General features: G+C 53.3%; 107 protein-coding genes and 1 pseudogene (2 of these 108 cut by a window edge). 83 read left to right on the top strand and 25 right to left on the bottom strand.

The genetic code is table 11. From position 1 onward, the window contains the following. On the top strand, positions 1-434 hold the 3' portion of the coding sequence (locus L6439_RS18350; protein ID WP_210429337.1) for a MarR family winged helix-turn-helix transcriptional regulator. It extends 133 nt beyond the left edge of the window; the window shows 434 of its 567 coding nt (coding positions 134-567); its start codon lies beyond the left edge, outside the window; its stop codon occupies positions 432-434. A 178-nt stretch (positions 435-612) separates the two neighbouring features. Further along, on the top strand, positions 613-1,356 hold the full coding sequence (locus L6439_RS18345; protein ID WP_237096531.1) for a 4'-phosphopantetheinyl transferase family protein: 744 nt from the start codon (positions 613-615) through the stop codon (positions 1,354-1,356). 93 nt (positions 1,357-1,449) lie between these two features. Here L6439_RS18345 and L6439_RS18340 read toward each other — a convergent pair whose 3' ends face one another. Further along, complete coding sequence (locus L6439_RS18340; protein ID WP_213471578.1) at positions 1,450-2,352, bottom strand: CgeB family protein; 903 nt, start codon at positions 2,350-2,352, stop codon at positions 1,450-1,452. Next, a complete protein-coding gene (locus L6439_RS18335; protein WP_213471579.1) occupies positions 2,349-3,431 on the bottom strand; it encodes a polysaccharide pyruvyl transferase family protein in 1,083 nt (360 codons plus the stop codon). Before L6439_RS18335 ends, L6439_RS18340 begins: the two co-directional genes overlap by 4 nt. 668 nt (positions 3,432-4,099) lie before the next feature. Here L6439_RS18335 and L6439_RS18330 point away from each other — a divergent pair. From L6439_RS18330 to L6439_RS18230, 21 genes are all read left to right on the top strand, one after another. Continuing rightward, positions 4,100-4,648, top strand: coding sequence for a WD40/YVTN/BNR-like repeat-containing protein (locus tag L6439_RS18330; RefSeq protein ID WP_168178878.1), 549 nt, complete (start codon positions 4,100-4,102; stop codon positions 4,646-4,648). A gap of 162 nt (positions 4,649-4,810) precedes the next feature. Beyond that, entirely contained in the window at positions 4,811-5,494 is a 684-nt protein-coding gene (locus L6439_RS18325) for a response regulator transcription factor (RefSeq protein WP_237096530.1), read from the top strand. Further along, entirely contained in the window at positions 5,487-6,785 is a 1,299-nt protein-coding gene (locus L6439_RS18320) for a sensor histidine kinase (RefSeq protein WP_213471580.1), read from the top strand. Before L6439_RS18325 ends, L6439_RS18320 begins: the two co-directional genes overlap by 8 nt. Before the next feature lie 233 nt (positions 6,786-7,018). After that, positions 7,019-9,292: a phosphoketolase family protein gene (locus L6439_RS18315; protein WP_213471581.1), complete on the top strand. Its 2,274-nt coding sequence runs from the start codon at positions 7,019-7,021 to the stop codon at positions 9,290-9,292. Positions 9,293-9,306: 14 nt separating this feature from the next. Beyond that, positions 9,307-10,458: a PHP domain-containing protein gene (locus L6439_RS18310; RefSeq protein ID WP_213471582.1), complete on the top strand. Its 1,152-nt coding sequence runs from the start codon at positions 9,307-9,309 to the stop codon at positions 10,456-10,458. Beyond that, on the top strand, positions 10,455-11,087 hold the full coding sequence (locus L6439_RS18305; protein WP_213471583.1) for an HAD family hydrolase: 633 nt from the start codon (positions 10,455-10,457) through the stop codon (positions 11,085-11,087). The genes L6439_RS18310 and L6439_RS18305 overlap by 4 nt, the downstream gene beginning before the upstream one ends. Before the next feature lie 20 nt (positions 11,088-11,107). Then, on the top strand, positions 11,108-12,415 hold the full coding sequence (locus tag L6439_RS18300; RefSeq protein WP_213471584.1) for a glycosyltransferase: 1,308 nt from the start codon (positions 11,108-11,110) through the stop codon (positions 12,413-12,415). Next, positions 12,415-13,440 carry a hypothetical protein gene (locus L6439_RS18295; RefSeq protein WP_213471585.1) on the top strand — a complete coding sequence of 342 codons (1,026 nt, stop codon included), beginning with the start codon at positions 12,415-12,417 and terminating at the stop codon, positions 13,438-13,440. The genes L6439_RS18300 and L6439_RS18295 overlap by 1 nt, the downstream gene beginning before the upstream one ends. Further along, a complete protein-coding gene (locus L6439_RS18290) occupies positions 13,441-14,412 on the top strand; it encodes an ABC transporter ATP-binding protein (protein ID WP_213471586.1) in 972 nt (323 codons plus the stop codon). It begins immediately after the preceding gene. Between the two features lies 1 nt (position 14,413). Then, positions 14,414-15,193 carry an ABC transporter permease gene (locus L6439_RS18285; RefSeq protein ID WP_168178869.1) on the top strand — a complete coding sequence of 260 codons (780 nt, stop codon included), beginning with the start codon at positions 14,414-14,416 and terminating at the stop codon, positions 15,191-15,193. A gap of 4 nt (positions 15,194-15,197) precedes the next feature. Then, positions 15,198-15,998 carry an ABC transporter permease gene (locus L6439_RS18280; protein WP_168178868.1) on the top strand — a complete coding sequence of 267 codons (801 nt, stop codon included), beginning with the start codon at positions 15,198-15,200 and terminating at the stop codon, positions 15,996-15,998. Positions 15,999-16,028: 30 nt separating this feature from the next. Continuing rightward, complete coding sequence (locus L6439_RS18275; protein ID WP_168178867.1) at positions 16,029-16,289, top strand: acyl carrier protein; 261 nt, start codon at positions 16,029-16,031, stop codon at positions 16,287-16,289. A 27-nt stretch (positions 16,290-16,316) separates the two neighbouring features. Next, positions 16,317-16,787: a hypothetical protein gene (locus L6439_RS18270; RefSeq protein WP_213471587.1), complete on the top strand. Its 471-nt coding sequence runs from the start codon at positions 16,317-16,319 to the stop codon at positions 16,785-16,787. A gap of 23 nt (positions 16,788-16,810) precedes the next feature. Then, positions 16,811-17,899 carry a radical SAM protein gene (locus L6439_RS18265; RefSeq protein WP_213471588.1) on the top strand — a complete coding sequence of 363 codons (1,089 nt, stop codon included), beginning with the start codon at positions 16,811-16,813 and terminating at the stop codon, positions 17,897-17,899. An 8-nt stretch (positions 17,900-17,907) separates the two neighbouring features. Beyond that, the gene (locus L6439_RS18260; RefSeq protein WP_213471589.1) at positions 17,908-18,987 is read left to right on the top strand and encodes a mandelate racemase/muconate lactonizing enzyme family protein; all 1,080 of its coding nucleotides are present in this window, start codon (positions 17,908-17,910) and stop codon (positions 18,985-18,987) included. 40 nt (positions 18,988-19,027) lie between these two features. After that, the gene (locus L6439_RS18255; RefSeq protein WP_213471590.1) at positions 19,028-19,612 is read left to right on the top strand and encodes a hypothetical protein; all 585 of its coding nucleotides are present in this window, start codon (positions 19,028-19,030) and stop codon (positions 19,610-19,612) included. Positions 19,613-19,645: 33 nt separating this feature from the next. Beyond that, positions 19,646-20,434, top strand: coding sequence for an HAD family hydrolase (locus tag L6439_RS18250; protein WP_168178862.1), 789 nt, complete (start codon positions 19,646-19,648; stop codon positions 20,432-20,434). Between the two features lie 564 nt (positions 20,435-20,998). Continuing rightward, on the top strand, positions 20,999-21,934 hold the full coding sequence (locus L6439_RS18245; RefSeq protein WP_168178860.1) for a hypothetical protein: 936 nt from the start codon (positions 20,999-21,001) through the stop codon (positions 21,932-21,934). A 243-nt stretch (positions 21,935-22,177) separates the two neighbouring features. Next, positions 22,178-23,515, top strand: coding sequence for an ABC transporter substrate-binding protein (locus L6439_RS18240; protein WP_168178859.1), 1,338 nt, complete (start codon positions 22,178-22,180; stop codon positions 23,513-23,515). Between the two features lie 117 nt (positions 23,516-23,632). Then, the gene (locus tag L6439_RS18235) at positions 23,633-24,490 is read left to right on the top strand and encodes a carbohydrate ABC transporter permease (RefSeq protein ID WP_168178858.1); all 858 of its coding nucleotides are present in this window, start codon (positions 23,633-23,635) and stop codon (positions 24,488-24,490) included. Positions 24,491-24,511: 21 nt separating this feature from the next. Further along, entirely contained in the window at positions 24,512-25,384 is an 873-nt protein-coding gene (locus L6439_RS18230) for a carbohydrate ABC transporter permease (RefSeq protein ID WP_168178857.1), read from the top strand. 224 nt (positions 25,385-25,608) lie between these two features. On the opposite strand, the gene L6439_RS18225 is transcribed toward L6439_RS18230, so the two are convergent. Further along, a complete protein-coding gene (locus L6439_RS18225) occupies positions 25,609-28,737 on the bottom strand; it encodes a collagenase (RefSeq protein WP_213471591.1) in 3,129 nt (1,042 codons plus the stop codon). 635 nt (positions 28,738-29,372) lie between these two features. On the opposite strand from L6439_RS18225, the gene L6439_RS18220 reads away from it, so the two are divergent. Both L6439_RS18220 and L6439_RS18215 read left to right on the top strand, forming a co-directional pair. After that, positions 29,373-29,633 carry a DUF3973 domain-containing protein gene (locus L6439_RS18220; protein WP_168178855.1) on the top strand — a complete coding sequence of 87 codons (261 nt, stop codon included), beginning with the start codon at positions 29,373-29,375 and terminating at the stop codon, positions 29,631-29,633. A gap of 215 nt (positions 29,634-29,848) precedes the next feature. After that, positions 29,849-30,124, top strand: a complete 276-nt coding sequence (locus L6439_RS18215) for a hypothetical protein (RefSeq protein ID WP_213471592.1) — start codon at positions 29,849-29,851, stop codon at positions 30,122-30,124. Between the two features lie 80 nt (positions 30,125-30,204). Here the strand turns inward: L6439_RS18215 and L6439_RS18210 are convergent, their stop codons facing one another. Then, positions 30,205-30,708 carry a hypothetical protein gene (locus L6439_RS18210; RefSeq protein ID WP_213471593.1) on the bottom strand — a complete coding sequence of 168 codons (504 nt, stop codon included), beginning with the start codon at positions 30,706-30,708 and terminating at the stop codon, positions 30,205-30,207. 235 nt (positions 30,709-30,943) lie between these two features. On the opposite strand from L6439_RS18210, the gene L6439_RS18205 reads away from it, so the two are divergent. The 3 genes and pseudogenes from L6439_RS18205 (at position 30,944) to L6439_RS18195 (ending at position 34,195) form a co-directional block, all read left to right on the top strand. After that, positions 30,944-31,918, top strand: coding sequence for a sugar phosphate nucleotidyltransferase (locus L6439_RS18205; RefSeq protein ID WP_213471594.1), 975 nt, complete (start codon positions 30,944-30,946; stop codon positions 31,916-31,918). After that, positions 31,915-33,200, top strand: a pseudogene (locus tag L6439_RS18200) (UDP-glucose dehydrogenase family protein). The gene L6439_RS18205 and the pseudogene L6439_RS18200 overlap by 4 nt, the downstream one beginning before the upstream one ends. 47 nt (positions 33,201-33,247) lie before the next feature. After that, positions 33,248-34,195, top strand: a complete 948-nt coding sequence (locus L6439_RS18195; protein WP_213471595.1) for an NAD-dependent epimerase/dehydratase family protein — start codon at positions 33,248-33,250, stop codon at positions 34,193-34,195. Positions 34,196-34,232: 37 nt separating this feature from the next. Here the strand turns inward: L6439_RS18195 and L6439_RS18190 are convergent, their stop codons facing one another. The 3 genes from L6439_RS18190 to L6439_RS18180 are packed head-to-tail and all read right to left on the bottom strand — an operon-like array spanning position 34,233 to position 38,516. Next, a complete protein-coding gene (locus L6439_RS18190) occupies positions 34,233-35,375 on the bottom strand; it encodes a glycosyltransferase family 4 protein (RefSeq protein ID WP_168178850.1) in 1,143 nt (380 codons plus the stop codon). 20 nt (positions 35,376-35,395) lie between these two features. After that, positions 35,396-37,195, bottom strand: a complete 1,800-nt coding sequence (locus L6439_RS18185; RefSeq protein ID WP_213471596.1) for a CotS family spore coat protein — start codon at positions 37,193-37,195, stop codon at positions 35,396-35,398. Positions 37,196-37,223: 28 nt separating this feature from the next. Then, positions 37,224-38,516 (bottom strand): glycosyltransferase, encoded by a 1,293-nt coding sequence (locus L6439_RS18180; protein ID WP_168178848.1) that lies wholly within the window; start codon positions 38,514-38,516, stop codon positions 37,224-37,226. Positions 38,517-38,695: 179 nt separating this feature from the next. Here L6439_RS18180 and L6439_RS18175 point away from each other — a divergent pair, with 179 nt between their 5' ends. The 5 genes from L6439_RS18175 (at position 38,696) to L6439_RS18155 (ending at position 43,629) form a co-directional block, all read left to right on the top strand. Next, positions 38,696-39,235, top strand: a complete 540-nt coding sequence (locus L6439_RS18175; RefSeq protein ID WP_168178847.1) for a protein kinase family protein — start codon at positions 38,696-38,698, stop codon at positions 39,233-39,235. Position 39,236: 1 nt separating this feature from the next. Further along, positions 39,237-40,232, top strand: a complete 996-nt coding sequence (locus L6439_RS18170; protein WP_213471597.1) for a phosphotransferase — start codon at positions 39,237-39,239, stop codon at positions 40,230-40,232. A gap of 179 nt (positions 40,233-40,411) precedes the next feature. Beyond that, positions 40,412-41,128, top strand: coding sequence for a kasugamycin N-acetyltransferase AAC(2')-IIb (gene aac(2')-IIb, locus L6439_RS18165; protein ID WP_237096529.1), 717 nt, complete (start codon positions 40,412-40,414; stop codon positions 41,126-41,128). 160 nt (positions 41,129-41,288) lie between these two features. Then, on the top strand, positions 41,289-41,933 hold the full coding sequence (locus tag L6439_RS18160; RefSeq protein ID WP_168178845.1) for a GTP pyrophosphokinase: 645 nt from the start codon (positions 41,289-41,291) through the stop codon (positions 41,931-41,933). Positions 41,934-42,033: 100 nt separating this feature from the next. Further along, the gene (locus tag L6439_RS18155) at positions 42,034-43,629 is read left to right on the top strand and encodes an S-layer homology domain-containing protein (protein WP_213471598.1); all 1,596 of its coding nucleotides are present in this window, start codon (positions 42,034-42,036) and stop codon (positions 43,627-43,629) included. Positions 43,630-43,715: 86 nt separating this feature from the next. Here the strand turns inward: L6439_RS18155 and L6439_RS18150 are convergent, their stop codons facing one another. After that, a complete protein-coding gene (locus L6439_RS18150) occupies positions 43,716-45,443 on the bottom strand; it encodes a methyl-accepting chemotaxis protein (protein WP_168178844.1) in 1,728 nt (575 codons plus the stop codon). 328 nt (positions 45,444-45,771) lie between these two features. Between L6439_RS18150 and L6439_RS18145 the strand changes: the two genes are divergently transcribed. The 3 genes from L6439_RS18145 (at position 45,772) to L6439_RS18135 (ending at position 48,821) form a co-directional block, all read left to right on the top strand. Then, positions 45,772-47,124, top strand: a complete 1,353-nt coding sequence (locus tag L6439_RS18145; RefSeq protein WP_213471782.1) for a transposase — start codon at positions 45,772-45,774, stop codon at positions 47,122-47,124. A 260-nt stretch (positions 47,125-47,384) separates the two neighbouring features. Continuing rightward, on the top strand, positions 47,385-47,831 hold the full coding sequence (locus L6439_RS18140; RefSeq protein ID WP_168178843.1) for a MarR family transcriptional regulator: 447 nt from the start codon (positions 47,385-47,387) through the stop codon (positions 47,829-47,831). Between the two features lie 123 nt (positions 47,832-47,954). After that, positions 47,955-48,821: a YitT family protein gene (locus L6439_RS18135; protein WP_168178842.1), complete on the top strand. Its 867-nt coding sequence runs from the start codon at positions 47,955-47,957 to the stop codon at positions 48,819-48,821. Between the two features lie 63 nt (positions 48,822-48,884). Here L6439_RS18135 and L6439_RS18130 read toward each other — a convergent pair whose 3' ends face one another. Next, positions 48,885-49,400 carry a helix-turn-helix domain-containing protein gene (locus tag L6439_RS18130; protein ID WP_168178841.1) on the bottom strand — a complete coding sequence of 172 codons (516 nt, stop codon included), beginning with the start codon at positions 49,398-49,400 and terminating at the stop codon, positions 48,885-48,887. A gap of 384 nt (positions 49,401-49,784) precedes the next feature. Here L6439_RS18130 and L6439_RS18125 point away from each other — a divergent pair, with 384 nt between their 5' ends. After that, positions 49,785-49,991 carry an exonuclease gene (locus L6439_RS18125; RefSeq protein WP_168178840.1) on the top strand — a complete coding sequence of 69 codons (207 nt, stop codon included), beginning with the start codon at positions 49,785-49,787 and terminating at the stop codon, positions 49,989-49,991. Positions 49,992-50,111: 120 nt separating this feature from the next. Here L6439_RS18125 and L6439_RS18120 read toward each other — a convergent pair whose 3' ends face one another. After that, a complete protein-coding gene (locus L6439_RS18120; protein ID WP_168178839.1) occupies positions 50,112-50,987 on the bottom strand; it encodes a helix-turn-helix transcriptional regulator in 876 nt (291 codons plus the stop codon). A gap of 162 nt (positions 50,988-51,149) precedes the next feature. Between L6439_RS18120 and L6439_RS18115 the strand changes: the two genes are divergently transcribed. The 11 genes from L6439_RS18115 (at position 51,150) to abc-f (ending at position 59,840) form a co-directional block, all read left to right on the top strand. Next, a complete protein-coding gene (locus L6439_RS18115; protein WP_168178838.1) occupies positions 51,150-52,532 on the top strand; it encodes an MATE family efflux transporter in 1,383 nt (460 codons plus the stop codon). 184 nt (positions 52,533-52,716) lie between these two features. Continuing rightward, entirely contained in the window at positions 52,717-53,274 is a 558-nt protein-coding gene (locus tag L6439_RS18110; RefSeq protein ID WP_213468075.1) for a GNAT family N-acetyltransferase, read from the top strand. Beyond that, on the top strand, positions 53,271-53,732 hold the full coding sequence (locus L6439_RS18105; RefSeq protein WP_168178836.1) for a GNAT family N-acetyltransferase: 462 nt from the start codon (positions 53,271-53,273) through the stop codon (positions 53,730-53,732). Before L6439_RS18110 ends, L6439_RS18105 begins: the two co-directional genes overlap by 4 nt. After that, on the top strand, positions 53,701-53,967 hold the full coding sequence (locus L6439_RS18100; RefSeq protein ID WP_213468076.1) for a hypothetical protein: 267 nt from the start codon (positions 53,701-53,703) through the stop codon (positions 53,965-53,967). The genes L6439_RS18105 and L6439_RS18100 overlap by 32 nt, the downstream gene beginning before the upstream one ends. Next, positions 53,904-54,887, top strand: coding sequence for a phosphotransferase enzyme family protein (locus tag L6439_RS18095; protein WP_213468077.1), 984 nt, complete (start codon positions 53,904-53,906; stop codon positions 54,885-54,887). Before L6439_RS18100 ends, L6439_RS18095 begins: the two co-directional genes overlap by 64 nt. A gap of 441 nt (positions 54,888-55,328) precedes the next feature. Further along, positions 55,329-55,613, top strand: a complete 285-nt coding sequence (locus L6439_RS18090; RefSeq protein WP_213468078.1) for a hypothetical protein — start codon at positions 55,329-55,331, stop codon at positions 55,611-55,613. Between the two features lie 2 nt (positions 55,614-55,615). Next, positions 55,616-55,801: a hypothetical protein gene (locus L6439_RS18085; RefSeq protein WP_213468079.1), complete on the top strand. Its 186-nt coding sequence runs from the start codon at positions 55,616-55,618 to the stop codon at positions 55,799-55,801. 42 nt (positions 55,802-55,843) lie between these two features. Further along, positions 55,844-56,158 carry a hypothetical protein gene (locus L6439_RS18080; protein WP_168178832.1) on the top strand — a complete coding sequence of 105 codons (315 nt, stop codon included), beginning with the start codon at positions 55,844-55,846 and terminating at the stop codon, positions 56,156-56,158. Between the two features lie 202 nt (positions 56,159-56,360). Continuing rightward, a complete protein-coding gene (locus tag L6439_RS18075) occupies positions 56,361-57,485 on the top strand; it encodes a MerR family transcriptional regulator (RefSeq protein ID WP_213468080.1) in 1,125 nt (374 codons plus the stop codon). Between the two features lie 176 nt (positions 57,486-57,661). Beyond that, the gene (locus tag L6439_RS18070; protein ID WP_213468081.1) at positions 57,662-57,814 is read left to right on the top strand and encodes an RAxF-45 family protein; all 153 of its coding nucleotides are present in this window, start codon (positions 57,662-57,664) and stop codon (positions 57,812-57,814) included. 94 nt (positions 57,815-57,908) lie between these two features. Then, a complete protein-coding gene (abc-f, locus tag L6439_RS18065) occupies positions 57,909-59,840 on the top strand; it encodes a ribosomal protection-like ABC-F family protein (RefSeq protein ID WP_213468082.1) in 1,932 nt (643 codons plus the stop codon). Positions 59,841-59,911: 71 nt separating this feature from the next. On the opposite strand, the gene L6439_RS18060 is transcribed toward abc-f, so the two are convergent. After that, entirely contained in the window at positions 59,912-60,370 is a 459-nt protein-coding gene (locus L6439_RS18060; protein ID WP_168178828.1) for a DinB family protein, read from the bottom strand. A 174-nt stretch (positions 60,371-60,544) separates the two neighbouring features. On the opposite strand from L6439_RS18060, the gene L6439_RS18055 reads away from it, so the two are divergent. Beyond that, positions 60,545-61,369: a helix-turn-helix domain-containing protein gene (locus tag L6439_RS18055; protein ID WP_213468083.1), complete on the top strand. Its 825-nt coding sequence runs from the start codon at positions 60,545-60,547 to the stop codon at positions 61,367-61,369. 535 nt (positions 61,370-61,904) lie between these two features. Here the strand turns inward: L6439_RS18055 and L6439_RS18050 are convergent. The 3 genes from L6439_RS18050 to L6439_RS18040 all read right to left on the bottom strand — a co-directional run bounded on the left by L6439_RS18050 (position 61,905) and on the right by L6439_RS18040 (position 66,356). Next, the gene (locus L6439_RS18050; protein WP_213468084.1) at positions 61,905-62,783 is read right to left on the bottom strand and encodes an amidohydrolase family protein; all 879 of its coding nucleotides are present in this window, start codon (positions 62,781-62,783) and stop codon (positions 61,905-61,907) included. Further along, the gene (locus L6439_RS18045) at positions 62,770-65,886 is read right to left on the bottom strand and encodes a GNAT family N-acetyltransferase (RefSeq protein ID WP_213468085.1); all 3,117 of its coding nucleotides are present in this window, start codon (positions 65,884-65,886) and stop codon (positions 62,770-62,772) included. Before L6439_RS18045 ends, L6439_RS18050 begins: the two co-directional genes overlap by 14 nt. A gap of 170 nt (positions 65,887-66,056) precedes the next feature. Continuing rightward, complete coding sequence (locus tag L6439_RS18040) at positions 66,057-66,356, bottom strand: hypothetical protein (protein WP_237096528.1); 300 nt, start codon at positions 66,354-66,356, stop codon at positions 66,057-66,059. Between L6439_RS18040 and L6439_RS18035 the strand changes: the two genes are divergently transcribed. Continuing rightward, positions 66,324-66,767, top strand: coding sequence for an FAD:protein FMN transferase (locus L6439_RS18035; protein WP_331253391.1), 444 nt, complete (start codon positions 66,324-66,326; stop codon positions 66,765-66,767). The genes L6439_RS18040 and L6439_RS18035 overlap by 33 nt on opposite strands. Positions 66,768-66,891: 124 nt before the next feature. On the opposite strand, the gene L6439_RS18030 is transcribed toward L6439_RS18035, so the two are convergent. Then, positions 66,892-67,242 (bottom strand): DUF1360 domain-containing protein, encoded by a 351-nt coding sequence (locus L6439_RS18030; RefSeq protein ID WP_168178824.1) that lies wholly within the window; start codon positions 67,240-67,242, stop codon positions 66,892-66,894. A gap of 102 nt (positions 67,243-67,344) precedes the next feature. On the opposite strand from L6439_RS18030, the gene L6439_RS18025 reads away from it, so the two are divergent. The 5 genes from L6439_RS18025 to L6439_RS18005 all read left to right on the top strand — a co-directional run bounded on the left by L6439_RS18025 (position 67,345) and on the right by L6439_RS18005 (position 73,659). Beyond that, positions 67,345-67,503, top strand: a complete 159-nt coding sequence (locus tag L6439_RS18025; protein ID WP_168178823.1) for a hypothetical protein — start codon at positions 67,345-67,347, stop codon at positions 67,501-67,503. 300 nt (positions 67,504-67,803) lie between these two features. After that, a complete protein-coding gene (locus L6439_RS18020; RefSeq protein ID WP_237096527.1) occupies positions 67,804-68,835 on the top strand; it encodes a right-handed parallel beta-helix repeat-containing protein in 1,032 nt (343 codons plus the stop codon). A gap of 249 nt (positions 68,836-69,084) precedes the next feature. Beyond that, positions 69,085-70,425: a radical SAM/SPASM domain-containing protein gene (locus L6439_RS18015; RefSeq protein ID WP_213468086.1), complete on the top strand. Its 1,341-nt coding sequence runs from the start codon at positions 69,085-69,087 to the stop codon at positions 70,423-70,425. A 711-nt stretch (positions 70,426-71,136) separates the two neighbouring features. After that, positions 71,137-72,225, top strand: coding sequence for a S41 family peptidase (locus L6439_RS18010; protein WP_213468087.1), 1,089 nt, complete (start codon positions 71,137-71,139; stop codon positions 72,223-72,225). Between the two features lie 30 nt (positions 72,226-72,255). Next, positions 72,256-73,659: a S41 family peptidase gene (locus L6439_RS18005; RefSeq protein WP_237096526.1), complete on the top strand. Its 1,404-nt coding sequence runs from the start codon at positions 72,256-72,258 to the stop codon at positions 73,657-73,659. Here the strand turns inward: L6439_RS18005 and L6439_RS18000 are convergent. Further along, the gene (locus L6439_RS18000) at positions 73,623-74,168 is read right to left on the bottom strand and encodes a GNAT family N-acetyltransferase (protein WP_168178820.1); all 546 of its coding nucleotides are present in this window, start codon (positions 74,166-74,168) and stop codon (positions 73,623-73,625) included. The genes L6439_RS18005 and L6439_RS18000 overlap by 37 nt on opposite strands. Before the next feature lie 435 nt (positions 74,169-74,603). On the opposite strand from L6439_RS18000, the gene L6439_RS17995 reads away from it, so the two are divergent. From L6439_RS17995 to L6439_RS17975, 5 genes are all read left to right on the top strand, one after another. Next, on the top strand, positions 74,604-75,128 hold the full coding sequence (locus L6439_RS17995; RefSeq protein ID WP_213468088.1) for a GNAT family N-acetyltransferase: 525 nt from the start codon (positions 74,604-74,606) through the stop codon (positions 75,126-75,128). A 28-nt stretch (positions 75,129-75,156) separates the two neighbouring features. Beyond that, complete coding sequence (locus L6439_RS17990; RefSeq protein ID WP_213468412.1) at positions 75,157-75,996, top strand: protein kinase family protein; 840 nt, start codon at positions 75,157-75,159, stop codon at positions 75,994-75,996. A gap of 407 nt (positions 75,997-76,403) precedes the next feature. Further along, the gene (locus L6439_RS17985) at positions 76,404-77,816 is read left to right on the top strand and encodes an alpha-L-fucosidase (protein ID WP_213468089.1); all 1,413 of its coding nucleotides are present in this window, start codon (positions 76,404-76,406) and stop codon (positions 77,814-77,816) included. Between the two features lie 345 nt (positions 77,817-78,161). Then, the gene (locus tag L6439_RS17980; RefSeq protein WP_213468090.1) at positions 78,162-80,402 is read left to right on the top strand and encodes a heavy metal translocating P-type ATPase; all 2,241 of its coding nucleotides are present in this window, start codon (positions 78,162-78,164) and stop codon (positions 80,400-80,402) included. Further along, positions 80,399-81,079: a sulfite exporter TauE/SafE family protein gene (locus tag L6439_RS17975; protein WP_213468091.1), complete on the top strand. Its 681-nt coding sequence runs from the start codon at positions 80,399-80,401 to the stop codon at positions 81,077-81,079. Before L6439_RS17980 ends, L6439_RS17975 begins: the two co-directional genes overlap by 4 nt. A gap of 68 nt (positions 81,080-81,147) precedes the next feature. Here the strand turns inward: L6439_RS17975 and L6439_RS17970 are convergent, their stop codons facing one another. The 4 genes from L6439_RS17970 to pdaA all read right to left on the bottom strand — a co-directional run bounded on the left by L6439_RS17970 (position 81,148) and on the right by pdaA (position 84,140). Next, a complete protein-coding gene (locus L6439_RS17970) occupies positions 81,148-81,573 on the bottom strand; it encodes a FixH family protein (protein WP_213468092.1) in 426 nt (141 codons plus the stop codon). Between the two features lie 190 nt (positions 81,574-81,763). Beyond that, positions 81,764-82,072 carry an antibiotic biosynthesis monooxygenase gene (locus L6439_RS17965; RefSeq protein ID WP_213468093.1) on the bottom strand — a complete coding sequence of 103 codons (309 nt, stop codon included), beginning with the start codon at positions 82,070-82,072 and terminating at the stop codon, positions 81,764-81,766. Between the two features lie 44 nt (positions 82,073-82,116). Further along, positions 82,117-83,118, bottom strand: coding sequence for a Gfo/Idh/MocA family protein (locus L6439_RS17960; RefSeq protein ID WP_213468094.1), 1,002 nt, complete (start codon positions 83,116-83,118; stop codon positions 82,117-82,119). Positions 83,119-83,330: 212 nt separating this feature from the next. After that, positions 83,331-84,140: a delta-lactam-biosynthetic de-N-acetylase gene (gene pdaA / locus L6439_RS17955; RefSeq protein WP_237096525.1), complete on the bottom strand. Its 810-nt coding sequence runs from the start codon at positions 84,138-84,140 to the stop codon at positions 83,331-83,333. Between the two features lie 352 nt (positions 84,141-84,492). Here pdaA and L6439_RS17950 point away from each other — a divergent pair, with 352 nt between their 5' ends. Beyond that, a complete protein-coding gene (locus tag L6439_RS17950; protein WP_213468095.1) occupies positions 84,493-84,987 on the top strand; it encodes a hypothetical protein in 495 nt (164 codons plus the stop codon). A gap of 74 nt (positions 84,988-85,061) precedes the next feature. Here the strand turns inward: L6439_RS17950 and L6439_RS17945 are convergent, their stop codons facing one another. Further along, on the bottom strand, positions 85,062-85,604 hold the full coding sequence (locus tag L6439_RS17945) for a DUF1697 domain-containing protein (protein WP_213468096.1): 543 nt from the start codon (positions 85,602-85,604) through the stop codon (positions 85,062-85,064). A gap of 39 nt (positions 85,605-85,643) precedes the next feature. Further along, complete coding sequence (locus L6439_RS17940; RefSeq protein WP_168178809.1) at positions 85,644-86,741, bottom strand: AI-2E family transporter; 1,098 nt, start codon at positions 86,739-86,741, stop codon at positions 85,644-85,646. A gap of 371 nt (positions 86,742-87,112) precedes the next feature. On the opposite strand from L6439_RS17940, the gene rpiA reads away from it, so the two are divergent. Continuing rightward, a complete protein-coding gene (gene rpiA, locus L6439_RS17935; protein ID WP_168178808.1) occupies positions 87,113-87,808 on the top strand; it encodes a ribose-5-phosphate isomerase RpiA in 696 nt (231 codons plus the stop codon). After that, on the top strand, positions 87,805-88,077 hold the full coding sequence (locus tag L6439_RS17930; protein WP_213468097.1) for a hypothetical protein: 273 nt from the start codon (positions 87,805-87,807) through the stop codon (positions 88,075-88,077). The genes rpiA and L6439_RS17930 overlap by 4 nt, the downstream gene beginning before the upstream one ends. A 70-nt stretch (positions 88,078-88,147) precedes the next feature. On the opposite strand, the gene L6439_RS17925 is transcribed toward L6439_RS17930, so the two are convergent. Next, positions 88,148-88,999 carry a helix-turn-helix transcriptional regulator gene (locus L6439_RS17925; protein ID WP_213468098.1) on the bottom strand — a complete coding sequence of 284 codons (852 nt, stop codon included), beginning with the start codon at positions 88,997-88,999 and terminating at the stop codon, positions 88,148-88,150. Between the two features lie 137 nt (positions 89,000-89,136). Here L6439_RS17925 and L6439_RS17920 point away from each other — a divergent pair, with 137 nt between their 5' ends. The 8 genes from L6439_RS17920 (at position 89,137) to arcC (ending at position 99,392) form a co-directional block, all read left to right on the top strand. Then, a complete protein-coding gene (locus tag L6439_RS17920; RefSeq protein ID WP_213468099.1) occupies positions 89,137-90,069 on the top strand; it encodes a carbohydrate ABC transporter permease in 933 nt (310 codons plus the stop codon). Between the two features lie 553 nt (positions 90,070-90,622). After that, the gene (locus L6439_RS17915) at positions 90,623-91,459 is read left to right on the top strand and encodes a carbohydrate ABC transporter permease (protein WP_237096936.1); all 837 of its coding nucleotides are present in this window, start codon (positions 90,623-90,625) and stop codon (positions 91,457-91,459) included. A gap of 125 nt (positions 91,460-91,584) precedes the next feature. Then, positions 91,585-92,961 (top strand): extracellular solute-binding protein, encoded by a 1,377-nt coding sequence (locus L6439_RS17910; protein WP_213468101.1) that lies wholly within the window; start codon positions 91,585-91,587, stop codon positions 92,959-92,961. 250 nt (positions 92,962-93,211) lie between these two features. Continuing rightward, the gene (locus L6439_RS17905) at positions 93,212-94,471 is read left to right on the top strand and encodes an MFS transporter (protein ID WP_213468102.1); all 1,260 of its coding nucleotides are present in this window, start codon (positions 93,212-93,214) and stop codon (positions 94,469-94,471) included. A 34-nt stretch (positions 94,472-94,505) separates the two neighbouring features. After that, positions 94,506-96,260 (top strand): acyl-CoA synthetase FdrA, encoded by a 1,755-nt coding sequence (gene fdrA, locus L6439_RS17900; RefSeq protein ID WP_213468103.1) that lies wholly within the window; start codon positions 94,506-94,508, stop codon positions 96,258-96,260. A gap of 22 nt (positions 96,261-96,282) precedes the next feature. Continuing rightward, positions 96,283-97,542, top strand: coding sequence for a YlbE family protein (locus L6439_RS17895; RefSeq protein WP_213468104.1), 1,260 nt, complete (start codon positions 96,283-96,285; stop codon positions 97,540-97,542). Positions 97,543-97,545: 3 nt separating this feature from the next. After that, positions 97,546-98,448, top strand: coding sequence for an oxamate carbamoyltransferase subunit AllH family protein (locus L6439_RS17890; RefSeq protein WP_213468105.1), 903 nt, complete (start codon positions 97,546-97,548; stop codon positions 98,446-98,448). Beyond that, positions 98,445-99,392 (top strand): carbamate kinase, encoded by a 948-nt coding sequence (gene arcC / locus L6439_RS17885; protein WP_213468106.1) that lies wholly within the window; start codon positions 98,445-98,447, stop codon positions 99,390-99,392. The genes L6439_RS17890 and arcC overlap by 4 nt, the downstream gene beginning before the upstream one ends. 106 nt (positions 99,393-99,498) lie before the next feature. Here the strand turns inward: arcC and pruA are convergent, their stop codons facing one another. Together pruA and L6439_RS17875 are read right to left on the bottom strand one after the other, a co-directional pair. After that, positions 99,499-101,046: an L-glutamate gamma-semialdehyde dehydrogenase gene (pruA, locus tag L6439_RS17880; RefSeq protein WP_168178798.1), complete on the bottom strand. Its 1,548-nt coding sequence runs from the start codon at positions 101,044-101,046 to the stop codon at positions 99,499-99,501. 42 nt (positions 101,047-101,088) lie between these two features. Beyond that, positions 101,089-102,009, bottom strand: coding sequence for a proline dehydrogenase family protein (locus L6439_RS17875; RefSeq protein ID WP_168178797.1), 921 nt, complete (start codon positions 102,007-102,009; stop codon positions 101,089-101,091). A 219-nt stretch (positions 102,010-102,228) separates the two neighbouring features. Between L6439_RS17875 and L6439_RS17870 the strand changes: the two genes are divergently transcribed. The 12 genes from L6439_RS17870 to essC all read left to right on the top strand — a co-directional run. Further along, a complete protein-coding gene (locus L6439_RS17870; protein ID WP_237096524.1) occupies positions 102,229-103,518 on the top strand; it encodes a sigma 54-interacting transcriptional regulator in 1,290 nt (429 codons plus the stop codon). 53 nt (positions 103,519-103,571) lie between these two features. Next, positions 103,572-104,099, top strand: a complete 528-nt coding sequence (locus L6439_RS17865) for a DUF2569 domain-containing protein (RefSeq protein ID WP_168178796.1) — start codon at positions 103,572-103,574, stop codon at positions 104,097-104,099. A gap of 26 nt (positions 104,100-104,125) precedes the next feature. Further along, on the top strand, positions 104,126-105,295 hold the full coding sequence (locus tag L6439_RS17860) for a GNAT family N-acetyltransferase (RefSeq protein WP_213468107.1): 1,170 nt from the start codon (positions 104,126-104,128) through the stop codon (positions 105,293-105,295). Between the two features lie 232 nt (positions 105,296-105,527). Further along, the gene (locus tag L6439_RS17855; protein WP_213468108.1) at positions 105,528-106,493 is read left to right on the top strand and encodes an alpha/beta hydrolase; all 966 of its coding nucleotides are present in this window, start codon (positions 105,528-105,530) and stop codon (positions 106,491-106,493) included. A 34-nt stretch (positions 106,494-106,527) separates the two neighbouring features. After that, positions 106,528-106,788 (top strand): GNAT family N-acetyltransferase, encoded by a 261-nt coding sequence (locus tag L6439_RS17850; RefSeq protein WP_213468109.1) that lies wholly within the window; start codon positions 106,528-106,530, stop codon positions 106,786-106,788. Between the two features lie 409 nt (positions 106,789-107,197). Continuing rightward, positions 107,198-107,836: a class I SAM-dependent methyltransferase gene (locus L6439_RS17845; protein ID WP_168178792.1), complete on the top strand. Its 639-nt coding sequence runs from the start codon at positions 107,198-107,200 to the stop codon at positions 107,834-107,836. 102 nt (positions 107,837-107,938) lie between these two features. Next, the gene (locus L6439_RS17840) at positions 107,939-108,538 is read left to right on the top strand and encodes an HD domain-containing protein (RefSeq protein WP_168178791.1); all 600 of its coding nucleotides are present in this window, start codon (positions 107,939-107,941) and stop codon (positions 108,536-108,538) included. A 42-nt stretch (positions 108,539-108,580) separates the two neighbouring features. Next, a complete protein-coding gene (locus L6439_RS17835; RefSeq protein WP_168178790.1) occupies positions 108,581-109,570 on the top strand; it encodes a BadF/BadG/BcrA/BcrD ATPase family protein in 990 nt (329 codons plus the stop codon). A gap of 82 nt (positions 109,571-109,652) precedes the next feature. Continuing rightward, positions 109,653-110,603, top strand: coding sequence for a phosphotransferase enzyme family protein (locus L6439_RS17830; RefSeq protein WP_168178789.1), 951 nt, complete (start codon positions 109,653-109,655; stop codon positions 110,601-110,603). A 14-nt stretch (positions 110,604-110,617) separates the two neighbouring features. Beyond that, entirely contained in the window at positions 110,618-110,884 is a 267-nt protein-coding gene (locus L6439_RS17825; RefSeq protein ID WP_237096523.1) for a hypothetical protein, read from the top strand. 663 nt (positions 110,885-111,547) lie between these two features. Next, positions 111,548-111,880, top strand: coding sequence for a hypothetical protein (locus L6439_RS17820; protein ID WP_168178787.1), 333 nt, complete (start codon positions 111,548-111,550; stop codon positions 111,878-111,880). A gap of 25 nt (positions 111,881-111,905) precedes the next feature. Continuing rightward, on the top strand, positions 111,906-115,343 hold the 5' portion of the coding sequence (essC, locus tag L6439_RS17815; RefSeq protein WP_213468110.1) for a type VII secretion protein EssC. The gene runs 573 nt beyond the window's last position; 3,438 of the gene's 4,011 nt are visible here — the first part of the coding sequence; the start codon lies at positions 111,906-111,908; its stop codon lies off the right edge, out of view.

Genomic DNA, 115,343 nt, shown 5'->3' with positions numbered 1-115,343 from the left:
CAAGACAGTTTATGGTCATGCTTGCGGTTCTTCATCTGCCGGAGGGGGAAGCGACGATTATTAATATTGCCAATAAGCTTGGCACGACCAAGCAGAGCGCAAGGCAAATGATATCCTCCCTTGAAAAGAAAGGCTATATTGTCGCGCAGCCGAGCCAATTGGACAGACGCGCCGTGAATATCTCGATTACCGAGACCGGAAAAGAGGTGATGCTGAAATCGGGTGAAAGCTCCGTAAGCTTCTTTGCCGATCTTTCTCATCCTTTCACCTTGGAAGAAATGGAGCAACTGTGGGCCCTGCTAAAAAAGCTGTACCGTTTTGACGGCGAGGTTCAAGATGGTTTTGAGGAAAATGTGAGTCTCGATATGGGGCGTTATGAAGCGGAAATGACAAAGAGGGCGTTGGAGCAATTTTCGAGACAACGGGCGCGATAACGGAATGGGAACGGACAAGCTGCGCGCAGGAGGCGGCCGCGCATGGGCTAACGAACCGAGCGCCATGAGCCGGGCCTTGAATACGTCGTCGAATACGAGGAGTTTACGCGCGCAGGAGCAGAACATGATGAGAGAGGGGCGGATGAGATTGACAGGAATCGTTAGGGAGGAAGCCTTATTGACCAATTCCAAGGGGGACGGGAATCGGCAGATCGGAATATTCGTGATGAGGGTTCCCGAGGCGATGGAGCAAGCGACGCTCCAGCAGCTGCTGCGGCTGCTCCCCCCGGACCGGCAGGACAAAATCAACCGCTTCCATCACCAAGCCGACGCCTGCCGGAGCTTGCTGGGGGAGGTGCTCGTACGCAAAATCATCGGAGAGAGAACGGGGCTTCCCAATTCCCGCATCCGGTTTCAATATAACCGTTACGGCAAGCCGGAGCTCGCTTCGGAGCATCGTTTGTTTTTTAATATTTCCCACTCCGGCGAGTGGATTGCCTGTGCCGTGCATGATACAGAGGTGGGGATTGATGTGGAGCAGATCAAGCCTATCGATCTGAGCGTCGCGAGGCGATTTTTCTCGGCAGAAGAGGTTGAGCAGCTGGAGAAGGAGCCGCCGGAAGGCAGGCTGAAGCTGTTCTATGATTTATGGACACTGAAGGAAAGCTATGTCAAGCTGCGCGGACAGGGCCTGTCTATCCCGCTGGATTCCTTTTCCGTTCACAAGTCAGACCAGGGGGAGTGCTGTCTCCGTTCTCCGGCTGATGCGGCGCCCCGCTTTTTTTTCAAACAATATCATGTCGATGATGAATATTGTCTGTCTCTTTGCGCGGTGGAACCTGCCTTTCCCGCTGACATTATCCGATGTGAGTATCCTGCGTTTCTGTCCGAGCTCAGCGCCGATGCCCATTTCTGCCGGTAAGCGGCAACTCTATCCGAAAAAGCCTGCAGCGGCATCTGCCGTCTGCAGGCTTATCGGCCTCTGCAAGAAGGGCGCCGCAAGCGTGCGTTGTTCCTAATTCCGGCTCGTCCAGCCCCGCAAAGCTTTGATAAGATCCAGCACTTGGCGGGCCCGATGTTCATACGTATGATTGCGGACAACATGCCGCTGCCCCTCGGCCGCGATCTTGGCGGCTTCGTCTGGATGGCTTAAATAATACTGCAGCTTCTCAATCATATCTTTCTTCGAATCATATAGAACATAATGGACTCCGTTCTCGAACAACGCCGATTGTTCGGGAGTGTCATCCGTCAGGATTAAGGCTCCGCACCCCATTCCTTCGAAGAGCCTCATGTTAAAAGATTTAATGGTATCGGCGGTTTGGTTGAAGACGATTTTCGAATTTCCATAATGTTTGCTCAGATCTTCCAGGAAGATATTTTTCCGGAGCGACAGTTTTGCCTTCCCTTGCAGATTCTCCTCAATGAAGCGAAGACTTTCATTCCGGTTTTTATAAAGGTGATGTCCCTGCGTACCCACGAAAGAAACGTCGATGGCGCGCTTCGCATAAGGGATAGCCGAATGAAACAAATGGGGATCTACCCCGAACGGAAAGAAGCGGATGGGTACCTGGAAGCGGGATGCAAGATGCAAGGAATGCGACATCAGCAGGATATCGGGACGGTACATATCGCACATCTCCAGATTGCCCGCGAGCCGATTCTCTCCATGATGGATCCAGAAGAGAACGGGCACTTGGATCCGCTCCCGGTGTTTAATGGCAACCCGGGGGCGGGTAGGACTCTCGACGAACAGAACCGCTGCATACTTTTGGGTATCCACGGCGGAGAAGTCGGCGGCATCCGTAATGACATCGACCTCGACCCCGATGTTGCCGAATGCCCTTTCCAGATAGCTTCCCGGCGTGTATGGGGTCTTTCCGTAACACATCAAAATACGCTGCGGCTGCTTACTCATTTTGTTTCAACCTCCTTTTTTAACCTTTCGAAGAAAGGCTCCGCCAACATATTCATTTTTTGATAATGGACGACTCGTTGATCAAGTGCGGCGACCGTCTCGCTATAGTTCTCTTCAATAAGGCTTGATAAATGCATCAGCTCATAGCCAAGGGTCGAACTATCGGTCGATACAACGTAACGGATCGCATCGATGGAAGCGGCGAAATCATACACCTTGAACCGGTATCCCAGCGCGATAAAAGGGACCCGCATGACGGCCGACAGCACCGCGGCATGTAATTTGAAATCGACCGTAAATTTGCATTGGCCTATAATGCTCATTAATTCGTATGGATTTACGGTTTCATATAGATGCACGCGATTCTCGAATCCTATTTTTTGCATCAGCTGTCGGTTGGCCGGGATATCGTTAGGCCACATGGCGAAAAGAAGAATGGAATAGCCTTGCCGGATCCATTCCTTGGCGGCCGTGACCAACTTGTCCTCCACGGAAGCCTCGTCATTGCCGAAGATTTCATTCCTCGCTGTGCCCCAGTTGATGCCAATACAGGGCCTGTCGCCCGGCAGGGGCGGGTCGTGCGTGACGGGCTTTGCTTCTCCAGGCGTGAGCAGCAGTGCAGGGTCGCCGCTCACCGCAATGCTTTCCGCAGGGACGCCCGCCATTTGGAGAAAGGCTTGACTAAGAGGACCTCGAACGGCCGCGTAACGGGCGTTCCGGAATATATCGCCTTGGATGCTGGGAACGATAAGCCCGGCAGGCGGCGAAGCGCTGTTAAGCATGGCGTCCAGAATATGTTTAGGTACCAGCTTATCCACGCCGGAACCCCAAATATAGTACGGCGTGCTGCCCTTAAACGCTGCTTCGAGCTTCGAAAGATAGAGGGGAGAGATTAAAGAACCGCCCCCAAGCACGACGGCATCGAATGCCAATGGGTCGGCTGCATTGGCCAGTGATCCGGCGACATGGAAGCGGCTCGCGTCGAGATGCTTGTTGAAGTGCTGCCGGAACACATCCCACATGACTTGATCGCCAGCGTTTTGATAACCAATCTCTCCCAAATATAAAATTTTTGTCATTTCACCCCACCTTTATGCGTGGAATCTCTGCCCGCTCTACTATACATTGATATGATTGTCACAGCCGATTTGAAACGGACAGCGGTTGAACATGATAGATTCGGAAAACGAGACTTCATTCGACCAGCCTGCGGACTGGCGGAAGCTTGGACTCAAGTTTGTTTTATTTTTAAGCTGTCTATGCCGCGATGCGCGCACGCTTCTTGTTCTTGTGCTGAGGAGTGAATCCTGCAAATTTACATTATTTATCCGCCCAAATAGGGTATTTTGTTAGAATTCCTGCAAAAATACATCAATTCATGACGAATGAACCAAACAAGCACATTAATGGGGGAAAATGCTGCACTCTTGCAGGATTCTCACTGTGCGCCGCGGTTGGGTGATAATTGCTGCACTTTTGCAGGATTTCTCTCCCCAAATCAATTCCGCCAACACAACGCTCTTTTTTGCGGCTTTGCCTTTCGCCACGCGTATGCTGGCCCGCCCTGCCTAGTAGCGGCATAATCCGTTGGGTTCTATTTCTTTCACCTGTCTGCCGCAGAGGGGAGCATATCAGGCCTGCTTCTAGCCAGTTTTTTTCATTTAAGGTTCGTTAAAGGTAAGGTGCTTATAATTAGAAATCGTAAGGCAGCTGTCTACAAAAAAAAGCAAACATGGAGGTATCGTGTATGATTAACGCAATGAACACAGCCAAAAAGAAAGCGGGCGCAGCCATCCTGTGCGGAGCGCTTGCTCTTACATTAGGATCGGGAACAACCACCTTTGCGGCCGAAGGAGCCAGCGATGCGATGTTCGTAAAGCATGAAAATGGAGTCGTCTCCTACTCTGTGGACGGCGGGCAGACTTGGAACGAGAACGCTCCTGCCAATATGCAAGGAATCAAAATCGGCCAAATGGGCGAAGGGAACATGCAAATCAAACATAAGTTGGCGTCCGCAGACGGAATTAAATCAAAGGTGATGATCAAGTCGGAGAACGGCAAGACGCTGTACTCCACGGATGACGGCCAGACCTGGAGCGAGACGGCGCCGGAAGGGATGCCGGCCTTGAACAAGGGCGAAAAAGGGAACGTCATCATTCAAACTAAGGTCACCTCGGAAGAAGGAATGAAAAATAACGTGATGGTTAAGCTGGAAAACGGCAAGAAGCTGTTCTCTACCGACGGCGGCCAGACTTGGAGCGAACAAGCCCCTGAAGGCGTGAAAATCAAAAAATAACATGGCTTGAAGCAGCGCACAAATCCGCAACTGATGGGGTGAAAACCCCAAGGTTGCGGATATTGTCGTCGCAGCAGCGAACGGACCCGCGCCAAACGCTGCAGACTGGCGATATATCAGGCGCTTATAACCGAACAATGGGGGATGCAAGTGAGGATTTTAATGGTCGAAGATGAAAAGCATATGGCCGAAGCCATGGAACAGGTTCTCAAGAAAAGAAATTACACCATAGATTTGGCGTTTGACGGGGAGTACGGCTTGGACTGCGGCCTTACCGATATTTATGATATTATCATTCTCGATATTATGCTGCCCAAAATGAACGGCCTCCAGGTTCTGAAAGAATTGCGGGAAAGCGGCATTCAAACTCCGGTCATCCTGCTCACGGCAAAGGGCTCAACCGAAGACAAGGTGGAAGGTCTTGACAGCGGAGCGGATGATTACTTGGCCAAGCCTTTTCAGACGGAGGAATTGCTGGCCCGCCTGCGTGCCTTGGGACGCCGCAAAAATGTGCCGATCCATGAAAACGTTTTGCAATATGGAGACATTGAGCTCGATCCCTTCTCCTTACACCTTAGCTGCGGAGACAAGAACTTCAAGCTCACCTTGAAAGAAAGTCAATTGCTGGAGCTGTTAATGACTCGCCAAGGAATGATTGTATCCAAGGATTCGATCATCGAGAAGCTGTGGGGATACGACGCCGACGCGGAGGATAATCATGTGGAAGTGTATATCTCTTTTTTGCGCAAAAAATTAACCCATTTGCATTCCGGGGTTCGGATTCAGACGGTGCGAAGCGCAGGCTATCTGTTAAAAACGCCGAAAGATGGGAAATCCTATGTTTAATCAACTGCGGAACCGGCTTCTGCTGCTGAATATGTCCATCATTTCTATCGTGATGATTGGCGCCTTTGCCGTCATTTATTTTACGACCTCTAACAACATTCGTAGCGAAAATCAAAATAAATTGGACTTGATCTCCTCCAAACCTAACGCGGCCTATCTTAACTTGCCGGACGCTGCCGCCAGGGAGAAGGTAGTTATCGGTGTCGTTCCTTCCGAATCTACTCTTTCATTCAACATGATTGTCAATTCGCAAGGAGTCCTCATGAAAGTCATCTCCTATATTGATATGCCGGAGGAGACCTATTATAAGGCCGCCGAGCTTGTCAGGGGCGGGAAAAAGGGGAGCGGCACGATCTCACTCGACGATAAGCGATGGCAATATCAACTCTCTCCGATGAACGGCACGCTGATATCTTATGAAAACGGAAAGAGCTTCAGGGTCAATGCGAACGGAGATCATTATCAGATTGCCTTTTTAGATGTAACAGAGTCCTATAACACCTTAATGGAGCTTCTGACGACGTTAGTTATTGTCGGTCTCCTTATGCTGTTTGTCATTTTTGCGATTAGTCTGTTCTTTGCCAACCGGTCGATCGCGCCGATTGCCGACACCTGGGAGAAGCAAAAGCAATTCTTTGCGGACGTCTCTCATGAACTGAAGACGCCGCTCGCCATTATCAATGCCAATTCCGATGCCCTGCTTGCCAATGAGGGAGAGACGATTCGGAGCCAGAGGAAATGGCTGGATTATATCAAGAACCAAACCGAGAGAATAGGCCGGCTAGTGAACGATCTTTTATATCTCGCGAAGACGGAGGACATCAATCTCAAATTGAATGTTACCCCTTTTGATATGAGCGAAATGGTAAGCGATGTGATCTTGGCGATGGAGGCGGTGGCGTTCGAGAAGGAGATTACGCTGCTGCAGGAAGTGGAACCGAACATGATCGTCAAAAGCGACTGCGAAAAAGTGAAGCAGGTTATTACGATCCTCGTGGATAACGCGATCAAGTATACGGAGAAGAAAGGCCATATTCATATTACGATGAAAAAAACAAGGCATCACCTTGCCTTTTCCATAAAAAACAGCGGCAAAGGGATCCCGCCCCAGCATCTGTCCAAGCTGTTCGACCGTTTTTACCGGGCTGATCCGGCCAGAACGCAGGAGAACGGCGGTTATGGCTTGGGACTTCCGATTGCCAAAGCGATTATCGACCGGCTCGGCGGCAAAATATATGCCGACAGCAAGGAGAATGAGGGCGCGACCTTTACGTTCACGCTTGGATTCTAGAGCGGCTGCCGTTCGAAGGAGGGGCTAAGCCAAAAGTAAAATGCAAAAAAAAACGTTTACAGATGTTACCATTGGTAGTATGATTATAAATATCAATAAATAATGTGCGTGTATAAAATTAAATTTTAAAAACCTGTTGTCCATGAAGAAGTATAGTGTAAATTGCTCACGTCAATGACCTAATAATGGCATCAAGAATTTGAGTTGAATCTTATGGAAAATGGGGTTACAAGATGACTGGTGATACATTACTTCATGCTAAAAAATACTTAAGTAAGTCCGATCAAATTGATTTGATTGACAAGTATTGGCGGGCTAGTAATTACATCACGGTGCTTCAAATGTATTTGAAACAGAACTTTTTTTTGAAAGAGAAGTTAAAAGCGGAACATCTTAAAGAGGTGGTGCCTGGACATTGGGGAACCAGTCCTGGAATTAACTTTATTTATGCGCATTTAAATGCTTTTATTTGCAGGTACGATGTGGATGTAAATCTGGTCGTTGGCCCCGGGCATGCGGCATGCGCCTTGCTCTCTAATTTGTTCCTCGAGCGATCGCTGCAAGAGTATTATCCCGAACTCACCGTAGATGAGCCTGGAGTTGGGCGTTTAACATATTTATTTGGGCACAGTCAAGGATTCCGGACAGAGGTAAGTCCCCATCTTCCCGGCGTTATTGTTGACGGTGGCGAACTTGGTTATGCATTGAGCGTTGCTTATGGCTCTGTCTTGGATCGGCCGGAAGTCATAACGGTATGCATAGTTGGTGACGGAGAGGCTGAGACGGGGCCTACAGCTGCAGCATGGCAAAGCAATAAATATTTGGACCCGGAAAAATCAGGGGTTGTCCTCCCAATCCTTCATTTAAACGGATATAGGATGGGAGGGCGCTCAATATTGTCGACCTTGACAAATGAAGAACTTATTTCCTATTTTACGGGATTAGGTTATCTTCCTTTGTTGGTAACTGGAAATCACTTCGAAATCTACGCTGCCTTGGAAACGGCGTATATGCAAATTAACGGGATTAAAAAGAAGAGCCTTCCAGATGTGAGGTGGCCGATGCTGATACTCAAAACACCGAAGGGATGGACTGGTCCTTTTAGTGAAGGGAGGGCGAGCTCTCACAAAAATCCTGTTCCTGCTCCCTGCTCTTCCGTTGAGTTACTGGAAAATTGGTTAAAATCTTATAATCCAGTTGAATTATTCGATGACAACGGTTCTCTTTCCCAAGCAATTCGGAGCATCATACCTGCAGGCAACAAACGAATAGGGCAAAGCCTAACCAGAATTAAGGATAGCGTAAAAGAACTCATTTTCCCAAGCGTAAAAAAACATGCCATCAGCCCCATAGAAAAAAAGTATATGAAAAATATCGAAATTATTGTTCCGTACTTAAGTGAAGTGTTCAACTTAAACGAGAAGAACGAGAACTTTAGAATTATGTCGCCTGATGAACTGGTTTCAAATGGGTTGGGGGGCATTTTGCTACATACAAAAAAGGCATATAACCGAATTGGTTTAGAAGAGATTGATACCGCTTTAAATGGAAGGATTATGGAAATTTTAAGTGAGCATGTATGCCACGGGTGGTTGCAAGGGTATTTGCAAACCGGACGTCGAGGCATCTTACCCACATATGAGGCGTTTGCTCCGATATTTGGAAGCATGATGACTCAGTATGCCAAATTCCTGTCGCAATCACAGAACGTTTCTTGGAGGGAGTCTGTCCCTTCCATCAATTATTTATTAACCAGTGTGTGTTGGGCGAATACGTATTCACATCAAAATCCTGAATTTATTAATATGGCTGTGGGCAAAAACTTTTCATTTGTAAGATGTTATTTTCCAAGTGATGCCAACACTTTATTAGCTTGTGTGGATGCATGTCTAAAAAGTGACAATCGAATTAACGTCATCATTTCTTCGAAAAGGGAAATGCCGCAATGGACGACTATCGAACAAGCACAGGCACAGGTAAGTAAGGGAATAGCTGAATGGAGTCATTTTTCTGATGCTCATCCTGACATTATCTTTGCTGCTGCAGGGGACTACCCGACAAGGGAATGCATAGAGAGTATTGCGCTTTTAAAACTGATGGTTCCTGAGATTAAAGTTAGATTTGTTTCCGTTATCGACATTACTGTACTTGGTTCTCCTAAAATATTTGGGCATGCTCTGGCACAAGAACATTTCGAGACCATTTTTCCATCGAGGTTACCAGTTATTTTTAACTTTCATGGTTATCCTTCCGCAATGAAAGCTCTGCTATTCGAGAGGCTCCATGTCACTAATTTTCGTATTCTCGGCTATCAAGATGAAGGCGACAGTTCCGCCCCGGATTTTTATAAAATGATCAGAAATGGCGTAAGCCGCTATCAAATTGCGATACTCTCACTTGATATGTTGGTCAAATACGGAAAATTGAAAGATGTCGATGTCAAAAGCTTGAAAGAACAACTCAGAAATGAAGTTTCGGCATATTGTCTCGAAATAAACGGGGGTTAAGGAGGTGTTGAATATTGTCTATATTTTTCTGGGAACAGTATAATTTGGAAAGTCTTAATCAGCTCCAAGCGCTTCTAGATAAAGATCAATATATTTACTACGTTGATCTGCATACCCACTCAGACTTTTCTGCAGATGGCAAGCAGACGGTACAAGACATCATTGAGCGCGCTGCGGAGCTCCAGTTCGATGTGATCTCCATTACCGATCACGATTCTGTTCAGGCATATCACATTATAAAAGATATTGTGAGGGAATATTCTTTAATAGGAAGATCCATTCCAATTATTATTCCAGGAATTGAATTCACCGTAAGGTATAAAGAGTATGGAGATATGTGCCATATATTGAAATATGGTTTTAATCCAGAAAGCACGGCCTTGAAAAACAACCTTGAGAATAATATAGCTGCATTTTGGAGGAGAGCAGAAAGGCAATTTGATCAAATTGAAAGGAATCAGACTTTAAACTATTTTTCAAATCAATACCATATACATTTTTCTATTTCTGAGTATGAACAATACTTGAAAGCTTGCAAAGTATCAACACCGGAATATCCATCCCTGATTTCCTATATTCATGCCAAGCTAGAACCTTGCAACATTCCATTAGGGGAAATAGTAAGTCATATCGAGCAGGACATTAAATCGGACCCGTCTGAAACAAGAGCCAAATTAAGAACATTAGCCATTAATCGATTCAAAAGCAAGTATAAACATATTTTTGGAAGTTCCATGTACCCGTCCAGGCTCTTGTCACCGCTTTTTTCTGTTAGGGGTATCGATGATGAGGACTATCCTGAGCATGACACAAGCGGTAATTTGTCAATTCGTAATTATGGCCAGCTTGAAATCAATGAACTTTTTAAAGAAGGGATTACGGTTTTTGCACATCCTAATGGTGATAAGCTCCATTTAATGAGAGATTGTCTGAATATGGATATTAATCTTTGTGCGCTTGAATTGAATAAGAGGAACCGCCATGCAACTATGGATCATATTAAGACAAAAGCAGAAGAACTCGGGTTATTTGTCACCCGCGGATCAGATAATCATGAGAAGTCAAATCAGTTATATGAAGAGATGAGTTTTTATGAGACCTCCAAAACCGATTTGATGGCTTTGTTTCATGCATTGAAGAAATCTAATGAGGCGAGACAAAGATGATTAAGGGAATATGCTTCGATCTTGGGGGGACACTAGTTCAATTTAATACAAATGAGAGAATGATCGTTAAGTTAAGCAAATTACTTCAAATTGAATTAAATGAATTGAAACCCTATATTGCAAAACATTTTTTAACCCAAAACAATCATTTTCATCGGTTAGCCGAAAATTTCTGTATGGATGTCGGATATTCGAGACCGCACGATATTATCGAGATCATTGCTTCCCATAAATCAGAAGCTCAGTTGTTTCCGGATTCTCGAAAAATTCTAAATGATTTAAAAAAAAACTATAAGTTAGGCATTATTTCTAATGCTTATTGCTGGAATAATAAATCCTTGGACGAACTGAATTTGGCAGGTTATTTCGATGAATGTACTATCTATTCATTCAATATAGGCTATGCGAAACCAAGCAAAGAAATCTTTAAGGCTGCAGAAGAAAAATTGAAATTAAAGAGGGGAGAATTGGTATTTATAGGTGACTCTCTGACATCGGATATTAACGGGGCGAATAATGCCGGCTGGACATCCGTATTTATAAATCGAAACCGAAAAAAAATTGCTCCCGGCGAATGCAAAGCCAATATGATTATAAATGAGTTATCGGATCTTCTCTATTTTTTCTGAAAACGAATAAAGAGGGGCCTATGGACAAAAAGATTTTATTCTGTTTAAATCCGGCAGTAAGTCATTTCTTTCCAACAATTGGGCTATCGAAGGAACTAATTAGACAGGGATATACAATATTGTATACCGGATTTTCGAATCTTGAGAATGTTGTAGTTTCCGAAGGTTTTGAGTATATTTCCTTAACAGCAAGCACAGACAAACATTTGAAAGACCTGAAGAATAATTATCATTTCCGTAGTTTGGAGAAAACGTATCATAAAATCTTCGAAGAATTAAAAGAAATCATAAAAAGTCGCTGCGTGGATTTAGTTCTTTTCGACATATCTCGATTCAACCTCTATTTTTTGCCCGCATTCGAATGCAAGATACCTGTAATCAGTTTTTGGACCTGTAGCGGAGCATTTCATATCAACGGTGATATACCACCGAATTCTTCTTCGCATATTCCAGACAAGACTTTAAAAAGCAAAATTAGAGTGATATCCATCTGGATCAGGAGATATGTGAGAAGAGAATTCTGTAAACCGGCAACACTGTTATCAAAATTTTATTTTCCCTATTCAGATCTATCCGCAATTGCAAGAAAGAGGGGAATGAAGTGGAAGTATAATATAGATGGGCCATACTTGGATGTTCCTAAATTAGTCTTAGGGCCTAGAGAATTTGAATTTTCTGCTTCTACTAATAACCGTAATGCTGCTTATCTTGGTTTATGCGTAGAGACTCGAAGCGATGGAACGGTCATGCCAGATGATTTCGATCCTTGCAAGCCTTTAATATACTGTTCACTGGGAACTTTAAGTCATCGGTATAACAGGAGCGGGCATTTTTTTAATATTGTGATTGAAACATTTACTGCCCGACCCGAATGGAATGCTATCATCAATATTGGCAGCACGAAGGAGATTGATATGAACTCTCCGTCTCCTTCCAATATCCTAATCACCGATTACGCGCCCCAATTGGAAATTCTTAAAAAAGCGGATTTGGTTCTAACTCATGGCGGTTATGGGACGATAAAAGAATGCATAGCCTTCGCTGTGCCTATGATTGTTTTTCCATGTATTTATGATCAACCGGGAAATGCAGCTAGAGTTGAGCATAAGGGTATAGGAGTAAGGAGGGATATTGGAAAGATTACGCGTTCTGACCTGGAAGGACTCATCGAGAGCATGTTGACCGATATGACGTACAAAAAAAATATTGCGTCGTTAAAGGATAGAATTCTTCTTTCTCAAAACGGTCTACAAGATGGGATTCTTTTGATTAGAAAAGAGTTAGAACAAAGTGATTGCCACTCGAGGAAAACAGAGGTGGAAATGTAATGTCAACCAACCATACGTTGAATATTGCCTTTTCAAATTTTCCTTTTGTTAATTGTTTTGGGAGTTATGTCGCCAGCGCTTACAAATATTTCTTCCCGGCAGTAGACCCTGTAAACCTCCTATTATATCTAGCAGATTGTGAATTGAGATATACTCAACTAAATGTCCAGCAACTAATGGAAAAATATAACAATCCTTGGCGTTTTCAGCCTTTGCGAATATACGATCCCAATGATACGCCTCTTTTTTCAAAAGATACGTTTTTGTCTTTCTTATCGTTTTTAGAACATCAATACAGCATTTATGCTGAAATTGTTCCTCATAATTCTCCCCCTCAACTTATACTGGAAAAGGTTATGGAAGCCATAACAAATTCAGGTGTTGTTTTACTCAGTGTTGATGAATATTATCTTGTTTCAAGTAAACGATTTTATTATAAGCACCATAATTTTCATGGATTGATTATCAAAGGGTTTGATTTAAGTGAAAAATATTTTGAAGTTGTCGATTCTGAAGTTTATAAACCATATAAGATCCCCTTCGCGCAGCTATTGGACTCGTTACATCATTCGATTTACAAAAAGGATCACTATATTCTTAACCACTACAATGATTTACACCGAAATGAAAAATTGTTGACGATAAATGTTGACTTGGGTTGGTTGAAGCATAGGTTAAGCTTTCCGATCATGCTGTTTATTAATGATTTGCCATCTTACTTTGAGGCCAATGATTCAGATTATGTGCTTAGGGGACTCAATTTTACAATTAATTTTCAGCTGCTTCCGTTTCTGCTATTCAGAATAAATGTATTATCAAAGCTGAACATTCCATCTTTTTTAAAAGCTGATTTGGATTCTTCAATAAAAATGTGGAGAAATATTTCTTTGCGGATACGTAAAAGGGTATTGACCCAAAACGCCGACTTTCAGCACTTGCAGCCATTTTTGCAGAAAATTTTAGAACTTGAAAATAAGATTGCCGATGAGATAGATACGCTTGGTTTATCGAGTGGAGGAAAATGAATGATTAAGGTAACTGATTTGTCCATGACATATAAAGTCGCCAAAAAAAAGCACGGATTTTTAGGATCATTCAAGAGTTTAATCCAACCAGACTACGAATATGTGAAAGCACTTCAAGGAATTAATCTAAAAGTAAATAATGGCGAGGTTATCGGTTTCATTGGCCCCAACGGCGCAGGAAAGACAACGTTACTTAAAATATTGTCAGGATTGATCCACCCAACATCCGGTGAAGTAACTGTGGACGGTTATAAGCCTTTCAAACGAAGCAAAGATTTCAAAAAAAATATATCCCTGGTGTTAGGACAGAAAAGTCAATTGATGTGGGATATACCTGCTATGGAGACCTTCCATTTAAACAGAGCAATTTATCGCGTGGAAATGAACAACTTTAATGAATTAATTGAAGAGCTCGTTACCATACTTGATGTTAGCCATCGTCTCGATACGCCCGTTCGGCAATTATCTTTGGGCGAGAGAATGAAAATGGAGCTCATCGCAAGCTTGATCCATAAACCCAATATTCTCTTTCTTGACGAGCCTACGATTGGACTTGATATAAAAAGTCAAATTGCTATTCGGGAATTTATAAAAAAGTATGTGAAAACTAATCGTACAACAACTATTATTACAAGTCATTATATGGAAGATATAAAATCATTATGTGAAAGAATAGTCATCATAAATGAAGGAAAAATTCTTTACGATGGACCAATAACTGATATTTATCGACAAAGAGAGGAGTTCAAATATATTTCTGTAAAAACAAATGAAGGAACAATAAAAAGAGTAAGCGATAAATTATTCGACGTTATCAAAAAGAATGATATGTATAAATTAACGGTACATCCGGATAATTTGCATGATGTGATTAGTGAATTAATTCAAAGCGGGAATATTCAGGATTTAACAATTGAGAAGCAGCCTATAGAAGAACTAATCTTAACACTTTTAACCGAGACGGAGAAATAGTATGAAAACATACATTACTTATTTTCGGTGTATTTTAGCGACGCAAGTTATATTTCGCTTTTCATTTTTCACGGAATTTTTGGCACAAATCGTCCCGATGCTAGTAAAAATATTTTTGTGGAGTGCCATAATAAAAAATTCGCCGAACTCTTCGTCGCAAGAAATTAACTTTATTATTACCTATTTCATTGTCTCTTTTGTGCTAATACAAATTACGGAACACCGGCTGATAATTGCTGATAAAATCCGATTGGGCACCCTTTCTGCTGAACTGCTGAAACCTGTAAGTATCATTAACCTTGAATTTACAAGGGCTGCTGCTTTGAAAATAATTTCATTGGTAAAGCTCATTCCTGCAACAATACTTCTTATGTATATATACCATGATTATGTGATTGTTCCTAATCTCGACATTTACTCGTTGTTGTTTATCATCATTAGTTTTGCTCTTTTCTTTAATATTCAACTGTTTATTCATAATCTATCTTTTTATGTCATTGAAATAAGTGGACTCTCCTATATTATTTCAGTTATCATTTCCGTGTTTTCAGGTAATTTAATCCCATTTAGTTATATTCCCGAGAACATTAGAATGATTTTTGAAATGCTGCCCTTTAAATATCTAGTACATGTTCCTGTAAGCTCTTTACTCGGCCAATTGCCTTCAGCCATTGCAAATATGTTCATTCTCCAAGCCGGACTTTATTTGGTTTTGTTTTCATTGATGAACGTGCTTCTATTTAAAATCGGTTGCAAAAAATATTTGGCGGTAGGGGGGTAAATGAATGAGCAACGTAAATTATTATATTCAAGTGTTCATCTCCCTGGTAAAAGTAAATCTACGCCAATTTGCTCAGTACAGGTTTAACTTTGTACTCTCGACCGTTGTTAATTTACTTTGGATTATTGTACAAATTACTTTTGTCTCCATTATTTTCGCCAGAGTTCCTGCGATCAATGGCTGGGGAAAATATGAGATGTTATTGCTCATAGGTATTGATGAGATCATTTTTCCATTCTTTATGGCTTTTGGATTTACGAGCTTAAAGCGGGTTGAAGCCTCGGTTGTCGATGGAACAATGGACTATTCCTTATTGAAGCCGATCAACCTCCAATTTTATTTAACCTTTAAGCATATTAATTTGATGGAATTGTCGCCTGCTATTTTTGGAATCGTTCTTACTGTATATGCATATAACCAACTCCAACTCCAATTTCCTTCATTTGATGTAATCCTCCTTCTCCTCTTCCTTGTGTTGATAGGATATTGGATATTAATTAGCCTAATGATTATTATTACTTCTGTTGCGTTTAAGTACAAAAGGATTTCACAGTTACAAAGCACCCTTCTTGTTTTTGCCCAAACCATGATTTACCCGATAGACATTTATTCAGGTTACTACAAGCTGATAATAACAACGCTCATACCGGTAGGAATTATTGTAGATTTTCCAGCGAGATTGTTAACCAAAGGACTTGAAATTTCTTGGGTTTCTTATTCACTTTTTATAGCCTCAATTTTTGGAGTTCTGGCTTATTTCGCTTTAAAATGGGGAATCAAAAATTATACGAGTGCCAGCAGTTAAGTGATAAATGTAAAAGAGGAGGGGAAAGTATTGGATAAGGAAAAACTAAATAAAATAAAAAAGATTATTGAAGAGATAGCAGACAGCAATGAAATATACGATCTGGGTCTTGATGACGATTTTGTCGAACTATTGAATTTTGACTCCATGACTTTCATCCAAGTGATCGTTCGGCTAGAAAGTGAGTTTAACGTGACAATCGATGATGATGATTTAACATTCGAAAATTTGAATACATTGAAAAAGCTGCACGACTACGTAACTGCTGAAAGAAGTGAAAGTGTTCGATAAAGGCATCACATATAGGAGGCGGTAGGCATGGTTATTCAGTGGACGGGGACTGTGAGCAAATATAATAGTTTGCAGGTCATTGAAGTTCCTAAGCACTTGCTCGGGGATGTCAGAATCAGACTGGTTAAAGGCACACTGAATAGTTATCCATATGAGGGGTGGTTAACAGAGCAACATGGCTTAGTATATATTACACTCACACCTGAGTGGTTGGAAAAGTATCGAATCGAATTGGGGGAAGAAGTAAACGTAAATGTCGCTGTAAAAAATATTGGTCTTCCTACTCAAAAAGCTCCGGAAGAGGTTTTACGAGAGTTGGATAAGAGGGGCATTAGTATCGATATACTGACCTTTGCCGAGAAGCAGCAATTGTTTAGTTCCGTCACCGAAGCAAGTAGCAAGGAGATAAGGGATAAAAGAATACAGGCGATAATAGCAGCATGTATTATAAAAAATAACCGGCTAAAAGACGGAAAGAGTAAACCGTCCGCGCAATAAATAAAAACTTGGGAGGGATTTACGTGGTGACATCACAAGATATTACGATTAATCAGGGACATGCATTAGAATTGTCAAGTCGTTATGGAATTAATATTGAAGACATTCTATTGATTGCACTAAATTTGTGCGGAGTTAATTCGCAGCACACGTACCCCCGGATGAGGATGTTTCTTAAGGTAAAAGATAAGCCTGAATATACTTTTAGAATCATCGTTCCAGTGCATCAGCGTAATTCCCCCTTTTATTTGGAGGATAAAAGAATTCTGTTTAATGGTGAGCATTTTGCAGATGTCTTTGAATTGGAGAATGATGATGTTGTTGTGAGTTACTTCAGGAAATATGAAAAAGTCATAACTCTAAATTCCAATGCCCGCAGCATGTGCACGGGATGTGTTTTCTGCTATAACACCCTTGAAATATCGGAAGATCCGCGTTTAAGAGTGTTGGATGACCTTACTCAATACTTCTCGATATTACTATCTGAAAAGGGGTGGAAGGATCTTTCGTCTCTTGAACAAATATGCCTCTCAACGGGGTGCTTTTATTATGAGGAGTTAGCCATCAAGCACCTAATGATGGTGAAAAACACGCTGAACGGCTTTAACTTTCAAGGAGAAATTAACTATCTAGGCTCTGTTTTGCGCAGTAATGAAGGGTTTAAACAAATTATCGAACATATAGGGAAATTTAAGCTTACTCTCACCGTTGAGTGTTTGACCAACAGGGAGACCATCCTCAAGAGTACGAAGGCAGATTTAACGCTTCCCATGATGGTCGATTTATTAGAGAGAGCAAGGGAGCACGGGCTTGATGCGACATTTACCTATATTTTGGGCCTGGACAATGAACCAGCTGCACTTCATGGTTTGGATATGCTCTTGGCTCACTCTAACAGAATGCCGTCAATTAACCTGTTTCAGGCACATAACGAATATATGCAGATGTTTGCCGCGGAAGGGGCCAATACCATTGAATGGTATCTAAAAATGCGTTTAGAAATAGAAAAGCTATTAATTAAATATGGCTTGGAAGCGACCACTTGGGAATGTTATCGAAGCTTATGGTACTTTACCTTCGATGGCCGTCCAATACCTTATTCCGGTTGGTAATTTAAATCATGAGCAGGTTATTAATTAAAGAGGCCGTATTTGAAAAAGTCACCGTTGGTTTCCAGGGTGAGTCCATTTCATCTTACTTCCTGCTTATCAAGACGTCAGAGGAGTTTCAAGGCTTTTTTGGTCCTGTGTACAAGCCATATCTTTCCGCTTATATGGAGCTCTGCAGACTTCTGCTTGATAAAGATCCGTTGCGAACTGAGGCGATTTGGAAGATTCTTTGGGATTCCCAGTTAGGGGGAAGAACCGGATTATTTATGGAGTTTATGAGTGCTATTGATTGTGCGCTATGGGACATTAAAGGAAAGTACTTTCATGCTCCTGTTTATGAGCTCCTTGGCGGCCGTACCCGCTCTTCGGTTCCATGTTATGCTAGTATGCTTGGCTTCAATGAAGCTGAAAAAGGAGCAGTATCGATTGCCAAACAGTACTATATGTCAGGATTTGAGTTTCAAAAATGGCCACTGCGTTTTCAATATCACGGTAACATTGAGGAGCATGCTCGCAACGTTAGGGAATTGGTTGAGGGAGTCCCTGATTGCAATTTTATGTTTGATGTATTTGGCAAGTGGAACTATAATCAATTTCTTGCTTTTGTAAACTATACGAAAGATTTAAAAATAACCTGGATCGAGGAGCCGCTGCCGTCAGAAAGCTACATCAACATGAATTTGAGTTCGAGCTTGCTTCCGTTAGCATTTGGCGAGCACCTGTCCCATGTGTATGAGTTCACCCCTTTCGCCACCAATTCAGGAGTTGTATTCCTCCAACCGGATATAGGAAGGTGTGGAGGCATTACCGAAGCGATGAAGATATTGGGACTTGCAAAAGCTTTCGGAAAACGGATAATCCCGCACGGTCATAACCTGCTGCCCGCATTGCATCTAGCGGCGTCTCAACCATCTGATACGCTTCCAATGGTTGAATATCATATTACGATTGAGCCCCGAAGACAATGCTTCTATAAGAATCCTGTCGCTCCAAAAGGAGATTTACTGGAAATAGGGAGCATCATTGGCCTTGGGATGGATTATGATCAAGATAAAATCGAGAGAGTGGAAACGATATGCAGTATATCCTGATTTTTTGGGTCAAAAGGGATGCTGATTAAGGAGCGGGGATATGTTACCTGAGCAATATCTCATCGCGAGCGAAAAGCTGTTACACGAGGCAGACCGTTTACTTAATTCGTTACAGTTAATGCATATTTTAAGCAGATATGCTAAGGAAATCACGTTTGTGGGCAGTTATGCCAATCGTACAATGGTTTGGCCTGATATTGATATTTCGATTATGCTTAAGGAAAATAATGTCGAGCAGTTTTTTCTGATCGGGAAAGAATTATCACAAGCCCCATGTATTGAGCGGATGTTATTTAAAAATGAATACAGGACAAGGCCGGAGCGTGCAGGTTTCTATTGGGGCATACAACTGGTTTATAATTCTAATAAATGGAAAATTGATATTAAAGCACTGAATAAAGAAGATTACCGATCTGAAGTATTGAATATCTCATATCTTAAGAAGACGATGTCGTACGAACAACGAATATTAGCCATTGCTGCTAAAAATAAAGTCATGGAACTAACCAATTGTGACAGAGTGCCTTATGGCTGCAGCTATCATATATATGATCGCATAATCCATCGGGGATTGACCTCTACAGACTCGATTATTGAAGATATGCAAAAAGAAGGTTTAATTTAAGTTCTCGGCAGGTGCCATATGAGTATATTTAACATGCGCATTGTAGTTTTGGATTTGGATGGGACTATTGTAGGTAAAAGCAAGCAAATATCTATCCCGGTACTTGCAAAGCTGCGTGAAATGGAGTCTGGTCGCTTTCCAATAATTATAGCCACAGGAAGATCTTTAATTGGATGCAGGCATATATTCAACCAATTCACGCCGGCGTGGCCGATTATTTGCTTCGATGGCAGGCTGATCTACGATCTCGCCAGGAGAGAAACATTATGGGCCTCACCTGTTGACCCCGAGATAGTCGACATGATTATTGAACGGTATAGTTCAACCCATCATATTATTAAAGAGTATCCGACGTATCTTTCATCTTTGACAAAAGAAAGTGGTTTACTATATGCATTTTCTTTCGGTGTCTCCAGAAATCATCTCCGCAATAATGACGAATATAAAAGCGGGCCTCTTAGAATATACTTAAAATCAAAAAAAAAGGGAGCCCAGGATGAAAGGGCTGGAAGTCAGATTATTGAAAAGAAAAATATTGATATATATCAGACTTCTAATGATTGGCTGGTACTATCAAAATCGAAAGAGAATAAAGCAAATGCCCTTCAAATTCTTGCAGAGCGGTACAATTTTAACAGGGAGGAGGTTATTGCATTTGGCGACGGTGAAAATGATATCGAGCTATTTAAAAACGCAGCTATTTCGATTGCCATGGAGAATGGGGATGAAAAGCTTAAACAAATTGCAACACATATAGCAGGCAACGTGGAAGAAGACGGTGTATTAACTTTTCTTGAACATATTTTGTGTGGAAGAATGTAAAACAGGGGGGTGGAGATAACAAAAAATTTTACTGCTGGCAGGACTTGGTCCTTATATTGTTAATGAAAGTTATCTTAATGGTACCCTTTTTGATGAGAATCTTTCACAAGATGCTTCGCGAAGATGGGGTAAAATAGCAGGAAAACAGATTAACTTGTATTAGGAGGGCAATTCAGTAATATAAAATACCACGAGATTATGAATATCATCACTGCTGCTGATTATATTATCCGTGGAGATGCTGAGATTGCTCTGCCTCGTCTCCTGAATTCATCAAGGACAAGAATTTCAATACGTGCCTAAGGCAATGGATTCAACATTTACTGTCCCCAATGATCGGTTTAAGAAGCTATTGAAACAACTGCCTTTTTTGAAACCGCTCAAAAATTGTATAAAAATACAACATATGATGTTAGATGGAAGAACGATGATGGGGTTCTGTTGTTATGGCAATCAAGGTATCAGCTCCCTCTGGTTCCTGATCATTCACGCGATGCCAATTTGCGGATTGAAAAATGCTTCTGAGGTTGGATCGATAACCCAAATCATGAAGGTGAGAATTTAATGTTGGAGATTACACTGTACAAGGGAGCATTGTATTTATCTTGCAGGAAAATGCAATCAATAAGCTATTTGAGTTCTATTAAAGTACCAATTGAACTCATTTTCTATAATGCAATGGAAAGTACGGACGATATATTTGAACAAGTTATTGTTCAAGGAAAATCAAGGCATCAATACAAGTCGCGCTTGCTATCCAAAGAAGACTTGTCTCTGATTGGAGTAAAAGAAAATGTTCGTTCTATTCAAAGTCTAAATGAAGTTCAATCTGTCATTGTTGATCTTATTGATAGGGGCAATGTCGTCTTTTTGCCGTTGGATCAATTCTATTTTCCGCACCGAGGGCATTATTTGAAGAGACATGTTTTTCATACGTTCACAATTTCCTCGTATCATAAGACTTCAAAGAATACATACTTTTATGTACATGATTTTGATCCGGAGTTTACCGGCGATGTTAGTGGCGAACTTATAACTACATCATTGGAACATTGGAAAGCTCCTATAAACTTGTTTTATTATGATATTGAACGACGAAATAATTTGCAAAAAAATATAATTGAGGAAAATTTTTTAAAATTAATTCAAAAATTCAATGATTCATACCATCTATACGATTGGATTCCTTCCCTTATTGAGGAAAACCCGGACTATAAGTTATTAAATAGCTTGGATCATGCATTAGCTGTATTAGCGGGATCAAGGAATTTATTTAAGAACTACTTGATCGCTATAAATTATAACGAACCAATTGTAGTAAAGTTAAAGGAATTTTGTCACTGCGCGGAATTGCTTAAAAATGTCTTGCTCAAATATTCAATAACGGGGAGAGTGAACAAAGAAAAAATCGAAATATCAGTACAAAAATTAAAGGCCTATGACGAAAACATAATGTTCTCCATAAATAGAGAATTATTGCTTTCAAAATCCGATGGATAGACCGATACCGGCCCTGCTTCGATACTCTTGTTATCGACAGCAGCGATAGCCGGTTTTTTTATGCAGCACACTCCACACTCAAATTTCATTTGTACGTGCCTGTAAAATGAATTGATCTGTGGAAGTATTTATCCCTCGATCAGAGGAATGTATCCTTTGAATGCGCTGCCGCGTGGACTACACTTTAAGTAGACACCAAGAGCAATGCAGGGTGAACCAAAAATACTTGGGGGGATTTGCAAAATGAAAAGGTCTTCATTGGTACTGATGAGCATCATGCTGTTGCTCTCCATGTTCCTCGCGGCATGCGGCAATAAGGGCGGCAGCAACGCTGGCGGTCCGGCTGAAGGAACGACGCCGCCAGCCGAGACGGGAACGCCGGAAGCCAAAGCCGATCCGGTCAAGCTTCGCGTCTTCTCGACATTCGGGGGAACGGATGCGGCTCGTGAAGCGTTCCAAGCGCTTCTGGATGATTTTACTGCGAAAAATCCTCACGTCACGATTGAAAATGATACGATGTCCGCGAACGACGACGGCTTCCGGACGAAAGTAAACACCGATATGAACAGCGGCAACGAGCCGGATTTGCTGTTCTATTTTATCGGCGCGGACGCGGAAGGCTTCGTTAATGCCGGCAAGGTCGTGCCGCTGAACGAGATTCTGGACGCGGATTCGGAGTGGAAGAACGGGTTTATTCCGAACGCACTCGAGATGGCAAGACAAAAAGACGGCAACATTTATGCTGTGCCGCTGACCGGATTCTATGAAGGGCTGTTCGTAAACAAGAAAATCTTCGAAGAGAACGGACTGGAGCTCCCGACAGATTGGGAGAAGCTGAAAAAAGCGGTGACTACGTTGTCCGACAAAGGCATTATTCCATTGTCCGTGCCGTTCGACCAATCCCACTATTTGATTGAGCATATGATTCTGTCTGCAGCAGGTCCGGAGAGCCAGAACAAAGGCTTGATCGACGGCCTCGATCCGAACTGGGAAAAAGGCTATGCGGCGATGAAAGAACTGTATGATCTCGGCGCATTCCCGAAAGATGCGGCAACGATTGACCTCGGCATGGCCGGCAACTATTACAGCGAAGGTCTGGCCGCGATGATTCTGGAAGGTTCTTGGGCGATCGGCGGATGGAATGAAGATACGCGCAACAACTCGACAGTTATCCCGTTCCCGCAGGTTCCAGGCGGCGCCGGCAGCGGCAACGATGTCGTAGGCGGCTTCGGCTCCGGATTCTACCTGCCGAAATCGACGTATGACGATGCGGCGAAAAAGGATGCCGCAATTGCATTAATGAAGCATCTGACTTCCAAGGATAGCATTCAAAAAATCGCGACCGCCAACGGCGGCACGCCAGCTGCCGACGTGGAAGTGAAAGGGCTTCCTCAGGTCGCTCTCGACGGGTTCGCGATGGTAGCCAAGGCCGCTGCCATCAATTCGCCAGTCGACAGCAAGGTGGCGCAAGAAACATTCTCCAATCTTCGCGCCAGCGTGCAACCTGTCGTGACAGGCAAGAAGACGCCGACCCAGGCGATCGAAGATGCGAAGAAAACCGAGGATGACAACAAAAAATAATTGGAATCGCATCATCGGAAACGCTTGAAAACCATAACGAACGCCGCCCCTCTATCATCATTCGGGCGGCGTACTCATTTCGCGCGAGGAAGAAAATAAACATCAAAGGTGATAAATATGAAGGGCGACCGAAAGTATATTGTTATGTTCTTGCTGCCTGCAGCGGTTTTTATGTCGGTCTTTCTCTACTATCCGTTCTTCAAGAGCGTCTATCTCAGCTTTTATCGCACGACCGGATTTTTCGACAAGAAATTTGTCGGCTGGGATAACTACAAGCGATTGTTCACGGATGAGCTGTTGGGAGCGGCGACGCTGCATACGTTGGAACTGATGTTGTATGTCATTTTGTTCCAGGTCGGGATCGCGCTCGTGCTGGCGGTGCTGGTCGACAACATTCAGAAGCTGAAGGGATTTTACCGTACCGTCTTCTTTTTCCCTGTCGTCATTTCGGGAACGGCGATCTCCTTGTTGTTCGTCCTGTTCTACAACTACAATTTCGGTCTGTTGAACAATCTGCTGGCGAACTTCGGCATCGAGAAAATATTATGGCTCGATGAGAACAATGCGCTGAAAGCCGTAGCCATTCCAACGGTATGGCACTATATCGGATTTTATTTTGTCCTGTTCCTTACCGCGATGTCCAAAATTCCTTCCGACTATTATGAGGCGGCCAAGCTCGAAGGGATTTCCGGCATCCGCAAAACTACGATGCTGACCATTCCGCTCATTATGAGCGATATCAAGGTCGTCATTACGTTGGCGATTACGGGGACGCTGAAAGTATTCGAATTCGTCTGGGTCATTACGAAGGGGCAGAACGGCACGGAAGTTCTCGGAACGTATATGTACAAAAAGGCAATGGTGGATCAGAACTTCGGTTACGGCTCCACGATCGCCATTTACATGGTCGTGTTCGGCGTACTGCTGGCGCTTATCGCCAACCGGCTGTTGAAGAGGGACGAGATTACTTACTAAGCATTATAGGGGTGTACAGAGATGGAGCCAACCTTAGTTGTGGAACGCAATGCCCGGCGAGCGAAGTCGAAGCGGTTCAGCTTCAGCGCCGCCTTGATGTATACCGTACTGACGGCGTGGGCCTTGACGACAATTTATCCGTTATTCTGGATTGTGAACAACTCATTCAAGATGTCGCGGGATGTCATGAACAACTCGTTCGGCATCGCCTGGAATCCGGTGATGACGAACTACACCAATGCGCTGGACCGGATCAATATCGGGAAGAGCTATTTGAACAGCTTGATTATGTCCTTCGGCACCGTATTTTTGGTGCTGCTGTTCGGCGGCTTGGCGGCTTATATCCTGTCCCGCTTCCAATTCCGCGGCAAGAGAACGATTTATTCGATTCTTTACGCCACTTTGCTTATTCCGGCGTTTGCCACGGTGGTGCCGGTATATGAGCTGTTGATCAAAACAAGCCTGGTCAATACGTACTGGGGTCTCATTTTGCCGCAGACTGCGGGGAACCTGACCTTCGCCACGCTGGTTATCGCGGGATATATGGCTACGATCCCGAAGGATTTGGAGGAGGCCGCCTTCATTGACGGCTGCAACCGCTGGCAAATGTTCACGAAGGTATTCGTGCCGGTGTCGCGGCCTGTATTCGCCTCGGCCAGCATTTTCGTATTTATGTGGTCGTACAATGATTTGTTCTCGGCCATGATTTTTGTCAACAAGGAAAACGTCCGGCCGATCGTGGCCTTGCTGAATGAAATCAGCTCGCAATATGGAACCGACTTCGGATTGATGGCGACCGCCGTATCGCTGACCGTCATTCCGGTATTGATTGTGTATCTGTTTATCTCGAAGTTCATCCAAAAAGGGTTGACCGAAGGCGCCGTAAAGGGATAACGATCAGGCCGGTCCTATCTTATGGAAAAAAATTCTCGGAGAATATCACATAGCGGCTTCACTCTCTTGGATTTGCGTTCGACAGTCATGTCCCGGGGGTGAAGTCTTTGTTCGTGCCGCGCCGGCGCAGGAGCTGTGATTTATGAAAAAAGCGCGCCTCTTGAGAAAGGCACGCTTTTTCATAGATATTATCCGCAATCCGCCGAAGCGGAACGGCAGTTCAGTCAGTACCGAGCCTGCAGCGTATAGTGAATATCCTCATCGGCATATTTATAGACATACAGATGGTATCGTCCCGGTTCCGCCGCGAACCCGCCGCTCATTCTGTTGCCGTCCAGCTCGGATGGATACAGGAGCGGACGCTCGGTATCGCCTTCCCGGTACAGGATCCAATTCACGTTCGATCCAAGCTGCCGCTCCAGCTCGATATGAACCTCGGACGGCTGGTCCACGTCAATGATGAATACATCCTGCCGGTCGCTGCCATTCAGGGTTCCCAGGACAGGCCGGCCTGCCGGAATCGGGCCGTTGGCCATATCAGGCGAATTGTTCGGCTCGGTCTCTTCGAATCGAGGAAGCTCCGGCTCCTGACCGGAATTGCTTTCCGGCTGGACGATCAAGCGATAGGACTGCTCTCCGACCCCCACAGGGTATACATACACGTAATAAGTTCCCGCCGTACCCGCTACGGAGCCGGATACGCTTGTTCCTTCCACTTGCTTCGGATAGGCGGCATAGGTAGTCAGGTCGGACTCGTGGAAGACGAGCCAGGCGACGGTGTCTGCTTGCTCTGTCTCCAACTTGATATTCCATTGTTCATCCTTCCCGGCCTCAAAACGGTACACGTCAGCCCAATCCGTATCGCTCAGCTTGCCGGATACCGGCTTGCCCGTGCCATCCAGTTGAACCGCCTGCTCCCAGGTATCGTTGGGCTCATGGTCCGCATCCGGTTGTCCGCCGTCATGTCCGCCATCCGCCGCTCCATCGCCGTCTTCGTTCCCGATGCCTCCATCCGGCAATGGTCCGCCGTTGTCGTCCGGATTCTCGCCAGCATCCCCGCCTGCAGGAAGCTTGCCGTGGAACACCACATCATAGACGAATCGTCCTGCATCGTCCACCCGGTAATTGGTAAAGTAGGCGGTGACGGTCTTATACCCGTTCCATGGCTGTTCCGACAAAGCTTGCAGGAAGCCGTCCGTCAAGCTGTTCATCGTCTGCCAATCTTGCTCTTTCCCCGCAGCGGCGCTACCGATGTACGTGCCGCGAAGCTCGAAGGACCGGAAGAAGCGCGATTCCCGCTCCGTTGCGCTCGTATCCCTCAATCCGGCCGCAGCCGCGATTTCGTTATAGATCTCCTGCACCGGCTTCTGCTCCGGCGCCAGCAAATACTCATCCGACACGAGCGGAACCGTCAAGCTGTCATAGCGGGCGACCTGCGCCTCAATCGAGCGTTGGTAGGCATCATTCATGCGCGTATCGCCGCTTATCGCCGCCAGCTGTCCTTCATAAGCGGAGGCATCATTGAACCGGATGGCCTGATGAATCCGATCCATCGTTCTAAAATCCTGATGGTACAAGTAATCGTACAACGCAAAGGAATAATCGTAAAATCTCCATGAGCCGTACTGCGAATTCACCGTATCCGCCACGGAGTAACGCTCTCCCGGGCCGTCATGCCGCAGATTTCCGACGACCGACTTGCGGGGCTGAATCCCTTCCGTCCGAGTAGCTCCGGCGAAAAATTCCGCGCCGCCTTCGTCAAACCACTGCATGCGTCCAGTTTTATACAGCGGCCCCTGGCCCCACATGCCGGGCACCTCGTACCGGCCCTGGAGGTAATGGGTAAATTCATGGCGGAACAGCTCTTCCAGACTATAAATGCTCTGTTCGATCGTCCGATCATACGTAAAGAACGTGCCGTCGGGTTCAATGTAAATGCCGCCGTTGTCGGTGTCGTACCCGTACAAATAACGATTCATCCGGTATTCATCCGGATTGTTGTAAATGACGACCGTCAGCACGTCATCCGGATTTCCCTGCTCCAGCGGCTGATCGCTGCCGATGACGCGATGGAATTGGGCTTGGACCTCCTTGGCCGCCCAATATAAGCGCTGAAGCTGTTCCTCGCTCAACTGGCTGCCCGTCCGGAATACGAAGCGGCCGTCATCGAACTCGACCCGCTGCGGCAAATAGCGCTCCTTCCCGCGCTGCTTCAACTCGTTCATATCGACCCGGCGGCCGGAAGCATCTGTTCCCGCATAGTGCTGGTCAATCTGATCGGCAGCCACGAAGTACATCTCGCCCAGCGCCGGCGCGGTCTGCATGACATCGGTCAGCACCCGGTTCGCTTGCTGCGGCTCGCTGTAATAACGGCCGAGCGAACCGGTGTAGTAAATGGCGTTATTCGTCAGCCACAGCTTGTCCGCCGATGCAGGTCCATGCTGCGCCATCCGGAACAGCTGCTCCAAATAGCCGTCGATGCTTCCCTTGAACGCAGCTTCCCGGTCCGGTTCGTCCATGCGCCACATGAGCACATAACCGACACCCTTTATCACCTCGTAGAATGCTCTGGAAGCCTCGTAATCACCGGACAAGGCATCCGCGCGGTCGTTGAAGCTCTGAAGAAGCCCTGTCAATCGCTCCACGGTATCCGGATCGGTGGTAGAATTGGAGATCATTCTGCCTGTCGCTCCGATAACCTTGTTCTGTAAGTCGTTGCCCCAAGCAAAGGCGGGGTTATCGATAATCGCCTTGATGGCAGGGAGCATCTTGTCCCGGAATGCCGGTTCATTAATCCGGGCCAGCTCCTTGTTGTAATATCCGAGGTAATAACCGGAACGGAGCACCTCCACCAACGTCGGAATGCCTTGATCGTCCTCGGGCGTGAACTGTCTGCCGCTTTCCTCCAGCCGATCCACAATCGCTTGGAAACGATCCTCGTCCGCGTAAAAACGACGGGTATCGTCATTGTACTTGAACAGATCCGGAATCTTCGACCATTCGATACGAACGAGCAGATCCGTAAGCTCCTCATACGACAGGGAATTCAATTCCGCCATGCTGTAATTCCTGTCGGCGCGCGTCTCGCTTGTCAGCGGCTGAAGCTGCGGCTCAGAGATGCCGGCATCGGCGGACTCCGCCACCGCGCTCGGAAGCTCTCCGTCCGCGCCGAACGGCGCAGCGGACGGAGGGAGCTCCTCCAGCGCCCATGCACTGGCGGTTCTTTGCTCCATCCGTCCTTCCGCCGGGTGCGCCGCCTTCGATTGGGCTGCGGCGAAGCCTGCCGGACTTCCTGCAGCAATGGCCGCCGCCAGCAAAATCGAAGCCCATCTCATCCATGCTTGTTGTCTCATCTTGTGCAACATCCCCCTTATGCATGTTCGTTCATGTTTCCTAATGATGAACGACAATGCTAAATATCGGCGGCCGGCAGATGGATTGACATGCAGCCATTTTCCCGTTTTTTTCGGCGAATAGGGCCATCGTCTCTATAAAAAGTTCCCGAAAGCGGGATGAAAAGGAGGCGGAAGAAGGGATTTCTTCCGGCAGGGGGCCTGTTCACCCGCTTCCCTTTTCCAATCGTTATTCCTTGATTGACGGGTACATCCGAAGTATCCAAGGCGATTCGGTTGCGACAAAATGGAATTGTCGAATTTTGTCATTAAAATGTTGTTCCGGACACCATCGCGAGCCGAAGAGAGTACGAGGCAAATGATCGTTCAGGAGCTGTCGGCCGATTCTTCCTCTCGTTGTTGAGCAACTTTCAACAGAATCGCCCAAATTGAACGATTTGTTGATTTTTTCGTAACGGGCAGGGGGGAAATATGCACACTTTCTCAACATTTGCTGTAGTATATAGCAATACGAAGCAGTCGCAAGCCTAGGGCGAGGCCGTTGAGCGGGCGCAGCAGCGTGACGGTACGACGGCATGGCGCCCGGATGGTGGCAGCAATGGCGCTCTCAGAGTATCGATAAAGATAAGGAGGTTATGGCTGTGTTTTATTGCATCATATGTTCCCGGCTTCACGAGGAATGTAGTGCTGAGGATTGGGTATTTGAGCACGCGATCTATATCGAGCCGATGCTCGGCGAGAAAATTCAACTCGGGATGTGCAATAAGAAGGTCGGCAGAGGCAGCAGCCAATATAAATATTCCCGGCGCATGATCAAGGATGATCAGGCGGCATGGAAGCAAGTCAACAGCGACTTTCCCGTATACGAGCATATCGACCGATTCCAGTTGTGGTGAAGCGAAGCCGCTGCCGGCATCGGGCTGGCATCCCGTGAACGAAGGGAGAGAAAGCAAAGCGCCCCGGTCCGGCATTCCGCCGGTCCGGGGCAGCCGGAGGGCGGCCGGCTCATTGCCGGATGAACAGGAAACGGTACAATGACAGTGATTTCGTGACAGCGCGGGGAACGGGACAGGCACTGCCATTCTCATATTAGGAAGAGGGGGAGCGGAAGATGAGGCCGGACATTGAGAGCTTATTCGAGATGCTGCATGGAGACAAGCCGCGCCTGTGGCTGTTCACGGGGGACAGCATTACCCATGGGCCATTGCATACGAACGGCATGCGCAATTACGTGGAGCATATTCAGGAACGAATCCGGTGGGAGCTGCAGCGCTTCCACGATATCGTCATAGGAAGGAACACCCGGGGCTCTCTTAAGTGTGCGCTAACAGGAAATCAGAAAAGCTTGTTGCCGGGATTAGCTGCGCGGAGTGCTGCGGCAGAATAACCGGTAAGCCGGAAAAAGCCTTTCTAAAGCCGTTGCGCTTTAGAAAGGCTTTACCTGGGTGGATCCATCATAAGAATGGATTAGTCCTCATCTTCGTCCTCTTCGTCATCGTCCTCTTCGTCATCGTCCTCTTCGTCCTCTTCGTCCTCTTCGTCCTCTTCCTCTTCGTCATCCTCATCGCCGTCTTCGTCGTCTTCGTCGTCTTCCTCTTCGTCATCCTCGTCGCCATCTTCGTCGTCTTCCTCTTCGTCGTCCTCGTCGCCGTCCTCGTCGTCTTCCTCTTCGTCGTCCTCGTCGCCGTCTTCGTCGTCTTCCTCTTCGTCATCCTCATCGCCGTCTTCGTCGTCTTCCTCTTCGTCTTCTTCTTCGTCCTCATCGTCCCAATTCAAGCCGACCTTTTCCCCGCCATCCAGCTCTACATCGATATCGGCGACCTTGTCCCAATCAATCTCTTCCAGGAAAGAGTCGAGGCTTCCGCCATCGGCGTCGAACTCCACGATTTCTCCACCCTTATACTCAACTTCGATGCTGTCGAACCCTCCCAGATTTTCGAGTTGTTTTTTAACATTTTCATACTTGCTCATTGCGCTCAACCCTCTCCTTGGAATTAATATGATAATTTACTTTCCCTCTATTCTATGTCTCGCAGCAGGTAAGGTATGGACGAATGAGAGAGGCTGATAGTGGAAAAACGCTTGCTGCCCGCGGGTTCCAAGGCACAAAAGTATATTTTCCCTATGAATGAACAATAGCCCTAACTTGCTAGAATTGGAGAGCATAACCTGATGTATGCTTGTAACGAATAAAGGAGCGAGCGTCATGAAGGGATTAATCCTCTGTGCTGGCAAAGGAGCCAGAGTCCAGCCATTCTCCTCGGATACTCCAAAATCGCTTCTCCCCGTAGCGAATAAACCGCTTCTATTTTATTGCATTGAAAAACTCGCGGAGTTGAACATTGAAGAGATTGGAATCGTTATCCAGCGGGAACGTCAAGCGATGTTCGAAGCGAGACTGGGCAACGGTGAACAGTGGGGAGTGAAGTTGACTTATCTCTACCAGGAGATCCCGCTAGGAATTGCTGATGCAGTCAGGCAGGCAGAAAGCTTTATCGCTTCGGACCCATTCATCCTTCTGCTGGGCGATAACTTGATTGCTCAATCTCTGGCCGGACTGCGAGATTTGGTAGCGCGCCAGGGCCACGACGCCGGCATGCTGTTGGGCCGGGTGGCGTATCCGCAGGACTATGGGATTGCTGAAGTGAAAGGCGATCTTGTCATCGGTCTGGAAGAGAAGCCCGAACGCCCCAAGTCCGAACTGGCGTCTCTGGGGGCGTATGTTTTCACTCCCGCTCTCTTCCGCGCGGTTCACTCCATATCCCCCTCTCCACGGGGAGAGTACGAGATCACCCATGCGATCCAATGGCTCATCGATCATCATCATTCCGTAGCGTATACGATAACGGATGGAAATCATTCTGACGTGGGAACGGCGGAGCGCTGGCTGGAGGCGAACCGTTGGGTTTTGGAAGGGCTTAAGAGCCCGGGGGGACCGATTCGGGAGAATGATTATCCGGGCTGCCGGATTATTCCGCCGGTCTTATTGGACCCGAGCTGTGAACTAACCGATTGCACGATCGGTCCGTATGTGACGATTGGTCCGCGTACCCGTCTCGTCGGTTGTCGCGTGAAGAACAGTATTTTGCTGGAAGATGTGAACTTGGAGCACTCCGAACTCAACAGCGTGATCGCGAGCCGCCATTTCATCGCGACACCATCGGGAAGGTGGATGAAATGAACATCTTGGTTATAGGACTTGGTTATGTCGGCGCGACGACGGCCTTGGCATTTGCGGAGCTGGGCTGGAAAGTATCGGGGATTGACACGGACAGGGCAAAGCTGGACTTGATGGAGAGCGGACAGCTGCCTTTTTATGAACCGGGACTGGACGGGCTTCTGCTGAAGCATGTTCAGTCGGGGAATGTTCGATTTTATACCGATCCGAAGCAGGCGATTCAAGATCACCAAATTTTGTTTTTATGTGTCGGGACCCCGTCCGGAAGCGATGGAAGCGCGGATTTGAGTTACATTCAGCAGGCCGCGCAGCAGATAGGCGAGCACATGCAAGAATATAAAGTGATCGTCGTCAAAAGCACCGTGCCGGTCGGAACGAACCGCAAGGTGGCCGAATGGATTGCGGGCAGCCATTTGATGTCGTCTCGAACCCGGAATTTCTGAGAGAGGGGAGCGCGCTGTATGATGCCCTCCATCCCGACCGCATCATTATCGGCAGTCAATCGGATAGAGCCGCAAGCATCGTCCGCCAACTCTACCATACGATGTCCTGTCCCGTCATTCAGACGGAACCGGCGACCGCAGAAATGATCAAGTATGCTTCCAACGCATTTCTTGCCGCCAAAATCTCTTTCATGAACGAGCTTGCCCGGTTGTGCGACGAGTGTGGCGTGCAAGTGTCCGATATCGCCGAAGGGATGGGACACGATGCGCGCATTGGCCGCTCCTTCCTGCGGGCCGGCATAGGGTACGGAGGGTCCTGCTTCCCGAAAGATGTCAAAGCGCTGTTGCATACGGCCCGTAAATACGGCGTACGTCTCTCGCTGCTGGAGAAGGTCGTTCAGATCAACCGCACCCAATATTTATACCTGATGACGCGGCTTAACCGGAAGCTGCAGACGCTGGAAGGGCGGAACATCGCCGTGCTGGGCCTTGCGTTCAAACCGGGAACCGACGATCTGAGGGAAGCGCCTTCGCTGGCCGTCATCTCTTATCTGCTGAACCATGGGGCAGAAGTGAAGGTGCACGATCCTGTCGCCCGCGTTCCCGACCGTCTCCGAACGGTCCGGCTGACCCAATGCCAGGAGGCGGAGAAGGCGCTTCAAGGAGCCGACGCCGCCGTAATCTGCACCGAATGGCCTGCCTATTCGACGTTGGAATGGGATAAGCTTCGGAACGTGATGAGAACGCCGTACCTGTTCGACGGCAGAAATATGCTGGATCCGGCGCAGATGGCGGCCTGGGGCTACGATTATCAAGGAGTGGGAGTCCAACCGCCCGACTAGCGGCATCCTCAATAGATTGGCTTACAAACATCGGAGGGGGACGTATTGTGAACATTTTAGTTACGGGAGCTGCTGGCTTCATCGGCTCCCATCTCTGTGAACGGCTGCTTGAGGACGAGCAGGCGCGTGTCATCGGCGTTGACGGATTTATCGGTTCGTCGACCCCCCGCCGGCATCGGCAGCTCAATCTTCAGACGCTGCTGGGACATCCGCGCTTCATCTTCCATGAGCTGGACCTGCTGAATGCGCCGATAATGGAACTGCTGGATGGTATAGATGTGGTCTGCCATCTGGCGGGGATGCCCGGGGTGCGTTCGAGCTGGGGCCCCGAATTCGCGGCCTATGCCGCACATAACATCGTGGCGACACAGCGCTTGCTGGAAGGCTGCAAGCAGCATCCGGTGCGCAAGTTCATCTACGCATCGACCTCATCCGTCTACGGCGAGCAGAGCGGGCGGGTCGATGAGAGCGCCCGGACGAAGCCTCTATCCCCGTACGGCGTCAGCAAGTTAACGGGAGAACAACTGTGCCGCGTCTATTTGCACAATGACGGCATACCGGTCACGGTGCTTCGCTTCTTTACCGTCTATGGGCCGCGGCAGCGGCCGGATATGGCGTTCCACCGCTTCATCCGCCAGATGCTGCAGGGAGATCCGATAACGCTGTACGGCGACGGAAGTCAGACCCGCGATTTTACGTATGTATCGGATTGTGTCGAAGGGATTGCCTCCGCCGTCTACGCGCATGGAATTCGCGGCGAGATACTGAACATCGGCGGCAGGGAGCGGGCATCCGTGAAAACCTGCATCATGCTCCTGGAGGAACTGCTTCAGCAGAAGGCCGCCATACAGTACGCGGGCGACACGTACGGAGAACCCCGCCATACTTGGGCCGATATCGCGAAGGCGGAGACCCTGCTGGGGTATCATCCGCAGGTGAGCCTCCGAGCGGGCTTGGCCGCGGAGATCGAGGCGCTCCGGCAGATCTACCCATAAGAGAGGCGCCGAGAATCCTTCGGCGCCTGTCTGTTCATCATTGACCGTTCCACACCTCGAGTATCTCTTGGGCGACGCGCGGCCAGACGAACCGCTGCTCGGCAAGCCGCCGGCCCCGCAGACCCATCTGCCGGCTGGCTTCCATATTGGAGAGGAGATGGTTGAGCTTCTCGGCGTATTCGAGCGGATTCTCCGGATCGGTGATGAGCAGGCCATTGTCATTCAACAATACTTCCGGATTCCCGCCGCGAGCGGTCGTTAGAAAGGGAAGCCCGGCAGCCATCGCTTCGTAATGGACTCTTGCCAGCGGCTCATCCCAGAGCGAGGTGCACACGAACACGTCTGCGGCGGAGAACCAGCGGTGGATGTCGCCCGACTGCACATACCCGGTCGTGATGACCGGCAGGGGAGAGCGGTCGGCCAAGGCGCGGACGTAGGCGATATAGTCGCTGACCTTGTTATCGCTGTACCAGGCCCCGCCCACCACGACCAGGGCGGCATCCGAATGCTTGAGGTGGGACATGGCCTTCACCAACACATGCGGGCCTTTGTTGCGCGATAGTCTGCCGACGAACAGGATCACTTTTTTCGATTCCAGCTGGTTCTGGGCGCGCAGACTGTTCCGCTCGTTGCGGGCGTAATCCGATTCCATCCACGGCGCGAAGAGGGACAGGTCGACCCCGGAATATATCGTGCGCAGCTTCGGGGCGGCATGCGGATGATAGCGGACGATTTCCTGCCCGATATAGTTGCTTATCGTAATGATCCGCTCCGTCTGTTCGACGGCGGCGCTGCCCTCCTCCGGATGAATCTTGGCCGGGTGGAACATGTCGTTATGCATGCTAAGAATAATCCGGGAAGCGGGCGCTATGCTCCGAACCGGAAGAACGAGGCGCGGCCGGTTGAAAATATGAATGATATCGTAATGCTCCCCTTGTTGGGAGAGGAAGCCGATCACTCCTTCCGCGTACTGTTCGAACAGGCCGTCCGACGGAACGCGGACATACCGTATTCCGTCTACGATCTCAGCGTCCGGAAGCTCGGGATCGGACCTTCCGACGATGGTCAGGCGGTGCTGCTGGCCCAGTTGCGGGGCTACTCCGCCAATGTAAGTCTGGATGGCCCCGCCTCTAATATTAGGGACAGGGAGCTTTTCCGTACATATCATTAATACATTCATGTTCTATGCTTCCTCCTGTCTTAGGCAGTATAGCCGGAACGGGACTTCTTGCGGGAAGAATAGCGGGCGGCGCGCAAGCGGCCTCTTGAACCGGCAAGCAGCTTGCTCGGGCCAGCATGACGGTACCGGCGCGATAACCGGGCTGCCCTCATGCGGCGCATACGCGCCATGCCGATCCGCCGCTTGCGCCGAAGCAACGCTCTTCTCCGGGACAGACGCTTGCGGCCCCCGGAAGGGCGAATACGGCTCGGCGTTCTTTTGCGGCGGCGCGTCGTTCCGGTCTCCTGCGGCAATATCGGATCGACGGCAGGAGCCGTGGAACTCGAAGCGGGCGCAGGGACAACCGGATGGGCGGCAGGCGACGCTTCAGCAGGTGCCACAGCAACCGGATCCGCGGCAACATGCTCCACCGCGGCAGGCGCCGGTTCAGCAGGCGCCGGTTCGGCAGCTGCCGATGCAACCGGTTCCCCGGTCATATGCTCCGCCGCAGCATGAACCGGTTCGTCAGGCGCCGGTTCGGCTGGGGCTGGAACGGTATCCGGCGACCCGGCATTCGCCTCTGCCGCATCGCCGGCCGGAGCCGCTGGAGGAGGATCCGATTGCGGGAAGGCGGGTACCTCTACGGCCGGCAGCGCCTCGCCATTGACGAGGGAGTCAGGGAGCGCCATGTGCCACGAAGCGGCGGGCGCAGGCGTGCTATAATCGCCGGGCGCATACTGCTCGGCATCGGCCGCCAGCTCCGTCAAGGCTTGCCACTTCGTGTTCTCGGTCGCCAGCACGCGCTGCAATACCGGCTCCAGCTCCATTCCGAGGAAGGTCACAGGGTCGAACACGACTTCCTTGACATGCTTGTAGAATTCATTCGGGAAGGCCATGTCCAAGCAGAGGAGCTCGAACATCTCCCGATCCATCGGATTCGCCTCGTGATAGGCGCCGATCATTCCGCGAATCCAGGCCATGTCCCATACGCCCATATCGTCCATGGTGCTCGTAATCAGCTTACGCAGGTCACGGAACGGAAAATCATACGCGACGCCGTCCAAGTCGATAACCCAGATGCCGCCCGGCCCCATCTGGCCGTTCGACCATCCATAGTCTTGGTGAACGAGACCCCAATGCGGCTCGCCCATCGCCGTCATGCTGAAATACTTGGAGGCATACAGACGTTCCAGCGCCTCGCGCGCCTGTCTCTCGAATTCATCGACGACGCCGAGCAATTGCTGGCTGGCGGGAAATTCATTGTAGGCGTTGGCAATATCCCGGAACCACCCGATTTTGGCAATAATTTTTTCATAGTATTTGGGCCAGGTGTACAGACGGGACGATTTGCCTGCCCGCGGAGGAGGGACGTATCCTTTGGACAGCAGGTGGAATTCGCCAAGCCCGTAACAAAGCGTAGCGGCGCCTTCCAGATCGATTTTGGACACAGGCTGCATCGCCTCGATCCAATCCGTGACAATCCACAGCTTGCCCCCGGCCTCCACGTAGATCTCATTCCCCGTCGTTGGAATCAGCGCGGGCACGCGTGCTCCTTGCTCCACCAGATACTGCTGTGCGCCGATGCTGAACAGACTGCGGGAAGGAACGCGGTGCAGCACCTTGAGACTTCGAGGGCCTTTGTCGGTGTCGATTCTCCAGATGGCCCCGCCCTTGTCGGGCTTCGACGTAATCAGCACCATGCTGCTGACCTGCATATCATATTGGCTTATGACATGCCGCGCTACTTCCTCCACTTCCGGAGGCACGTATTGTTCGAGTACCGTTCCGGCCGGGACGGTATGAATCAAGTGCTCCCAAGGACCAATTTGATATTGTTCCAACGGCTTTCCCTCCATAATCGTTAATTAGTCACATCATAGGCAGAACCAGCTGGCGGTAAATATCCAGCATCCGGCTGGCGGCTTGGGAGACATGAAATCGCTCCGTTACGAAGGCCCTTCCGGATTGCACCAGCTCGCTTTTCTCTTCGCGGCCCATCTGCCGAATCTGCTGAATATCGGCCATCAGCAGTTCTCGCGATAAAGGCTGCTCTGATTGGTGATCCCCGAACCAGCAATCCCAAGCCTCATCATATTTGCTGGCGTCGATGATACCGAGGAACCCTCTGCTTCCGACGGATATAAGAGGGCGCAGGCAGGCCATGGCTTCCAGCGCGATACGGCCGGTTCCGATGACGCAATCGCTGATGGCGTAGCAAGCTCTCATGTTCAATACTTCTCCCGGAAAAATAATAAACGGTTCTCCGGCCAACTGCCTTTCTCGCTCCGCAGCCTCCGCTACCATTTTCTCGTCTCGGCCGCCCCCTACAATCATGAGAATGAACGGGGAGTTCCCCGATCTGCGCAGCGCGGCCACCGTGCGAATCGCTTCCTCGCATATATCCGCTTTCTCCCAGGACAGACGGCCGGCATATAATACGACAAAGGCATGCTTCGGTATTCCCAGCTTGCTGCGCAAGTATTGCTGGTACGTTGGATTGTAGGCGTTGTACTCGGCCGCATCGACTCCGTTGGGGATGAGCCGCGACTCAATGCCATGAAGGCCCAGCATGCGTTTCACCACGGGGCTGACGCTGATGAAGGTCGTTCCGGACCGCAGCTTCTCCATGGCGGGCCCGTCGTAATAGCATCCATGAACGGTAAAGACAAAAGGGACATTCATGTGCTCGGCCGCCTTCCTTGCCAGCTCGCCCGAAGGAGTCTGATGGGCATGCACAATGTGGATTCGTTCGGCATGGATGACCATTTTCAGCACGTTCAAATGCTGAATCTGATTCTCCTCGTCAGGCTCGAAATTATCCTGTACGAAATCGATCTCGTAGTATGGACATCCGAGTCCGATAAAGGAATCCAACAGCTTCCCTCTCTTGCCGGCCACAGCCACGAACGCACCCTGACGGATGAGCTCTCTTGTCAATGACAGCGTATACGTTTCGGTTCCTCCGATATTGAACTGATCGATGACCATCAAGATGCGCAGCGGCCATAATAAAGGGGAAGGGACGGGAGAGACAACGGCAGGTGCTGGGTGAAGGGCGGCAGAGTTGGCCATTCCGATCCGATTGCGGGTCCGCTTGATCGGGGAATGTTCGCGTCTTCCAGTTTTTTTCTTGACGGTCGGCGCCCGTTTGGTTTTCTGCATCGATTCACGCCCTTTATAGAGGGGTTAGCATATATTTATACATATGTCATAGGAACAAAAGTGACATGTACACTCGTGTATTTCTGAAGGATGTTACTCCTTTTCCGCCATTGACTACCTATTTTTCGGGAGAGGATGAATATATTGCATCAGAGTCTGTTTATAGAGAGGTGACCTCATTGAAGGAGTACCGTTTGCCTGAGCACGCCGAAAAAATAGGGAGCGGACAGCAAGGGACGGTGTACCGGATTGCGCCTGATCGATGCGTCAAAATCTATGCCAAGGCGCGGTACGCCCAACTGGAATCCGAAGCATACGGCCGGGCAATGGGCTCGCCGATTCTGCCGAAGCTCTATGAGGCCGGATCGGATTATATCATTATGGAATATTTGGACGGGGAGACGATGTTGTCCCGGCTGCGCCGCACAGGCCGCCTGACTAGAGAGAATGCGGCACAGATTCTGGACACTCTTGATGAGATGAAGGAGAGGAAGTTTACCCGAATCGACATTGCCTTGTTCCATTTATTTTTTTATCGGGGCGGCAAGATGAAAATTATCGACTTGGTTCATGCTTATTCCCAATCTTGCGCCGTTCCCATCGTATTGGCCGAGGGACTCCAAAGAATGAACCTGCTGGAATCGTTCCTGGAGCATGTCGAGGCGATCGATTCGGAACGGCTGCGCGATTGGGATGAATTGATCAAAAGGAGTGGTTGAGATGGGGGCATCCCTCGATGTCAGCGTGAACGATGCTTTCCGAACCACTGTGGAACGGGTTTGCCGTCACTTTTCGTTAGGCGAACTGTTGGGGGAAGCGATCAGACTTCGGGGATCTTTTAATATCAATGTCAAAATCAGGACGACCACAGGAAGCTATGTCATTCGATTCGTCAATTCTTCGGTTCGGGATGAACATCTTCAATATGTGTTAAGGTTGTTGGATTCCTTGGCGGAGGAAGAGCTACCCGTGCTGCGGCCGCTTCAGGATGAGGAGGGGGCCAGCATCATGTATGATGAGGGTCAGCGAATTCAAGTGACCCCGTATGTGCGGGGGAGAAGCTTCCAATGCCGGGAGAAGCAAGTGCGGGCGAGTGCGGGCATGCTGCGGAAGTTCCATCGCCTGCTGCGGGATAGACAGCCGGGGCCGATTCCGGATTGGTCATTTTATCGTCCGACCGCTTATTTGACCGATACGTTCCGTCACCTTCGCTCGCTCTCGGGAATACCGGTCGAGGAGATATCCCGCACATCTTATTTTATGGAGCGGACGTTCAAGGAGTATGATGAAGCGGAACCGTTCCTGCCGCGTTCCATTATTCATGGCGACTGGCATTTCTGGAATCAGCGGTATCTGTTCAACGATGTCAATTGCGTAATGGACTTTGATTTTGTGCAGCATGGCGTTCAATTGTTCGACGTGGCCTATGCATTATGGGTTATCTATTTGCTGCTCCCCCAGTATGCGGACGCCTTCGATGCCGCCTTTCTATCCGGCTATGGGGAGTTGACCGACGAAGAGATTCGCGCTCTGCCGGCGGCGCTCTGCCGGGTAAGCTTGTTCTTCCTCTGTCAGGCGGCGTATGCGCCCGATCCGGCGGCCAAATGGAAACGGCAGTTCGATCGGCAAATGCCGTTTCTGGAATGGATGCAGGGGGAGGGTTGCCGCCGCGTCACCGGGCTGGCGCGTTCGGCAAGAGGGCAGGGGCTTGTCTGATCAAGGGATGAATAGGGAAGGAGAGAACACATTGGAAGCGGGTGAAGCACCCGCTTGTTTTTTATGGCGTCTTGTTCGCAGAGCAACGATAACCGTGTAAGGGTTGGATTTTTTTGCTATGATGAAGCCGTACTTGAGATTGCAGCTTGTTCATTCTAAAGGATCGGAGGGACGGAAGCTTGAGTGATCAGGAAAAAAACAAGCCTGCCGCCCATGTGTTGATGGAATTGCATGCCGAGGCGATGTTTACGCATGACCGAAGCATGAGGCTTCTCGCGATCAACGAGCCTTGGCCCGGCGGGCCCCCTGCGCCCCGGTTTTTCCTCGGACGGTCGACTGATGGTTCGGCTCTGTGCCGGGTTCGTCATGACGTCCCGGAGAAGCTTGCCGGGAAGCTGACGGAATTATGCGCCGACGAGCCGATCATCCGGGATTTCCGCACGAAGCCGAAGCATTTCGAGGCTTATATGAGCCTCCTTCACAGCGAACGCTTCACGATGGGTCCTTGTTATCTTGTTCCCGACACGGTCCCGGCAATGGAAGTCGTCGCCCTCACCCGGGATAATTGCGCAGAAATGCTGTATGGCGGGTTCGAATGGCTGGCCTCGGAACTCGACTATGCGCAGCCCTGCGTCGCGCTCGTGCTCGGCAACAGGGCCGTCTCGATTTGCCGGAGCGTGCGGATTGCCGCCGGATCGCATGAAGCCGGGCTGGAGACCTTGGAGACATGCCGCGGAAGGGGATATGCCGGCGCCGTCGTCGCCGGCTGGGCACGGGCGGTTCGGAAGATGAACGCTTGCCCGTTATACAGCACGTTGGAAGACAATCTTTCCTCGCAACGTGTAGCGCGCAAATTAGCTATGTCTTGGTATGGAGTCAATTTCACAATCATTTGAGCTCCGGGGGGGCGCTGGCCTGGGGAGCCAGGCGGCGCTGCGAGACGGGCCATGACTCCGGTTGAAGCCGCGATGAGCGACAAGCATGCGAGCCATTTGAAAATCCAATCCGTGTAGCGTAAGCTGAACTATATAGGTTAACAGCAATGGAGGAACCCGCATGAACTTGACGATTGGACGATTTGAAATACTGGAAGCGCTGCAGAAGCATTGGGGCGGTTTTTTCCGGCAGTACCAAATGGCGCTCAATGAGTTGAAAAGCGATTTTCAAATCATTGATTTGGAATGGAAGACAAGGCATGGATATTCCCCGATCGAGCATATCAAGGGAAGGATCAAGGATCCGCTGTCTCTTATCAAAAAGATGGAACGAAAAAACATCCCGTTCAACCAGCAGATCGTGCAGGAACAGATTCGGGATATCGCCGGCATTCGCATCGTGACGACATTCATCGATGACGTCTACATGATGAAGGAGCATATCGAACAACGGGAGGATATTCGCGTTATTCAGATCAAGGATTACATCCGGAACCCGAAGCCAAGCGGCTATATGAGCTTGCATTTGGTGGTTCAGACTCAGGTGATCTTGTCGGAAGGCGTACTGTGGATTCCGGCGGAAATTCAACTGCGGACATCATCTATGGATTTCTGGGCGGCGACGGAGCATAAGCTCAATTACAAATACCAAGGGGGAGAAATCCCCGAGGAAGCCAAAGAGCAATTGAAGGCGCTCGCGCAATCCTCCTTTCAGATGGATCAGCAGATGTCGCTGCTGCGCAATCAATTACTGGCTACTTCATAGAATAGATTACCAATATTTTAGCATCTACGGATTTCCTCTTTTTTGCTAGGATGAGGATGAGCATCAATCTATCATCTTTAGTGAAGGAAGGACATCCGAATTGAGTTTTCGACGCAAATTCGTCATTTTGGCGGCTGCGGCTGCCATGTTCATTACAGGAAGCCTGGCTTGGGGAGAATCCAAGAGCGCTCCGCTGCCCTTCGACGATATTGAGGGGCGGTACGGGCAGGAAGATATTGTCGCCCTCTATAACAAAGGGATTGTGACCGGCTTCGGCAACCGGACCTATGAACCGGACAAGGCGGTGACGCGGGCCGAGTTCATCTCGATGGTGAACCGTCTGCTTCGGGTGCAGCCCGTGGCCAGCGATATCCCCGCATTCGCTGACGTGCCGCGCAAGGCGTGGCACTACGGCGCGGTGCAGGCGGGATTGCTGCTTCAGCTGGTGGATGGCACGGGGGAGCGTTCCTTTGAACCGCAGCGGCCGGTAACCCGTCAAGAAGCGGCGGCGATCATCATGCGGGCGTTCAAGCAGCCGAAGGAAGCGGCTTCCGGCTGGCTCTCTTACGCGGACGCGGATTACATCGCGGAATGGGCCATTCCGTATGTCAGCTTGATGCAGGAGCAGAATCTGATGAACGGCGACGGGGGCAAGTTCCGCCCGAACGATCCGATGACCCGCCAAGAGACGGCTGTCGTACTGCATCGTGCCCTGCAGCGGCCCGATTGGTCGCACGAGCTGGAAGCGGCTCCGCCGCAGCGCATCGAGATGGGGTGGCACCATGAATTGACGACGCAGCAGTACATAGCGCAAGTTGCTTCATCGCCAATCAATACACTGACCCCGCGATGGTATTTCCTGGACTCGTCCCAGACGGTCTCCGATCATACCGACAGGACGCTCATCCACTGGGCGAAGCAGCATGGCAAGCAGGTCTGGGCGATGGTGGGGAACCGGTTCAATGCGGATTTGACGCATCAAGTGCTCACCGATCCGGCACGGAAGAATGCCGTCATTTCGAAGCTGTCGGGCTTTGTGGTGAAGTACGGGCTGGACGGTTTGAATCTCGATTTTGAAAATGTCTACCCGAAGGACAGAGAAGCGCTCACCGCCTTCATCACCGATCTGTCTGACGAGCTGCACAGGCTGGGGGCGGTGCTCTCTGTCGACGTGTCTCCGGATCTGGGTACGGATTGGACCGAGGCCTTCGATTATGCCGCCTTGGGAGAGGCGGCGGATTACATCGTGCTGATGGGATATGACGAGCATTGGGGGGGCGCCCCGACAGCCGGTTCGGTCTCGTCGCTGCCGTGGGTGCAGCGCGCATTGGATAAGCTGCTGCAGTCGGTCCCTTCGGACAAGGTGATTGCCGCGCTTCCTCTCTATACAAGGGAGTGGATCGTACAGGGAGAGAAGCTGACTTCCCGCGATATGACATTGCTGGAACAAGGGGACCTGCTGCGCTCCCGCAAGACAAAATGGGACGGCAAGACAGCCCAGTATGTGGCGGACTTCACGGCCAGCGGCGTTCGCCATCTGGTCTGGGCGGAGGAGAGCCGTTCTCTCGCCGCCAAATATGCGATGGCGGCGAGCCGCGGTATCGCCGGCTTCGCTTACTGGTATGCCGGGGCCGAGACCGATGATGTGTGGGTAGCGCTGGAGAACCAGTGGAGATATGCGGCGTTCCGGTTCTAGCTCGGCCAGGGAGCGGGATGCCCGGCCACGCCAATCAAGCCAGGAAGCTTTTCCTGGCTTGATTTTCTTTCGCGGCACCGGTACTTTTATAATTTGAATTGCTTGACGATGGCCTGCAATTCCTGGGACAGCACCCTCAGCTGCTCCGTGGAAGCGGATATCGTCTGAACGGAAGCCAGCTGTGTTTCCGATGCCGACACGACCGTCTGCACGGTCTGGGACGCTTCTTCCGCGATCGAGGCCATTTCCTCGACAGATGCCGAGATTTCTTCTGTCCCCGCCGACATCTCCTCGGTCGAAGCGGATGTTTCCTGCATTTCGAAGGTAACTTTCTGGACCGTATCCAAGATGGTCTCGAACGTCTGTCCCGCCTTGTCCACGATTTCCATACCGGATAATACGTCCTTCTGTACAAGCTCCATCGACTTCGTCGTCTGCTGCATGCTGGACTGGATTTCTTCGATTAAGCCGGCGATTTGCTTGGCCGAATCCTCCGACTGTTCCGCTAACTTGCGCACCTCCATCGCGACCACAGAGAACCCTCTGCCGCTCTCTCCGGCTCTGGCCGCTTCGATGGATGCGTTCAAGGCCAGCAGATTGGTCTGGCTGGCGATGGCGGTGATGACATCAATAATTTTCCCGATTTGCTCCGAGGATTCATTCAGATGCCCAATCGCGGTCCCCGTCATCTTCACGGAATCATGGATGGCCTTCATTTGGCTGACCGCCTCATTCAGAATCGCATTGCCCTGCTCCGCTTGTTCGGATGAGTAACTGGACATTTCCGTTACGCTGGTCGCTCTGTCCACAATCACCTCGATGCCTTTGGCCATTTCCTCGAGGGCGATTGCGTTTTCCTTCGACGCCGCCTGCTGGTTTTTGGCTCCGGCAGCGACCTGCTCCATGGAAGCGGCGATTTGCTCGGTGGCGGCGGCGGTCTCTTTGGCGTTATCGGCGACGAGACTCGAGCTTTCGTACAGAACCTGAGCCTGCTTGTTCACCGTCCTCATTATTGCGGCTAGGCCGTCAATCATTTGATTGAAATCATGCATGACCTTCCCGACTTCATCCTTCGAATCATATGTACCCCGGACCGTCAGATCGCCCTGCTGCGCTCGATTCATCAACAGCTGCATCTCCTTGAGCGGGGTGACAATAGCTTTGATGATGAACAGTCCGATGGCGATGCTCACAAGCAGGGACAGTCCGCCAATCAGCAAGCTGTTCCTTGTGGCGCTTGTGCCCAATGCCGTCGCCGTATCCGCTTCCTGCCGCGCCAGATTCTGATTCCACTCCACTAGTTCGGTAAGCAGGTTTTGAAGCTCCGCGCGCGTCCCTCTCGCCTCCGAATTATAATAATCGTAAGCCTCCGCATTTTTATTTTGCACGGCCAGCCCGATCACATTGTTGAGCTGTTGCTGATAGGCGGGCAATAACTTGCTGTATTTGTCGAATAACGCTTTTTCCTCTTCGTGATTAAGGATGGCGGCATATTTTTCAAGGAATTGTTTATTATCCTTCTGAAAAGCCTCAATAGTTTCTTTCAGACGTTTATTGTCCCCCGCGTCATTATTGGCCATAAGCTCGAAAACAGCGGCATCTGTCGATCGATTATTCACCTGGATCTGTTTCAGCCAGATGATGGACGTCAGATTGTGGTTAAAAATAACCTCGGTGCTTTGATTGATTTCACGAATGGAACTATACGAGAGAAGTGTGCTGATTCCCAATAACAACACGCCAATCCCAACCAAAATGTAAATTTTAACTGCTGTTTTTAAATGCCGGAATCGAAATTGAAATTTCGTATTCATGTTGAACTCCGCCCTTTGCCAACCAAATTGGATTTGATGCTTGTTTGTGACTATAAACCTATGCTTTGTCCCTGTCTCCCCGTTTTTCCTCCCTGCTTTTGAAAAATGGCTGCGTTCGAAATCGAGAAACATCATTTACTTTAGCGGACGATGCCTGAGTAAATGAGTGTACATTATTTATCGACAAAATTCGCATGACTGAATCAATTTCATAAATCGAAAGTCTTGCTATGACTGGGTTTTTAAGGTACAGAAAAAGGAGTACCTCCCCAAATCTCGAATAAGTAAAGTATCCACACAATACCCAAAGAGATGAGGCGAACTCCCTATGCCCTATATTCGACATGAGAGCTTATTTACCCTGCAAGAGCTTTATGAGATGGAACAAAAAGATCGTTTTCGTGAGATTTTTTCTACAATCGACATCACTCCGATCTTGCGTTTGGTCAGGAAAACATCTTTTTATGGTGCCCCCATTGAAGTGAATTATAGGGCGATGGTCTATTCCTTGATTGTTAGAATCGTTGAACGTATTCCTACGATTAAAGATTTAATAAAGAGACTTCAACATGACATCTTATTCCGCATGGATTGTGGCTTTATGCTTTCAGAAGCGATTCCTTCGGCCTCTTCCTATTCCCGGTTGGTGCGCAAGATGAGCCAAAGCCATGCACTGGAGGACATGCAAGAGCAGTTACTCGAACAAGCCATGGCAGAAGGATTCATTACAGACGATACGGTTGCAATCGATGCGACCCATATCGAAGCTCGGGATCAGGCACCTGCGAAGCAAGAAAAGGAAAAACCTGAGCCAAAAAAGCGTGGGCGAAAAACAAAAGCCGAACGTGAAGCTTGGCTCAAACAAAAGCAAGAAGAAGAGGAACAAAAACCAATCTTCGAAAAAGAAATTGCCGCTCAATTAAATGAATCATTCCATGTTTTGCGAGATCAAATGCCTCTTGATCCGCAGTGGGGAGTCAAGAAAAATAGTGATGGAAAAAATGTCTTTTGGTATGGCTATAAAGGTCATCTTGCCATTGGAACGCAGAGTCAGTATATCCTCGGAGCCTTGCTCTCTTCCGGAAGCTTGAATGACGGTAAAGCGGCCATTCCACTCCTAAAAGGGGTTGCTTCACAGCATCCGAATTTCAGTTTCAAGTACGCAACCATGGATGCTGGATACGATTATGAACCTATATACAAGCAAGTTCGAGAAGCAGAGGCACATGCTGTAATTGCGTATAACCGTCGCCGAGAACCAGAACACGACGGATTTGACGAACACTTCGCCCCAACCTGTGTAAGGGAGCATTCTTATCGTTATGACAGCTACGATTCAAAATATGGAACACTCAAATATGTTCGACCGAAAGAATGCGAAAGCTGTCCATTGGCGCATGATTCACTTTGCCAGAAAGTCTATAAAATGAAGATAACAACTGATCTTAGAAAATATACCGCCCCGGCCAGAGGCTCAAAGCATTGGAAAGAAATCGCTAAGAGACGTTCTGCAGTCGAAAGAGTGAATGCTTACTTGAAGGAATTCTTCCAATTGAACAATGTGAGACACCGAACGGGTCAAAAAGCTAAGGTTCATTTTAACTTGGTTACTTTGGTTTACAATTGTATAAAATTAGCATGTGATCGTTTAAATCGTCAATTCCAAGAGCAAGCTGCATAATTTTCAAAAAAGGAAATACTTTAATTCGGTTAATCTACAGTTTTGTAATTATGCATTATGAAATTGATTCGACTATTAAATAAATTTTAGATATATGTCGCTTCATGTAAAATAAGTGAAGAAAACTCCCTTAATTAGGAAAATGGGCCTGCTTGACTCTTCCTTTTTTTTGCTTATATAATAATTAAATCGTTTAATTAATTGATAGTTTAATTAATGAATCTTTTAATAATCTCGGCGCCGCGGGAAGGAGTGGGACAATGGAACGCATGTCATCGTGGGTGGAACGCTATGAACAGGCCATGACGGTATTGGCGCGCACGCTCTGGCATGACATGGCGAACGTGAAGGAGTTGGGGCTGACGGTAGCCCAGTACTCGCTGCTCAATGTGATTGAGCGGAGAGGCCCGGGGAAGGTGTCCATGCTCGCCGAACAACTGGGCGTGACTTCAAGCGCGGTCACCGTGATGATAGATCGGCTGCTCGACAGCGGGCTCGTCGATCGCGTCCCAGACAAGTCCGATCGGCGGGTCGTGCTCGTCTCGATTACCGAAGCGGGCCACCATCTGCTGCGGCAGGCGCAGGACCGATCGAGGCGGACGCTGACGGCTTACTTATCTTTGCTGGAAGAGGGCGAACTGGAGCAGCTGGTCCGATTGAGCGAGAAGCTGGCGGCCCGCTCGCTCGTGTATAAAGGCGGAGACTAGAGGGCGGCTGCCGGGTTCGCATGAGCGGCGAGCCGGCCCGCACATGGCATGGCGCGTATCCCCGTCCTGGATTCTCTGGACGGGGATGATATACCGATTACTTTTATAGTTTGGAGGAGATTTATGGCTCGCACTCATAAGAAAACAAAGCTGCTGGATATTATCAAACGGGTTGTATTTATTACGATAGGCGCTGTCTTGATGGGCGTATCGCTGGAGCTGTTTCTGGTGCCGAACAGCATTATCGACGGGGGAATCGCCGGGATATCGATCATTTTGTCCAAGACGACCTCGCTCAAGCTCGGAATATTCCTGTTCCTGCTTAATGTGCCGTTCCTGATGCTTGGGTACAGGCAGATCGGCAAGACATTCTGCTTTTCCACCCTGTACGGCATCGCCGTCATGTCGTTGACGACCGCATTTCTTCACGATGTGAATGCGTTCACCAATGAGAAGCTCCTTGCCGTGATGTTCGGCGGCATTATGCTCGGAGCGGGCGTCGGTCTCGTCATCCGCTTCGGCGGATCGCTAGACGGAACGGAGATTGTCTCGATTCTGGTATCCAAAAAAGTCAACATTCCCGTCGGCCAGCTAATCATGATCATCAACGTCTTTATTTTCATCGTCGCCGGCTTCGTATTCGGATGGGATTCGGCGATGTACTCCATCTTCACGTACTATATTGCCTTCAAAATGATCGATATCGTCGTCGAAGGTCTGAACGAATCCAAGTCGGCCACGATCATTTCGTCGGAGTACGAAGAAATATCGCAGGCCATTATCGATCGGCTTGGCCGCAACACGACATTCATCTACGCCCAAGGCGGCTATATGCGCGAGGATACGCAAATGATCTATTGCGTGCTCACGCGTCTGGAAGTGGCGAAGCTGAAGGCGATTGTGCAGGATATCGATCCGAAGGCCTTCATCGCGATCGAGACCGTATCGGACGTGCTGGGCGGCAATTTCAGCAAGGCGAATATTCATTAAAAGAAGCGGCCCTTCCCGGACGAACCCGGGAGGGCCGCCGCCGCATTCGGGCAAGACCGCATCTTAGCGTTCCTCTTCCTCCGGCGCATCGGAAGCGGGGCGCCGTCCGGGGAACAGCACCTCCAGCATGGCAAGAGTCCGCTTGAGATCCTCACGGCTCAAGGGCTGTCCGAAATAATGGACAGGAACGGTGCCGTTCAACACCTCCGTTAATTCGTAGAACGGCTTTTTCTCCTTGACGCCGCGGGGCGCAAGGTTGTTCCCGCCCGGACGGTAGTTCCAGCCTGCGTCCTCCGTCCCGTCCGCCTGCATCGCCGCCCCGTTCTCGTGGCCGGGAATCGAGAGGCCTTCCTCGAACTCCATATATCCGGCGGCGCCCATCAGCCACTCATAGGGTACGGAGTAGACGTGAGCCAGCTTTTTCAACGTGTCGGGCGTCGGCTTGCGTTCCTTGCCTGTCCGCGGGTCGCGTCCCTTTTCCAGACTGCTCAGATAGGTATGGCTGACTCCGGATTCACGTTCAATCTCCCGCAGCGATCGCTTTCCCCGAAGCTCCTTCAATATCTTTCCGATAGTCAACGGCCAGACCTCCTTTTTCTCGTTTTTTCGCGATTCATGACTTGCAAACAGCATACCATTGCGGTATATTATTGGCAAGCGACGCTATCCCTGGATACCATGCGTATGGAGATAAGATTCTGTCTCTCTCTGTTGCCGGATAAATACTTCAGTCTTGGAACGGTCCGCGGCAGAGGCAGGAGTCTCGTCATGGGGAGACGGATAACGAAGGGTTGGGCAGGCAAGATTGCGTGGCCGCCGGGAGAGGAGGGAGATGCCCATAGCGCGGCGAAGAACGATCAGCAGAATAGTGCTATTCATGGATAGCAATCTTGGCACAAACACCTTGATAAAGAACGCAAAAGCGAAGAGCGTCAAAAAGATTGAAGAAGGTGGGGAAGAGAGATGAACATTCATCACTTGGTGCAATGCAGCCAGCTCAAGACGGGATTGCTGGAGATCGCCTGCCTGCTGGACGACGACGATCAGTATACGAGACCGATGGCCGTCCGGGATCTGAAGAAGCTGATCGAGCAGGCCATGCTGCTGGAGAATGCATGTCAGGAAGAACGGTGTCCGGTATGCCATCGCATCTATGAATGCGGGCACTGAAGCGGGCCCGGACGGAACGGGGCGGCCCGGGCAAGCGGGGCCGGAGGGCTTGGGCAGACGCGGGGCTCCGCAGCGGCGGCCCGCTCGCAGACGGGCCGCCCGTCTGCGGGAGCCGGCTCCTTAATGGCAGAAAAACTGCTGCCGGTATGCGCGCGGCGACATTCCTTCATAGCGGGAGAAGCAAGCGGCGAAGTAAGCCGCTTGACGGAAGCCGACCTCTTCCGCGATGCGCGAGATCGGAAGATCCGTCTGGTGCAGCAGCAGCTTCGCCTGCTCGATGCGGTAGCGCGTCAAATATTCGATCGGCGAGCAGCCGAACTGCTTCTGCATGCACCGGGCGATATAGACCGGGTGGAAGTTCAGGCTGTCGCCAAGCGATTGGGCCTTGATATCGTCCCGGTAATGGCGACGCAAGTATGCGGCTGCCCGCTCCGCGCATGCGGCGGCGGGAGACAGGTCGTTCTGTTCCGCCGATACCGACAGGAGATGGAACAGCTGCTGGAACAGCATCTGCTCCTTCCAGGGGGTATTCGGCTCGGGTATCCCCTCCTGCAGCTCCTGGAGCTGAAGCAGGGCCTCCCGCAGCCGTTCCGGCTGGAGCGGCTTGCCGAACTGCGGCAAGGTCAGGAGGAACGGTCGCGGAGCGAAAGGAGAGGCCACAGCCGCTTCACTGTCGAAGGCGGTGGAGTGCGGCATGTCCTCAAGAGCCTCCCACGCTCCTTCCGTCTGGAAATGCAGCCAGAAGTAAGTTGTCGCTTCCATGCATTCCTTCGTCGCCCCGTGGGTCCGATCCGGCCGCAAAATAAGGACATGATCCGGACGGACCGCATATTCCCGCTCCTCCTCATACATATAAAGACAGCCTCCGGTCACGAACAGCAGATCGAACACTTCGATATTCCGGCGGCTGGCATGCTTTTGACCGGCTTCCATCGTGCCGGAACCGCTGTGAATGTAGTAGGGCAATGGCGGCAAGGTGAACTGCAGCGCTTTCATTGGAAGAGCCTCCTTTTTCCGAATTGAACAGGTTGGCATCTTGATAGTTCAAGTTGATATTGTGACACATCAAGATGAGTATACCATCTATAATGATTACGTTCTATCCGTCGTTGCACAAGGATATACAGCCACATCAAGAGGATAACGGAGGTTTCATTTGTGAAAAGAGAACAGAATCGGTATGCCCTGGGAGTGCTGGCATGGCCGATTTTTATAGAATTGTTCCTGCAGTTTTTGCTGGGGGCGGCGGATACGCTGATGGTGAGCCGCATCTCGGATGATGCGGTCGCGGTTGTCGGCTTCTCCAACCAGCTGTTCCAGGCGCTGACGACCCTCTTCATGACGGTGGCGAGCGGGGCCGGCATCCTGATCGCGCAGAAGCTCGGTTCGCGGAAGGAAGAGGAGGCGCGTTCCGTGGCCGTTATGGCGGTAAGCGCGAGCGCGCTGATCGGGCTCGCGCTCAGCTTCGTGCTCTACGCGAAGCCGCGCGCGATCGCGGCGGTGCTCCAGCTTCCGGACAGCCTGCTGCCGTTGGCGGACACTTATATTTCGATTGTCGGCGGCGGCATGGTGCTGACGGCGCTCACGTCCACCCTCAGCACGGTTATCCGAAATACCGGCAATACGAAGGGGCCGATGATCATCGCCATCGGGATGAACGTCATCCATGTCGCCATGAACTACGGCTTCATCTTCGGCGCCTTCGGCTTCCCGCAGTGGGGGCTGACCGGGGTCGCCCTGTCGACCGTCATCAGCCGGCTGCTCGCGACGGCGGTGCTGGCTTATGTATTCGTCCAGTCGTTCGGGCATCGCATCCGCCTGCGGGAGATGCTCGGCTTCGACGGGGCGCGCTTCAAGGAGATCCTGTATATTGGCTGGCCGCTCGGCGTCAACATGTCCTGCTGGGTTTTCTCCCAGCTCGTCATCTTCGCCTTCATCGCGATGCTGGGGCCGCAGGAGCTGGCGGCGCGGACGTACATGAACACGCTGGAATCGTTCTGCTTCCTGCTCGGATCCTCGATCGCGATGGCGCTGCAGATTCAGGTTGCCCATCTGTTCGGAGCGGGGCGCATGGAGGAGGCCTACAGAGGGGCCTACCGCGCCCTTCTGTACGGCCTGCCGCTCGTCACGGTCAATGCGCTCGTGCTGCTGTTCGCGGGCCGGGCGCTGCTGGGGCTGTTCACGGCCGATCCGGAGATCGTGGCGCTCGGCGTCTCGCTGCTCGGGCTCAATCTGCTGCTGCAGCCCGGCAAAATGCTGAACATGGCGATGGGCAACGCCCTCAATGCGGTCGGCGATACCCGGTTCGTCATGCTGACGGCCGTGTTCTCGATGTGGCTGGTCGCCACAGGCTTGTCCTACCTGACAGGCATCCATTGGGGCTGGGGGCTCGTCGGCATCTACGCCTGCATGATCGCGGACGAATACATTCGCGGCATCCTCGTCCTGCTCCGCTGGAAGGGGCGTCTGTTCCTGAAGCGGGCCGAAGCGGCCGAAGCCGGCCAACCTCCGCTTCCGCGTACACAGGCGGCCAAAGTGTAAGGCCGATCCCGGAGCGCACGGGCGAGGGGGAAGGAATCTTGAGATCAAGGAAGAGAGAGGCGCCAAGGCGTCTCTTTTTTATTTCCAGCTTTCCGTGACGCCAAGAACTGGTATAATTACGGCATAGCCGGTTGGGACGCCATGGCACGCTGCCCGCCGGTACGAACGAAGAGGAGACCGGAGCATGATTCGAGAAGCGACTGAACAGGACTTGCCTTCCATATTGGACATTTACAACGATGCGATAATCCATTCTACCGCGGTCTATTCCTATGAGCCGCATACGCTGGAGCAGCGGATGGAGTGGTACCGGCAGAAGCGGCGGGACAACCTTCCCGTGCTGGTCTATGAGGCGGAGAACCGGGTGATGGGCTTCGCCACCTTCGGCCCTTTCCGGGCTTGGCCAGCCTATCAATACACCGTTGAGCATTCGGTCTATGTGCATAACGAATGCCGCCACTTGGGGATCGGTTCCGGGCTGTTGCGGGAAATGATCCGCATCGCGGGGGAACGCGGTTACAAGACGCTCGTCGCCGGCATCGACGAGTCGAACCGGGGCAGCATTTCCCTGCATGAGAAGCTGGGCTTTACGTATGCCGGGACGATTCGCAATGCCGGCTATAAATTCAATCAGTGGCTGAACCTGTGCTTCTATCAATACGAGCTGCCGGGACCGGAGCAACCGAGGGAGCAAGGCGGCTTGGACAGAAGAAATGAACAACCGAAAGGGGATTTTCTATGAACATTTATCTCCAGCCGATCACGGCCGGCAACTGGAAGGAATGCATTGCATTGGAGGTGGCCCCGGGACAAGAAGACTTCATCGCGTCGAACCTGTATTCGATCGCCGAGGCGCAGTTTTTGGACGGATTTCAATGCAAGGGCATCTATCTGGACGATCGCATGATCGGATTCGCCATGTATGGCATCGATCCGGATGACGGGAAGTATTGGATCTACCGCTTCATGGTGGATGCTTCTTATCAGGGGCAAGGATACGGCAAGCGGGCCATGCAGCTTGTGCTGGATGAGATCGGAGCGCAGCCGGACCGGACGGAGCATTGCATGCTCGGCTATGATCCGAAGAACGAAGCGGCCCGGCGGCTGTATGCTTCGGCCGGCTTCGTCGAGACCGGCATCGCCCCTTGGGGCGAGATGGTGGCGAAGTATGACTTTTCCGAGCCGGCCAGGTCTCGCTGACGTACAGGAAATAGTTGGAACACGAATAGAGCTGCAGATTGAAGCGCCGCTGTCCATCGCGATCGGCTCGAATGGACAGGAAGAGAAGATTGAACTGACTGATGAGCAAGCAGGAATAGCGGCGGCCATGCCGCAGACGGCCTGCATGCGCAGAAAGGGAGAGACGAAAAAGTGGGCCATCAAGCCATCGCTGCCGATGCATTGTCGCATTACGAGATACAATCGCCAATTATAACATTCATACGGCATAATGAAAATTTGACGTACAAGATTACCGATGAGTCGGGCTCATCTTATCTGCTCCGGGTTCATAAGCCGGTCCACGCCGGGCTTCACGGCCTGCAGCATACCAAGGCGGGTCTGACCGGGGAGATGGAGCTGCTGCAGGCGCTGGGAGAGAATACCGCCTTGAATGTGCAGATGCCGGTCCGCAACCGCGAAGGAGAATTCGTCACCCGGATCTCGGACGGGGATGGCTTCCTCCACTGTACGATGCTGCATTGGCTGGAAGGGCGGGACTCGCAGCCGGATGACTTCGCATCGAGGGAAGCCGCGCTCCGCTACGGGCGGCAGGTCGGCATGCTGCACCGGTTTACGAGCGGATACACGCCGGATCCGGCCCCGAACAGACCGGCCTATGCCGGTATCGGGGAGAATGAGGCCATGCTGGAGCGGCTGACCTATGGCCGGGAGCACGGCATTTTTGCGCCGGGCGATTTCGCCCTGATGAGCGAGGCCTTCCAACGGATTAACGAGCGGCTTCGGCGCTACGAGCCGGAGCCCGGCACATGGGGCATCATCCATGCCGACATCAACCGGGCCAATGTTATTGTAACCGCTCGGGGCTTCACCTTGATTGATTATTGTCTGTACGGCCACGGTTATTTTTTGTATGATGCGGCCGGCGGCGCGCTCAGCGTCCCGTCCGAGCGGCGGACGGAATTCATGGAAGGCTATGCGGCCGAATTCTCATCGGTGCGCAGCGATTCGATGAAGCTGCTCGAAGGCTTCATGCTGCTGAATATTTTCGGATATTATTCCTTCCATATGATGAACACCGCGGTTCATCCTTGGATGCGGGAGCGTCTGCCTTCCTTTTGCGCCGATAAGGTGGTTCCGTTTCTGGAAGACAAGCCGATCTTTCATTTATTGTAACCTGACGACGCTCCGCAGCCGTCCCGACCTGTCGGGGCGGCTTTTTTCGTAAGAGCGAATTTCGGGAAAAAACTCCGTTTCTGTCTGCATTTGTAGAAGCATGTCAAGTTTTTTCTGGTATAATGTTGAAAAAGAAGTTTCTTCCTTTCTCTTTTTTTGTATCTGGCATCATATCGGCGCTAGGTGACGAGAGAGGAGATGAGACGACTGCAGGCGGGGATGCGGGGATCTTTTGCACCCGAGCGTTGGCACGAGCTGGCGGGCGGCCCGATTAACGGTATGGAGGTCTGGCATGCCGCGTGACGAGCAGGAAGTGCAGGCGGTTCGGGAATGCCGCGCCCTTCATCCGCTTCAATACGGTGAGCATGGACTTATCCTCGACTCCCTTGATTGCACTGTGCCGAATCTGAATGCGTCTGCCCGCAAGAGCGGGCGAAGGCGATGGCGCGGACTATATTTTATTCCCTTACCCTTTCTTGCCGCCGTTCCCGGCGCAATGGCGACGGCCGTTACGGAGACGCCTTGGGGTATTTGGAAGCGTTGGCAAGCCGCAATCCCCCGTTCCATGTGACCTTCGAGCATCGGGCGGAACTGGCGGGCCAGGAGGAACTGGACGCGATCTATGAACGGGCCGCGATATCGCTGTCGCGTGCGGCGGGGCATACCGACACCCCTTGTCGGAATATACTGCGAGTAGAAAGAACCCTTTCGGAGGGAGGTGGCTGAATATGAGATCGGTCCGGAGTTTGCTGGCGGTTGTGTTGAATCTGATCGGGGAGCTATGGGTCGGCCCTTTTCGCAGGAGCGGTTATTATGACAAGCAGACAGCGCATCTGAGCAGGCCTGCCTACGTGGTATTTTTGCTCGCCGTGGGGCTGTCGCTTATTGGGGTTGCGCTGCTGTATGCGCCGTAACCTGGGATGGATATAAACATTATGGACAGGGAGAATTAATCTATGTGGGCGACCAATGCAAGTTGGGTATGGCTAATCTTTTATTCGGTGTTCGGGATTAGTCTGGCGGCGAGTGCTTTCAGTCTGATCATCCGCAGACGGGTTGGCATATCTTTGGTGCATATCGTCATTTTAGTGACGGGATTTACGGTGTTTTTTCTGAATGCCATGGGCCGAAGCGAAGGCATGACGGAACTGCACTATTTCTGGTATGGTTTGAGGGAAGGCGCATTATGGGCAATCTATGTGCTGATCAGCGCCCTTTTCTCCATCTATTGGTGGTATGGATTCATCTCCTCCTATCGGGACAAGGGGTAGCGAGCGTCCGGACCTGAACCGATCGCCGCAGGTGCTCCAGGGAGAAGGCCCGGTCTGATGGGTATACATAACGGCATCGGGATAGGTTAGGCAGAGGCGCCACTCGGTCTGAAGCGGCAAATGGAATGCTAGCGCAGTCTTGACCCTCACACCATGTTATACTTTATGATCAGGTTACCGGCCGGTGAAAGGGGTTCATCAGATGCGCATCAGTGAACTGTCGCGCTTAACGGGAGTCAGCATCCGTTCCTTGCGATATTACGAAGACAAAGGGCTGCTTGCTCCCTCGCGCACCGATAGCGGATATCGGGTATACGGGGAGGAAGACGTTGAACGCGTGCGGCAGATTCAGTTCTATTTGCATATGGGAGTTCATACGGAGGAATTGGCCAGCTTGTTTCAGCGATGCGCCGGCTTTCCCGGCAATGGGGAACCGGCATGCGCGGAGGAAGCGATCGCTTTTTATGAGCGCAAGCTTCGCGATATCCGCCGACAGAAGCGTCTTTTGGAGCAGGCGGAGCAGGACATCTGCGGCATGCTGGAGCATTGGACCTCCGCTCGGAATGTCCCTGTTGGACGGAGGGGAACAGAGCCTATGTTGAGGCTGGATCATGTGACTTTAGCTGTTCGCGACCTGGACGCGGCTGTAGAACAGATAAGCAGGAGGACCGGAGCGCGGTTTGCGAGGCCGGTGGAGGCATTTCCCGGCGCGCAGGCGCAGGTTGCCTATTTCGGCGCCGGATTTTTAGAGGTGATCGCGATAGCGGAGCCGGACAAGCTGCGGGCAACGCCGTTGGGACGAGCTTTTGCGGCGTTCGCCGAGAGCCGGGAAGGCATTTTTGGGGTGGCGCTGGAGATCACTGGCGGCATGACCGCCTTCGTCGAGGAAGCGAAGAAGCGAGGCGCCGCTTACGTGGGGCCTTGGCAGCAGCAAGCGCCATTGGAGGACGGCTCGTGCATTCCATTCGGCACGGCCTTCCTTCGTTACGATATGCCGTGGCTGATTGAATATGAACGGTCCCGGACCTGGGACAGCCCGCTGCGGTTATGCGGTGTCGATGTGGCCGCAACTGATCCGCTTGCCCAGGCGGGCCAATACCGTCAGGCATACCGGCTGGCGGAGCCTGCCAGCATCGGAGCGTACGCCTATGAATGGGAGCTTGATCGTGGGAAGATTCGGCTGCTTCCCCGGGAAAAGGGACAGCCGGCCGGCTTCGCGGCGGTCTTGATCGGGGATGCGGAGCGGGAATACCGGATTGGATTCACACCGGAATCCGGCATGGAGATTGCCGTATCCCCCTGGGCTGAACTGGCTGACGTGGATTGACGTGGGCTGACGCGGGCTAGCGTGGGCTGATACATTGACGATGCTGCGGGACGCGGACCGGCGGAACCCGGCGGCAGGTGTTCGCCGGACGATGTTTGACTGCAACGGCGTCTTCGGGTATAATTTGGAATAATTACGCTCTCATCGCAGAGCATGAACAGGAGGTGAGGCAGGAGATGAACCGCAGTGTTTCAACGATGCGCATTAGCCAATTGCCTATGGCATTATTTGGCATTACCCATGATGAAGTGGTCAACGGGATAAGTGTGTCCATTTTTGCGAATACGAATGTGACGAATTGGCGTGAAGACTCTCCTGCCTTGACCTGAACGGGTATTGACTTTAAGGCTGCGGGGATGTTTCCCTGCAGTCTTTTTTTGTTCCGGTCCGGGAAGGGAGCGCGCCCGGAGGAGGACGTTGACCATGGTTATACAATTGTGGCATGTGAAGAAATATTATGGGGCCGAGCTGGTGCTCTCTGATGTGTCTTTTGAGATTGGGGAGGCGGAGAAGGTCGGCCTGATCGGACGGAACGGCACGGGCAAGACGACGATACTGCGGCTGCTGGACAGAGCATCGGCTCCTGACGAGGGAGAACTGTTCATCCGCAAAGGCGCGACGGTCGGCCTGCTCGCCCAGGTGCCGTCGGCCGGAGACGGAGCGACCGTCTATGATGTGCTGGCCGAAGGCTATGAACAGGTGCGGCGCTGGGAATGCGAGATGAAGGAGATGGAGGCGAAGATGGCCGATCCTTCCGTCTGCACGGACGAACGGGCCATGCAGCTCCTGCTGAACCAGTACGGACAGCTTATGGAGACGTTCGAGCAAGCGGGGGGCTATGAGATGGAGGCTTCGATTCGGCGGGTAGCCGCAGGCATGGGCATTGCTGCCGGGCAGTTCGAGCGGCCGTTCGCCTCGCTGTCTGGCGGGGAGAAGACGAAGGTCGGCCTCGCGGCTCTGCTGCTGAAGCGGCCGGATATCCTGCTGCTCGACGAGCCGACGAACCATCTCGATATGGGGGCGATCGAATGGCTGGAGTCGTTCCTCGGTTCCTATCCCGGCGTCGTGGTCGTCGTGTCCCATGACCGGTATTTCCTCGATCGGGTCGTCGGCAAAATCATCGAGATCGAAGACGGCGAAGCCTTTGTCTATCATACGAATTATTCCGGTTACCAGAAGGAAAAAGAGGAGCGTCTGCTGCAGCAATTCGCCGATTATCAGGAGCAGCAGAAAAAGATCAAGAAGATGCAGGAGACGATCAAGCAGCTTATCGAATGGGGCAATCGCGCCAATCCGCCGAATCCCGGCTTCCACCGCCGGGCGGCCTCGATGCAGAAGGCGCTGGACCGCATGGTCAAGATTAAGCGCCCGATTCTGGAACGGCGCGCGATGGACCTGACGCTGACGCAGGAGGACCGCTCCGGCAAGCAGGTGATCATGCTGGATCGCGTCTCCAAATCGTTCGGCGAGCGGAAGCTGCTGCGCACGGCAAACGCGCTGCTGCTGTATGGCGAGCGCGTCGCCTTGATGGGCGGCAACGGCGCGGGCAAAAGCACGCTGATGAAGATGATTATCGGCGAGATTCCTTACGACGGGGGCGAGGTCCGGCTTGGATCCCGCGTGGACATCGGCTATCTGGCCCAGGAGGAAGCCCCGCCGGCCGACGATTCCACCGTGCTGCGCTATTTTTGCGATGCCTTGGCGATGGAAGAAGGGGAAGCGAGGGGCGAGCTGGCCCGCTTCCTGTTCTACGGCTCCGACGTGTTCAAGCGGGTGTCCCAGTTGTCCGGCGGCGAATGGAGCCGGCTGCGCCTGGCGCTGCTGATGTACCGGAAGCCGAACCTGCTGCTCCTCGACGAGCCGACCAACCACTTGGATATCGACTCGCGGGAGGCGCTGGAGGAAGCCCTGGATTCGTTCCCCGGCACGCTGCTTGTCATCTCGCATGACCGCTACTTCATGAATCGCGTCGTGCAGAAGCTGTGGCTGCTGGAGCAGGCGGAGCTGACCGTTCATCTCGGCAACTACGAGGAATGCCGGGAGAAGCTGCAGGCGCTGCTGCAGCGCTCCGCTGCGCAGGCGATCCCGGCAGAGCCGGCGCAGCCGCAGGTTAATCCTGTGCAGGCGGAACCGAAGGCAGGCTCCAAGCCTCCCAAGCCGGCGAGACAATGGGAGGAAGAGATTGCGGCAGCAGAGGAACGGCTGCGACTGCTGGAGGAGGAGATGGCCCGGCTGTCCGCGAGCCCGGCCGAGGAGGCGGAATGGCCCAAGCTGCTGAATGAGCAGTCCCGGCTGCGGCAGGAGATGGATGAGCTGTACCGCGAGTGGATGGAAGCGGAAGAATCGTTAGACTAAGCAAAAAGGAAGGATATCGGGCAAATTGCAGAGCGGCTGCTCTCTCTTGCCCCGATATCCTTCCTTGTTTTTTACAGCGGAAATGGCAGTTCCTGCACCCCAAGCATCCGGGCGTATACGAAGAGCTGTCCTTTGTGATGAATCTCGTGATCGATCACGAGCCGGACGAGCTTGCTGCGCGGCCCGTCCAGATTCGGGAAGGGCGAATGGTAGACCGTCTCCAGATCTTCCCCGGTCAAGGCATGGAATATCCCGGTCGTGCTCGCGGTCCACTCTTGCACGATGCGGCGCACTTCTTTCATCGATGCGCATCCGACGGTCGGCGGCATCCCGATCTGTCCCTCTCCCGTCTTGGCCAGCCTGATGAACATATCGGCGGAAGCGCCGATATGCTGAGCGAGTTCGCTTACCGTCATCGCCCCGTCCCACGGAGCGAAGCTGGTGTGATGATCCGGAATGGCCAGCAACAGCTTTTCCAGGATTGCCCGCTGCTTCAGCCACGCCTCCAGCAATGCTTCCTTCTGCTGCATACTTTTTCATCCTCCATAACCATTGGATTGCGGTAGATTCTATCACTTGCTAACATGGGTACTATAACAGAATCGCATGGATTGCTATTGTAAAAATGCGACAAACCACCACAACGACAACCAAAAACGCGATGCGTGAATACGTGTCTGTATCTTGCAACGGGAGCGTGAACGATGGATACGAAGCCCCACCGCGAGCCGGACATCAGAGGCATGCTATATGCCGCAGCCGGCGAACAGAAGTTTCGCATTACCCGCCATCTGCCAGCGCCTGATCTTCAACATTTCATCAAGCACTATTGGATGATTGCCTGGGATTTGCGTGGACAGCCGCCCTATGTGCAGGAGGTGCTTCAGCATCCAGGGGTAAATCTGGTGTTCGAGCGGGACAACACGGCTGTGTACGGCATTGTGAGCGGAAGATCCCAGCGGGTGCTGGAAGGACAGGGACAGGTAGCCGGCGTGCTCTTTCAGCCAGGAGGCTTCTACCCCCTATACCGCGAGCCAATGTCCCGCCTCGCCGGACGAACCCTGCCCTTCCGCGACGTGTTCGGGATCGGCAGCGGCCCGATGGAGCAAGCGTTGTTCGCGCTAGCGGACGGGGAGGCGAGGAGCCGAATCATTGACGGGTTCCTGCGCGAGCGGCTGCCGGAAGCGGATGACAACGTGAAGCTCGTCAACCGGATCGTGGAGACGGTCGTGGACAGCCGGGACATTACCCGCGTCCAGGAGCTGGCGGACCGCTTCTCGCTTCATACGCGCTCGCTGCAGCGCTTGTTCCTGCACTATGTCGGCGTCTCGCCGAAATGGGTCATCCAGCGCAGCCGCATTCATGAAGCAGCGGGGATGGCAGCCGCCGGCGCCGTGCCGGATTGGGCTGCCCTGGCGGCGGATCTGGGCTATCACGATCAGGCCCATTTCATCAAGGACTTCAAGGCCTTCGTCGGCGTGTCGCCCGAGGAATACGCCAGGAAGCTCCGTCATCCGGGACAGCTATGAGCAGGAGAGATGCTATAGGTTACACAGCACAATGAGAGAGAGGGATGCAATAGCGCTACGGTGCAGGAATGAGAGCGAGAGAGGTGACACAGCTGTGCAGTATGAGAGCAAGAGGGTGAGCTAGTTATAGCATGTGGAATGAGTCGAAGACTGCCCGAGGGCAGTCTTCGTTCGTAGTCTGGCTCATCAGCGTATCTGGCATCTGGAGCTTCAGGGTCATCATCTGGTTTAACGGGAGTTCTTCTCTCGGTATGCCCAATAATACTGCAAAACTGCAGGATTTGGATGCCTGAGTCGGTGCCGGAATGGAAGTCCTGCAAAAATACAGGATTTTTAGACTTATTGATTAACAATAAGGATAATCCAGTGAAAATGATGCATCTACGCAGGAATTTCGCCGAGTTGCAGCACAAATGGCGAAAATTGCTGCAGCTACGCAGCATTTATTACATGCTCCCTCATTCCGGCTCAAGTAGTGAAGAGCCCCCTCGAAGCTGCACCGGGAGCGCGCCCTCTCCTGCTGCCTGCTCCATAACTAGCGCGGCGCATGGCCTCCTTGTTCCAGGAACGGCATAATCTTCGGAAATACGTGCAGCGCCGTCCGGTAGAACACCGCTTCGTGATGCTCCGCCGGGATGAGCTCCCGGACGAACCGGATGTAGGCCTCTACGGGAGCGAGCGGCCAGTCGGTGCCGAACAGCAGCTTCTCGTAATGATCGCAATAGGTTACGGCATGGCGCAGATGGGCGAAGAACAGCGGCGAGTCCTTGAGACGGTCGCAATTGGCGGTGTCGCCGACCATGAGGCCGGACAGATCGGCGAAGACGTTCCGGTTCTTGTAGACGACTTCCGCTCCGTCCAGCACCCACGGATCGCCGAAGTGCGCCATCATGAAGTTGACGTTCCGGTGCGTGACCGCTACCTCGTCGATCGTTAACGGATGCGAATACTTGAGGAGCCCGCGCTCCGAGTACGTATCGCCCGTATGGAACACGACCGGGACGCGATAGGCGGCGGCCAATTCATAGACCGGCTGGTAGACGCTGTCGTAGGCATAGAAGGGGTAGTACCCCAGATAAATTTTGAGGCCGACGGCTTCCGGCTTTTGCAGATCGCGCTCCAGCGCTTCGAGCTCCTGCATGCCAAGGCGATAAGGATTCACGCCCAGGCAATAGACGAGCTGGGGCGGCAGCGTCTCCGCCAGGTCGAGCCCCATCGGAGTCGAGGCTTCCTCATCCGGGAAGCCTCCCGGCTTCGTCTCGGTCAGTCCCATGCCAATGCCGAGCACGACATCGTTGTCGCGGTATTCCTTCAGAATCCCGTCGAGGCTATAATCAACGAATGATTTCTCCGCGGCGGTCGATTTGAATTCCTGGATATGGGACAGATGCATATGGGCGTCAATGATCTTCATTCGCATCGCTTCCTTTCTCGTCCGGGAACCGGATCTGTTGTAATGAAGCCATCGCTTCGAATTCGATGCCGTCAGGGGAGAACAGGAGGAACAACGGATCCGTTCGGACGCAGGCTCCGTTCGGGATGCGGCGTTCGCGCTCGTACTCCACCTGACATATCTCAGTATTGGCATAGATGAGCGGATGGCGCTCGTCCGCATCCATCAAGACATGAAGCTGCTGCTCCCGGTTGTCCGCTGCGAAGACAAGCTGCCGCGCTTCCGGCAGTTCGAGCTCCCCCTTGCCTGGGCGGAAGATGCGGCGGGAGCCGTCATGATCCTTTACAGAGATCCGCAAGCCCTCCAGCGACTCGCCTGGCTGAATGAATATGGATGTGTTCCAGTCCAGATGATCGAGGCTGAGGCCCGTATTCTGCTCGATCTCGGAGAAGGCGCACAGGACGGGCACGCGGGACAGCATCAGAAAATATTGATGCAGCTTCAAGCCTTTGTAGATGTCATGCCGGCGGATGTCCAGCGTCAGCTTCAAGCCCTGCCATTCGTTCCCGAAGCAGTCCCGGCGGGCAACGAATTCCGCCGAGCTCCTCTCCTTCAGGATCGAGAGCGGACTCAGCTCGCCGATGTCGTACATCAGACCTCCGATATACGGATTCCACCAGGAGCGCGGCCCGTGCAGCGGATAGCCGCTGGACAACCATTCCTCGCCGCCCGCTTGCAGGGAGTGAAGGCCGGGATAGAAGGAAGGGGACGCCGCCACTCGCAGCACGCCATTGTCCGCTGAATAGGCCGGTCCGGCTTGTCCTTCCTGCCGTTCGAATCGAATCGGATCGTCCGACGGCATCAGCACGACGGAGCTTCGCTTCACGTCATGCGTCGGCAGATGAACCGCCACATCGACGACATCCATGCTCTGCTGCGGGGCCGGAAGGGTGCAGCTTGTGAGTCCGGAGTCGTCGATGTCCAACTGAAGCGCGGCCGCATGGGGCTCCCGGCGCAGTTGGACCGAGATCGTTCCCTCGCTCTGCACCAACCGGTGATCCTGGATCGTCATGTTCGGATTCGAGCGGAGCACCGGATTATTTCCGTTCAGGATCAGCTCGATCGGATCGGTAAGCCGGAGATCGGAGCGGATGTCCGGCTCCTGCATCGCGAAGGCGCGGAAGCGGGTCCAGTCTGTATATCCGCCCATCGTCAGATGAAGGGGCTTCGAGACAGCCCTCTCTCCCGGCGCCAATTTTCCAAAAGAAGCTTCGAGGCTGATGCACCATCCCTCGATATGCACGCGATGCGTCTTCGGCCAGCAGATGCCGAGCGGGACGCTGCCGCGCTGGATAAATATCCACGGTTCCGTTATGTTGCTGCTCTCCCAGTAGCCGAAATCGCTGCCCGTGATATCGTTCAGCGCGATATATTTGCCGTTGTAAGGGAGGACGGCGCCTTGCAGTTCGAAGTGGGCCTGTTGGCTCACATACAGATCGGCGACAGGATGGGCGCCGGTATTCTCGGCTTCATGCCAATAGGCTACGGTTCCTTCTCCATAGATAAGGAGGTTCACGGTCAAGAAGATCGACGGGAACGATGCCGATTGATAACGCAGCGACAGTCCGACGGCGCCTTCCTCCCGAAGCGGATGTATGGATACCGGCTTCTTTTTCGAGAATTCCGTGGAGAACGGCTTGCCCAGCTTCGGGAAGCCTAAGTCGCAATAGGTTCCCATCCCGGGACATTGAAGACGGAGGCCGTTCCATTCCTTGTTGTACCTGAGCGAGAAAGGTCCGTGGAACACCTGCCACTCCTTCTCTGTCTCGCCGGCGAAGGCGGCGCCGGGTCCGCTGAAGCCGGCCCCGATCGTTCTTGTGAACGGGATGGCGCTTCCGTCGGCCAGCCGGGCCTCGGCTTCGATCTGCTGCGAATAGAAGCCATACTGGGAGACCTGATAAGGGACGGGGATGGAAGTCCGTTCCTTCGCCTCCAGGGAGATCTCGAATTCATGGCGTCCCAAGGCCAGCACCGGGCTGTCGGAGAGGGTGAAGCGAAATACAGCCGCTTCCGCAAAGTTGTTCTCGATGTCCACATAGAAGGTGCCATCTACGGCCGGGTACGCGCCCCGTCTTGGCGTCTTCCAGGCGAGCTGGGCAGGGAAGCGGGGAGCGACGCCGAGCTGGAAGAGGGCTTCCTTGCCGTTAATGCGCATCCGTGTCGTCACGCGGGGGCATGTCCGCCATACGCTTTGCTCTTCTTCGACGGGACCGACGAAGAAGCTCGCCCGGATCGTCGCTTCGCCTTCCACTTCCGCCTGATGCTCCCACTCAAATTGTATATTGCGGTCATTCTCCCCCCGCAGATCAAGTTGGAGCGGCCGGCCCGATTTGTTCACGATCCGGTACTCGATCGAATAAGAACGGCCGAAGACCGGCTTCGCCTGCTCCGCTTGGGCGCTAATGAGATAATCGTCGGTCTCGATGAGCCGAATGCCTCTTCCGGTGCGTTCGAATTCGACGCGCAGCGAGGCGCCGTTCTTTTCCCATGTATAAGCGAAGTAATCAAACCCGTTATCCTTGCGGCCATCGGGCTTAACCTCGATCTCCCGAGTCGAGTCCTCGTACCAGTCGATGTCCTCGAAATAGGCGGAGAGCGCTTCCGTATTCAAGACGGAAGGCATGAAGTTCATCAGGTGGGTCGTATCCTCCCGATCTTCCCAGAAAAAACCGCATCGCTTATACAGCGGAACGGCTTTCGTGTTGCTTTCCCATGTATACAGATCGAGGCGGGGCCAGCCTAGCCGCACCGTCGCATCCAGCGCTTCGCGGACAAGCATCTTGCCGATGCCCCGTCCGTGATAATCCGGTCTCACGTTCAGCAATCCGATGTAGAGCGCTCCGGTATCCTCGCGATACTCGAACAGGCTGCAGTAGCCGACCACGGCATCCTGCTCGATCGCAAGGTAAACTTCCAGCGCGTCCGATCCTTCTTCTTCCGTCCGGACCCGTTCCGCCGTACGTATCGTATCTCCACCGCCCCAGCCCTCTTGGCTGCGATTCCACATCTCTGCTACTCCAGCGGCATACTCCGGCTGATAGCGGACGATTGCAATCGGGTTCATTCCATGACCTCCTTGCTTTCCTGCTAGATTGGTATAATGTAACAATGCCTATATATACGGGGAATGGTAATCGAAGTTTCTCGGAAAGACAAAGAATATGAAGGAATCAATTCAATTGTAAAGCATTGCGCGTTTGACGACAGGCGAATGCGCCAGCGAGATGATATAGATCACATACATCCGTATGCGTCATCGACGATAATTTTCATATTTTTCAGGGCAACATCTATAAGGAGGTTCATGACTATGACGAACATGACCAAGGTCAAGATCATAGGGGCGGCAATTCTTTTGTTCGTCATTATCGGAGTTGGATATTTTGTGTGGCCGAGCGCTTCCGGTTCCAGCACGAAAAATTCGCCTGTGATCTTAAGTCGATACGGTGATTCAGTTGAAGCTGTACGGGGACGAAGCGGGCTGAGAAGCATCTTGGCGACATCGAGAAGCTGCTGGATCGCATTGATCGGCAAATCAATAGGAGCAATCCGGAGAGCGAGATCTCCCGGGTGTATGCGGCTGCGGGAAAAGAAGCGGTCAACGTCTCGCAAGATACCTTTGATCTGGTGAAGACGTCCGTAGAGTACGCCCAAGCTGCGGAGGGGACTTTCGATCCGAGTGTCGGATCTCTCGTTAAGCTGTGGAGGATCGGAGCGGGCGGGCAGCATCCCCCTGCTGATTATCTCATTGAGCAGGCCAAGTCGCTTGTGAATGATAAGGATATTGAACTTGATGAGAAAAATAGGACAATCGCCTTTTGGGAACAGACGCCGGACGTGGAAGGCATGTTCATTATGGAGGATAACAAGGTATACGTGACTTCGGGCTTGCATGGGAAAATGAAACTCACGAGCTCGCAGTATACCCTTGTTGATGGAAATTGACGCGGTTGCGAATTGCACAGGAGCCGGATGGGGCTTGATGACAAGCGCTAACCGGCTTCTTGGCATGCAAAAAACCGGTCCATTTGACCGGTTGATGCGCACGGCGGGGCGGCGTGCCGCGGTTCTACAGTCTATTCAGCACGAACTGCTCGATAAGAGCGGCGAGTCCGGCGACGGCCAACATCAGCAGCAGAGGGAACGATGCCGGCACGTACCAATACAGGGCCGTGAGGCAGCCCGCACACCATATGCCGGTGCACCAATGGCAGCTTAGCAGCGTTCCCATCCAATGGCGGAAGCCTGTGCCCCGGATATCGACTTGCCGGATGACGGTTCCATTCTCTTGAGGCGCGTACGTGACGGTCATAAACGGCGCCCGCAGCGGCCAGGTGATATCGTCATAGACGATGAGATGGGTCAGGCGGAACGATGCCAGCGCCAGAATGACCAGGTGAATCCAGGTCAATTCATCCATGCCAGGTCCTCCTTCATAAATGCGTGATACCAGCCTGTCCAATCCTTCTCTCTTCTACCTGCATATCATAGAGCGAGGTAAGAGAAATGGAGGTGACCGCTGATGTGTTTCTGCAATTCGGTGAATCGGCTCAATTCGAAGCCAGGCAGAACGATAGAGGTCGTGAATAACACGAGAGTACCGTCTCCGCCGCAGCAAATTGTCGTTACGGCCCGCCCGATCGAAGGCGTGGCGAGCCCGCAAGCTCATTGGCAGAGATAATAATTCTGTCCCTGCGGAGAGATGTCCGTATACCGTATGCTATGTAGCGGTTCCTTACTTGGTTCCCGGCGGGAGCGCAAGTGAGGCCAGAAGCGGAAGCCCAAAAAGACCAGACCTGTCCATCTGGTTTTTTTGGGCTGTCTTCCGCGGCGATTCCCGCGGCTTGAACATCGCGCCAAAAGAAATTTGCAAAATCCCATCCGCAGGAATGATTTGAACCGTTTGAACATTATATAATTAAAGCGGTTAAACTCTATGGCGAGACTAAGGCTACTTGTAAAAAAAGGAGGGTGTTCAACGATGACAACAACAAACAGCGGATGCGGGCGCAAGCCGGGAAGGGGAAGAAGAGCCGGATGGGCCATCCTGCTTCTCGTGAGTATGCTCGCCGCGCTGGGAACCGCCCACGCCGAACCGCGCAGCGTGCCCGCCGACAAGACCGCCGATGAGGCGATCGCCTGCGGAACCGCTTCCTGCCTGCAGAACGCCTTGAAGAAGGTTGCTCCCGGCCAGCGGATCGTGCTGGCTCCTGGCACCTACACGGGGAGCTTCTCCTCTGATGTGAACGGGACCGCGAGCCAGCCGATCCGGATAGAGAGCAAGGATCCGGCGAACCCGGCGGTTCTGTCCGGCTATAACGCCGGTTCCGGCTACAGTCTGCGCATTCGCGGGGATTATTGGATCATCAGCAATCTCAAATTCACCAATGCGCAAAAAGGAATCATTTTGGATCATTCGAATCATACGCTGATCACCGGTGTTGAGGTCTATGAGACAGGGATGGAAGCCGTTCATTTCCGGGACGGATCGTCGTACAGCACCATTCAGAACTCCCGCATTCACGATACGGGCAAAACGGGGCCCGGCTACGGCGAGGGCGTCTATGTCGGCTCGGCGGAAGGGGCCAGCTACAACCCGAACACGCATTACAATACGATCCGCAATGTCATCTTCGGCCCTAACGTCGCCGCCGAGCATATTGACATCAAGGAGAGAACACTCGGCACGGTGGTAGAGAATTGCACCTTCTACGGCGAAGGCATCAGCGGGGCGAACTATGCCGACAGCTTCATCGACGTGAAAGGCAACGGCGCCGTCATCCGCAACAATATCGGCTACCAGAACGGCAACAGCCATATCGCCGACGCTTTTCAGGTTCACCAGGTTGTACCGGGCTGGGGCATGAACAACGAGTTTTCGCATAATACGCTCTACCTGACCGCTCCTTCGGTCTACGTCATCGGGGCCTACGGCAACGCGACGGCCACCGCCATACAGAACACGAGAAGCCCGGAAGGCAATATGTACAAGGGCAACGTGACGATTCAATAGTATGCGGGGGAAGTAAAGCAAGGAGGAGAATCGCCGGCTGGCTGGAAGTGTAGTGGACAAGGGAGAGAACGAAGGGATCTTGCGGGGTCCCTTTTTTTGATCATTTGATTGAGTGAGCCGTTGCGTATCGTTGTTATGGAAAAGAACAACATTCACTCCAAAATTGTAATAAATGTCGTATATCCACATATTTACAATTGATATATTCGATGTGATAATACTTTCCAGAAAAGGGAGTGAGCGTTTTCTATGAAAAATTCGTATTATAATTTTTTCTTTGATTTTCCCGAACATACGAAGAAACTGGCATATAACGCGAGATCCGGCTCTTTGGCATTAATGGATGTGGACAAGTATAACTCATACCATGATTTTGTTGAGTCAGGCAAAACTATTGATGATGAAAATCTAGTTCGCGATTTGCAAAAGGGCGGGTTTCTCATTGATGACAACCTGAATGAACTAGACATCCTGCGGCATGAACTCTACACACATCGTTATTCTAGCAACCATTTAGGAATAACAATAGCTCCTACATTGCAATGTAATCTTAGATGCATATATTGCTACGAAAAAGAGAATTTAAAAAATTCATACATGTCGGAGGAGACACAGCAGGAGCTGGTTGCGCTTGTTGAAAAACAAGCTAAGTATCTCGATTCTTTAAATGTCACATGGTATGGCGGAGAACCTCTGTTGGCGTTCGATATCATTGTTTCAATGACCGAGAAATTTCTCGATATTTGCAAGCGTTTTAATATACAGTATTCCGCAGGGATCATAACAAATGGTTTCAAATTAAGTAGAGACTTAGCCGCAAAATTTGCAAAGCTCCAAATATCTTTTGTTCAAATTACGTTGGATGGATCGAGGGAAACTCATAATACGAGAAGACCTTTGCGAGGGGGACAACCTACTTACGATAAAATTTTGAGCAACATTATTAAGGTTGCTGATCTGGTCAATATATCGATTCGAATCAACACCGATGTGCATAACAAGACAAGTCTCGAGCAACTGCTCCTTGATATAGAAAAAAATAATTTAAAAGAAAAGGTAAGTCTTTATCTTGGTCATGTACAAGCTAACAACGACTGCTATGAGACAAACTCATGTATGACGAGGGCGGAGTTTTCAAAATATTCTTATTTGTTTGATAAAGAAGCCCATTCGAATGGATTTAATACGAAGCATTATAGAGTACCAAATCGAATTACAAATTTTTGTACGGCAGATCGGAATAATTCCTTGGTTATCGATCCGGATGGTCTTTTATATAATTGTTGGGTCGATATTGGAGACAAAGAAAAAGCTTTTGGGAGCATATCCAATTCACAAACAGGTAAGCCAAATAATGAAAAATTGTATTTAGACTACTTGACTTACGATCCAACATTGGACGAACAATGCAATAAATGCAAATTGTTACCTGTATGTATGGGCGGATGTCCAAAGTCACGGTTGAGCAATGACTCGAACCGCTGTTCGGAATATCGGTTTATTTTAGAAGAACAACTAAAAGAAATGGCGAATTATATTCTTTCCAATCGGGAAGAAACCATAAAAAATAATACAGTTTCAACAAGCTAAAACGATAAGCAATTTCCGCGTTAGAAGACTCCACGAGTATATTCATAATCCGAAGCAGTTGAGATGATTATACTTCATGCTATAAACATACCTGCAAATTACCCTGCACTGCAAACGAATACAACCTGTTTACCATTAACAAAATTATTACTGCGTATGAGGCAACCAAATGGGACAAAAAACAGTCCCAGACGGTGTCCACATAAATTTAGAAGAATTGGAGGCGAGCCGAAAGCAATAAAATTTAGATGTAAGGAGAAGCGATGCCTATGAATGTAACCTAACCCGCTCTGCCTAAGCCAATAAATATAAGCGTAAGGAGGAAAAACTATGGATTTTTTATTAATGAATGATTATCCTCTTTTCCCGAACGCATCATGTACTGGGCGCTGTGATCAACATACATGCGGCTTTAATACTTGCAAAGACCATTGCTTTGCCAATGTACATTGCAATCCGCGCATGGATCCCTGGTTTCGAAATGATTCCAAAAAATAAATGGTAAAGGAGAGGTTGGGCGATGGATTTTCTCTATCTAAACCCCGACATAAACATGTTACAAGATTGTACTGGACACTGCACAACGAAAACATGTACCTATAACACGTGCGGAACTCATTGCTTTGCCAATGTGCACTGCAATCCGCGCATGGATCCCTATTTCAAAGATACTCCCGCAAACTAAACCTGGTGCGAAGGAAAAATACAACGATGCAGCTCCTTGATGGTCCAAGGATGGATAACTTGCCGCTTTCTTATGCGTGGCTGGAAGACGGCATCTATGTTACATCGAGTTCAGGCTGGTTACATAGGGGGGACAAAGTCATCGAATTCGGTGGAAAAAATGAACAAGAGTTACTCACGATGTTCCGTGCCTCTTTTTCAGTTGACAATGTATACTCGCTTAAGTCAAGAGTCAATTTCAATAGCATATTCACTTCGCCTCCCTATCTTCAATATTTCGGCTTGATAGAGGGAAACCAAGTTCAACTCGTCGTGGAGCGGGGGAATGAGGTCATAGAGGGGAAGCTGCAAATGAAAAAAATGCTGAAATTTGCAAGCTCCTATCTGACCAGGGAGCGATTGGATTATACGATTTCCAAAGAAGATGATCTGGCGGTTTTGTATATCGATAGCTTCGCTGTGTTAGACGACACAACGAGGTCTTTGATTCGGGACTTTTTCATCGATGTCAAAAGGGAACAAGTGAATCATGTGGCCATTGACTTGCGTTTCAACCCTGGCGGGACAACGTTAGTGGAAAATTACATAATGTCATTTTTGAATGTAGATTCCTACCGTGATTTTAAGACAGTAAACCGGTATTCTACGTTTACTAGCCAATATACATACGATTTCCCCTTTGGCACAGAGGAGATGCAGAGTCTGGATTCAGGAATGATTTCCATACCAAGTCATGAGTATAGCTTCAACGGCAAGCTCTATGTCATCACATCCTTTCAAACATACAGTGCGGCAACAAATTTCGCGGTTAATATTTACGATAATAACTTGGGGCTTATTGTTGGCGAGCCTTCCGGGAGCAAGCCCAGTTCCTATGGCAGCATTATTTTATTAGAACTTCCCGAATCAACACTACGCTTGTCGATTTCCTATAAGTGGATTGAACGGCCATATACGACGTTAAAAAACCGTTATGAAGATGCGTTGCAGCCGGACATCTACGTTCCGACCACATACGAAGATCTGGTGCAAGGGCGCGATCCGCAATTAGAAATGATCAAAAAGCTGATTCGAGAGGAACGCCAACAGGGGCGTATACCACTTTCTTTGAGGTGACTTGTTGTGCACGTTAGGAAAAGACTATTGTTGCTGCTAAGCGTTATATTATTGCTGTTACCGCTTAGAACCGATCGGATAAGAAACCCGTATCAGGACATAGCACATCCTATCCAGCTAACCAAAGAACAAATAAAAAAAGATTTAGATTTTCTGCAAGAAATTGTAATGGAGGTTCATCCCAAAACTTACGGGGGTGTGCCCATAGAAGTACAGCAGGCATTCCGAAAAGCCTATAACGATGTACAATACGCAAACAATGTCCAGCAGTTCTATTTTCTCACGCAACAAGTGATGAATGCGCTTCAAGATGGGCATACAACGATGCTGTTCCCTGATGGTCCAAGGATGGATAACTTGCCGTTTTCTTATGCGTGGCTGGAAGATGGCATCTATGTTACATCAAGTTCAGGCTGGTTGCATAAGGGGGACAAGATTATGGAGATAGCAGGCAAAAATGAACAAGAGTTAATCTCGATGCTTAGTTCTTTTTTTTCAGTTGACAATGTATATTCACTCAAGACCAGAGTCAATTTGAATAATATATTCACTTCGCTTCCCTACCTTCAATATTTCGGCTTAATCGACAGAAACGAAGTGCAACTCGTTGTGGAACGGGAAGGGAAGGTGATTAAGGGGAAGCAGGAAATAAAGAAAATGCTTAAGTTTAAAAGTCCTTTTCTGACAAGGAATCGATTGGACTACACTATTTATAAAGAGGACGATCTGGCTGTTCTCCATATCGATAGTTTCGCTGCGCTCGACGAAGCAACGATGTCCGCAATTCGGAATTTTTTCATAGATATCGAGAGAGAACGGATTCATCATGCAGCCATTGATTTGCGATTCAATTCTGGCGGGACTACTCTTGTGGGTCATCACATTTTATCTTTTATGGATGCGGGATCTTACCGAGGTTATAGTACAATAAGCCGCTATTCTAAGTTCACAAGTGATTTGATTCATGAGTTTCCTGTGCTTGAACCGGGGTTGCATAAGCATGACGGGGGAGTTATAGAGGCAGCGCTCCGTCCCGAGCGTTTTACGGGGACATTATTTGTCATTACATCAAACCAAACCTACAGTGCGGCTGCAGATTTTGCAACTATCGTACAGGATAACGATATGGGCATCATCATAGGAGAGCCCACAGGCGGGAAGCCAAATTCATATGGCAGTTCAATCGTACTGCAACTGCCCGAATCAAAGGTAAAGGCCGCCATATCGTACAAGTGGTTTGAGCGTCCAGATAAGGGAGCGTCGACATATGATGCAGACTCATTAGCGCCGGACATCTTCGTTCCGACCACATACGAAGATCTAGAGCAGGGACGCGATCCGCAACTGGAGATGATCAAGAAGCTGATCCGGGAGGAACGGTCAAGGTTCCCCTCCGATCACTCCCTGCATCTTCCCATCACTATGGTGTTATAGTAGTTACCGTCAGACAGAATCTTGTCGTTTTTTAATATCCCTTCGATCTCAAAGCCCAGCTTCTTATAAAGGGCGATAGCTTTCTCATTGGTTTCTAACACATTCAACGTGATTTTGGTAATGCCTGTGGAGTCGGCCCAAGCAATCGATTGTGTTAGGAGATTTTTACCGATGCCATATCCCCAGAATTCTTTTTGCACGCATACGCCGAATTCTGCTTTGTGATAGAATCTTTTTAATTGGCTTCCCTCGCATCGGGAAAACCCGACGATCCGCTCTTGAACGACCGCGACTAAAAATATGTTTCTTTTCTTTTCGGAATCGGCTCTTATCAATTGTTCAAAACCGGACACATCAATGAACGCTTCTCCGGGTTCTCTGTCTAAAAACTCGGTCTCTCCGTCAATTTGCACCCGCAATGCGGACAGCTCCTTCGCATCCGTTGCGGTGGCCGATCGAATCGAATAGGCGATTCCATTCGCTTCAAAATCTTGTGTGGGAATGATCATGAATATATTTCACTCCTAAGATTGGGGGGATGAACAAACTTATCTTTCCCCGTTTTTAATGACCTATTTTCCAAATATAATAAGCATAGTCTATCATAGGCGTGTACAGATTATAAGACCGTAACATTCAATAACGTAGTCAATAAAACTCTGGCATTACATCCATCTGTCTGTCCCGCGAATTTTGGCATCACTTTACCGACTAACGGTCCTGCGACCAGCTTTACCAATAAAACAACCGTTTCTAGGCAGTCTTGTTTCTACGCGTAAATTGTCAGCCGTCTCTATCATCATCCTTTCTTGATAACACCATGTTATTATAGCGATCCTGAAAACTCCTACATAAGTGAACATATTGTGAACATATACATGGTTAATTTTTGCTCAATCCTGCCAAGAGCTTCAATATTGTTATCCTACGAAGGAGGAGAAACCATGTTCATCCGACAAGCGGAAGCGAAGGATGCTCAGGCCTTTATTGATTTTTGCGCCAGATTGGATCAGGAGACGAAGTTCATGCTCTATGAACCCGGGGAGCGCAGTCTTACCCCGGAAGATCAAGCCCGGCGGTTCTCGAGCTTGCATGAATCGAAAGATTCGATTATGCTGTTGGCCGTCACCGATCGGGGAGACATCGCCGGGTTTGCGGCCGGCATCGGCTCCAGACTGAAGCGGTCCCGACATGCGGCGTCTGTCGTTATAGGCATACTGCAGCATTATGCGGGCCAAGGCTTGGGCAGCCGGCTGCTGGAAGAAGTGGAGAATTGGGCCGCGGCGACAGGCAAGCATCGGCTCCAACTGACGGTCATGACGCATAATGAACGGGCTATCCATTTATACGCGAAGCGGGGCTTTCGGATCGAAGGCACATTAAGCCATTCTTTGCGAGTGGACGATCAATTCGTGGATGAATATATGATGGCCAAGCTGATACATGCCGGGGAGGATTCCAGTGACTGAACAAGGACAACAAGCAACAACGGTACGAATGGATGACGTTTCTTTTCATGTGAAGCAGGAGCATGATTTTTCCTGGCTGCGGGGGTTGGGCCGCGTATTTTGCGTGTTCGACCAGCAGGATTCGGGCAATCTGTCCTTCGGTGTCGAGCGGGATGGCATCCGGAGCTTCGTGAAGTATGCCGGCGCGCGTCCCGTCCGCTATGCGGGAGAGCCGCGGGATGCGATCGCCCGGCTGGAGCAGGCGATGCCGCTGTATGAACAATTGCGGCATCCGCATCTGATTGCGCTGCGGGAGCATTTTCGCGCGGGAGACGGGTATGCGGCCGTATTCGATTGGGTGGAGGGGGAGAGTCTCCATCCGCATGAATCCTTCCCGCCGCCCGCCAAATATACCCGCCCGGAATCTCCCTTCTACCGGTTCCGGCAGCTTCCGATCGAGCGCAGGCTGGCAGCGATGGAGGCGGTGTTGGCGTTCCATGACCACGCAGAGGCTTGCGGGTATGTCGCAATCGATTTTTATGACGGCAGCTTGCTCTACGATTTTCAGCGCCATGCGATGACGATCTGCGATATCGATATGTATGCCCGGAAGCCGTACACGAATACGATGGGCAGGATGTGGGGCTCCTCGCGCTTTATGTCGCCGGAGGAGTTCGAGCTCGGAGCGGCGATTGATGAGCGGACGAATGTATTCAATATGGGGGCGATGGCCTTCGCGCTGCTGGGCGGGGGGATCGACCGTTCTTATCCGCGGTGGGAAGCGGGGCAAGCCCGTTATGAGGCGGCCTGCCGCGCCGTGGCGCCGAACCGGGCCGACCGCTATGCTTCCGTCGCCGAATTCCATGCGGCATGGCGGCAGGCTGATTGAGAGGGACAGAAGAGGGATCGTGGCCGATCCCTCTTGCCAATCCGGGCTCCTCGTTCACGATTGGACGCCAGCGTGCTGATCAGGAATGGCATGAAGGGTGTGGACGAGGAATTCGCTGGCGCTCGGATGCGCGACCATATATTTCCTCCCATTTGCGGCGGTGTCAACAGACGCCGGCCTGATTTTTGTCATGGTGCAGAGCCCCCTTCGATATGTCGATTATGAACGTCAAATGCGGACAGGATCACAGCGGAATCCGCGCCGCACAAGGGCGGAACGGCCCGGCATGCGAAAATGGTCAAGCGCTGCGAATTTGACCAATTGAACTTTGTAAGCGTTTGTAATATATATGAGAGGCAGATAGGGCAATCCAAAAAGAAGAGATGATATGCGGGAGGTCAAGACATATGAGTGAACAGGCAGGACAGCCGCAAGCTGCCTTAAATGAAGAACACGAGGAGCAAGTCGTGCAGCAGGGCGTGCACAATTTCAGCGCGGAAGAAGAGTGGGTGAAGCCGACCGATCCGCTGCTGCTTGAGCGTCTGGAGTGGTTCAAGGACCAGAAGCTCGGCTTCATGATGCACTGGGGTCCCTATTCCCAGCTGGGGATCGTGGAATCATGGGCGCTCAGCGACGCCGATGCGGACTGGTCGCGCGACGGCATCGACTGGGATGTGGACAGCGAAGAGCTGAAGCGCCAATATTTCGATTTGAACAAAACCTTCAACCCGATTCGGTTCCAGCCGGAGCTATGGGCGGAGCTGGCTGCGGATAACGGATTCAAATATCTTCTTTTCACGACGAAGCATCATGACGGCTTCTGCATGTGGGACACCCATACGACGGACTACCGGATTACGGGACCGGACACTCCGTTCCACCGCCATCCGAAGGCGGATATTTGCAAGCATCTGTTCGAAGCGTTCCGTGAAAAGGGGATGGCCGTCGCGGCTTATTTCTCCAAGGCCGACTGGCATTCCCCGTATTATTGGGCGCCGGGAATGGAGCGCGGGACGTCGACATCGCGGGGGCCTTCCTACGATCCGAGGGAATATCCGTGGCTGTGGGAGCAATTCGTGAAGTTCACCCACGAACAGATTATGGAGCTGCTGACCCGCTATGGCCGCATCGATGTGCTGTGGCTGGATGCAGGCTGGGTCTACGAAGGGGCGCGAGGGCAGGATATCCGCCTCGGCGAGGTGGTCGAACGCGCCCGTCAGCACCAGCCGTGGCTGTTGTCCGCTGACCGCACGATCGGGGGGCCTTATGAAAATATTATTACGCCGGAGCAGACGATTCCGTCCGGACCGATGACGGTGCCGTGGGAGAGCTGCATTACGCTCGGCACGTCGTTCTCGTTCCGTTATGAGGACAAGTACAAGACGGGGCGGCAGCTGGTGCACATCCTGCTGGAGGTTGTGGCCAAAGGGGGCAATCTGGCGCTGAACGTCGGACCGCAGCCGGACGGCCGGCTTCCGGAGGGAGCGATCCGCTCGATGAAGGAGCTTGGCGCCTGGCTGAAGGTGAACGGGGAAGCCGTATACGGCACGCGCATTTGCGCGCCGTATTTCACGGGCCGGACCGCATTCACCCGCAAAGGGGACACCGCGTACGGATTCTATTTGTATCCGAACGGGAACGCGCCGGTCGAGCCGGAAGTATGTCTGCCGTATACCGGGCCAGTCTCGGCTGTCGAATTGATTGGCGCGGACGGGGCGTTGGAATTTACCCGCACGGCGGAAGGCATTGCCATCCGGCTGCCCGACGGGGCGGCCGCCGGACCGGTGCCGATCGCGCATGCGTTCCGATTGCTAGCCTAACAAATCGTTCAACCTCATCCTGCACTCGCGGAAGCCGGTCAGCCAGACCGGCTTCTTTGGCATGCGTCCGTTCCAAGCTCCCTTCACGGCTCCTGGAACCGATCCGCCGTTCTCTTTTCCGGGGGCCCCCTTCCCGAGGGGCGGCCTTCCGTCAGACGGAAGTTCGGGGATAGTCCCATCGGGTCATCCTATTTTGGACGGGACGTGCATACGTTCTAGTAAGGGGACAATGGATTGGGCCCGCCCCGGCACAGCAACTCGCAGCCTTCGCGGCTAAGGAGCGGAAGCGGCAGGGGCAGGCGCAAGCCGGAAATGTACTGTACATAGGGAATGGGGGTGAACTCGTTGGCGAATCGTTCCTCCGGCACATGGAAACGGCATACGCTGCATATTACGGGCATGAACTGCGCCGCCTGTGCGGTTCGAATCGAAAAGGCGTTGCGGCGAATGGAGGGGACCGGCGGAGTGTCCGTCAACTTCGCGGTCGGACGGGCTTCGGTCGAGCTGGATCCGGCCCGGCTGGAGCTGCGGCAGGTCGAGGACAAAGTCGTCCAGCTTGGCTTCGGCATACGGAAGGATACGGAGGCCGGCTCCTGTCTGGGGACGGACGTGAAAGGGCTGTGGATCCGCTTCATCGCTTCGGCCGTGCTCACGCTGCCCCTGCTCTGGACGATGTTCTCCCATTACCCGCTCACCTCATCGGTATGGGTGCCGGAGCTGTTCTTCCAGCCCTGGTTCCAGCTGGCTCTGGCTACGCCGGTGCAGTTCATCATCGGCATGCCGTTCTACTTCGGCGCTTTCCAGGCGCTGCGGAACCGGGGAGCGAACATGGACGTGCTGGTGGCGCTCGGCACCTCGTCGGCCTATTTCTACAGCCATTATTTGGCCATGAAGTCGATCCAGTCCCCCGCTGCCGCAGGACAGCATGTTCCGCTCTATTTCGAGACCGGCTCCATGATTATTACGGTCGTGCTGCTCGGCAAGCTGCTCGAAGGAATGGCCCGCCAACGGACGATGCACGCGATGCGCGGCCTTCAGGAGATGCAGGCCGATTATGTCCACGTCATCCGGATGCAGCGGGAGAGGCGCATTCCGACAGAGGAGCTGCGGATCGGCGATCAGGTCGTCATTCGCCCCGGCGAGCGGATTCCGGTGGACGGCGTCATCATGCGCGGGTATTCGGCGGTCGACGAATCGATGATGACCGGGGAGGGAATGCCGGTCGACAAAAGCGCCGGGGGGCAGGTGATAAGCGGGACGATGAACTTGAACGGGATCCTAACCGTGGAGGCGCAGCGAATCGGTTCCGATTCCACACTTGCGCAACTGATCCGTTTGATGGAAGACGCCCAATATTCGAAGCCCCCGATACAGCGCCTCGCGGACACGATTGCGAGCTATTTCGTTCCGGTTGTGGTCGTCATGGCCGGCCTCACGTTCGCCGCCTGGTATGCGCTGCTCCAGCCCGGCGACTTCGGCCATGCGCTCGGATGCGCGGTCTCGGTGCTTGTCATTGCCTGTCCGTGCGCCATCGGGCTGGCAACTCCGATCTCGATTCTGGTCGGCTCCGGGCGGGCTGCCCAGCGCGGGATTCTGTTCAAGGAGGGCCGCTTCATGGAACAGCTCCATCAGACGGACGTCGTGCTGCTGGACAAGACAGGAACATTGACCGCGGGGAAGCCGGAGCTGACCGATGTCATTCCGCTGGGCGCTCATTCGGCGCGGAGTCTGCTTCGCTGGGCGGCCGCTGCCGAGCGGCCCTCGGAGCATCCGATATCGCGCGCGATCTTGGCGGCGGCCGAACGGCAGCGGCTGATCGTGCCCGAGGCGAAGCGCTTCGCCAATATTCCCGGCTGCGGCATTCGGGCGGAGGCGGAAGGGAAGCGCCTCTTCCTCGGCGCGTACGCCAGGCTGAAGCCGCAGGGGATTCGGGCCGAGGGCCCGGATGCGGGCGGAATCGCGGAGCTGGAGCGGGAAGGGAAGACGGTCATCGGCATAGCGGTCGATAACCGGCTCGCCGGCTTGCTCGCCATCCGCGATTCGCTGCGCCCGACCTCGGCCGAGGCGGTGCGGCAGATGAAGCGGCTTGGCCTGGAGGTGATGATGGTGACCGGCGATCAGCGCATGACGGCCGAAGCGATTGCGAGAGAGGCCGGGATCGAGCATATTGCCGCCGGAGTGCTGCCGCAGGAGAAGGTTGAATGGGTGAGGCGGCTGCAGCGCGATGGGCGGAAGGTGACGATGGTGGGAGACGGCATCAATGACGCGCCCGCATTGGCTGCGGCCGACATCGGCATCGCGATGGGGCAGGGGAGCGACATGGCCGGCGAAGCGGCGGACATCCATCTGCTGCGCGGCGATTTGCGCGGCATCCCGGAGGCGATGCACATCAGCCGCCGGACGATGGCCAATATCCGCCAAAATCTGTCCTTCGCCCTCATCTACAACGTCATCGCCATCCCCTTCGCGGTCATGGGCTGGCTCGAGCCGTGGATGGCCGGAACGGCCATGGCGCTCAGCTCGGTCTCCGTCGTCGGCAACGCCCTGCGTCTGCAGCGCCCGGACCGCAGGGGGGCGGCCTCGTGAGCGGCGAGGGCCTCTGGCTGGTTGCCGCCTCCGGACTCCTGAGCGCTCCGCACTGCATCGGCATGTGCGGGGGCATCGTGATGAACTTCGCCTTGAATGCGAAGGGCCCGGCTTTGGCGGCGGTACTGGCTTATAATGCGGGACGGGTGGTGACCTATACGGCCATGGGAGCGGCGATGGGGGCCGCCGGCAGCTTCCTCGAATTGACGGGGAACTGGGCGGGATTGCAAGGCTTGGCCAGTCTGCTGGGCGGTCTTCTCATCCTGTTGTGGGCCTTCCGCCGCGTGGCGCTGCCCTTGGAGCGATTGAGCCCGGCCCGGATTCCGCTCGTCCGCGATTGGATGGAGCGGCTGCGGGGAAGCGGGAATCTCCGGGCCGTGCTGGCGAGCGGGCTGCTGTTCGGTTTCATCCCCTGCGGCTTGACCTACGCGATGCAGATCAACGCGGCGGCCAGCGGCAGCGCCCTCGGAGGCGGGACGATCATGGCCGTATTTGGCCTCGCGACCTTCCCGTCCCTGCTGGCCGTCGGCTTGTTCGCGGCCGCGATCAAGCGCTCCCTTCGCGCCCGGCTCATGAAGGCCGGGCAGCTTGCCGCCGCCGCCATCGGCATTCTCTGCATTCTGCGCGGACTGTCCGCGAACGGCTGGATTCCGTCTCTCCATCCGTGGCTGTGGTAAGCGGGCGCAAGCCGGGGGTTCCTCCGCCGGACGGCCAATGGCCAAGCCGGCCGCGGCAACAGCTCAGCCTAGCGCGCCGCCTCGAACCGATGCACGGCCGTGAACGTCCCGTCATCCAGCTCGAACGACGCCTCGGCCTGCCAGGTTCCCGGCATAAGCGGAACCGCTTCGCCTGTATAGATGCCCGGCTCCGCCTGCTCCAGCTTCACCTGGTACGTGCCGCAGAGCATGTCGGGCATGGCGAGTTCAACCGCGATCCGGGCATCGTGGACAGGGGAGCCATCCGCCGTCTGCAGCGTAACCCGCAGCTCATTGGACTGCAGGACCGCGGCGGGGTTTGCCCCTAACCCGATCTGCGCCTGGACCGTCCCCAGCTCCGCGCGGGTGACCGGCTCGAACTCGGCCGCGCTTTTCCAGGCGTAGCCGACGGCGGTCAGCAGCAGGGACGCGAGCAATGCCGAAGCATAGAGGGCATATGTTTTGTTGACGGACATCGGTCCACCTCCTCGCTGATATGCGGCTACTAATGTGTACCCGGCCGCGGCCCCATTTATGCCGATGACATCTCCGGCGGAACGTCGGGACAGGACAGCAGAAGCAGAACAGGGCAGGCGCCCGGAAGCGCGCTGCCCTGTCGTTGCCGCAGTCGATAGAGAAGTCTATATCGCGTCGAGGGAATCGCAGTCAAGCGTTATGACTGACGACCATCTCATATTTGTTCAACGAAGCGCCCAGCATATACTCCTTCACTTCGCCGCCGCCGCGGTGCGAGTCGCGGAAGGCGTCGCTGGACGTCCAGCCGCGGAACGCCTCTTCGTTCTCCCATACGGTGCATACCTTCAATTCTTCTTCGCCTTCCTTGCCTTCGCCGAGCCATACTTCCAGACGGATGAACCCGGGCATCTGCTGCACGCCTTTCGCTTCCGCGAACCGTGCGGCGACCTGCTTGCCGTGACCTGCCTTGATGCGAATCGTATTGGTAACGACCAACATGCGTCTCTCCTCCTCATGAATGAAATTGGTGATCCTAGTGCGAATCAGGGCTGAAGCTCGTCCAGACGGATCGGCCGGCTGCGCCGGACCGACAGATTGGCCGCTTCCATCAAGCGCGTAAGCTCAAGGGCCATATGTATATTGGCGTCTGCGGTCGTTCCTTGCTGGATATGGCTTACCCATTGATGGAACGCGCTCGGCCGGTTGGCTGGAATGTCGCGTTCCATCCAGCCGCCGGCGCCCTGCGCTTCCAAGCGGCTGCTGCGCACGAGCATCCGGCTCTCCGGCGTGCCGTACAGCAGCGTTCCGTCGGTGCCCTGCAGCTCGATCGTGAACGGGGAGCAGCTGTTCACGAAGCCCGCTTCCACGAGCCCGAGGGCGCCGTTATCATACTGGAGGACGGCGACGGCATTATCTTCGACGTCCTTCCCGGTGACATAGCCGTAGTGGGCGCTGACCCGATCCGGCTCGCCCAGGAACAGCCGCGTCAGATACATCGGATGGCAGCCCAGATCAATCAACGCTCCGCCCTGACATTGCTCGGCATCGAAAAAATGCTCCGGCAGCCAGCCGGCAAGCGCTCCGTTATGGGACAGGCGGACTCGAACGAGCGTCAGCTTCCCGAGCAGCCCCTCTGCCAGCACCTGTTGAATCGCTTCGGTATAGCCGTCATTGAGCCGCGGGAGCGAGACGGTCAGGACGACGCCGGCTTTCTTCGCGGCATCCACGATTTCATTCGCTTCATGGAGCGTCGCCGCCACGACCTTTTCCGTAAAAATATGCTTGCCTGCCGCGGCCGCCTTCACCATCACCTCGCGATGCATATTGGTCGGCGCGTCCACGATGACGGCGTCGATGCCGTCCTGCTTGAGCAGTTCATCCAGCGATTCGTAGAACGGGATGCCGCGCGCCTCCGCTTCCTTCCGGCCCCGATCGGGAATCTCGTCCCATACGGCGGCGATCTCCGTATCCGGATGCTCCTCCGCCTGCCGGGCATAATCGTTGGCATGCACGTGCCAGAAGCTGACCATCCCTACTCTAATCATCGTCATCATTCCTTCCCTGTCGTAAGGATAAGAGCAATCTACAACTACACCCTTACCTTATCAAATATTGGACAAGGTAGCCAATGCTGAATTCAAGCGGCGGAAGGATAAGGCACGGGCAGGGATTGCCGGCTTCTGACAAGGCTTCCCCGATAGAAAAAGCCGATGCCTGCCCGTGAAACCGGCAGTGCATCGGCCTTCGTTCGCCCGTTCTAGGTTCCCGGCTTTGGCTGCGGGCCTGGAGCCGGGGCCGGCTGGCGCTGGAGCCGATCCAGCGGGAGGAATTCGTATCCCTGCTGCCTGGCCGCATCGATGATCGAACCAAGCGCCTCCGCATTGTCCTTCGAGATCGCGTGCAGCAGAATGACCGCTCCCGGGTGAAGCTGGCTCGTTACTTTGTCATAGGCGTGGCGCGCCCCCTTCTGGGCATGTACATCCCAGTCCATGTAAGCAAGCGACCAGAAGACATTCGTGTAGCCCATGTCGCGGGTCACCTTCAGCGTCCGGTCGCTGAAAATGCCGCGCGGAGGCCGCAAGTAGGCCATTTCCTTTTGGCCGGTAACACGGGTGACTTCGGATTTTACCTTATCCAGTTCCTCACGGATTTGTTCGTTGGACACCGTCGTCATATCCGGGTGGCTCCAGGAGTGGTTCCCGATGATATGCCCTTCGCTGACCATGCGCTTCAGCAGCTCCGGCTGGCTCTTCACATAGTGCCCCGTTACGAAGAAAACGGCCGGCACCTTCTTTTCCTTCAACGTATCCAAAATGCGCGGGGTATACCCGTTCTCATAGCCGTTGTCGAAGGTCAGATACAGCACTTTCTTGCTCGTATCCCCAAGGAAGATGGCGCCGTGCTTGTCGACAATATCCTTGAACCCTTCCTCGTTAATGGACGGCAGTTGGCCGTTCACGCTTCTCTTGAATCCAAAATGAAAGGCAGGCCCGTCTGCGGCAGCCGGCAAGGCGTGAATCTGAACCAGCAGGGCGAGGGCGAGGCCGATACGGATGAGTCGCTTCATCTTTATACAGCTCCTTGTCATGTCATTCCCATTTCTTGATGACGGTCATATACAGAAAATTATCCCTCATTCTTCAAATATTATCCGGGTCTCGCTTCACGGTTCTCTCGGGACGGCCGGACTACCCGCACAAGCCTGTGTCGATTAGCCAGATGGGAAAGGAGCTCAGATAAGTAGTGTAAAATAACTATAATTGGAATTTTGTAAATAATCTTAAAGTATTGATTAAATGTTCCGATATAGTAAAAAAGGAGTGTATATCCTTCTATTTATGAGTCTTTATAACTATTTTACAGCCGAGCTTTCCCTAAAATGCTTGGCCCGGCGATGTTGAAACTGAAGGAGGATTTTTATGCTGTTTAGCCGTACCGTTCGTTTGCCCTCATTTGTGCTGGTCGGGGAATATTGCGAGACGCTGGAAAAAATGCGGCGGGTATGCCGCACCTTGCCCTTCCTGCCCGGTTCCGGTCTGCTTCCGGCGGAAGCGCAAAGATACAGCATTGGCCTTGGGATGAATGGCCTCTATTTTGCGGGCCTTCCCTATGCGCGATCGTTATTTTGTTCGGAACAAGCGAAGCGGCTCACGTTCCATTTCTTTCAGGGAGGAATTTATCGGGTCTCTCCGTTGGAAGCGGAGGCTGCCGATATGGACGGGAAATCAATGGAGGGGGCGGCCTTGCCGGTAGCCGTCCTGTCGAACGGCAGGGATGTCGTCTATGAGTTCCGGCGCATCGGCAATACATATGCCGAATCGAGGCTGTACATACCGGTGGGCCGCTTGTCTGCGGAAGCGGGCCTGCCGATCCGTGTCAGAAGCCGGTGTCTGGGCAGGTTCACGGTGGCCTGACAGACGAATCCCCTGACGGTTCCAGCCGCCAGGGGATTTTTCATAACCGTTTTTGCGGGGATGTACAGAGCGGGCTACTCGGCCATTGCCTGTGCCATAGCCGCTAGCTTCTTGACCGTATTCCAGTTGCGCGTCGTTGACGGAACATCCAGCTTGGCAACCCGGTTAGCCAGCTTGGAGTTCCGTATGCTCTGATCGAACCAGAGATATATCTCCCGCCCGTGAAGGGAGAACTTGTCCGGTTCGTTTTCTCCGCCGGGGAGGCGGCCGAGCTGCTCTTCCGCCGGAGCCTCGGTCATGAAGGCCGCGTACAGGCTCGCCTTGTCCGGCGAAGCGTCTTCCGGATAGGGGCAATCCGCGATCAGCCGCTCCAGCTCCGGTGCCGTCCGCAGGATCACCGTGACCGGCATATCGAGGGCCGCCAGGATGCCCTGCTCGATGCGCTGGCGCAGCGGAGCTTCCTCCTCGCCGGAGACGAACAGGACATTGCCGCTCTGGATATAGGTCTGCACTTGCTGCAGCCCCATTTTTACAAAGATCCCTCTTAAGTCGGCCATTTTGATCCGCTTATGGCCGCTTACGTTAATGCCTCTCAGCAGAGCGATATAGATCGCCATCGGCATCGCCTCTTTTCCTTCGGATAACATGACACCCAATCAGTGCTCGTCTGGCCGGGACTTGTGTTCCTGCCTCGACTCCTCCGCCCGATCCGGATCGCCCTTCGCCTTCGGCTGCTTGGAGAACACGTTGACCTCCAGCAGATCCAGCAGGAACATGAAGATCGGAATGCCGAGAATCAGCCCCCACACGCCCATGAAATGCTCGGACACGATTAGGATGGCAAACGTATAGAATATCGGCAGATGCACCTTCGAGGACATCAGCTTCGGATTCAAAATATAGGATTCAATGGCATGGATGACAATAATCATGATGATGACCATAACCACCTTGCTCAATCCGCCGACGCTGAAGGCGATCGCGCAGAGCGGAATCAGCGAGATGATCACGCCCATAACCGGGATGAGCCCGAGCAGAAAGATCATAATCGCCAGTCCGAACAATTGCGGGAAGCCCATCATCCAGAGGGCTAGCGTGGACAGAATGCTATTGACGAGCGCAATCAGGAATTGGGCTTCAATCACCTTGCCGAAGGAGTAGAGGAACTTTCTGCCGAAGTACTCCAATTCGTTGTAGAACGGGCCGACCTTGCTTTCTCTGAATTTATTGGTGAACTCATGCACCCGCTTCTTGTCCAGATTGAAGAACAAGCTCAACACAAGGGCGATAACGAGATGGGTTCCCCATTGGCTGATATCCGTAATCGACTTGACGAGGAAGCCGAAGCCCTGATTCAGGTAGCTGGCCAAATCAATCTTCTGCAGCGACTCCATAATGTAGTCCATGATGGCATTGTCGTACACATCCGCTTCCTTGTAGAACCGGATTATAATTTGAACCAACTGGTTGATCTGGGTAATGACCTTGGGCAAAAAGTTATAGGTTCCCGCCCCCAAAATGGATAACAGCGCCGCATAGAGAAGAATGACGGTGACGCGGAAATCGATGTTTACATATTTGCGGAGACGCGAATAAAGAAAGGTATGAAGCCTGTCGATCAGGAAGGTTAAAATAAAGGTGAGCAAGATAAGATTGAGAATGCTTCTCACCGAGAATAGCAGGACGATAAGAAAGAGAAGAGTCACAATCCTTCTCACGCCCGCTCCTTTGAAAAAATCTTTCCACATCTGCATCCAATGTATGGCTCCTTTAATGTAAGCTATGAAAATGTCTGCTCTACCACTATCCTATTCAAGAATATGATACCTCATACTTCAAAGCAAGCTTCTTGGAAGAGTATCTCCCGGGGGAGGCGGTTTTCTTGGCGGGAAGACGGGCGGAACGAATAGAACCGCTTTATGGATGGATAAAATAGGAGGAAATGGATGGGGCGGATGATGCTCCGTTCTGTCCGGAGTAAAAATGTTCCAACGTCTGTCTGATGCGGAGGCCGTGAATGGCATTCAAGGATGGATTCGTTCTATAATGGAGAGAGCAAAATCTGCAGCAGGCTGTGCCGGCCGCATGCGCGGCTTGGGCACGGCGGACAGGAAGGGGCGAAGCCATGGAAGCGAAGCGAGCCGCCGCCGAAGAGGCGGTGAAGTTCATCCGGGACGGGATGACCGTCGGACTCGGCACCGGCAGCACGGCCTACTGGGCGATTCAGGCCATCGGCGCCCGCGTGGCGGAAGGGCTCCGTATCCAAGCGGTGCCCACCTCGGAGGCGACGGAGCGGTTGGCGCGGGAATGCGGCATTCCGCTGCTGGACAAGCTGACCGAACTTGATGTGACCATTGACGGAGCGGACGAGGTGGATGGCCGGTTGAATGCAATCAAGGGAGGCGGCGGCGCGCTGCTGCGCGAGAAGCTGGTTGCGGCCGCCAGCCGTGAGCTTATTCTTATCGTGGACCACAGCAAGTGCGTCGCCGGTCTCGGCGGCTTCCCGCTTCCGGTCGAGATCGTCCCGTTCGGAGCGGAGGTGACGATGCGCCAGATCGGCCGGCTCGGCTGCCGCCCCGTTCTTCGCGAGAAGGGGGGGCGCCCATTCGTGACGGATAACGGCAATTATATCGCGGATTGCGCATTCGGCCGCATCGCAGAGCCCGGGGAACTGCAGCATCAGTTGAAGCGGATTACCGGCGTCGTGGATCACGGGCTGTTCATCGGCATGGCGGACAAGCTGATCATCGGGCACGGCAGCGGCGCAGTCACGGTGCGGGAACGCGAAGAGAACGATACGACCAAGGGGAGAGAGACATGAACGTAACGATTGTGCGGGCAGATATGAAGAAGGATGAGGACGGCTCCTACCTGGGGCATGTTGCCTTTCAGCCGGAAGGATTTCAATCGGCCTATGAAGTGACCTTGTTCAGCAAGAAGGGCAAGGAATGGGACTACAGCTTGAGCTTCGCCGGCGATTCCGGCAGCGAGGAAGAGATTCTGGCTTTGGACGACAGGCTGGAGGAAGATGACGACCTGTTCGAGGAACTGTTGGAAGCGGCATGGCGGATGCTGCCGGAAGAAGCGTAGTCCTTCATCCCTTCGCCAAGTGAGCGCCGGGTTCCTTGACATCCGCATGCACGGAGAGCCCGCGAAGCCCTCACTCCCGGGTTCGGTATTGCCGGGGGGAGAGGCCCGTCCATTTTTTGAACAAGCGGGAAAAATAATAGGCATCCTCATACCGGAGCAAGGCGGCGATATGCTTGACCGGGGCATCGCTCCCGCGCAGCAGCCGCTTTGCTTCTTCCATTTTCAGCCGGTGCATCCATTCATGCAGGGTGCAGCCGGTCCATTTTTTGACTTTGCGGCGGAGCGTCGGCACCGACATCTTCGCCATGCCGGCCAGCCGTTCATCCTCAATCGGTTCGTACACCGCATCGTCGAGCAGCGCCAGCAGCTCGGCCTGCAATTGTTGTTCCTTCCCGTGAGCCGGCCGCGGCTCCAACCGGCTTCCCCGATCAAATACGAGCAATTCGAACAGCAATCCAGCCCGATCCAGCAAATAAGCCGAGCCGATCTCGATTAGCGCGCGGAGCTGAGCATGCCGGGCGGGCCAGAGCATCGGCTCCAGACCGCTGCCCGCATCCGCGCCTCCCGCGTAATAACGGTACAGTTCCTCCGCCCGCCAGCCATCGAAGCAGAAGTAAGACAAGACCCATCCTGCGGCAGCGTCAGGGAGCAGGGCGAATTTCTCCTGCGGCTTGACGATGAACCATGCCCCCGTCTGGAGCCCGATCATGCCTTGCCGCTCCGTATGCCAGCATCCGGCTCCGCGCTCTACCGCCCCATAGACCCAGCAATCGCATATCAGTTCGCTGCATCCGGCTACCGAATCGCGCGTCTGGCCGCCTTCCCGCAGCCGCAGGCGTTCCGCGGCGCTTCCCCTGCGCTCGACCGGAGCGGCAGCACGGATCCGCGCCTCCTTGACCATATAATCCAGGAAGTTGATCATCCGTGTCATTTCACCTCGGCTCAGACCTGCCTATAATTTGATGTATCCGCTTACATGAAAAGGCGAACAACCTATGATTGAACCCGGAAGGGGGTGCCTTGAACTGCCGTACGATATTGATGCAAGGGGTGATTTTCATGTCTCTGAACGCGAACTCCGCTTTCCGTCGCCAAGGTCCGGCCTCCCGAAGCAAATGGAGCCGTAAAGACGCAACAGGATATTTATTTGCCGCGCCGCTGCTTGTCGGCGTGCTGGCCTTCTCCTTGTATCCGATTCTGGCTGCGCTTTATATGAGCTTCCAGCATACGAACGGAATCGAGGGCCGCTTCAATGGAGTGCACAATTACCGGATCGTATTGACGGATCCGGTGTTCTGGCAGTCGCTCTACAACACGCTGTTTATGGGGTTGCTGTCCGTCGTCCTCGGCATCATCTCTTCCTTTGTGCTGGCGAGCTTAATCAACAGCCTGCCGTGGACGGGAGGCAAAAACTTTTTCAAGAGCGTGTTCTTCCTTCCCAATGTCGTGTCTGCGGTAGCGACGAGCATCCTGTTCTCTTTCCTGTTCTATCCGGGAGAAGAGGGACTGCTTAATTTCGTCCTCGCCCCGATCGGATTGGGACCGGTCGGCTGGTTCACCGACCCGGCCTTTTCCCGGTTCAGCATCGTCCTGATGAGCATGTGGGGGGCTCTCGGATACAACACGATTATTTTCCTCGCCGCACTGCAGAGCGTGCCGCGCGACTTGTACGAGGCGGCGGAGGTCGATGGAGCGAACGGCTTGCGCAAATGGCTCTATATCACGATCCCGTATCTTCGTCCCGTCTTCGTGTTCATGGTCGTCATGGGGACGATAGGCAGCATGAAGCGCTTCACCGATGTATGGCTCATCGGCGGCACGGCGGGCAATCCGGACGGCACGCTGCTGACCTCGGTTCTCTATATTTACCGCACGGCCTTCATCGGGCATCAGATGGGGCTGGCGACGGCCGCCTCGTACTTGCTCTTTCTCGTCATCCTTATTTTGACGGGGCTGATTCTCCGCACCAACCGCCGGCATGATGTCGACTAGAAGAGGAAGTTCAAAAAGCCGCTTTTGATCACGAAGAGAACCAAGAAGCAATCTCGGCAACGAATCTTGCGTTCACCCTCGAAGTCCGGTGCTCATGTAGGTTTCGCCTACACTGCGCGCCTCCTTCTTCAGGTTCTCGCAACCTTCTCGGTGCTGAAAAACCGGCCTTTTTGAACACCGCCTAGAAGAGGAAGTTCAAAAAGCCGCTTTTGATCACGAAGAGAACCAAGAAGCAATCTCGGCAACGAATCTTGCGTTCACCCTCGAAGTCCGGTGCTCATGTAGGTTTCGCCTACACTGCGCGCCTCCTTCTTCAGGTTCTCGCAACCTTCTCGGTGCTGAAAAACCGGCCTTTTTGAAGCCGCCTAGAAGAGGAAGTTCAAAAAGCCGCTTTTGATCACGAAGAGAACCAAGAAGCAATCTCGGCATCGAATCTTGCGTTCACCAACATTACTCGTAAAGGAAGCCCAATACGCACTTGAAGGGAGGCAGCCTTATGCCATCAATAGGGAATCCGGCCGTCCCGGACGGCCCGGCGAATCCGCTCCCGTCCATGCGGCGCAGCCGCCGCGCGGGGCGCGCCCTGATCGCCGCGGCGCTGTCGGTCGGCTCGATTGTCATGATCGTGCCGTTCCTGTGGATGCTGATTACGAGCTTCGACTGGGGGGCCAGGCTGAATATTCCGTTCCCGCCCCGGCTTGTCCCGCGCGAATTTTCGATCCGCACTTTCGAAGTCGCGTTTCTTAATATCGATATGCTCAAGTACATTTTTAATTCCATCCTCGTGGCGGGCGGCGTCATCGCTGTCAGTCTGCTGTCGGCGCTGCTGTCCGGCTACGCGCTCTCGAAGATTCGCTTCCGCGGGGCGGGGGCCGTGCTCGTGCTGGCGCTCAGCACGATGATGATCCCGTTCGAGATGACGATGATCCCGCAATATTTGCTGTTCAACAAGCTGGGCCTCCTTGATACGTACTGGGCCTTCTATTTGCCGGCCTTGAATTACGCGTTCGGCACGTTCCTCGCGAAGCAATTCATGGATCAATTGCCGGGAACGCTGCGGGAGGCGGCGATTATCGACGGCGCGAATGAATGGCGGGTATTCTGGCGCGTCTACTTCCCGCTGTGCACGCCGATTGTGGCAACGATCGTCATTTTGCAATTTCTCGGGGTATGGAACGATCTGCTCTGGCCGCTGCTCGTCTTGAGCGATGCCGCCAAATATACGATCCAGCTCGGCCTCGCGATGTTTACCTATAACCAAGGCTTGAACCGGATGCCGGCGATCATTATGGCCGCGACGACGGTAAGCCTGCTGCCGGTGCTTGTTCTTTACCTGTTTTTGCAGCGGTATATCGTAGAGAGCATCGCGCTGACAGGCATCAAGCAGTAGCGTTGCGGGGAACCGGATTGGGCGTCAAGTTCTTTCGCTGGAAGGGCACTTAAATGGAAAAGGAAAGAGCAGAGGCGCGGGCTTCCATCTCCGCGCCGCATTACACAACGGGGAGGTTGGGCGGTATGAAGAGATCGGTCTGGATCTGTCTCGCGCTGTCGCTGGCGCTCGTGTTGAGCGCCTGCTCCGGAGGCGGCTCGTCCGGCGGGGCGCCGGCGAAGACATATGAGAAGGTGTCGGACATGAAAGGCACGGTGCGAATCGCGCTTGCCGGCTGGCAGATGGAGAACGGAGTCGATACCTTGACCGGGCGCAAGACCGTCGGGTTCAATCCGTTCATTCAAGATACATTTAAGAAGATGTATCCGAATATCGAGCTGAGGGTGACCCAGATTCCGTGGGAGAACGCCTTGGCGAAGCAAAAGGCGATGCTGCTCTCCAACGATGCCGATCTGCTCTATACGGGCGGAGCTTATGCGAATCAGTTTTACCAGCAGGGGCTGCTGCGGGATCTGGATGATCTGATCGCCGCTGACAGCGGCTTCGATCCAGGCATTTATTTGGAGGGCGTATTTAAAAATTCCTATAGCGTCCGTTCTCTCGACGGGAAGAAGCAGTTCGGCATTCCGGTGATTCTCGGCAAGCGGATGATTGTCTACGACAAACAGATATTCGAGGATTGGGGCGTAGAGCCGCTGTCCGCGAATCCGACGCCGGAGGAAATTCTGGAGAAGGCGAAGAAAATGACGGGAACCAACCCGAAGACCGGCAAGCAGAACTACGGCCTCTGGTTCAGCGGCAACAGCCTGAATCAATCGGCGTTCGTCTCGCTCTCCTATGCGTATAATGTCAATGGGGTGGAAGGCAGCCTCGATAATCTGCGGGATCTGAAATGGAATCTGAATACCCCGGAAATGACCAAAGTTTTCGAATGGTTCAGGGAGGCGGCGCCGCTGGCGCCGAAGGCCTTCATCAATGGGCAGGGCGCCGAGAATTTCGGGCTCGAGGACAACAATATCGCGATTGCCATCGATTCCTCGGGCGGAGCGGCCTTCAATGAATACCGCAGCTCAGGCAAGGCGGAGCTGGTCGATCGCTTCGTTCCGGTTCTCAATATGGGGCCGAACGGGGAAGGCTGGGTGGCGGTAGACCCGTTCGTCATGGCGAAGAACGTGAAGGATGAGAAGGCGGCGTGGGAAGTGATGAAGTTCCTGACCAGCTATGACATGCAGAGACATCTGTATGAGAACGGGCTGGCGACGCCGACCTTGAAAAAAGCGGACTTCGTCGATGAGAAGGATGTCTATACCTCGAAGGCGATGGAGCTGGCCGGCATCGCGCGTAAAAATCTGATTGATGAAGCGAACCCGTTCTATAATACCCGCATGGTTCCGGTCATCAACGGCTTCATCAGCCAGGCCGCGAACGGCAATCCGACCGACATCGGCAAGCTGCTGTCCGATTTGCAGGCGGAAGCGGTGAAATGGTCGGCCGAGCAGTAAGTCTGCTGGAGCTTGCTTGCACCCCGCATATTAATTTACAAATCCAATACAGCCCGGAACTTTCGGCAATGGTTATTGCCGTCGGCTCCGGGCTGTTTATTGTGCATATCCTTTCACAGCTTTGAGCTTAGCGCGACTCCGTTCACATCTTGGGATTGAGAATCGCGCAAGTAGGCTGGAATGAAAGAATATCGTTCCCGTATCTGCAAATGATATGATTACTGACTCCACGAAATGAGGGAACTGCAAAATGGAAGAAACATTGGAGAAACCGTTCAAATCGTCTCCAAAGGCTAGAATGCCTTACTACTGGAAGGTTATTCTCGTATTTACGCTCGGCTGGGTATTCATGTATGCCGACCGCACCATACTCAATCCGGTTATGCCGATTCTGGCGCAAGAATTCGGGATCAACAATGCGCAGCTCGGTTTGATCAACAGTGTGTTTTTTCTCGCCTATGCGATTTTGCAGATTCCGGCGGGAACGCTTGGCGATCGGCTGGGACGCAAGAACGTTCTTGTTCCCGGGTATATTCTGTTCGGCCTCGCTACCGCTTTTACCGGGATCGTCAATTCCTTCTTCATGCTTCTCCTTGCCCGAATCATCACCGGGGTGGGCGAAGGGACGTATTACGGTCCGCAATATGCGTTGTCGTCCGAAGCCATTCCCGAAAAAGTGCGTACGGTTGGAACCGCGGTCATTAACAGCGGCCAGGCAATCGGCATTTCGCTTGGCTACATCACAGCCAGCACGTTAACGCTGGAGAATGGTTTGAACTGGAGAATTCCGTTCTACATTATGGCCATTCCGACGATCATCACCGCTCTCTTGATCTGGTTCGTGATCAAGGAGAAGCCTCGGAAGTTTAATGTGGAAGCTCGGGGAGCGGACACGAATCAGGGCGGGACGCGAAAGATATCCATGTTTTCGTTGTTCAAGAACCGGAACCTTTCGCTCACGTTCATCATGGTATTCTGCTCGCTTTACGGATTTTTCGCGATTCTCACCTGGCTCCCGCAGTATTTGCAGACCGAGCGGGGCTATCAGGGCAGCGATGTCGGCTTCATCTCTTCGCTCGTTCCATGGGCGTCGATTCCCGGAGCTCTGTTCTTCGGGTATTTATCCGATAAGTTTGGAAGACGGAAACCCCTGGTTTTTATTTTGGTGCCCATCGCCGCCCTGTCCATCTATCTGGTTGTGTACACGCAAAGCGACGCCGCGATGATGTTCGCCTTAATCGTCTACGGTCTGACCGGGAAGCTGGCGCTGGACCCCGTGCTCGTCGCCTTTGTAGCGGATAACGCGCCTAAGGAAGCGTACAGCACCGCGTTCGGTCTGTATAATTTTATCGGCATGAGCTCCTCCATTCTCGCTCCTTACATTACGGGTTATTTGGTGGATACGACGGGCAGCATGCGGTCCGGTTTTTTCCTGGCCATGGTTCTGCTGTTTATCGGTCTGGCCGCGATGATTTTTACCACAGAAAAACGAAGAACGAGAACGGCCTAACGATCCGGGTCGGCATCAGGAAAGGGAGATTGTCGTGCTTAAAACCATTATAAAAGAAAACGTGTATCAAGACTCGGTCAGCTTAATGCTCCTTACGAACAAGCTGTCCGCCATGGAAGGCATCAACCGGATCTCGGTCATGATGGGCACCCCCGCCAACCTGGATATCTTCCGCAATACCGGATTGTATACGCCGGAGCTGGATCGGGCCAAGCCCAATGATATCTGCATCGTAATCGATACGGAGCAGACGGAGAAAGTGACGGAAGTCTTGAATGAAATCGATTCTTTTCTGAAAAATCAAGCGCTCTCCGGCGCTAAAAACGATTATGACAAAGTCCGCACGTGGGATCGGGCCATGCGATTGCTGCCCGAGGCCAATCTGGCGCTTCTATCGATTCCGGGCGAATATGTCGCGGACGAGGCGCATAAAGCGTTGGACAAAGGGCTTCACGTTTTTATTTTTAGCGACAACGTCCCCGAGTCTGATGAGCTGGCGCTGAAACGGAAAGCGAAAGAGAAAGGGCTGCTCGTGATGGGACCCGACTGCGGGACCGGGATATTGGCCGGAGTTCCGATCGCGTTCGCGAATGTTATCAGCCCGGGGAAAATCGGTATCGTCGGCGCATCCGGAACCGGCATTCAGGAGGTATCCACCATTATCGACCGGTTGGGCGGCGGAGTTAGCCATGCCATCGGCACGGGCGGCCGCGACCTGAGCGAGTCGATCGGGGCCTTGACGATGCTGGACGGCATTGCCGCGTTGGAGGCGGATGTGAATACGGAATTGATCGTCGTGATTTCGAAGCCTCCCGCCCCTGAGGTCAAGAAAAAAGTGACGGCGTTCCTGCAGTCTCTGTCCAAGCCGTCCGTTGCCATCTTCACGGGAGAGAAGCCGTTGGAGCCGGAAGGCAGCGTTCATTATGCTTACACTTTGGAGGACACGGCGGCAATGGCCGTTCAACTCGCCTATGGGAGAACGCCTTCATCCCCCGGCGCGCGGGAGACGATCGCGGAAGGGGGCCATGCATTGCAGTCCGGACAGTCCTATATTAAAGGCTTGTATTCGGGAGGCACGCTGGCGACAGAAGCCGCCATGCTCGTGCGGGAGGCGTTCGGCATCCCGGCTTCGCTGAAGCATGAGGACGGCTATATTTTCAAAGATCAAGGACATGAAATTATCGACTTGGGTGACGATATCTACACGAAAGGCCGTCCTCATCCGATGATTGATCCGTCTACTCGCAAGGAATTCATCGGCAAGATGGCACAAGATCGCGAGACGGCGGTTATTTTGTTCGACGTCGTGCTAGGCTACGGTTCCCATGAAGATATGGCCGGGGAACTGATTCCTTCGATTCGGAACGCGGTCGCTCGCGCTTCCGGGGAAGGCAGAACCGTATACTTCGTGTGCTCTGTCTGCGGGACGGATCAAGATCCGCAACATTACGGGGAGCAAAGACGAAAGCTGGAAGAGGCCGGCGTACTTGTCGAGGACAGCAACGTACAGGCTGTGAAGCGGGCGCTGCGTCTCGTCGGCAAATCGGTGCCGTCCAGTCCGGCGTTTTCCGCTTCGCCTGCGGGCGTCCGGCACGGTTCCCCCGACGGGGTTGCGGTGCCGGAAGCGACGGCCAAGCTGTTGTCCGGCAAGCCGCGCGTAATCAATCTCGGTCTGGCGAGCTTCGCGGACACGATCCACCGGTATGAAGGGAAAGTCGTTCAATTCGACTGGCGTCCGGCAGCGGGAGGCAATAAAAAGCTAGCTAATATTTTGTCCAAATTAAAATAACGACATGTAAGGAGAACGTACTATGTACCATACGATTGACGAAGCCAACCGGGCGGTAGTCGAGAAAATAGCCGGCGCACAGCCGTTCCTGATCGACGTGGTTCCTGCCAACACCGTTATTGACGAATTGAACGGCCGTACGCTGCTTCATGCCGGGCCGCCTATCGATTGGCCGGACATGACCGGGCCGATGAAGGGTTCCTGCATCGGCGCGCTGCTCTTTGAAGGGTGGGCCGCGACAGAGGAGGAAGCGAAGAAAATGCTGGAAGGCGGGGCAATCCGATTCGTCCCCTGTCATCACGTCAACGCTGTCGGCCCGATGGGCGGCATTACATCGGCCAATATGCCGGTTCTCGTGGTAGAGAACCGCACGGAAGGCAACCGCGCTTATTGCAACCTGAATGAAGGGATCGGCAAGGTGCTGCGCTTCGGCGCGTATAGTGAAGAAGTGATCAGCCGTCTCCGCTGGATTCGCGACGTCCTCGGTCCCGGGATGTCCAAAGCGCTGAAAGCTTCCGACGGGGGCATCAATCTGAATGTCGTCGTCGCCAAGGCGATTACGATGGGCGACGAATTTCATCAACGCAACATTGCCGCTTCGCTGCTGCTGCTCAAAGAACTGGCGCCGCTCTTATTGGCGACCGATGTGCCCGAGACGGACAAAAGAACAATTATCAAGTTTTTGGCGGATACCGACCAATTCTTTCTCAACGTGATGATGGCGTCCTGCAAGGCCGTTATGGATGGCGCGCGCACGATTCAAGCCGGCACGATTGTCACCGCCATGACCCGCAACGGCAAGGATTTCGGCATACGGGTCAGCGGATTGGGCGATCAATGGTTTACCGCGCCGGTCAATACGCCGAAAGGATTGTTCTTTACCGGCTATTCGCAAGAGGACGCCAACCCGGATATTGGGGACAGCGCCATCACGGAGACGTTCGGGGTCGGCGCCATGGCTATGATCGCCGCACCGGGGGTCACCCGCTTCGTCGGCGCCGGCGGCTTCGATGACGCCTTGGCGATCAGCAATGAAATGGCGGAAATCTGCTTCGACCGGAACAGCAATCTCACCGTCCCTACATGGAACTTTCAAGGAATCTGCCTGGGCATCGACATCCGCAAAGTGATTGAAACGGGGATCACGCCGGTCATAAATACGGGCATCGCCCATAAAGAACCGGGGATCGGTCAGGTTGGGGCCGGCACGGTCAATGCGCCGCTCGCCTGCTTCGAGAAGGCGCTGATCGCTCTGGCTGAAGCTATGGGCATTGCAGACTGACCTATGCTCGTCGTCCAAGGGGAGGCATACAGCTCGAATATCCCCGGGCTTATCCGGGAGAACGGCTGCGGAACGGTACATAGCAGCTTTCGCAACGGAATGAACATTCGAGTCGGGCGGCGGCTTTTATTTATAGGTACCGGGCAGAATGGATATTTGCCCTTTGCCGTTCATGTCGACCGCGATTCCGTCAGGCACATCGCTAGCCGGATTCGTCCCGGCGACAGAATGGCTGCGGAGTTCCGTCAAGGCGCGTTATGGCTGGGCGAACGGAACATCGCCGTGCGTCTGGACAACGCTTCGGCATACTGCAGCATGATGAGCCGCTCACCGGGAGCCCCCGGAATACGGTCCGCGAATTTCCGGCGGTTCGCTGCCTTGCTGGGCATGTATTCCGGGATTACGGGATTTGGGATGAGCGCCGGTGAGATCATGGACATTTTGCGCAAAAAAAACGATCGAACGGTGTTGGGGGAGGCCTTGATTGCCTGCCGGACATACCTTGGCTGCTGCGATCCGTCTCTCCAGTGGCGGGCCGTCCGGCCCCTGATCGGTTACGGCGCGGGGCTGACGCCGGCAGGCGATGACTTTTTGATCGGCGCCCTGGGCGCCGGGATGTATACCGGCCAAATATCTGCTGTCATTCTGCCCCGGCTGGCTGAGCGCTTGGAGCGGCATCCGGATCTGACGACCGATGTTAGCCGGGAGTATCTGCATTACGCTGCGAGCGGACAATTCGGAAGCCGCATTCTGGAGGTGCTGAATGCGCTTTGCAGCGAGGAGCCAACCGATGCGGCCAGAGCCGTGTGGTCGCTAATCGGCACGGGCCGCACGTCGGGGATCGATACCGCTCTGGGCATATACTGCACGATTGCCAAACTAGAAAAGGAGGTAGCGCCTGAATGAAGACCGTGCTGATTGCGCTCGGCGGCAACGCGATTTTGCAAGCCAATCAAACCGCGACTTACGAGACCCAATTGCAAAATATCCGGACGTGCTGCACCATTATTGCAAATATCGTACACAAAGGTTATCGCGTTATACTTACTCACGGCAACGGTCCGCAAGTGGGGCATATTTTGCTCCAGAACGAAATGGCCAAGGATTCCGTCCCTATGCTGCCGCTGCATGTATGCAGCGCCGAGAGCCAGGGATTTATCGGCTATATGATGCAACAATCGTTACTGAACGAATTCACGAGGCAGGGGATCGAGCGGCAGGTCGTATGCCTTGTGACATCCGTGGAGGTGTCCCCCGACGACGATGCCTTCGGGCAGCCTAGTAAGCCTATCGGTTCGTTCTACAATAAGGAGGAAGCCGAACGGCTCGCGGCGGAGAAAGGATGGAGCGTGAAGGAGGATTCCGACCGCGGTTGGCGCCGTGTCGTTCCCTCTCCTGCTCCGCGCCGCATTATCGGCAGTCGTGTCATGCGGCAATTGCTTGATGCGAACCACATTGTTATCGCGGCGGGCGGGGGAGGCATTCCGGTTGTACGGACTGCGGACGGGACGCTGGAAGGCGTGGATGCGGTCATCGATAAGGATCGCACCGGCAGCCTGCTCGCGAAGGAGATCGGAGCGGATACGTTCATTATGCTAACCGATGTGGAGCAGGTGTACATTAACTTCGGCGAACCGGAGCAGCAAGCCCTTGGCGCGGTTTCTATCGAGGACGCGACCGGCTATTTATCCGCGGGACAATTCGGCAAAGGCAGCATGGAACCGAAAATGAAGGCGGCCGTCGATTTTGCCGAAAGCGGGGGAACGGCCATTATCGCGTCGCTTCGCAATGCCGATCTCGCCCTGGAAGGCAAGTCGGGAACCCGGATCAGCAAGGGAGCCGGCGGATAACGGCCGCCCGTATGGTCTGCTTCCATTGACTATCCGCCAACTGACTTTCCGCCAGCGATGACAGAGCAACGGCTTTTCCGCAGAAGCGGAAAAGCCGTTGTTTATTTTACCATTTCTCCGATACGAGCTTCGCTTGAGTGAATAAGAGCAAATAATCGCGTCCGCCCGCCTTGGAGTCGGTGCCCGACATGTTGAAGCCGCCGAACGGGTGCACCCCGACGAGCGCGCCGGTGCATTTGCGGTTGAAGTACAGATTGCCGCAGTGCATATGGCGGCGGGCATACTCCAGATGCTCGCGGTTCCGGCTGAACACCGATCCGGTCAGCCCGTATTCCGTGTTGTTGAATATATCGATCGCCTGCTTGAAGTCTTCCGCCTTGCAGACGGCAAGCACCGGGCCGAAAATTTCCTCAAGCATGATGCGCGCTTCCGGCATGACATCCGCGAACACGGTCGGCTGCAAGTAATAGCCGTCGCCGCCGGCGATATCTCCTCCGGCCACGAGGCGGCCTTCCGACGCGCCGATCGCCATGTACTCGCGGATTTTGTTGTAGGCGTTCTCATCGATGACCGGACCGATCGGATAGTTCTCTTCCGGCAGGCCGACCGTCAGCTGCTTCGTCTTCTCAATGATATGGCCGAGCACTTCTTCATAGATGTCCTGATGAATGATGGCGCGGGAGCCGGCGGAGCATTTCTGCCCCTGGAAGCCGAAGGCGGACGCGACAATCGCCTCTGCCGCTTCGGCCGGATCGGCGCTGTTGTCCACCACGATGCCGTCCTTGCCGCCCATCTCGGCAATAAGGCGCTTAATCCAGATCTGCCCCTGTGCCGGACGCGCGATCCGTTCGTTAATCCGGAGTCCGACATCGCGGGAGCCTGTGAACGAGACGAAGCGGGTGCGCGGATGATCGACGAGCAGGTCGCCGATCTCGCTGCCCGAGCCGGGCACGAAGTTCAGCACGCCGGCCGGCAGTCCGGCTTCTTCCATCAGCTCGACGAAGCGCGCGGCGATCACCGGCGATGTCGATGCCGGCTTGAGCACGACCGTATTCCCGGCGACGAGGGCGGCGCAGGTCATGCCGGCCATGATGGCGAACGGGAAGTTCCACGGCGGGATCACGACGCCGACCCCGAGCGGGATATAGGTCAGCCGGTTGTCCTCGCCCGGCAGCGGAGTCAGCGGTTGCGGACCCGCGAGCCGGATCATTTCCCGGCCGTAGAATTCAAGGAAGTCGATCGCTTCGGCGACATCGGCATCCGCTTCGGCCCAGTTCTTCCCGACTTCATACACGAGCCAGGCGGAGAACTCGAACTTGCGCCGGCGAATAATCGCCGCAGCCTTGAACAGGTAGCCCGCCCGGACTTCCGGGTCGACATGCTGCCAGTCCCGGAAGGCGGTATCCGCTGCCGCGATCGCTTGGTGAGCCAAGTTGGCATCGGCCTGTGCGACATAGCCGACGACCTGCTTCACTTGACCTGGATTAATGGAAGCGGAGCGTCTGTCGGTCATGATCTCCTGACCGTTGATCTTGAGCGGGTAGGTGCGCCCCAATTGGGCACGAACGCGCTCCAGCGCGGAGAGCATCGCTTGGCGGTTATGCTCCTGCTTGAAATCGGTAAACGGCTCATTGCGGTATTCCACCATCGTCATAATAACGCCTCCTATATATATAAATATGAAGTGATATAAATCCTACGACTTGAAAAGAGATTTCATCACAAATCCAACATTCGCCGGCCGCTCTGCCAGACGGCGCATGAAGTAGCCGTACCAGTCATTGCCGAACGGAACATAAATCCGCATCGTATAGCCTTCCTTGGCCAGTTCGCGCTGCGCCTGGGTGCGAATGCCGTAGAGCATCTGGAATTCGAACTGGCTGCGCGGGATATGGTGATCGCTTACGAATTGCTTGACATGCTGGATGATTTTATCGTCATGGGTGGCGATGGCGGCATAGTCGCCATTTCTGAGGTGTTGTTCGATGATGCGAATGAAGTTGCGGTCAACGTCTTCCTTATTCGGGTAAGCCACATCGGGCGACTCCTTGTATGCGCCCTTCACGAGCCGGAGATTCGGCCGGAACCGGTGCAGGCTGTCGATATCGTCTGCGCTTTTGTACAGATAAGCCTGAATGACGAGGCCGACCGTGTCGCCGTATTCCTCGCGCAGCTCGGAGAAAATATCGATGGAGGCTTCGTTATGCGCGTAATCCTCCATGTCGATGCGGACGAAATTGCCGCAAGCGGCGGCGGTGTCCAGGATGGCCCGCATGTTGCGCATGCACAGCTCGCGGGACAGATCCAGTCCGAGCTGGGTCATCTTGAGCGAGAGATTCGAGCGGACGCCGCTCTTCTCTATCTCCTGGAGCGTGCGAATGCAAAATTCGGTGGATTCCAGGGCCTCTTCCTCCGTAAGAATGAATTCGCCCAGATGATCCAAGGTCGCCACGATTCCGGCTTCATTCAGTTCCCGGACCGCCGCGATGGCATCCGCAATCTGCTCGCCGGCGACGAAGCGGCGGGCGCCGAAGCGCAGGCCGTACTTCTTCGCGGCGCGATTGGCCATGCGATTCTTCGACAGAAATAATAGACCATTTCTCAGTAAGCTTTCCATCCGCGATTCTTCCCTTCTTCTGACGAAAAAGTGTTCAAAAAACAGACACATATTCTATTTATGATTAAATATAATCATAAAATATTGGAAATGTAAACACATTCTTTTGAATGGAATGGAAATTAGGCCGGACGGCAGCTTGGGAATGAATGCTTTTTCATTGCAATCTGAATGAGGTTTTGCCATAATCTAATAAAATTGATTGCTTGGAGATGAACGATGAGTCGGTCAGAAATCATGGAAGCGGTGCTGGGCGTCCTGCTCGGCGCGATGAGCGATGCCGTTACCGTTATTGACAACGAAGGAACGGTGCTGTACTGGAATCGGGTCGCGGAAGAGACCTATGGAATCAACGGCGCCGATATCATCGGCCGTAAAATAGGAGACTTTTTTCAGAGAGAATCGATTATGCTTTTTCAGGTGATGGAAAGCGGCCGCGCGGTCCATCAGGTCTACCATGAGCCGCGTCCGGGCATGCATGTCATGATCAACGCGGCCCCGATCACGGATGAGGCGGGGAAGCCGCTCGGCGCCTTGTCCATCGAACGGGATGTGTCGTCCTATGTGAAGTTAAGCGCGGAGATGTATCATCATCCGGCGGGCCAGCCGCTGCTGCCTGCGGTCTTTCCATCCGCCGCGGTGCCGCGGCTTCAGACGGCATTCTCCCTCGGGCAGCCGCTGCTGCTGGCCGGCGAGGCCGGAGCCGGACGCACTTCGTTGGCCGAATGGCTGCACCGGAGCGCCGGACGATCCGGACGCTTCGTGATGGTCAGCTGCAGCACCGTTCCGGAGGGCATGCTGGAGGCCGAATTATTCGGCTATCACGGGGGAGGAGAGGAGCGGCCAGGGAAGCTGGATCTGGCGGCCGAAGGCACGCTCTATCTGAGAGATATCGACGCGCTTCCGGCGCCGATGCAGGAGAAGCTGGCGGCCATGCTGCGGTTGTCCCGCTTCGAGCGGCTGGGCGGCGGCGCCTCTGTCCCGCTGCAGTGCCGAATCTGCGGCTCCGTCGGGTCCGAAGCCGCCGCGGAGGGAGCGGGCCGCCTGCTGCCTTCCTTGCGGTACGCCTTCCAGCTCTACACGGTTCCGCCGCTGCGCGAGCGGAAGCAGGATCTGCCGGAGCTGTGCCGCGTCTTCCTGCAGCAGGCGGCCGCCAAGGCGGGGATTACCGCGCCGGAGCTCGCGCCCGACGCGTTGGCGGCCGTCTTGGCCTGCGACTGGCCGGGCAATCTGTCGCAGCTCAGGAACGCGATGGAATACGCCGCGGCGGCCGCGGCCGGATCCGGCGCGGTGACATCCGCCCAATTGCCGGACTATGCCCGCTTGACCACGCTGAATGAGTTAACGGAGCCGGATCTCCCTCTCAGTGTCCACTCCGGGGAGTGGGAGCGGGCCCGAATCGCCGAGACGCTCGAGCGAACGAACGGGAACAAGGCCAAGGCGGCCCGGATGCTGCGTATCTCCCGCGGCGCTCTCTACTATAAAATGAAGCAGTACGGATTGGACTAAAGAAGGTTGAACCGCGGGGTCCAGTCCATATCATGAGAGAAAGGAAAAAAAGAATGAACGCGAATCCTCGCGCCGGTTCGTCCGGCGAGCCGCCCCGCCCGCTGCCGCCGCTGGCTCCTTCGTATGAAGGGCTGTCGGGCTGGCTGATTATTGTCCAGATCGGGCTATGGCTGTCTTTAGTTATGATTCTTCACCTGCTGTTCTCGGAAATTTTTCCAATCTACCAATCGAGTACATGGAGCCTGCTTACGACGCCCGATTCAGAATACTATCACTCCATGTGGTCGGTGCTCATTATTTTCGAGACGGTCGCCAACCTGTTGACGCTGATGCTGCTGGTTATGGTCTTCGTTCTGTTCTACCGGAAAAAGAAGCTGCTGCCGACGATGATTATCGTGTTGTACATATGGAATATTTTATCGTCCTTTGCCGACTATTATTTGGGCGGCCTGATTCCGGCGGTTCAGGATGCCGATGGCCCGGGCACTCTTCGCCAATTGGTTCGCAGCTCCCTCTTCGGCGTCATCTGGATTATGTATTTCATCCGATCGAAGCGCGTCAAGGCGACCTTCGTCAATTAGCTTTCGCGTCAAAGGGGGTTCGGGCAATGTCTAACCTGGAGGAGCCGCTTCATATCGAAGCGCTAACCTTCAATCAGCCATTCTGCGCAGGCGTCTTCCTTATCCGGCAAGATCGCGTCGTCATGACGCTCAATGCGGATATGGAGTCCGAGAACAGCCCGGCCGGACACTACGCTCCGGTCCTGCGCATCGGCGGCGTCGGAGGAGGGCAGGAGCCGCGCGAGACGATCTCCGCCTGCGCGCTGCGGGAGGCGAGAGAGGAGCTGGCAACCGAACGGGTACGGTTGAAGTCCTCGCCAATAACGTATTTTCATGACATGGACACCGGTGACATCCGTCCGGTCACGGTGCGCGACGAGCTGGCGCCGTTCCTGCTGCAGCGGGCGGCCAATCCAACGCCGCAGCAACCTTATAAGCCGGGCCTGCCTGTCGGCCCCTACATCTATTACGGCATCTATGCGGCCGAAGCGGATGAATCGGAACCGCTCGCCCCTGGGGACGATGTTGCGGCGCTGCTGTTCATTCCGATCCGGAGCTGGGACGTAATCGAGCGGGGGGCGACCCTGTCCGAAGCGCTGGCGCACGGCTGCGCCATAACGGAAGCGCTCCCGCTGCATCGGGATACCCGGCTGCATGTCCCTCAGTCCGAATCGATGCGCATGATCATGCGGCTGTATCCCCAATTCAAGGAGGCCGATGGCATCGAGCTTCGGCCGCTGGCGATGACCGACGGCAGCGATATTTATGAGATGCTGCAAAAGATGGGACCCGGAGAGAACGGATTCTCCAACAGCGGATACGGACTTCGCCGCACACAGTTCCGCTCCTACTTGAAATCCTACATACAGATGTCGCCGGGGCATCGCCTTCCGGCGCATCTCGTCCCCCAGAACGTGTACTGGCTGTATGTCCAAGGGTGGCCGGTCGGCATCGGCAAGCTGCGGCATGCGCTGACCGATGCGCTGCGGGAGCGGGGCGGCCATATCGGCTACGCGATTCGTCCCGAAGCCCGCCGGCGCGGGTACGGCACGGTCATGCTGCGGCTGCTGTTGGCCGAGGCGAGACGGATTGGCCTGCGGGAAGTGCTGCTGACCTGCGATGAAGACAATACGGCTTCCAGACGCGTGATCGAGAAGAACGGCGGCCGGTTGGCCGGGACTGCGGACGGCATCTGCAAATATTGGATTGTCCTCTGAGAATGGACGATCCGGGGTGCCGGCAAAGACGGGATCTCCCGCTCTCATCTGGGTAGAAGTGGAAAAATAGATTGCTCATAGCCGCCATGCTCCGGTTATAATATGGAGTAGAGGAAATCCATCCTGCAGTTCGAGGAGCGCGGAATATCCGGTTCGAACGGCAGGAGCGGCGCTCCGAATCGTATTCTGCGCTTGTTCATCATGATACGCTGCAAAAAAAAGGGATGATCGTATGTGGAGTTATGTGGCGGCGGGATGCGTCCTGCTTATCGTTATCGCGGGTGCGAATCTGCTGGGAAATCATGTGTTCCGTCGCATGACGCTGGGCAGGCGCTCTCTTCCCGAGGAATCGTTCGCCACGGTGGAAGGCATGGGCTTGATGTCACGGGACGAATTCGAAGCGCTGCCGAAGGAAGACGTAGCCATTGTCTCGAAGGACGGGTTCCGGCTGCGGGGGTATTATATCGAGCCGCACCCCGGTGAACGCCAGGTTGTCATTATCGTTCACGGATATACGGCGAGTCACGGATATTCGTCCCAATTCATCCGTCTGTTCGCAGACGAGGGCTTCAACGTGCTGCTTATCGACCAGCGCAGCCACGGACGGAGTGAAGGACGCTACGCTACCTACGGCTATTATGAACGGGAAGATCTTGACGCATGGATCGAATGGGTCCGGCGCCGTCTGGGCGAGGACGCCTATATCGGCCTGCACGGGCAATCGATGGGCGGAGGCACCGTGTTGATGCATGCCGGGATGGACCCGGGGATCCGCTTCATCATTGCGGATTGTCCATACTCGGACCTGGAGAAGCTGATGCGGTACCAGCTGAAGGATTTGAATCGGGTGCCGCCGTTTCCCTTCATGGGCATGCTCGATCGGAAGCTGCGGCGCAGAGCGGCCTTCTCTATGCGCGATGTCAAGCCTGTAGAGCAGATCCGTGACCAAGAAATACCGCTGCTTCTCATCCATGGCGGCAAGGATGATTTCGTGCCCACCTCGATGAGCGTCGAATTGTATCACGCGAAGACGAAGGGCATCCGGCGGCTGCACATCGTTGACGATGCCGTCCATGCGACCGCCTATCCTGCCGATCCGGAAGGGTACCGGGAGGCTGTGCGCCATTTCCTGGCCGAGGTGGAGGAGCAAGACCGCCTGGAACGGCTGCCGGAGAGCGAGGCCGCGGTGGAAGGTTAAAGACTCGCGGCCGCCTGGCTTCTAATGGCAGCGGATGATCGATCACAGCGGCCTGCTGATTACGGCTTGGGCGGGGCAGCGGATGGTCGGCGTCGCCAGAGCGGTGTCCGATTTGGCCGTCGACCGCTCGTACCAGAAGCAGGGGATCGGAAAGACGCTGCTGGAACGGCTCAAGCGGAAGCTAAGCGATGAAGTATCCCTTATTCTCATCTCCGTTCCCGAAGCCGAGGCGTTTTTCCTGAAGGCCGGGTTCATCCGTTCCGAGCGAAGCTACATCATTCCGCGTTCAAGGTAACGCTGTTTTTGGCGTTCGGGGCCCGGCTCGTCTTCACCCCAGCGGCGCCTCTCCCAGAAGGCCATATGCGGCATTGAGCGCATGGTTTCCGGTACGCCTTGGCCGCTGCCGCTCCCCGCGCCTCCCTATCCGGGCGGGGAAGCTTCCCTTCTTGTCTCTTCTTTTTTTCCGATCATCGTCTTCTCCCGCATTGCTCCCGTTCCGTCCGCGTCGTTCGGTTCACCTTGTCGAACGGGCGCCAGGGCGTTAGTTGACTCCGGGGGTTGAAATATGCGATGCTTCTTGTCAAGAAACGATATATTGTCCGTCGTGCAGGTCGTGGAAGGCTGGGCGGCTGCTCCTTATCCGGCGATTTTATAAATCTAACATAGGCGAAGCCGCCGTTATTTTAATTAGAGGAGGACTGCATATGCCCTACAGAGCGATTCCCGAAGAATTGGAACAATGGTGCGAGCAGGTGAAGGCGGATACCGAAGCGGCTTATTTGTCATATGGTGCGGATGAGCCATGGAAGCAATCGGGAATGTCAGGACCGGAACAGCGCTGGAAGGCGTTGCGTAAGCCAGTGGCCGATGCCGTCGAGCAATCCGGATCCTTCCTGGATATCGGGTGCGCCAACGGTTATTTGCTGGAATCTGTCATCGAATGGACGAAGGAGAGGGGCATTGCCATCGATCCGTACGGTCTAGATATTTCCGAGAAGCTGATTGAGCTGGCGAAGGAACGCCTGCCGGCGTACGCGGATCATTTCTATGTCGGCAACGCCTTCGCCTGGATACCGGAGCGGCGCTTCGATTATGTGGCGACAATGCTTGATATTGTGCCGGAGAAGTACGAAGAAGAGTATATTCATTTTCTGCTGGAGCACCATGTGGCCCCGCAGGGCAAGCTGCTTCTGCTGAAGACCGGAGCTTACGAGGAACCGGAAGTGTGGCTCCATAAGCGTCTGGGCCGCTACGGCATCATTCATGGCCGTATACTGAACGGCTATGATCCGTTCAACAACCGCCAGACCAGCGTCGCTGTCATTCACCGGGACGAACGGTAAGGCCGAGGAGCAGGGAACGGGGAGCAGCCGCCCCAAGGGGAGTGTGCGGACGTGAGCTTGCTCTCTCGGGGAAATACAGCCATTGAAGGAGATTGGACGATCATGGCATCCATGCAGGATAGATTGGAAATGCAAATCGAGTTCATTAAAGAAGTGGATAAATTGAAATCGGTCTTTCGGCAGTCCTATTTGCTGGATAGGAGCCGGCATGAGAATGACGCCGAACACACTTGGCATCTCACCGTGATGGCGATACTGCTGCATGAGTACGCCAATGAGCGGAATCTGAACCTGTTGCGGGTGCTCAAGATGCTCATCATTCACGATATTGTGGAGATCGATGCGGGCGACACGTTTGCTTATGATGCGCAAGGGCAGGAAGACAAATTCGCCCGGGAGTCGAAGGCCGCGAAAAGGCTGTTCGGCATACTGCCGGAGGAGCAGAAAAATGAGATGATGCAGCTCTGGATGGAATTCGAGCAGCGCCAGACGCCGGAGGCGCAGTATGCGGCCGCGTTGGACCGGCTGCAGCCGCTGATTCATAATTACACGACCGAAGGGAAATCGTGGCGGGAGCATGAGATCACCAGCGAACGGGTGCTGGCGCGCATCGGCGGAATCAAGGAGGGCTCGCAGCAATTGGGCCGGCTCGCCGAGAAGCTGGTCCAGCAGGCGGTCGAGCGTGGCTATCTGGCCAAATAAGCGATCCTGCGGCTTCATCATAGGAATATGGGGGATGCATGAATGGGCAACATTGTCATCGGCATCGATGGAGGAGGAACGACGACGCGGGTCATGACGGCTTCCTTGGACGGCACGGTCATCGCCTACGCTGAGAATGGCTGCTGCAATCCGAACAAGGATGTGCTGGCGAAGCAGCATGTCAGAGATGCGCTTCAGGAGGCGGCGGCGCATTCCGGCGGCGCTCCGATTGCCGCCCTGTGCGCCGGCTTGGCCGGACTCGAATCGGACCAGGATATGGCATGGGCTGAGGAATTCACGGACGCGTTCGGCCCCGCAACCGCTTCGATCGTGCGGAGGCATGTCAATGACGGAATGGTGGCGCATGCGGGCGCCTTTTTTGGAGAGCCGGGGATTATGGCCGTGTCCGGGACAGGTTCCGTCGTGTTCGGGCTGAATGAGGCGGGCCGCATCGTGCGCAATCAGGATTTTCACCACTATGCGACGGCCGCCCGCTTTTTAGCCTATGAGGCGATATACAAAATCATTGCCGGGTACGCGGGTGAGGCGGATCAGGCTTGGGTAAGCGACATCCTGCGCTACTGGGGAGCGGGAAGCGTCGATGAGCTGGGCGAGATGGGAGCCGGCGGGTTCGTTCGTGACGAGCATGAACGAATGCGGCGCTTCGGCGAGATGGCGCCCTATGTTACGAAGGCCGCCGGGGCAGGGGTCCCGCTGGCCCGGATCGTCTGCGACGAGGCTGCCTCCGCGCTCGAGGAAGGGATTCGCATTGTCGGTTCGCGCTTCAGCGGGGAGACCATATCCGTCGCGTTCGTTGGCAGCGTCATTCGCGATCCGTACATCCGCCGCATCCTCACTGAACGGCTTCAGCAGGCGGATGCTCCCGGCCGCAAGCGCTTCCGGGTCATCGAGCCGGCGCTGTCCCCCGTGGCGGGGGCTGTGGTCATGGCGCTGCAATCGGTTGGCGTAGCCATTACGCCCGATACCCTCGCGCGCTTGCAGCAGCATCCACGTTCAAGAGCGCCGGAATAGCCAGATGGATGGTGCTCCAAGCCCGACTCATTGGGATGGATCGGTTCTGAACAACGGCAGGCAGGGAGTAGGAGAGGGAACGATGATTGAACATTTGCAGCCCGCAATTAATGAGGCGTACGGTATCGATTCGCGAGACTCAAGATTGCTCGGAGGATACTATAACCATGTGTTCGAGACTTCAGACGGAGCCATGGTCATCAAATGCTGCCGGTTCGATCGCGAAGATCCGGCCTTCGTGGAGGCTGAGCTTGCCTGGATGAAGCAGGCGGCGGAAGCCGGCCTGCTGGTGCCGGAGCCGGTGCCAGCGAAGGACGGGGGGATGACGGCCCGGCTGAGCGAGGAGTGGTTCGTCGTCGTCACGAAAAAGCTGAACGGGGCGGCCATCAATCCGAGGGATCCGGAGCAGTGGAACGAGCGGCTTTTCCGCCAATGGGGGGAAACGATGGGAACGCTGCGCCGGTCGGCCCGGCACTATGCGGCGGCTTGGGCTCCGCCGTTCCTGGACTGGACGGACGATCGGCTCGTTCGTGAAGCGTTGGCTCCTGCCGGCAGCGGCCGACTCGAAGAAGATGCGCCCGTCTGGGATCTGTGGCTCGAGTGCGTTCAGGAGGCGCGGCACATCCCTCAGGATCCGGACCGCTATGGTCTTATCCATCACGATCTTCATCCAGGGAACTTGCTGCGGGTTGGAGACCGGTTGGCGGTCCTGGACTTCGGTGACAGCATTCGCCACTGGCATGCGTATGATATCGCGATTGCCGCGCAGGCGGCGTCGATGAGCGTGCGGAACCGGGAGGAACGGCCGGCCTTCGTATCCCGGTTTTTGGACGCCTTTGCGGCCGGATATGCGGAAGCGGACAAGCTTCCTGCCGAGGAATGGGAACGGGTTCCCTTCTTCCTCCGATATCGAAGCATCTACTCGTATTTATATCATCGGACGAGCAAGCGGCCGGAGGAATGGAGCGATCAGGAGCAGGCCATTTTGGCACGCATGCGGGAGGATATTCTGAGCGGAGCCGCATATCTATAAGGCGATTGCTGACCTTGGCCACTGCAGTGAAGCCGGACCGGCGCGGCACCGAGGTTCGGAAGCAGGGGGGCGTAGCGGGTATGAGTGATCGGCGCGTAGACTGGATGGATGAGATTTTCTCGAATTACGCGAAGTCAGGCGGGATGAACGAACTTCCCGGCAAGGGCAAGCCTCTGGATGCGGCAAGCGGGGATGCGCTCCACGAAATCAGCTGGAGCAGATGCTTCATCAGATGGAGGAGCTTGGAAGCGAGCCTCATGACGAGGCGATCAAGGAACTGAACCGCAGCATCCAGGCCCTACAACGCGATGGTTCCGAATGCGCTACTGCAAAAAGGAATAATTACGAAGGAAAACATACGGGCACAGTGGACAAAATGGGACTAACACGTACTTGGGCTTCCGCGAGGCGGGAGCTTTTTTGATCCGTTCGTGGTCCGCAGCTTCCTTTTGCCCAATCTCCCAACCGGTCAGGAAGAAGTCTGAACGTACGTAAGCCCCTTTTGCCCGGTCTCCCAACTTGTCAATACGAATTTGATAGGAAACCCCGTTAATCTTAACGAGGGGTAGAGTGAAGTAGAAGGACTGCCGCTAAAACTGACCGAATGGGATAGCCAATATAAGAAGGTAAGGACTGAGTTATCGGGAAAATAATTTAGAAGAAGTGTTCCGACTGGTCCCCGGGGATGGCTCTTACATTGTTTTTGGAGTTCTGTCAAGAATTCCGTTCTTATGGCTCATTGCAACTGGGCAATTCCAATATATACTAAGTACGGATATGGTATAATCATGTATACTAGTCTGTCGTAGAAGCAGTCCTGTCCGCCCCCCCGCAAGTGGGGCCGCATAGCCGTGCATTGACCGCTATCGGCTGCGGGTGTAGAGTGAAATGAGACAGGCGGAGCCGGAGCGGCTCTGAACCGTATGGGAAGGAGGGCGCTTGCGATGATGCTTACCGTATCTTCAGGAAGACAGGGCCAGGAGTGGTTCGACATTGATGTGTCGGAGGATTGCACGGGCCTGCAATTGAAAGCTATTCTTGGTTTGAAATTGTTCGGCGAGCCGCCGCGCAATGGCGTGCAATATATACTCGAGGCGAAGCAGCCGGAAGGGTTGTGGTTCGTCGTACAGGAACAACAGCGGCTTGCGGAGGCCGGGCTGCGCGAAGGGGCGCATATCCGCATTCAACGGGCTTACTCCACGACAACCGACTCGCTTCCTGCATATGGCAGACGAATGCTGTTTCAACCAGAGAAGGACAGGGTAGCGAATAAGTAGCGATTCAGACGAGGAGTTGTTCGCCGTGAACGTACTGTACCAGAGATCACCTAGAATCAAGCCTACGCTGCGCAGGGATAAGCTTGAGATTTTGCGCCCGCCGGCGGAACCGACCCGTCCTACCTTTTCGATTATTACGATTATCATTCCGATTATTATGACGTTGGTCAGTGTCGGTTTTTACATATATATGTCGATGTCAGGCAAGATGGGCAACAGCAATTATATGATGTTCCAGATGTTGACCATTTTTATGATGCTTACGTCGTATACTCTTCCTTTTTTTATGTATTTGAACAATAAGAAGGTGTACGAGCGCCGCAAGGTGGAGCGCGATCGGATGTACCGCGCCCAATTGGATAAGCATCGGGAAGAATTGCAGGAGAAGGCAAGGGAGCAATTGGAGGCGTTGCAGGCGATTCATGGCGATCCCGAAGTATGCTATCAGATCGTCAAGAACCGGAGCAGCAATCTGTGGGAGCGCGGGCCTGCAGACGATGATTTCATGCATGTGCGAATCGGCACCGGCCCGGTGCCATTCTATATGGAGATTGAAGTGCCGCGCGCGGACGGCTATGAGCGCGATCCGTTGATCGACGCCGCCCGGGAAGTCGCCGAAGAGTTCGAGCGGGTGGATCAGGCGCCTATCGCGCTTCCTTTGTATCCGGCCAAGGTCATCGGCATTGTCGGTGGACGGGAAGCGGTCATGAATGCGATCCGCGTCATCACGGCGCAGTTGTCTACCCGGCATTCGCCGGACGAAGTGAAGCTGGCCGCCTTCTATGACGAGCGCGAAGCCGAGGAATGGAGCTGGCTTCGCTGGCTGCCCCATACGTGGGATGACGAACGGACGCACCGGTATTTGGCGGATCGCCGCAGCGGGGCGCATCAGCTGGCGGACCAGTTGTTCAGCCTGCTGAACCGGAGGAAAAGCTTCCGTACGTCCGGTCAGAAGAAGCAGCATCTTCCTTGTTATGTCGTCCTGCTGTCCGATACGCAGCTGGTGGAGGAGGAGCCGCTCTATCCGCTTCTCCTGGAGGATGCGGGCCGCATCGACGCCTGCACGATCGTGCTCTCGGAGAGCAAGGAGCGCCTGCCGATGCAGTGCCAGCTTATCATCGAAGTGGGCGATTCCGAAGGAACGTATACGCATAAGACGGAAGAAGAAGGCATCGTTCGGCATGCCTTTTCCGCCGATCTTATGCCTCTGGAAGGGATGGACACGCTTGCCCGCTATATGGCGCCGATTCGTCTGAAGCGATCGGCCGCGTCCGACATTCCTGCCGTGCTGACGCTGTTCGAGATGCTGGGAGTGAAGGAGATCGGGCAACTGGACATTGCTTCGCGCTGGCGGAAAAACCGCTATCCCGATACGCTGCCGGTCCCGGTCGGCGTGCGCGCGGGAAGCAAGAAGATCATGCTGAATCTGCATGACAAAATCGAGCGCAAGGGACATGGGCCGCACGGCCTCATCGCGGGCACGACCGGTTCGGGGAAGAGCGAGGTCATCCAGTCGCTCATCGCTTCGCTTGCCGCGGAGTTCCATCCGCATGAGCTGGCGTTCATGCTGATTGACTACAAGGGCGGCGGCATGTCGAACACGTTCGTCGATCTGCCGCATGTCGTAGGCACGATAACGAATCTGGACGACAGCTTGATCGAGCGGGCCAAGGTGTCGCTCCGGGCGGAGCTCATCCGCCGGCAGCGCATCTTGAACGATGCCGGGAATCTGCAGCATATCGACGAGTATTACCGCTCGGACCGGCGGGCGGAGCATCCGCTTCCGCATCTGGTCATTATCATCGATGAATTCGCCCAGTTGAAAAAGGATCAGCCGGAGTTCATGGACGAGCTGATCAGCATCGCCACGATCGGCCGGACGCTCGGCGTCCACCTCATCCTGGCAACGCAGAAGCCGGCGGGCGTCGTTGACGAGAAAATTTGGAGCAATACCCGCTTCCGCATCTGCCTCCGGGTTCAGAGCGAAGGGGACAGCCGGGATATGCTTAAAATACCGAATGCCGCCTGGATAACCAATCCCGGGAGAGGCTATTTCCAGGTCGGAAGCGATGAAGTGTTCGAAGAGATGCAGTTCGCCTGGAGCGGCGCGCCTTATCTGGTGAAGCGCAAGGACGATGACGCCTCGCCTGTCCAGATTTATGAGGTCCGGCTGAACGGCAAGCGCGAACCGCTGCTGACCGGAGAGGAGCTTTCTTCCGCGCTGATGGAGAAGGAGCCGCCGAAGCAGCTTCAAGTGTTCATCGGCCATGTGGCCGAGACGGCCCGCCGCGAGGGGATTGAGCGCCTTCCGGGCCCATGGCTCCCGCCGCTGCCGGAGCATCTGGAATTGGATGAAGTTGTGGGAATGCGCCAGGAAGAACCGGATGAACCATGGCAGGCTGAGCATCTGGAGACCGAGCTGCAGGCGGTGGTCGGCTTGGTCGATGATCTGATGCGGCAGCGGCAGGAGCCGCTCCGACTGAGCATGGATCAGGGACATCTCGCCGTATACGGCATGCCGGGCACGGGGAAGACGACCTTCGTTCAATCGCTGTTGATGTCGCTGGCGAAGCAGTTCACGCCGGAACGGTGGCATGGCTATGTCGTGGACATGGGGCGGATGATGAAGGACATCGCCCAACTGCCTCATGTCGGTTCGGTCATGCTGGCGGAGGAGGAGGACCGCATCAAGCGGCTGTTCCGCTACCTGTCGCAGCAGCTGGCCGAACGCAAAGAAATGATATCGGAAATGGGCGTCAAGACGATTGCCTCCTACCGGAGAGCGGCCCGCGAACAGGTGCCGCACATCGTCGTCGTCATCGACGGGTATTTGAACTTCCGGACGACCTATCCGGAGGAGAACGAACTGCTGGAATACTTGCTGCGCGAAGGCGGAAGCCTCGCCATTACGTTCATCATTACGGCGAACCGCGTAACCGATATTTTCGAAAAGGTGCGCAGCAACATTCCGCAGGCGGTGTCGTTCGAACTGGCCGATCCGAGCGATTACTATTTCGCGGTCGGTCGGCCGACGAAGGCGCCGGCGCAGCTTCCGCCGGGGCGCGGACTGGTGAAGGGAGCCGTCCCGCCGCTTGAATTCCAGACCGCGCTGCCGTCCAGCGGTCCGGACGAGACCGAGCGGATCCTGCGGCTGCGCGCAGAGATGAAGGCGATCAAGGAGGCGTGGTACGGCAAGGAAGCGCCGCCGATTCGGCCTCTGCCGGAGATAGTCCGGCTGCCGGAGCTGCTCCAGGATCCCGAGAGAAGGGCGCCGGAAGGCAGCGAGGGCTTGTATCGGGTGCCGGTCGGCCTCCGTTTGGACGATCTGGAACCGTTTCTTATCGATTTGAAGGAAGGCCCTCATTTCGTGGTAGCCAGCCCGATGGAGAGCGGCAAGACGTCGTTCCTGTCGAGCTGGATGCTGTCGCTGGCTTATCATGTCTCGCCGGAGAAGCTTCATATC

This window comes from Paenibacillus dendritiformis, from assembly GCF_021654795.1.
Taxonomy (GTDB): Bacteria; Bacillota; Bacilli; order Paenibacillales; family Paenibacillaceae; genus Paenibacillus_B.
Note: the sequence above shows the minus strand (reverse complement) of the source record. Positions and strands in the feature narration are given on the sequence as shown.

What these genes read in the sequence shown, in the direction of transcription:
- L6439_RS18285 (WP_168178869.1), top strand. Translation starts at nt 14,414, where the DNA reads ATGAAAACATACATTACTTATTTTCGGTGTATTTTAGCGACGCAAGTT.
- L6439_RS17845 (WP_168178792.1), top strand. Translation starts at nt 107,198, where the DNA reads ATGCCCTACAGAGCGATTCCCGAAGAATTGGAACAATGGTGCGAGCAG.
- arcC (WP_213468106.1), top strand. Translation starts at nt 98,445, where the DNA reads ATGAAGACCGTGCTGATTGCGCTCGGCGGCAACGCGATTTTGCAAGCC.
- L6439_RS18225 (WP_213471591.1), bottom strand. Translation starts at nt 28,737, where the DNA reads ATGAGACAACAAGCATGGATGAGATGGGCTTCGATTTTGCTGGCGGCG.
- L6439_RS18135 (WP_168178842.1), top strand. Translation starts at nt 47,955, where the DNA reads ATGGCTCGCACTCATAAGAAAACAAAGCTGCTGGATATTATCAAACGG.
- L6439_RS17970 (WP_213468092.1), bottom strand. Translation starts at nt 81,573, where the DNA reads ATGTCCGTCAACAAAACATATGCCCTCTATGCTTCGGCATTGCTCGCG.
- L6439_RS18100 (WP_213468076.1), top strand. Translation starts at nt 53,701, where the DNA reads ATGACTTTTCCGAGCCGGCCAGGTCTCGCTGACGTACAGGAAATAGTT.
- L6439_RS18145 (WP_213471782.1), top strand. Translation starts at nt 45,772, where the DNA reads ATGCCCTATATTCGACATGAGAGCTTATTTACCCTGCAAGAGCTTTAT.
- L6439_RS18295 (WP_213471585.1), top strand. Translation starts at nt 12,415, where the DNA reads ATGTCAACCAACCATACGTTGAATATTGCCTTTTCAAATTTTCCTTTT.
- L6439_RS17950 (WP_213468095.1), top strand. Translation starts at nt 84,493, where the DNA reads ATGCTGTTTAGCCGTACCGTTCGTTTGCCCTCATTTGTGCTGGTCGGG.
- L6439_RS18230 (WP_168178857.1), top strand. Translation starts at nt 24,512, where the DNA reads ATGGAGCCAACCTTAGTTGTGGAACGCAATGCCCGGCGAGCGAAGTCG.
- L6439_RS18335 (WP_213471579.1), bottom strand. Translation starts at nt 3,431, where the DNA reads ATGACAAAAATTTTATATTTGGGAGAGATTGGTTATCAAAACGCTGGC.
- L6439_RS18160 (WP_168178845.1), top strand. Translation starts at nt 41,289, where the DNA reads ATGAACTTGACGATTGGACGATTTGAAATACTGGAAGCGCTGCAGAAG.
- L6439_RS18105 (WP_168178836.1), top strand. Translation starts at nt 53,271, where the DNA reads ATGAACATTTATCTCCAGCCGATCACGGCCGGCAACTGGAAGGAATGC.
- pdaA (WP_237096525.1), bottom strand. Translation starts at nt 84,140, where the DNA reads ATGAAGCGACTCATCCGTATCGGCCTCGCCCTCGCCCTGCTGGTTCAG.
- L6439_RS17870 (WP_237096524.1), top strand. Translation starts at nt 102,229, where the DNA reads ATGAGTCGGTCAGAAATCATGGAAGCGGTGCTGGGCGTCCTGCTCGGC.
- L6439_RS18045 (WP_213468085.1), bottom strand. Translation starts at nt 65,886, where the DNA reads ATGAACCCGATTGCAATCGTCCGCTATCAGCCGGAGTATGCCGCTGGA.
- pruA (WP_168178798.1), bottom strand. Translation starts at nt 101,046, where the DNA reads ATGACGATGGTGGAATACCGCAATGAGCCGTTTACCGATTTCAAGCAG.
- L6439_RS18270 (WP_213471587.1), top strand. Translation starts at nt 16,317, where the DNA reads ATGGTTATTCAGTGGACGGGGACTGTGAGCAAATATAATAGTTTGCAG.
- L6439_RS18215 (WP_213471592.1), top strand. Translation starts at nt 29,849, where the DNA reads ATGAGGCCGGACATTGAGAGCTTATTCGAGATGCTGCATGGAGACAAG.
- L6439_RS18290 (WP_213471586.1), top strand. Translation starts at nt 13,441, where the DNA reads ATGATTAAGGTAACTGATTTGTCCATGACATATAAAGTCGCCAAAAAA.
- L6439_RS18180 (WP_168178848.1), bottom strand. Translation starts at nt 38,516, where the DNA reads ATGCAGAAAACCAAACGGGCGCCGACCGTCAAGAAAAAAACTGGAAGA.
- L6439_RS18110 (WP_213468075.1), top strand. Translation starts at nt 52,717, where the DNA reads ATGATTCGAGAAGCGACTGAACAGGACTTGCCTTCCATATTGGACATT.
- L6439_RS17930 (WP_213468097.1), top strand. Translation starts at nt 87,805, where the DNA reads ATGAACGTAACGATTGTGCGGGCAGATATGAAGAAGGATGAGGACGGC.
- L6439_RS18250 (WP_168178862.1), top strand. Translation starts at nt 19,646, where the DNA reads ATGCGCATTGTAGTTTTGGATTTGGATGGGACTATTGTAGGTAAAAGC.
- L6439_RS18090 (WP_213468078.1), top strand. Translation starts at nt 55,329, where the DNA reads ATGGCGCGGACTATATTTTATTCCCTTACCCTTTCTTGCCGCCGTTCC.
- L6439_RS17855 (WP_213468108.1), top strand. Translation starts at nt 105,528, where the DNA reads ATGTGGAGTTATGTGGCGGCGGGATGCGTCCTGCTTATCGTTATCGCG.
- L6439_RS17875 (WP_168178797.1), bottom strand. Translation starts at nt 102,009, where the DNA reads ATGGAAAGCTTACTGAGAAATGGTCTATTATTTCTGTCGAAGAATCGC.
- L6439_RS18140 (WP_168178843.1), top strand. Translation starts at nt 47,385, where the DNA reads ATGGAACGCATGTCATCGTGGGTGGAACGCTATGAACAGGCCATGACG.
- L6439_RS18210 (WP_213471593.1), bottom strand. Translation starts at nt 30,708, where the DNA reads ATGAGCAAGTATGAAAATGTTAAAAAACAACTCGAAAATCTGGGAGGG.
- L6439_RS18030 (WP_168178824.1), bottom strand. Translation starts at nt 67,242, where the DNA reads ATGGATGAATTGACCTGGATTCACCTGGTCATTCTGGCGCTGGCATCG.
- L6439_RS18020 (WP_237096527.1), top strand. Translation starts at nt 67,804, where the DNA reads ATGACAACAACAAACAGCGGATGCGGGCGCAAGCCGGGAAGGGGAAGA.
- L6439_RS17820 (WP_168178787.1), top strand. Translation starts at nt 111,548, where the DNA reads ATGATGCTTACCGTATCTTCAGGAAGACAGGGCCAGGAGTGGTTCGAC.
- L6439_RS18125 (WP_168178840.1), top strand. Translation starts at nt 49,785, where the DNA reads ATGAACATTCATCACTTGGTGCAATGCAGCCAGCTCAAGACGGGATTG.
- L6439_RS18170 (WP_213471597.1), top strand. Translation starts at nt 39,237, where the DNA reads ATGGGGGCATCCCTCGATGTCAGCGTGAACGATGCTTTCCGAACCACT.
- L6439_RS18255 (WP_213471590.1), top strand. Translation starts at nt 19,028, where the DNA reads ATGTTACCTGAGCAATATCTCATCGCGAGCGAAAAGCTGTTACACGAG.
- L6439_RS18205 (WP_213471594.1), top strand. Translation starts at nt 30,944, where the DNA reads ATGAAGGGATTAATCCTCTGTGCTGGCAAAGGAGCCAGAGTCCAGCCA.
- L6439_RS17895 (WP_213468104.1), top strand. Translation starts at nt 96,283, where the DNA reads ATGTACCATACGATTGACGAAGCCAACCGGGCGGTAGTCGAGAAAATA.
- L6439_RS18235 (WP_168178858.1), top strand. Translation starts at nt 23,633, where the DNA reads ATGAAGGGCGACCGAAAGTATATTGTTATGTTCTTGCTGCCTGCAGCG.
- L6439_RS17865 (WP_168178796.1), top strand. Translation starts at nt 103,572, where the DNA reads ATGAACGCGAATCCTCGCGCCGGTTCGTCCGGCGAGCCGCCCCGCCCG.
- abc-f (WP_213468082.1), top strand. Translation starts at nt 57,909, where the DNA reads ATGGTTATACAATTGTGGCATGTGAAGAAATATTATGGGGCCGAGCTG.
- L6439_RS17910 (WP_213468101.1), top strand. Translation starts at nt 91,585, where the DNA reads ATGAAGAGATCGGTCTGGATCTGTCTCGCGCTGTCGCTGGCGCTCGTG.
- L6439_RS17945 (WP_213468096.1), bottom strand. Translation starts at nt 85,604, where the DNA reads ATGGCGATCTATATCGCTCTGCTGAGAGGCATTAACGTAAGCGGCCAT.
- L6439_RS18220 (WP_168178855.1), top strand. Translation starts at nt 29,373, where the DNA reads ATGGCTGTGTTTTATTGCATCATATGTTCCCGGCTTCACGAGGAATGT.
- L6439_RS17990 (WP_213468412.1), top strand. Translation starts at nt 75,157, where the DNA reads ATGGATGACGTTTCTTTTCATGTGAAGCAGGAGCATGATTTTTCCTGG.
- L6439_RS18015 (WP_213468086.1), top strand. Translation starts at nt 69,085, where the DNA reads ATGAAAAATTCGTATTATAATTTTTTCTTTGATTTTCCCGAACATACG.
- L6439_RS17905 (WP_213468102.1), top strand. Translation starts at nt 93,212, where the DNA reads ATGGAAGAAACATTGGAGAAACCGTTCAAATCGTCTCCAAAGGCTAGA.
- L6439_RS18315 (WP_213471581.1), top strand. Translation starts at nt 7,019, where the DNA reads ATGACTGGTGATACATTACTTCATGCTAAAAAATACTTAAGTAAGTCC.
- L6439_RS17860 (WP_213468107.1), top strand. Translation starts at nt 104,126, where the DNA reads ATGTCTAACCTGGAGGAGCCGCTTCATATCGAAGCGCTAACCTTCAAT.
- L6439_RS17840 (WP_168178791.1), top strand. Translation starts at nt 107,939, where the DNA reads ATGGCATCCATGCAGGATAGATTGGAAATGCAAATCGAGTTCATTAAA.
- L6439_RS18070 (WP_213468081.1), top strand. Translation starts at nt 57,662, where the DNA reads ATGAACCGCAGTGTTTCAACGATGCGCATTAGCCAATTGCCTATGGCA.
- L6439_RS17850 (WP_213468109.1), top strand. Translation starts at nt 106,528, where the DNA reads ATGATCGATCACAGCGGCCTGCTGATTACGGCTTGGGCGGGGCAGCGG.
- L6439_RS18080 (WP_168178832.1), top strand. Translation starts at nt 55,844, where the DNA reads ATGTGGGCGACCAATGCAAGTTGGGTATGGCTAATCTTTTATTCGGTG.
- L6439_RS18000 (WP_168178820.1), bottom strand. Translation starts at nt 74,168, where the DNA reads ATGATCATTCCCACACAAGATTTTGAAGCGAATGGAATCGCCTATTCG.
- L6439_RS18075 (WP_213468080.1), top strand. Translation starts at nt 56,361, where the DNA reads ATGCGCATCAGTGAACTGTCGCGCTTAACGGGAGTCAGCATCCGTTCC.
- L6439_RS18150 (WP_168178844.1), bottom strand. Translation starts at nt 45,443, where the DNA reads ATGAATACGAAATTTCAATTTCGATTCCGGCATTTAAAAACAGCAGTT.
- L6439_RS17890 (WP_213468105.1), top strand. Translation starts at nt 97,546, where the DNA reads ATGCTCGTCGTCCAAGGGGAGGCATACAGCTCGAATATCCCCGGGCTT.
- L6439_RS18245 (WP_168178860.1), top strand. Translation starts at nt 20,999, where the DNA reads ATGTTGGAGATTACACTGTACAAGGGAGCATTGTATTTATCTTGCAGG.
- L6439_RS18320 (WP_213471580.1), top strand. Translation starts at nt 5,487, where the DNA reads ATGTTTAATCAACTGCGGAACCGGCTTCTGCTGCTGAATATGTCCATC.
- L6439_RS18010 (WP_213468087.1), top strand. Translation starts at nt 71,137, where the DNA reads ATGCAGCTCCTTGATGGTCCAAGGATGGATAACTTGCCGCTTTCTTAT.
- L6439_RS18260 (WP_213471589.1), top strand. Translation starts at nt 17,908, where the DNA reads ATGAGCAGGTTATTAATTAAAGAGGCCGTATTTGAAAAAGTCACCGTT.
- L6439_RS18050 (WP_213468084.1), bottom strand. Translation starts at nt 62,783, where the DNA reads ATGAAGATCATTGACGCCCATATGCATCTGTCCCATATCCAGGAATTC.
- L6439_RS18060 (WP_168178828.1), bottom strand. Translation starts at nt 60,370, where the DNA reads ATGCAGCAGAAGGAAGCATTGCTGGAGGCGTGGCTGAAGCAGCGGGCA.
- L6439_RS18190 (WP_168178850.1), bottom strand. Translation starts at nt 35,375, where the DNA reads ATGAATGTATTAATGATATGTACGGAAAAGCTCCCTGTCCCTAATATT.
- L6439_RS17920 (WP_213468099.1), top strand. Translation starts at nt 89,137, where the DNA reads ATGTCTCTGAACGCGAACTCCGCTTTCCGTCGCCAAGGTCCGGCCTCC.
- L6439_RS17960 (WP_213468094.1), bottom strand. Translation starts at nt 83,118, where the DNA reads ATGATTAGAGTAGGGATGGTCAGCTTCTGGCACGTGCATGCCAACGAT.
- L6439_RS17830 (WP_168178789.1), top strand. Translation starts at nt 109,653, where the DNA reads ATGATTGAACATTTGCAGCCCGCAATTAATGAGGCGTACGGTATCGAT.
- L6439_RS18025 (WP_168178823.1), top strand. Translation starts at nt 67,345, where the DNA reads ATGTGTTTCTGCAATTCGGTGAATCGGCTCAATTCGAAGCCAGGCAGA.
- L6439_RS18325 (WP_237096530.1), top strand. Translation starts at nt 4,811, where the DNA reads ATGGTCGAAGATGAAAAGCATATGGCCGAAGCCATGGAACAGGTTCTC.
- L6439_RS17985 (WP_213468089.1), top strand. Translation starts at nt 76,404, where the DNA reads ATGAGTGAACAGGCAGGACAGCCGCAAGCTGCCTTAAATGAAGAACAC.
- L6439_RS17915 (WP_237096936.1), top strand. Translation starts at nt 90,623, where the DNA reads ATGCGGCGCAGCCGCCGCGCGGGGCGCGCCCTGATCGCCGCGGCGCTG.
- L6439_RS18240 (WP_168178859.1), top strand. Translation starts at nt 22,178, where the DNA reads ATGAAAAGGTCTTCATTGGTACTGATGAGCATCATGCTGTTGCTCTCC.
- rpiA (WP_168178808.1), top strand. Translation starts at nt 87,113, where the DNA reads ATGGAAGCGAAGCGAGCCGCCGCCGAAGAGGCGGTGAAGTTCATCCGG.
- L6439_RS18305 (WP_213471583.1), top strand. Translation starts at nt 10,455, where the DNA reads ATGATTAAGGGAATATGCTTCGATCTTGGGGGGACACTAGTTCAATTT.
- L6439_RS17925 (WP_213468098.1), bottom strand. Translation starts at nt 88,999, where the DNA reads ATGATCAACTTCCTGGATTATATGGTCAAGGAGGCGCGGATCCGTGCT.
- L6439_RS18300 (WP_213471584.1), top strand. Translation starts at nt 11,108, where the DNA reads ATGGACAAAAAGATTTTATTCTGTTTAAATCCGGCAGTAAGTCATTTC.
- L6439_RS18085 (WP_213468079.1), top strand. Translation starts at nt 55,616, where the DNA reads ATGAGATCGGTCCGGAGTTTGCTGGCGGTTGTGTTGAATCTGATCGGG.
- L6439_RS18055 (WP_213468083.1), top strand. Translation starts at nt 60,545, where the DNA reads ATGGATACGAAGCCCCACCGCGAGCCGGACATCAGAGGCATGCTATAT.
- L6439_RS17835 (WP_168178790.1), top strand. Translation starts at nt 108,581, where the DNA reads ATGGGCAACATTGTCATCGGCATCGATGGAGGAGGAACGACGACGCGG.
- L6439_RS17965 (WP_213468093.1), bottom strand. Translation starts at nt 82,072, where the DNA reads ATGTTGGTCGTTACCAATACGATTCGCATCAAGGCAGGTCACGGCAAG.
- L6439_RS17940 (WP_168178809.1), bottom strand. Translation starts at nt 86,741, where the DNA reads ATGCAGATGTGGAAAGATTTTTTCAAAGGAGCGGGCGTGAGAAGGATT.
- L6439_RS18120 (WP_168178839.1), bottom strand. Translation starts at nt 50,987, where the DNA reads ATGAAAGCGCTGCAGTTCACCTTGCCGCCATTGCCCTACTACATTCAC.
- L6439_RS18330 (WP_168178878.1), top strand. Translation starts at nt 4,100, where the DNA reads ATGATTAACGCAATGAACACAGCCAAAAAGAAAGCGGGCGCAGCCATC.
- L6439_RS17995 (WP_213468088.1), top strand. Translation starts at nt 74,604, where the DNA reads ATGTTCATCCGACAAGCGGAAGCGAAGGATGCTCAGGCCTTTATTGAT.
- L6439_RS18340 (WP_213471578.1), bottom strand. Translation starts at nt 2,352, where the DNA reads ATGAGTAAGCAGCCGCAGCGTATTTTGATGTGTTACGGAAAGACCCCA.
- L6439_RS18280 (WP_168178868.1), top strand. Translation starts at nt 15,198, where the DNA reads ATGAGCAACGTAAATTATTATATTCAAGTGTTCATCTCCCTGGTAAAA.